Here is a 115,343-nt window from a genome sequence, read left to right on the forward strand (position 1 = left end):
AATATAAGTTACAGTTGTGGGGTCTTCACTTGCTGATATTTTGCGCGCGCCGGTATTTTCCATTAAGGAAAGTGTATTTAGCCAGCGTGCATGCAACTGATCATCAGCAATTATTTGTGGTAAAATTGTGTTTAGTTCCATAGTTAAATGTCATCAAGTGCCTGCTCAATGGTGCTGTAAATATAGTCCAGCTCGGCATTGGTAATGCAATATGGCGGTAAAATATAAATAATGTTACCCAGGGGCCTTAAAATAATTCCCGCATCTAAAAAGTAATGATACAGCTTATCGCGCAGGCTGCTAAAGTAGGAGGTATTGTTACCCGTTTCCCACTCTAATGCCAGTATAGTGCCTGTTTGCCGGGTTGTTTTTAGTGACCGGTGGCCGATAACCTTTGCTGCAAATGCACGGTGTTTATCAGCAATACGATTAATATTTTCTTGTGTTGACGGTTCTAAAAAAAGATCAAGGCTTGCCAATGCGGCTGCGCATGTTACAGGGTTAGCCGTGTAGGAATGCCCGTGAAAGAGCGTCTTCGTCCTGTCATCAGATAAAAATGCATTATAGATCTCTTGTTTGCAGGTTGTAAGTCCGAAAGCCATAGTGCCACCTGTAAGCCCCTTTGAGAAGCACATAATATCCGGCTGGTTTGCTACATGGTTGCAGGCAAAAGCTTTACCTGTGCGCCCAAAACCGGTGAATACTTCATCAGCAATTAACAACACCTCTTCTTTTTGGCAATGTGCCATTAATTCATTCAAATGCGCTGCCTCATACATGATCATGCCTGCCGAACCTTGCACCAATGGTTCAAATATGAAACAGGAGATTTGAGATTTAAGGCTTGAGATATGCGACTTAATACTTTCTATATTATTCGCATCCGGCAGGTCAATAAATTCCACTTCAAACAATAAACTATCAAATGCCGCTGTAAAAGCACTTCGGCCACTTACCGACATGGCGCCGAAAGTATCGCCATGATAAGCGTTTTTAAATGCCAGTATTTTAGTGCGTTGTTCGCCTTTGTTGTGCCAATATTGGAGGCACATTTTTATAGCTACCTCTACCGCGGTAGAACCATTGTCTGAATAAAATGCTTTAGCCTGGTTTGACGGCAGTATAGCTAACAGGCGCTCCGCAAGCTCAACTGCGCCGGGGTGGGTAAAGCCTGCGAAAATAACATGTTCCAGCTTATTTAATTGCTCTGCAACCTTTTGGGCAATGTATGGGTGCGAATGCCCGTGAATATTTACCCACCATGATGATATGGCATCAATGTACTTTTTTCCATCCTCGCTAAATAAACAGGTGCCCTCTCCTCTAATAATGGGTATTGGCGGCTGGGCCGTTTTCATTTGAGTGTAGGGATGCCATATTACTGCAAGATCGCGTTCTGTTAAACTCATAAGGAACTAATTAAAAGCTCTGCAACGTGTTTATCTATCGGGAAAGTAAGTTCATCAGGAGTAAGATCTTTAAGATTTACCCATCTGAAAGACTGCAGCACTTCTCCTTCGCCGTCAAAATCAAACATTATTGTTTTAGTGATGAAATTAAGGTTTGATGTTGCTTTAACTATATAATAAACACTAATGATCTGTGAATCGTTAAAGGCCGATTTTACAAAAAAATCGGTTGTGTAAAAATGGTTAATGATCTCAATTTCGGTATTACATTCTTCTATAAACTCGCGCTTTAAGCCATCTGTAAGCCCTTCGCCATATTCTAATCCCCCGCCCGGAAACTTGCTGAAACGCATACCATATTCCTGCTCATCGCTTATTAAAACCTCATTATTATCATTAATAAGGATACCGTAAACACGCACGTTGAAAAATTCCTTACTCATAGTGTTTCTTATTACGCATTACTTTGTCCATTGTCCACGGAATTTCTTCTGTTTTTGCCTCCGACCTGATAGGGCAATTGGGCATACTGCAGTAGTGGCAGCAATAAGGCAGGCAGGGATCTGTATGTATGAATAATTCGGTTCTGATACCCGCTTTTGTGTTGATCAGTTTATCAACCAATTTTACCTCCTGATGTACCCGGTTCAAATCAAAGTAGTTAGGTAGCGTAAGGTGGCAGTCAATATGCAGTTCGCTGCCATACTTTTGGGCGCGCAGGTTGTGTATATCAATCCATTCATCCCGGCGCTGTTCTCCTAAAACTTTTACTACGTTGCTAATGATAATAAAATCTGTCTCATCCATAAGGCCGGCCACCGAACGGCGGATAAGCTTATAACCTGTATATAAAATATACACACCAACCAATATAGATAATGCACTATCCAGCCATAATATTTTTGTAAAGTGTATGAGCAGCAAACCAATAACGAGCCCACAACTGGTAACCATATCGGTAAGCAAATGCCTGCCATCAGCCTCAATAGTGATAGATGGCAATGATTTGCCTTTAATAATCATGTAATAACCCAACAATCCGTTTATTACACCGGTTACACCAATAATACCCGCACCCAGTAACAGATCATGTATCACTTGCGGATAAAAAATACTGTAGGTTGATTTAATGATAATAATAATACCGGCAATACCGATGAGCGAACCCTCTATAAATACAGAAAAGTACTCTACTTTTCCATGACCATAGGGGTGATTTTCGTCGCGGGGCTGTGCGGCCAGGTAGATACTGAAAAAGGCAAACGAGCTGGCAACCACATTAACAATACTTTCGGCAGCATCTGTTAGTACAAAATTAGAGTTGGTTAGAAAGTATGCCAAAAACTTCATCACCATTAGTACAACGCCGGTAATCAGTGATATAGATATTATTCTTTTGTGCTGCTTCAAAATGCATCTTTTTTGAGAGCCAAACTTACATAAAATTTAGCCCTCGCCTTTTTATCAGCTAACATTTAAATTATTTTATAGTTCTGTTTATCGGGCATTAATTGAAGCATTTTCTATATTTGCCGCAATAACACAAATATTATGAGCGCATTAAGTAACAGGATCAACAACCTGTCGGAATCTCAAACCATTAAAATGGCCAAAATGGGCCGCGAATTGGCGGCAAAAGGCGTAGATGTGATCAGTCTTAGCTTTGGCGAGCCTGATTTTCATACTCCTGAACATATTAAGGATGCTGCTAAAACAGCCATGGATAAGAATTTTACTTACTATACACCTGTTGCCGGTTACCCCGACCTAAGGAAAGCTATAGTGAATAAATTGAAGACAGAGAACAACCTTGATTATACTGATACACAGATAGTAGTTTCTACAGGCGCTAAACAAGCCATTGCCAATGCGGTGCTATGTTTAGTGAACCCGGGCGAAGAAGTTATTATTCCTACTCCTTATTGGGTATCATACTCAGAAGTGGTTAAACTTGCCGAAGGTGTGAGCGTATTTATTGATACCACTGTTGAACAGAATTTTAAAATAACACCTGAACAATTAGAGGCTGCCATTACTCCAAAAACAAAACTTTTCATGTTTTCATCGCCTTGTAACCCAACAGGGAGTGTTTACAGCAAGGATGAGTTAGAGGGATTAGCAAAAGTATTTGCAAAGCATCCTCATGTTTATATCCTTTCTGATGAGATATATGAGCATATCAACTTTATTGGCGGACATGAGTCTATTGCACAGTTTGATTATATTAAAGACCGTGTAGTGATCATTAACGGCTTTAGCAAGGCATTTGCTATGACAGGCTGGCGAATTGGCTATACGGCATCAAACAGTGAAATTGCTGCTGCTTGTGATAAAATGCAGGGACAAATTACATCAGGCACCTGCTCTATTACACAAAAAGCCGGTGTTGCCGCTTATGAAGGCGGGCTGGAAAGTGTGCTGCAAATGCGTGACCAGTTCCTGAAACGCCGCAACCTGGTTTACGGCCTGCTTAAAGAAATTGACGGCATACAAGTAAACCTGCCCGATGGTGCGTTTTACTTTTTCCCGAATGTTACCTCGTTCTTTGGCAAAAGCTTTAATGGTAAGGTTATTAACGACTCGGACGAATTAAGCATTTTTTTACTGGAAGAGGCACACGTAGCCACAGTTGGCGGTGATTCATTCGGTGATAAAAAATCTATCCGTATATCGTACGCCGCTGCCGAAGACAAACTGGTTGAAGCTATAAGAAGGATAAAAGAAGCATTAGGAAAGTTGGTGTAACTGTTAGAATCAGAATTTACAGAATTAATCAATTCTGTAAATTCTATAAATTCTGATTCAGGCATACAAAAAGCCCCTCGTCAATTTTGACGAGGGGCTTTTTCTTTTAAGTAGATCTAGACCTATAAATTACAAGCCGAAACCGTAAGCTATACGTAAACCAACTGTACCATAGTTATTACTCTGGCCAGAAAAGTTTTCATAACGTGCACCTACATCCCATTTTTGATTAGCCCAGCCAATACCCGGAGAAGCGATCAATTTGACGTCTTTTCCATCCTGGCCTTCGTAAACATCTCTTGTTTCAAAACCGGCACCAACTTCACCACTCAAATAAATGTTTTGAGATATGAATGCTTTAATACCTGCTTTAACCGGTACTAAACCGACTGAAGGGTATTTGGTGTCAGCACCGCTCACTATTTCTTTACCAAAAAAGTTGTAGTAACCTGATGTTAACGTTAAAGCTAAGTTATCTGCCACGCCATATTGTAAACGGGCAGTACCACCTATACCAACGTTTGAAACGTCACGTAAGTTACCTGTGGGCAATAAACCTTCAACACCTACACCAAAGCGCAAAGCACTTTTTGGAGTTGACTGAGCATTAACATTTGTTCCGAAAAATATAGCTGCTGCTGTAAATGCTGCTGCTAATAGTTTTGTTGTTGTTTTCATTGTTGTGTTATTAAATTTACAATTATAAATTGTGATACATCGCTATTAACAAATACTTTGCCATTGTGCCAAATATGTGCATTAATGAGACTTAACAACTGTGCCAAAAGCCAACTATATGTCCGGTTTATTAAAAAAGTCAGTATCTTAATAACTGATAATCAATCATTTTTTTAACTTTTAAAGTAGGAAAGTCAGGTTTGCACTTTAAGTTATGGGCTATGCCCAAAAATTATACATTAGTTCTGTATAGGATACAAAAGTGTATGTTCACAGCTAACAATTGTTAGAAACTGCCTTTAAAAGCAGTCGTTTTTTGTATGCCGATAGGTGTTAAAAAATGTAGTTTAACAAAAAAGAGGCTGTATCATGCGTATGATACAGCCTCTTTTTTGTTATTTGCAGCTATGATTAGTGACCGCCGCCGCTCATTGCTTTTAAATCATCCATAGTTATTTTCTCAAAATCACCCGGGATATTAAATGTACCGGCAGGGACTTTTTGCTCAACAATGCTTTTTACAGTAACCTCAGAAGGCTGACCATTTTGGAAAGTCATGTACTGAATAGGGAAGCCGCCTGCTTTAGCATAGTATTTTGATGCATTGGTTACCGGCAAAGTAACATCGTTAGTTACCCAAATATCATAGCTTTTATTTGCCTTGGTATCTGTAGCAACAACTTTTTTGCAATTAAAGCCATTTATCACTTTAGTTTCAGTACCTGGTACAAAGGTAAGAGGTGGCATTTGTGCAAGTTGCTCTTCGATCTCAGCAGGTGAAGCTATAGCTGCTTTTTTAATAGAAGCAACGGCAACATCTACTAATACAGCCATGTAAGTGCCTTTATTATCAGTAAGGATTTTAATATTTGCTGGTCCCGAAGAAAAAGCAACTGCGCTTGAGTCGGTTCTGAAGTAACTTTTAGCTTCAATAGACTGCCCCATGGCACTCATGCTGATGGTAGCAACACCTTCAGTGTAGGCTTTTTGTGCGCTTGCGCTGATAGCTGCTGCAGATAAAGTTATACCTAAGGCAACAGTAAATAGTTTAATGTTCATAGTTTTAGTTTAATGGATACAATTTAGCGTGTAATTAACTTCTGTGCAAGTTTTTAAGTAAATATTTCAAATTGTTGTTAATTAGAGATAGCAACGAATGATTTGTTACGCTTCAAGATCTTATAATTAACATTTAATTTTTTAGACTGCTCAATTAGTTGATTTAAACGCTTATCAGTGTTACTGCCATCAATAATAAGCATATTACTGTTGGCAATTACAGCACTATCAACGTAAGTATTATTGGTTACGTATAAATAATCGGTTTTAAAAAGAGGCGGTATTGGCCTTATTGAAGTACTGTGGTTTAACATTGCCAACCTTTTATTTAAGAATTGCACCAGGCCGCCTTGTTTAATGAGGTAAGCAGATTGGACATTGCTATTCAGGCTATACACTTTGTAATCAGTAAGCCTGGTGCTGTCAAGGCCCGGTTGTACGGCATACTGAAAATTCTTGTCTGTATCCCGCAAATCAGTCAGCACAATACCCTTATTGCCGTTTTTGAATACTATTCCACTATGCTTCCGTAAATTTAAAAAAGTAACCGACCGGTTATTATCGACCCTGAAATGTTTTACCCCAATGCTGATGCTGAAAAATAAGGTACACACAAGCGCTGCTTTAATAAACCAGGCCTTTTTGTTGTATATAAAATAGAAAACCAATAAAGTGATGGCATAAAGTAACAGGTATTCAAAAGTGCTGAGCCATATTTTACCGATGCTGGCATATGGTGCATGCTCAATATAAGCCAATACTTTGTTCATTAGTAAAATGCATTTTTCCAGAATATAACCCAGTGCTTGTGATACGCCAGCCATCTGCGGCAGCAAAAGCAATAAAATACCACTATATAAAATGATACTAACCGGAATAACAATAAGCAGGTTACTCACCAAAAAGTAAACCGGGAACTGGTGAAAGTAATAAGCACTTAGCGGAAAAGTAATTACTTGCGCTGCTATAGATACCGAGCAGGCCAGCCATATTTTATCGGCAACTTTGTTTTTAAGAGTAAGCCATTGATAAACTACCGGCTGAAAGATAATAAGCCCGGCAACCGCCAGATAAGAAAGCTGGAAACCCACATCTGTTATCAGAAAAGGATTGTACAGTAGCATCGCGAAAGCAGATACCGCCAATATATTCAGTGTATTAATATACCTGCTATAAGTTTTGCCTGTAATAATAAGGCTTAACATCACGGCCGCCCTGCAAACCGCGGGCGAAAAACCTGTTAACAGCGAATAAGCCCAAATTAAAGCTATTATAAGAATAGCCTTAAATACCCTGCCGTGTTTGTACCCATTTAAAAAGCCCAGGGCCCAGCTCAACAGCAAATAAATAATAGCCACGTGCCCGCCCGAAACGGATAGGATATGTATGGTGCCTGTTTTAGAATAGGCTTGCAGAATATCGTTACCTAAGTCGGCTTTATAGCCCAGTATAAGGGTAGATGCTACCGCGATGGCCGTGGTATCCTTCATATTGGCCTTCAGCTTTGCGACAAGGTTTTGCCTCAGCTGCAGGGCATAAGCAATTACCGGGTTACCCTCACCGGCCTTCACAATCACGTATTGCTTCGGAAACAAAAATGCCTGATAATGAATGTTATGGTTGGCTAAATAGTTTTTATAGTTGAATTCGCCGGGGTTAAATGGCGGCTCAATGGGGGAGTACTTCGCCGGTATCAGCAATTCCTCGCCATAAAAAAGCTTTTTAGCCAAATTGTCTTTAATAGTGATAAGCACCGACCCGCTTACCTCTTCCGTTTTACCATTGCCTATGGTTTGTTTAACATTGGCAGTAAAACGTACCACGTCGCCTTTTAATTTGGGTTCGCTATTAATAACTACTGCAAGATACTGTGCGGACTTTTTTGAGAAGTGCTTATCACTATTCAGTTCACTGTGATGAGTGGTAACCATCCATCCCAATAAAAATAAAATGAGGTAAATAAGTGAACCTCCCAGCCATCGTACTTTATAAATGCCAAATTGGGTATAAGTTAAATTAAGGACTATGAACGCTATGCTTAGAATAATGAGCAAGGCTGTGATCCATCCCGCATTAGCACTCAAATAGTTAATGCCGCCGGCTATCCCTGCTAAAAAGGGGAGTATTAATACAATAACAGGAACTTCACCTTTATGGTTAGCGATCATATTTTATTTCGGAAGCCTTGTGACAGGTTATTCAGGAAATAAAAATAAGATTAAATCTCGTCGCGAACTTCTAAAAGGAATTTTTTTAAGTTTTCGAGCGAATCAATCACGCGTTGGTTGTCGCGGGTATCGCCCATATTGTTTTTCAGATGGTCCTTAGCGCCTTGCAGGGTGTATCCTTTTTCGCGGATAAGGTGGAAGATGATCTTAAAGTTTTCCAGATCCTCGGGCGTGAAGTAACGATTACCCTTTTTGTTCTTTTTAGGTTGCAGAACATCAAACTCCTTTTCGTAAAACCGTATTAACGACTGGTTAACATCGAACATAGCCGATACCTCACCCATTGTATAGTACATCTTGCTGATCTCGCGTTCTTTGTAAGGCATATGCAAATGTAATATTTTATTTTTTTAGTCAAAAAGTCCCGCAGCCTCAAGTTTATCTATTTGATCTTTAACCAGTGCTATCCTTTCCTTTACAGTTGTATCTTCTCTAATCTCCAATGCTTTACACTGCAAATCGTGCAGCCAATCCTCATGCACCTGTATATTGCGGCCGCTAAAAGTACGGTCGTCATATTTTGTTGCCCATGCAATAAAGTCTTTATATAATAAGGCACGTTCAGGGTCGGTATGTATGGTATCGCCATACCGCTGCACTTCGCGTGCCATTAACCGCTTGATCCGGATCTCTTGCGGAACATATAAAAATACAACCAGATCAAACATTTCTTTCCACTCGTTACCCCAGCTAATAAGCGAACCGCCAAGTATGTAATCCTTATTTTTAGCAAGGTCGCTTTTTAACATATTATTTCTTTTATCGGTATCGCGCCTTATGGTGTAGGGCACATCAGATGGCTCCCAAAAGTAATCGTCGGTATCAAAATATGGGATAGAAAGCTGCTCAGCAAGGGCGTTACCCAGGGTTGTTGAACCCGCGCAGGAAGCACCCATAATGTGAATTTTCATAGGAGGGAATTTGAAATTGCGAATTTAAGCAAATGAGGGAGATAACCCCAACAATGGCTAAAAATGGCGCGTGGTAGAAACCAATACGTCTTTGCGAGCGATAGCGAAGCAATCCCAACATGGTGATACTTATACACCATTATGTCATTGCGAGCGATAGCGTGGCAATCTCGTCGTATGCTAAGCGGTAATGCATTGGCTACGAGATTGCTTCGTCGTTCCTCCTCGCAATGACATGATTTATTTAACCGTGATATTGCGGAAACCAATACGTCTTTGCGAGCGATAGCGAAGCAATCCCCAACATGACTGTCGCCCACTTTTCTATCGGGAGATTGCTTCGTTCCTCGCAAAGACGCGCAGGGTGGGATATTGCGTACGAATAAATACGTCTTTGCGAGTGATAGCGAAGCAATCCCCGACATGCTTATCGCCTACTTTTCTATCGGGGATTGCTTCGTACCTCGCAATGACGCGCGTGTGATGTATGAGAAAGAAGGCAACCACACCACCATCAAAACAATTCTAAAATTCAGATAATTCAGGTTCAGACAATTTTTTACCTTTGCATCTTATGACAGCTACCCAAATACGCCAGGCTTTTCTTGATTTTTTTGCTTCTAAAGGACACATTATTGTGCCCAGCGCACCTATTGTTATTAAAAACGACCCAACCCTGATGTTCACCAATGCGGGAATGAACCAGTTTAAAGACGTTTTTTTAGGCGAATCACCGGCCAAAGCACCACGCGTTACAGATACACAGCGTTGTTTACGCGTATCAGGCAAGCATAACGATCTGGAAGAGGTGGGTATTGACACCTATCACCATACCATGTTTGAGATGCTGGGTAACTGGAGTTTTGGCGATTACTTTAAAAAGGAAGCCATTGCCTGGAGCTGGGAACTGCTTACCGAAGTTTATAAATTAGATAAGGACCGCCTGTACGTTACCTATTTTGAAGGTGACGAAAAAGAAGGTTTGGAGAAAGATACCGAAACCTATGACCTGTGGAAACAGTATGTAGATGAGTCGCATATTTTGCCCGGCAATAAAAAGGATAACTTTTGGGAAATGGGTGAAACCGGTCCGTGTGGACCGTGTACGGAAATTCACTTTGACAGCAGGCCGGATAGTGAGCGTGCAGAAGTTAGCGGTGCAACCCTTATAAATGCCGACCACGACCAGGTAATTGAGATTTGGAACAACGTGTTTATGCAGTTTAACAGGCTGAAAGATACTTCATTACAGCCATTGCCGAACAAGCACGTGGATACCGGGATGGGCTTTGAGCGTTTGGTGCGTGTGTTGCAGGGAAAAACTTCAAATTACGATACCGATGTTTTCCAGCCGATGATCCAATTCATTGCGGAGAAAAGTGGTAAAAAATATAACAGCGCAGCCAAACCCGGCGACGCCGATTGGAACGATGCAGTAGCGATGCGCGTATTGGCAGATCATATCCGGGCTATAAGTTTTGCCATAGCCGACGGACAATTGCCTGCAAGTAATAAAGCGGGCTATGTAATCCGCAGGATCTTAAGAAGGGCTGTACGTTACAGTTATCAAACATTAGATTTTAAAGAACCATTCTTTAATGAGCTGGTGCCTTTGTTAGCCGAGCAATTTAAAGGCGTGTTTGATGGATTGTGGAATCAGAAGGACTTTGTGCAGAAAGTGATTTTAGAGGAAGAAAACTCGTTTTTAAGAACTTTATCCGCCGGAATCAAAAGATTTGATGAAATGACCTCTGTTTCGTTTGTTGGGAGTGTTTTTATTATCGACCCAAAAGCTGACCCAAGTCAAACAATACAGAAAAAGCTGTCAGGAAGTTTTGCATTTGAAATGTATGATACATATGGTTTCCCGTTGGATTTAACGGAACTGATGGCTCGTGAACAAGGATGGATTGTGGAAATAGAAGGTTATAACCAGGCTCTTCAAGAACAAAAAACCCGTTCCCGCGCTGCTACTGCAGTTAGTGCAGGCGATTGGGTGGTATTACGCAATGGCGATAATACCGAGTTTGTGGGTTACGATGAAATGTACATCGAATGCGAGATCTTAAAATATCGTAAAGTAACCTCACAGGGCAAAGAGCAATACCAGATCGTATTGAACCGCACACCTTTCTATGCCGAAGGTGGTGGCCAGGTAGGTGATACCGGCAGCCTGATGAGCGAATGGTACGACGAAACCAAAGGCAACCTGATGTTTGATGTTACCGATACCAAAAAAGAGAATGGCCTAATTATCCATTATGCTACGCTTGCGCCATATTACACACAGGATGGCCCGGCAGAATGGACATTGCCAAACCCAATGCCAACCCGTTTTGGTGCAGGTATAAACATGGGTAACCGCATTATAACCAGTGCCAACCACTCGGCAACGCACTTGCTGCATGCGGCGCTAAAAGAAGTTTTAGGTGAGCACGTAAACCAAAAAGGTTCATTGGTGAACCCCGATCAGCTGCGTTTCGATTTTTCTCACTTTAGTAAGGTTACCGATGATGAGATAGATTCATTGGAGAATATTGTAAATCAAAAAGTACGCGAAGGCATCGCCCTGAAAGAAGAACGCTACGTGCGTTACGATGATGCTATTGCGAGTGGTGTTACCGCTTTATTCGGTGAAAAATATGGCGATTTTGTGCGGGTAATAACTTTCGACGATAAATTTAGCAAGGAGCTTTGTGGTGGTACACATGTAAAAAACACTGCGGAGATAGGTTACTTTAAGATCATATCTGAAAGTGCCGTTGCAGCCGGTGTACGCCGTATCGAAGCTATTACAAGCTACAATGCTCATAACTATATCCAGCAGCAAGGCAAGCTGATAAAAAGCTTAAAAGAGCTGCTTAGAAACCCTGCCGACCTTTCAAAAAGCGTAGAAAACCTTATTGAAGATAACAACCGCATGAAAAAGGAACTGGAGAAAGCGGTATTGATGAAAGCATCCGGTTTAAAAGATCAACTGGCTAAAACGGCAGAAAGCATCAACGGGATCAACTTCATAGCCCAGAGGGTAGAACTGCCAAATGCTGACGCAATAAAGAACCTTGCTTATAACTTAAAGGATATTGTGCCAAACCTGTTTCTGGTATTGGCGGCAGATATTGCCGGTAAGCCAAACATTACTGTAATGATAGCCGAAAACCTGGTAAAGGAAAAAGGCTTACACGCCGGTAATATTGTTAAAGAATTAGCTAAGGAAGTTAAAGGCGGTGGCGGCGGTCAGCCGTTTTTTGCAACAGCTGGCGGCAGTGACGTTAGTGGTATTGATAATGCCTTAGCCAAAGCCAAAAGCTTTTTGTAATAATTATACTTATAGCAAAAGAGGCCGCTTCATTGAAGCGGCCTCTTTTGTGTTTATACGGATTAAAACAATTTATATTAGTGCCCCTTACCGTGGCCTTTTCCGTTTCCGCCGCCATGGCCTTTACCATTTCCGCCGCCATTTCCATGGCCCTTACCGTTTCCGTTACCCTGGCCATTGCCGTTGTTTCCTTTAGCAAAGTTGGAGTTGCCACGTACAATTACCTGCTTATTTGAGCCTTTGTATTTTGCATAGCGGCTACGATCTGTACTAAAATAACGGTAAGCTTGCGGCCTGTTTACCGCTACTTTATACCCGTTGTTAATATTGTAGCTCCTGTACCTGGCAGGAAGAGAGTTTCTGAAAACCCAGTTTCCTCCATCTAAATACACATACTGATGCTTGGGTGCGTAATAATAACTTTCTACATCCGGTAAATAGTAATACTCCACATCTGAATATGCTGGTGGAGGGGTCCAGGTGCCAATATTTACATTAAGGCTTACCTGTGCTTTTGATTGGGTAACAGATGCAGCAAGTATAAAACAAGATGCCAGCATTCCTAAAATTAATTTTTTCATTGTATCTTCAAGTAATTAAATTGTGTGAATTTTTTCTCTGATTATCAGACAATTCCTTCAACATATAATTGGTTAAAGTGTTTGATTGTTACATGTTATATTTACTTTAAACACAAAATATACCCAAATTGACAATATTGTTTGAAGAATAATAAAGCAAAAAATATAAATAACATTATATTTGACAGGTTTGATCAATGCTGAATAACAGCTGAATATATGATATGGCAGTTCTAATAAGCGACGTGAGTGAGAAATACGAATTAGTGGTAGGGTTAGAAGTACACGCGCAATTATCCACTTTAAGTAAGGCTTTTTCTTCGGATTCGGCAGCATTTGGCGCCGAACCTAATCATAACGTGAGTCCAATTTCATTGGGGCATCCGGGCACGTTGCCGCGCATCAACAAAAAAATGGTGGAGTACGCGGTAAAAATGGGCCTGGCCTGCAATTGCTCTATTAATCTTAAAAATACATTCGCCCGTAAAAATTATTTTTATGCTGATTTGCCCAAAGGTTTTCAAACCACGCAAGATCAGCAGCCTATTTGTTTAGGCGGACAGGTTACCGTAAAGCTAAGCGACGGTACATCAAAAAATATAGCCATTCATCACATCCATATGGAAGATGATGCGGGCAAAAGTTCACATGATCAGCATGATGAATATTCACTTATTGACCTGAACAGGGCCGGGGTACCACTTATTGAAATAGTATCAGAGCCTGACATGCGCAGCGCGGAAGAAGCGGGTCAGTTTTTAACAGAAATTAGAAGAATTCTGAGATATTTAGAGATTTGCGACGGCAATATGGAAGAAGGCAGCATGCGTTGTGATGCCAATATATCTGTAAGGTTACGAGGCGCATCAGCCTACGGTAACCGTTGCGAAGTGAAGAATTTAAACTCGATCCGTAATGTTCAGCGTGCCATAGAGCATGAGTTTGAGCGACAGGTGGCTGTTATTGAAGCCGGTGGCCATATTGATCAGAACACCCTTAATTTTAATGCCGATACCGGCGAAACATCGGTACTCCGCTCAAAAGAGATGGCTAATGATTACCGTTACTTCCCCGAGCCGGACCTGCTACCCGTGCAATTAACCGCAGCTGACCTATCAGCTATACGAGAAAGCATGCCTGCGCTGCCTAATGAGTTATTCGCGAAATATACTTCAGAGCTTGGCCTTTCTGACTATGATGCAGGTGTTATTATAGCCGATAGAGAGTTTGCCGCTTATTTTGAAGAAGTAATAAAACATACAGCCAATTATAAATCAGCAGCCAACTGGCTTATGGGTTCTGTACGGTCATATATTAATGATAACAGCATTAATATCAATGATATAGCGCTTAAAGCAGCAAACTTAGCCGGTTTAATTAAACTGGTTGATGATGGTAAAATAAATAATTCGGTTGCAGCGCAAAAGCTGTTCCCGGCAATGCTAAAAGATAGCAGTAAAACAGCAGATGAACTGGCCCAGCAGCTTAACCTGCTTATTAGCCGGGATACATCAGAAGTTGATCAATTTATACAGGCAGTATTAGCTAAATATCCTGATAAGGTGATAGAATACCAAAGAGGGAAAAAAGGCGTTTTAGGCTTGTTCATGGGCGAAGTAATGAAACTTTCGAAAGGGAAAATAGACCCGCAGAAAACCAACCAGCTTTTAATAAAGGAATTAGAATCTAAATAGAAAATGAAAATCCGTGTAATTACCTGTATCTCGTTGCTTACGGTCCTTTTTATGGTTGCCTGTAAAAATAAAGCTGATTTTACCATATCCGGCACGGTTGCTAATCCCGGCAGCTTAAAAATGGTGTATTTGCTGGTTGCAGATAGTAACCAGGTTAGCGTTATAGATTCAGTTAATTTAGATGGTAAAAACCAGTTTAAATTTAAGCACCCTGCACCTTATGCTAACCTTTATAAATTGCGTATAGGTGGCAGTATATATGATTTTGTTGCCAAAAATGGCGATGATATCACTTTTGATACAGACATTGCCGATGTATCTCATGCCTACAAAATATCAGGCTCGGATGATTCTGAAAAAGTTAAAGAGTTCAATAAGATCAGTAACTTTTATGGCGCCAAAAACAGTAAACTATCTGATGAGTATACCGCTAAATCAGAGGCTCTGGGTAAAGAATCAGATTCACTGATAAAGATCTATATGCCCCAGTTTCAAAAAAACATTAATGATTATAGTGTTGAGGTATTAAAGTTTGTTGAGAAGAATAAAAAATCACTGGCTGGTTTTTATGCGGCTACTTCGCTTGATCAGTATAAATACGAGCAGCAGTTAGTGGCTTATGCCAATGATATAAAAAATGATTTCAAAGATAATCCGGGCGTACAGCACTTCATCAGGCAGATGGAAGCGGCTAAACCGGTATCGGTAGGGCATAAAGCACCTGAATTTACCATGCAAAGCATTGATGGTAAACCCGTAAAACTAACCGACTACAAAGGCAAATATGTTATGCTTGATTTTTGGGCGTCATGGTGCGGGCCTTGCCGCCAGGAAAATCCAAACGTGGTAAAACAATATAACATCTTCAAATCAAAAGGCTTTAATATTTTGGGAGTGTCTTTAGATACAGAGAAAAAGGATTGGCAACAGGCAGTTAATGCCGATAAGCTAACCTGGACACATGTATCTGAACTACAGCGCTTTGATGGCCCTACCGAACGTTTGTACCGTATTGAAGCTATCCCGTCAAACTTTATAATTGATCCGCAGGGGTTAATTGTTGCTAAAAACATTACTGGTGCCGAGCTTGAAGCCTTTTTAAACAAAACGTTTAATAAGCCTGAATAAATAGTTAACATAACGTAACATTTAACAATTTGTTAATGTATATTTAACCATTAGCTATCATTAAGATTATACTTTTATGCAAAAAATTAACTTACATGAGCTCCAGCAAACAGAAGATTTTAATTGTTGACGACGAACCCGATATTTTAGAGTTAATTGAGTACAACCTTAAAAAAGAAGGTTACCAGGTATATTCGGCCCGCAATGGGCAGGAAGCTGTAGCCGAAGCTAAAAGAACCCAGCCCGATCTTATTGTATTGGATATAATGATGCCAAAAATGGACGGAATTGAGGCTTGCCGCATTATGCGAACCATGCCCGAGTTTAAGAATACTTTTATGGTGTTTTTAACCGCCCGTAGCGAAGAGTATTCAGAAATTGCCGGCTTTAACGTGGGTGCCGATGACTACATTGCTAAGCCCATTAAGCCACGTGCACTGGTTAGCCGTATAAACGCTATCCTTCGCCGTAATTCGGCACCTGAAGAGGTTACCGATAACAAACTTGAAATTGGCGACCTGGTGATAGACCGCGAAGCTTACCTGGTTTATAAAAAGGGTGTTAAAGTAGTATTAGCTAAAAAAGAATTTGAATTATTATACCTGCTGGCGTCAAAACCGGGCAAGGTTTACACCCGCGAGGTGATCTTAAAAAGTATTTGGGAAGACTCAGTAGTAGTTACTAACCGCACCATTGATGTGCACGTACGTAAACTACGCGAAAAACTGGGTGATGATTGTGTAGCTACCGTAAAAGGAGTAGGCTACAAATTTGAAGCATAACAAAAACGGCCCCGATTTATCGGGGCCGTTTTTGTTTCTATAGCTTTATTAAGCTTTTTTTGCAGCAACGGGTTTCTTTTTAACCGCAGTAGCAGCTTTTGGCGCAGCAGCTTTTTTAGGAGCAGCCACCTTGGCTTTAGCTTTATCAACCACAGCTTTTGCATTAGTAGCAGCTTTGGCTTTAACTTCGGTTGCAGTCTTTTTAGCGGCTGTGGTGTCTGTTTTGGCTTTTGCGGTCACGGCTTTTGCTTTCGTATCTGCTTTAGCTTTAATTTCCGCCGCTACTTTTTTAGCTTTATCAGTTGTTGCCGTTGTTTTTTTAGCAACAGTATCTTTAGCGCTGGTAGCCTTTTTTGATGCCGTTGATTTTTTTGCAGCAACTTTTTCCTTAATATCCTCGAATTTATCCCCGGCTTTTTCTTTCAGGTCATCAAACTTATCTTCTGCTTTTTCTTTCAGGTCTTCGGCAGTGTCTTTTGTTCCGTCCCAAAATTCTTCAATAGTTTCTTTTATCTTTTCAAAAAAGCCCTTTTCTTCAGGTTGTTTTTTTGCCTTGCTCATGGTATTTTAATTTAGGTAGATGTTTCATGTTGATAGATAGTGATTTAACAGAAGTGAATAAGTTTTGTTTGATTCATCCAAATGTGCTACCTGTCATCTTTAAAGTGGAAGAGTAACGTTCAGCAAGCATTCTTTATCACATATATTTTCTTAAATTAATAAACCGTATTTTTGCCGGCTATGAAGTTTCCAAAGTTTGCCGACCTGATCTTATTTGAGGATGATGATATAATTGTGGTAAATAAACCGCCATTTATCAGTTCGCTTGATGAGCGTGAGGGCGGCGAGATCAATATGCTGCGTTTAGCAAAGCAATATACCGATGATGCCCAGATATGCCACCGCCTGGATAAAGAAACATCAGGGGCGCTTATTATCGCTAAAAATCCTGAGGCTTATCGTGCCGTTTCCATGCAATTCGAAAAACGTAAGGTGAAAAAGGTTTATCACGCCATTATTGATGGTACACACGTTTTTGAAGAACTACTGATAGATTTACCCATATTGAACGTGGGCAAAGGTAATGTAACCATTAGCAGGCAGGAAGGTAAACGCGCCGAGACCTGGTTCCAGTCGTTAAAATACTTTAAACACTATACATTAGTAGAGTGCAGGCCTGTAACCGGCAGGATGCACCAGATCCGTATCCATTTAGCCACTCAGCGGGCATCAATTGCCGGGGATGATATGTACAAAGGCCAGCCGGTGTTTTTATCTAAGATCAAACGTAAATACCATTTGGGTAAAGACCAGGAAGAGTTGCCTATAATGAAACGTTTTGCCTTGCATGCTTATGAGGTAACCTTTAAATTGCTTAATGGCGAGGATATTAAAGTACATGCGCCTTATCCAAAAGATTTTGAAACGCTATTAAAGCTGCTTGAGAAATTTGATGCTTAATAACAAGCTATATTAATGTAAAAGGCCTCAATATATTATACTGAGGCCTTTGTAATGAATCTTTAAAAGATTATTTCCTTATAATGAATTTATCATCAGGAGGAACTGTATCTTTAAGCAACCTTAATGAGGTTACATCATCCGGTGGTACAGTATCTCTTTTGACTGACAAGGTTCCGCTAATAGTCTTTTTCTGAACACTAACGTTTTCTTTTTGGCATGAGTAAATGGTTACCGTAACCAAAGCAAGTAATAATAGTAGGATAATTTTTTTCATGAATTTTATAGTTGTATGGTTGAGATTTTTTTGTAAAGGTATTTTTTTTTTACGACACTTTAAGCTTTAAAAAGTTTAAGTAATACATATTTGTTTTATTGAAAGGCTAATGTAAATTTATATAAAATATGCGGCATGCTAAATAGGCTTTTTATTGCTTTAAGTTTTACAATTCTTTTTTTCATTCACTTGCCGGTATATGCCCTGTCTGTTAGTACTCTACAAACTAATCAGCCCCAAATAAATCAGGATACATTAACAGATATACTGCAGCAAGAAGATTACTACATTAAGCAAAAAAGGCTAATAAAGTTTATTAAATTCTACGTTCAAGCCTCCCAGCCCGATAAGCTAACGGCTATGCAGGATACTATTAAAGTTTTTTTTGAAAAATATAACTTATCCGATAAGGAGGCTTTCGTTGATTTTATGAGCAGCATTGCCTTATATAAGCAGCACAATTTAAGAAATGCCGCCGCTTACATGTCAAGGGCAGTACAACGGGCAGCAAACAATGAGGAACCTTATTTATTATTTCAATTTTATAGCCATTTAGGTTTTATTCAAACCGACCAGGGTAACTTTATTGGGGCTATATATAATTATCGTTTGGCCACCAAGGAGGTTGCAAAGCTAAAAGATAAGATCAAAAATAATCGCCCGCAAGCAGCGCTCAATATCAATATCTCTGACTTGTATTATAAATCCGGCTTCTACGCTGAATCAATAAATTATTTGGATAAGGCTTTGGCTTTATTAGTTAATGATGAGTTAAATAAAGCACAGTTACTTAGTGTTGTGTATTATAATAAATCTGAAAATTATTTCAGAATGAATAATATTGACTCTTTAATCGCCTATCACAAAAAGTTAAATGACCCTAATATAAAAAACTATAAAATATTTACTTACAGGCAGCGTATAGGGTATTATCTGACGCTTCTAAAACATGATTATATAAAAGCTATTAACCAGATAAAACTATTAAAGCAAAACAAAAATTATGTACCTAGTGAGTTAGAAGATCAACACCTTGCAGATGCCTATTACAGGAGCGGCCAACTTGATTCTGCAAAATATATAATAGAGAAATTGCTTAATGTTAGCACAGCTAACCATACGGAAATAAAACACCATTTATATGACCTGCTGGCACAGATAGCACAAAAAAAAGGTGATGACAAACTTGCATCATACAACTTTAGATTAGCACTTAAAGAGTCACAGGAGAACAATGCCCGTTTAAGCCAGGTAGGTAATATATCATCACAAATGAAAATTGATGAAAGGGAGAATACCTACAACCAAAAAACAGACTACTTTAAAAAGCAGCGGCTCTGGCTCATATTTGCGGTAATAATAGCTGCATTAATTATTGCAGCTATAGCATTAATATATCGTAACGTTAAACAGAAAAGGCATTACGAAACGTTGCTATATGCTGCCAAAAAAGAGGAACTGGCTTTTATAAATTCGCATGAAGTGCGAAAACACCTGACCAATATTTTAGGCATTATCGATATCCTTCTGCACAGCGAAAATAAGTTGGAGGATTATAAGCAAACCGAACCCTATCTTTTAGAATCAGCAGCCAAATTGGATGAGGCGATCAAAAACATATCCGAAAAACTAAATGAGTAATTAGTGAAAGACCGGGGGTAATCACCTGTTTTGGCTTTTAAGATTTTAATTTTATAATCTACAGATTTATTAAACTCGTTTCTCTTGCTATAATATCTGCTATGCTGGTCTCAGAAAGTATTTTAAGTGAGGCATCACGCACTTCAATGAACACATCGCGGATACCGCAGGTAAGTTCCTGATGGCATTCATCACAACGATGATAAAAATTTAAACTCGCGCAGGGTACCATTGCAATGGGCCCGTCTGTAATGCGCATTATATTTACCAGGTAAATATCTTTAGGGTCTTTATTTAGGCTGTAGCCGCCGCCAGCACCTTTTTTACTATATAGGAAACCGGCGTTTCGCAGGTCGAGCAGTATTTGTTCCAGAAATTTTTTGGGTATTTTTTCCAGTTCAGCAATTTTTGATATTTGCATGGGCGGTTTGTCCATGTTCTTACCCATTACTACAAGTGCCTTAATAGCGTATTTCGTTTTTTTGGATAGCATCTACTAAAATAATTCACAAAGTTACATAAACAAACTTGTTAAGCATAATATGTAAAAATTATGCTTAGTTATTGGATTTGTCAGAATGCCCAAGACTTTTCTCCGGATTAACCACATCACGTACTAACTGCTTTAATTCTTTTATTTCAGGGAAACGGCCCTGTTCCTTACGGTCAAATACTACCACTTCATTAATCCTGATATTGTATTTTCCTGATGTTTCACTGGGTTGCAGGGTTATACCGTATAAATCGTCGCTAAAGGTGGTAAGCAGTTCCTGCGCCATATAGGCCGCCCGCATTAACCAATTACATTTAGGGCAATATTCAATGGTAATGGTTGGTTTCATATTTATAAAAGTAAAACATATTATATGCAATGCGTCATAATGACATAATAATTGTGTCTCAATATATTTTTCCCTAATTTCATCAGTTCAATAAAACCAATTTAAATATAATTCATGAAAAAACTAATAGTATTCTTGTTTGCACAATTGGCCTGCGCATTAACTTTTGCACAGATGCAGGTTAAAATTGCCAACGGTATGTTAGAGGGCGTAACCGAAAAATCGGGGGTACATAGCTTTAAAGGTATTCCATTTGCACAGCCACCAATTGGTGACCTGCGCTGGAAAGAGCCGCAACCGGTAAACAACTGGGCAGGGGTGAGGCATTGCGATGCTTTTGGTTATAACCCTATGCAAAAGAAAGTTTTTGGTGATATGGGTTTCCGTACACCGGGCATGAGTGAAGATTGCCTTTACCTGAATGTTTGGGTGCCTGCAAAAAAATTAAAAGAAAAACTACCTGTACTGGTTTATTTTTATGGTGGTGGCTTTGTTGCCGGTGATGGTTCAGAAAGGCGTTATGACGGCGAAAGCATGGCAAAAAGAGGTATTATTGCTTTAACAGTGAACTATCGCTTAGGTGTATTTGGTTTTATGGCACACCCCGAGCTGACAAAAGAATCGGCTCATCAATCATCGGGTAACTATGGCTTGTTTGATCAGAACGCGGCTTTGCTTTGGGTGCAAAAAAATATAGAGGCATTTGGCGGCGACCCAAAACGGGTTACCATTGCGGGAGAGTCTGCAGGTTCTATAGCGGTATCGGCACAAATGGTATCACCGCTATCTAAAAACTTAATTAACGGCGCCATTGGCGAAAGCGGTGCCATGATCAACCCTACGCTTGCAGCCGTACCACTTACAGTTGGCGAAAGCAACGGTGTAAAATTTGGTGAGAAAATAGGTGCAACCACCTTAGCTGCATTACGTGCTATTCCTGCTGATGAGTTGTTGGATGATGCTTCAAAGCCCGGTAACCCTTCCATGTCATCTGCAACTGTTGATGGCTATTTCCTTACCAAAAAGCCCGTTGAATCGTTTGCCGCGGGCGAACAAGCTAAAGTGCCATTGCTGGTAGGGTGGAACTCGGCCGAGATACCTTACCAGGCAGTTATGTATGGCAATGCACCAACCCCCGAAAATTATGCTAAGCAACTAAAAACGCTTTATCCTGAAAAAGCTGATGAGGTTGCAAAACTATACCCGGGGAACACGCAGGAAGAAGTAATTAAATCTGCAACTGAGCTGGCCAGTGACCGTTTTATCTCTTACAGCACATGGAAATGGGCAGATGAGCATGCGTTAACCAGTGGCAAACCCGTGTATCGTTACTTATTCTCAAAAGTGAAGCCACCTATGACGGCTAAAATGGGCAACGCTACGCCGGGCCTTGCCGGGGGAATGAATAAAAGTGATGCGCCAAAACCGGTTAACAAGGCACCAGAGCCTTATGCAGGTGCATCGCACGCTTCAGAAATTGAGTATGCAATGGGTAACCTGGCAACCAATGAGTCTTATGCCTGGACGCCTGCTGATTATAAAGTATCTGAAACAATGGAGACGTATTTTGCCAATTTTATTAAAACCGGTAACCCTAATGGGGCAGGTGTACCAAAATGGACGGCCAATACTAAAAGCAGCCCTGTATCATATATAAATATAGATGTTAAAACTGTTTTAGAAAAAGAGAGTGCCCAGCTAAGAGGCAGGTATACCTTTCTTGATAAAGAGTATATGAAATAATGGTATAAAAATGAATCAGATAAAAGGCACAGGGATGATCATCTCTGTGCCTTTTATAGTTAAGAATTTATTGGATTTGAACTTTTTGAAGATTTGCCCTGGGTGGCCCTGTAAGCACTCTGCCGTTAACATCAAATCTGCCGCCGTGGCAAGGGCAATCCCAGCTTTTTTCGGCATCATTAAAGCATACTATGCATTTGGCATGGGTACAAACCGGGTTAAGCGCTGTGATATTCCCCTCAGCGTCTTTATAAATGGCCAGCTTTTCGCCATTATATTTAACAATAGCACCACTGTTGGCCTCCAGTTCTTTTAATGAGTCGATACTCTCTGCCGAAAACCTGTCTGCTATAAAGTGATAAGCAACATCCGCATTCTCTTTTACAAACTCCATAAAACCCGCAACCGGTTTTATACGTGATGGGTTAAAAAGATAGGAGTATTGGTTTTCTATGCCAGTAACGGCATCGGTTATTATTCTACCTGCTATAGTGCCAAACATCATACCGTTGCCATTATAACCAGTAGATATGTACATATTAGGATACCCACCGGGTAGCTGGCCAATATAAGGCAAGCCGTCTGCCGGTATATAGTATTGTGATGACCACTTAAAGCCGACATCGGTTACATCATAATACTGGCGGGCATATTTCTCAAGCGCCTCGAATGCTGCGGCCGGGTCTTCGTGGCCGGTTTTGTGATCCTCGCCACCCAGTATCATGTATTTTTTACCATTTATTATATGTGTACGGAAGTAGTGATAAGGATCCTTTAAATCATATGATAAACCTTCGGGATAAGCACCTTCATCTTTTAGCCTGATACCTAATACATAACTGCGATAAGGTGAGCATCTAAAATCAAACAAGTTGATACCCGGTGGCAGGTGAGTGGCATAAACCAGGTTTTTTGCTTTTATGGCGATGGTATCACCCTTGGCGGAATGGACACCATTCTCATAGCTGCTATCCCTTATAAATGTATTCTCAACTATAATACCTCCGGCATCTACAAAAGCTTCGGCCAGTTTAAAAATATATTTAAGCGGATGGAATTGCCCTTGATTTTTAAATACAATAGCTTTTTTGAAAGGAACATTTACCCCATTTGTTGCGGATTCTTGCACCTCAATACCCGCCCTTTGCGATGCTGTTAGAATCTCATCCAATGCTTTTGCTTCATCATCTGTTTCGGCATACAAATAGCCGTCTTTGTATTCAAAATCGCAATCAATGTTGTATTCTTTAACCAGATCTGCTATTATCTCAAAAGATTCATTACCGCAGCTGGCCAGTAGTTTCGCGGCTTCTTTGCTAAAGTCGCTTTCAACATCGGCATAAGTAGCATCAAAAAAGTTATTAAGATGGGCGCTCGTTCCGCCTGTTGTGCCATAGCCAATGGTATGTGCCTCGGCTACAATGCATTGCTTGCCTTGTTTTTGAAGCAGTAGCGCAGTGGTTAGCCCGGTAATTCCGCCACCTACTATCAATGCATCATATAAAGTGCCTTCGGCAAAAATATCGGCTGCGTTATCCAATTCAAACGGCCCCTTTTGCCAGGGGCTAAGCGTTTTACTGTCGCGCAGGGTTTGTTTGCGGCTTTGGTTATTAATGTTTTCCATAGGTATACAGGTAAATAAAAACCGTATCTGCTTGTGCAGATACGGCCTTATACAGGCATCATTTGATAAACAAATGTGATGCCACCCTTATACTTTGGGTTAACTTTTTATTTTAATAATTACAAGTGGATCACTTCTCCATATGCATCAGCGGCAGCTTCCATTACTGCCTCGCTCATGGTAGGGTGAGGGTGAACCGATTTAATAATTTCATGACCGGTTGCTTCCAGCTTGCGCGCGGTAACAACCTCGGCAATTAGTTCTGTAACGTTATTACCTAACATATGCGCACCTAAGAATTCGCCATATTTGGCATCAAAGATCAATTTAACAAAACCGTCTTTAGAACCCGATGCACTTGCTTTACCTGATGCAGAGAATGGAAATTTACCAACTTTAATCTCGTATCCGGCTTCTTTAGCCGCTTTTTCGGTATAACCTACAGAAGCAACTTCAGGTGAGCAGTAGGTACAGCCCGGAATGTTATTATAGTCTAACGGTTCGGGGCTATGACCGGCAATTTTTTCAACGCAAATGATACCTTCTGCAGATGCAACATGTGCAAGGGCCTGGCCTTTAACAATATCGCCAATGGCGTAAACGCCTTCAATATTGGTTTTGTAAAAATCATCAACCAATACCTTGCCTTTATCGGTTTTAACGCCGTTTTCTTCTAAGCCTATACCTTCTATGTTAGTAGATATACCAATGGCAGATAATACAACATCAGCTTCCAATACCTGGTTGCCGGTAGCTGTTTTAACATTAACCTTGCAGCCTTCGCCACTTGTATCAACAGACTCAACGGTTGAACTGGTCATGATATTGATGCCTTGTTTTTTTAAGCTGCGGAAAAGGCCTTTTGAAACCTCTTCATCCTCAAGCGGAACAATATTATCTAAAAACTCAACTACTGTAACCTGTGTGCCAATAGCATTGTAAAAGTAAGCAAACTCAATACCTATAGCTCCTGAACCAACAACAACCATTGATTTTGGCTGCTTAGGCATGATCATAGCCTGGCGGTAACCAATTATTTTTTTACCATCCTGTTTAAGGTTTGGTAATTCGCGTGAGCGGCCACCTGTAGCTATTATTATATGTTTGGCAGTAAAATCTTTAGTTGTACCATCATTGATCTTTACAGATACGGTTCCTTTACTTTTAAGCGTGCCGTAACCCATTATTACATCAATTTTATTTTTTTTCATTAAAAATTGAACGCCTTTACTCATACCATCAGCTACGCCGCGGCTTCTTTTTATTACAGCTTCAAAATCAACTTCGCCGCCGCTGGTTTTAATACCATAATCTGCCGCATGGTTAAGGTATTCAAATACCTGCGCGCTTTTTATTAAAGCTTTTGTGGGTATACATCCCCAATTAAGGCAAATGCCACCTAATGATTCTTTTTCAACTATAGCAGTTTTTAAACCCAGCTGTGATGCACGTATAGCTGCCACATAGCCGCCCGGGCCTGAACCTATAACAATTAAATCGTAGTCCATATAGTTATATATCTGTTTTTTGATTTTGAATGCCAAAGCTAACTAAAAAGAGGGGAATTGAAAAAATTAGGCATTTTTGAATTTTCAACCCTGTTATACATATTCAGCACACACCAAAGTTAACTGCACAATGTTTGCGAACGTAAAATTAATGCGAATATTATAGCAAAAATTCATCTGAATTTCATTTTCAATCATTTTGTATGTAAAATGTTGAAAAATATATAATTAATGTTAACACTAACTTAACATTGGCATTGAGAGGATTACATATATTTGTCGCAAAATTAAATCATTTTTAACGGTTAAACTAAAACAAACAAGTATGAGGAAGTATTTACTCTTATTATTTTTCACCCTATTTACCGCTGGTATTGCCTTTGCACAGGTAACTACAAGTAGTATTTCGGGTACAGTAGTTGACGAAAAGGGTTTGCCTTTGCCGGGTGTTACTATCACCGCAAAGCATACACCTACAGGCACCAACTACGCAACTGTATCTCGTGTAGATGGCAGGTATAACTTACCCAATTTACGTATTGGCGGGCCTTACACTGTCACTTATTCATTTATTGGTTTTACAAGTAGTGTACAAAACGATATTACACTATCATTGGGCCAGGAATCTAAAATTGCCATCAAGCTGTTGCCAACAAGCCACCAATTAGGTGAAGTTGTGGTTACAAGCACCCAAAACAAGGTAATGAACAATTCAAGAACAGGTTCGCAGGAAACTATCACCCGTTCACAAATTGAGCGTTTACCTACAATTAACAGGTCTATCAGTGATTACACAAAATTAACACCTACTGCAAACGGTAATTCATTTGGTGGCCGTAGCGAAAAAGGTAACAACTTAACAGTTGATGGTGCTTTGTTTAACAACTCATTTGGTTTAGCAAGTTCTTTAGGTGGCCAAACCAGTTCTCAGCCAATTTCTTTGGATGCAATTGAACAGATCCAGGTTAACGTATCTCCTTTTGACGTTACACAAGGCAGGTTTGCCGGTACAGGTATTAACACTGTAACCAAATCTGGTACCAACGAATTTAAGGGAACTGCTTATTACTACAAGCGTACTGCTGGTTTAGTAGGTTTAAAAACCCTTACTACAACCGTTGCAAAACCTGCTGTAGATTATTATCAACGCGGCCTAAGCGCAGGTGGCCCAATTATCAAAAATAAATTATTCTTCTTTATATCTGGTGAACAGGAAAGGATCAGCGATCCTGCTACGTCTTATACCGCTTTACGTGCCGGTCAAACTGCAGGTGGAAGTGTTTCGCTCGCGTCATATGACGAGTTAAATACTTTAAAAGACTTTTTGAAAACCAAATATAATTATGATGCGGGAGCGTTTGAAAATTACCAGACAACTACAAAATCTGATAAGATCGCTGCCAAATTAGATTGGAATATCAACAAGAATAATACTTTATCAGTTAAATATTTTTATCTGAAATCGTCTAAAGATCAACCACCAAGTGCTTCAGGTGCTCAAGGTGCCCGTAGCCCTGGTGCTACAGCTTTACCATTCTTTTCGTCTTATTATACCATTAATAACAACTTTAATATAGGTATTGCTGAGTTGAACACTCGTTTTGGTTCAAAATTTGCCAATAAATTAACTGTTGGTTATCAGGCACTGCGTGATTTTCGTACATCACCAGGTGGCGGTGCCTTTCCACTGGTTGATATCTTGAACCCTGCAGGTAATACACAAACTACTTTTGGGTATGAGCCGTTTACAGCTAACAACGTATTAAATACCGATACTTATCAGTTCTCTGATAACTTTACCATTTTTGCCGGTAAACACGAAATTAACCTGGGTACTGCTAATGAGTACAATAAATTTAAAAACGGTTTTGCTCCTAACTATAATGGTGGTTATCGCTTTAAGAGCTTTGCTGATTTCTATGCTTCAGCAAACCAAGGCTTACCAACAGCTGTACGTTATGATTACCGCTACTCAGCATTACCTGATGGGTCTTTCCCTTTTGCATTTATAAAATCATATACACTTGGTTTTTATGCACAGGATAAATGGCAGGTAAATGACAATTTTAAACTTACTTACGGCGTACGTGCTGATATCCCTGTTTATAATACAGATAGTGAAGCCAATACTGCCGCTGCTGCTTTAACAGGCTTTAGAGATGGTTATAAGGTTAATACCGCGCAATATCCAAAAACAAGTGTACAGGTATCGCCAAGAGTTGGTTTTAACTGGGATGTTAATGGTTTAGGTACAACTCAGGTACGTGGTGGTGCTGGTGTGTTCATGGGGCCGGTTCCTTATGTTTACATATCTAACCAGGCAAGTAACAACGGTGTTCAATTTGGTTCATACGGTATAGTACCGGGTGCTGGTGGTGTTTTACCAAACGATCCACGCTTGGTATTTAACCCAGATGTTGATGCAAACAGGCCAACCGGTGCTGCTGCAAATACATCTTACAACCTGGCTATTACTGATAAAGATTTTAAATTCCCATCTAACTTCAGAGCTAACTTAGCTGTTGACCAAAAATTACCATTCGGTATTATTGGTACATTAGAAGGTATCTATTCAAAAGATATTAATGCTATATACTACGTAAACGTAGCTTTGCCGAGTACAGGTACAGCGTTGGCAGGTAGCGATAACCGTATCCGTTACAGCGGTACAACCGTATACCCTTCAATACCGGCCGCGCAAGGTGGTAACACTGCTGCAAAACCAAACATTACTGATGCTATTTTGCTTAAAAATACAAGCAAAGGATATGCTTACAGTATTACCGGTCAGTTACAAAGAACATTTAAAGAGTTCTTCTTTAACATTGCCTATACTTACTCTGATAGCCGTTCAGTAAATGATGGTGGTTCAATCGCGCAATCAACCTGGAGAGACCGTTCAGTATCTGGCGACCCTAATGCTGATGTTGCTTCTTATGCTAACTTCCGTCAGCCAAACCGCGTTATCGCGTCAATGTCATACCGTAAGCAATACCTTAACCACTTAACTACTTCAATTGGTTTAACCTACGAAGCAGCTAACGCAGGTACAGCATCTTACGTATACAATGGTGATGTTAACGGTGACGGACAAACAAGTAATGACTTGTTGTACATCCCTAAAGATGCAAATGACATTATCATAGTTAAGGATAATGTAAATGCCGCAATAGATCCACGTACACCGGCACAAAGCTATGCACAATTAGATGCGTACATTAAACAAGATCCATACCTGAGCAAACGCAGAGGTAAATATGCTGAACGTAATGGTTTAGTTCTTCCATACTTCCATTTGGTTAACTTTAACTTTACTCAGGATGTATTCCAAACTACAGGTAAAGTTAAAAACACCTTACAGTTTGAATTTAACATTATCAACTTAGGTAACTTCCTTTACAGGAACTGGGGTAACTTTAAGTTTGCTAATCGTACTGGTTTATTGGCTTACAAAGGTTTATATACTAACCCAGCTAATCCTTCTGACCCTAATATCGGTAAACCAACATACTCATTCCCGTATTTTGATACTAATAACCAGGTGCCACTTACTACTACATTTGGTAATGGTGTATCACAAGCATCACGCTGGCAAGCTCAGTTTGGTTTAAGATATATATTCAACTAAGCTAAACTATAATACAAACAAAAAACCCTCCCGAAATTCGGGAGGGTTTTTTTGTTATAAATGCTTTTTTTAATTAATTATATACAAATTCCCCGTAAGGTGAGGTAACTGTTACCTGTTTAGTTTCGGCAGCTTCTACACGGCCAATTATCTGCGCTTCAACACCAAAACTTTGCGATATGCTGATCAGATCGGCGGCTATCTCCTGCGGTACATACAGTTCCATACGGTGCCCCATATTAAATACTTTGTACATTTCCTGCCATGATGTGTTTGATTCTTCCTGTATCAGTTTAAATAAAGGCGGAATTGGGAACAGGTTATCTTTTATGATATGCAGGTTATCAATAAAGTGCAGCACCTTGGTTTGCGCACCGCCACTGCAATGTACCATGCCATGTATTTGACTGCGGTAACTGTCCAGCATAGTTTTAATGATAGGGGCGTAGGTACGTGTTGCAGATAGTACCAGCTTGCCCGCAGTAACAGTTTCGCCATTGCCAATGTCAATAGCGTCCGTCAGGTTTTTACTGCCCGAGAATACCAGGTCATGAGGCACAGCAGGGTCGTAGCTTTCTTTATATTTATTGGCGATGGATTTGTTGAAAACATCATGACGGGCAGATGTTAGGCCGTTTGAGCCCATGCCGCCATTATATTCTTTTTCATAATTAGCCTGCCCGTATGATGCCAGGCCTACAATTACATCGCCTGGTTTAATTCTGTCGTTTGATATTACATCTTCCCGCCTCATGCGGCAGGTAACGGTAGAGTCGACTATAATGGTGCGTACCAGGTCGCCAACGTCGGCGGTTTCGCCACCGGTTGAATAAATACCTATTCCGGCATCCCTCAGTTCAGCCAGGATCTCTTCAGTACCGTTTATAATAGCCGCGATAACTTCGCCGGGAATAAGGTTTTTATTTCTGCCAATGGTTGATGATAGCAGGATGTTATCTGTAGCACCCACACAAAGCAGGTCATCAAGATTCATAATGATCGCATCCTGAGCAATACCGCGCCATACAGAGATGTCGCCGGTTTCTTTCCAGTAGGTATATGCCAGTGACGACTTTGTACCTGCGCCATCGGCATGCATAATATTGCAATACTCCGGGTCGTTGGTTAATATATCAGGAACTATTTTGCAGAATGCTTTAGGGAAAATACCCTTATCAATATTTTTAATGGCGTTATGTACATCATCTTTTGATGCAGATACGCCCCGTTGATCATATCTTTGCGAAGAAATCATGGGCAAATATACTGCTTAATAAATTTTTGAGCAGTAAAATTATTACTTTGCTATTCCTACACACATCTATGTTAAAATCTCTTAGTTATAAAATAGCCCGCTGGCGTTTAAAAATAAACAGCCAGCGTAATTTTTTGATATATTGTAGTGTATTCGTTGGCTTTTTTGGCGGTCTGGCAGCTGTGGCCCTTAAGTTTTTGGTGCATTTTATGGAGGATGTTAGCCGGAACATATCATCACATCTTCCGTTCCATATTATATATGTTTTTTTACCTGCATTAGGTATCTTTTTAACTGTTGCCTGGCAACACCTTATAAACCGCGACCGCATACAAAAAGGGATAGGCAATATTCTGGTTAATATAAAAAAGAACCGTTCCAATATCCGTAGTAATAACATTTACTCACATTTAGTAACCAGTTCATTAACGATAGGTTTTGGTGGTTCGGCCGGCTTGGAGGCACCAATTGTTTGCACAGGTGCGGCTATCGGCTCTGGCGTGGGTAAGATCTTTAATTTGAGCCCATATGAAAAAACAGTATTACTGGCGGCAGGTGCATCAGCAGGTATTGCGGCAGTATTTAACAGCCCTATTGCAGGGGTACTATTTTCATTAGAGATTTTGATTGGTGAGATCACCATCCCAACGTTTATTCCGTTACTGATAGCTTCGGCTACGGGCGTAGTGGTATCTAAAATATTATATTCCGGGCAATTGTTCCATTTAGTAACCGAGGGTTGGGTTGTAAGCGCCCTTCCGTTTTATTTAGTATTAGGCGTATTAAGCGGCTATATTGCTGTATATATAGCAAAAGTTGCCGGTAGCCTGGAAAAAGGCATCCTGATAAAGCAAAACCGTTACGTTAGGGCATTAGGAGGTGGTTTAATGTTGGGTTTGATCATTATGATATTCCCCGCGTTGTTTGGTGAGGGTTACCATTACCTGCAGGAAATATTGAATGGTAACCTGGAAGCGTTAAAAGATGAATCTTTGTTTAACGGCTGGCTGGCCAATCCATGGATAATGCTGCTGTTTATTGGCGCACTGGTATTAATGAAGATTGTTGCGGCAGGAATAACAATAGGGGCCGGTGGCAACGGAGGGACTTTTGCACCAACAATGTTCACGGGGGCGTTTTTAGGATTGTTTGTTGCTTTTGCTGTAAATCAAACAGGCCTTATCCACTTAAATACGAGCAATTTTATAGCGGTAGGGATGGCAGGCGCTTTGAGCGGGGTATTACATGCGCCATTAACTGCTATATTCTTAATAGCCGAAATTACAGGCGGTTATGTGTTGTTTATTCCCCTGATGCTGGTATCGGCTATATCCTATATGATATCCCGGTTATATAATAAGCATAACATGTACTGGCATGATCTTATCCACGAAAAAAATATCAATCCCGGCCGGGATTATGGAATGCTTAATGCCATTAGCCTGGACAGTATTATTAACCGCGATTACACTGCCATTAATAAGCAAATGCCTGTTACCGATTTTTACAAGACCCTGGCAAGCAGCAGCGCTAATATTTTTGCCGTATTAAATAAAACGGGAGAGCTTGAGGGGGTAATTTGGATGGACGAAATACGAAGGCATTTGTTTACTGCCATTGAAGAAAGAAATACAGTTGCTGATATAATGGTTACACCACCTGCCATGATAGATTATGCTGAACCGGTGAGCAATGTAATGGACCTTTTTGATGGGCTTGATGTTTGGCAATTACCGGTTATAAAAGACGGCCTTTTTGTAGGGTTTGTTTCCAAATCAACCCTGTTAAGTAAATATCGTGAGGTGATCATACAGCAACATAACGAGACGGATCTGTTTGCAAGATAATAAACAAACAATAACTAAAAAGCCCTTACTGGTTATCCAGTAAGGGCTTTTTCTTATTTTATAAATAACAGTTCCCTGAATTTTGGCAATGGCCAAAGCGAGTCATCAACCAATTGCTCCAGCTTATCTACATGGTAGCGTATAGGTTGAAAATAGCTTTTAACTTTTTCATCATATGATATTGCGCGTTCACGCAGGTCTTCTATTACGTTAGCCTTTTTACGTTCGTTGATCATTTGTTCAACGTTAGTTTTTATGAAGTTAATGTGTTCAGCTATTCTGTTAATAATATCCACTTGTGCTTCATAAGTGCTTGCACTTAAACCAATATCTTTCAATCCTTTAACATTCTCAACCAATTTTGATTGATAGGCTATAGCGGCAGGGATAATAATGTTCATTACCAGTTCACCAATAACACGCGCTTCTATCTGTAATTTTTTGTAATAGCTATCCAGCAGTATCTCGTGGCGGGCATGAGTTTCACGTTTTGTGAAAACACCTGTTTCGGCAAATAACTCCTGGGCTTTTTCTGATAAGAAAGCATCCAGCGCTTTTGGAGTGGTTTTTATATTGGGCAACCCGCGTAAGGCAGCTTCTTTTTCCCATTCATCGCTGTAGCCGTTACCTTCAAAACGGATGTTTCTTGATTCCTTGATATACCTTTTAATGATGGTCATCAGGGCTACGTCTTTTTTCTCGCCTTTTTTGATCAGCTTATCTACATCATGTTTGAATTTTCTAAGCTGATCTGCTACTATCAGGTTCAGAATTGTCATTGGGCTGGCAGAGTTTGCTGACGAACCTACCGCACGTAACTCAAACTTATTACCGGTAAAGGCAAAAGGCGATGTGCGGTTACGATCTGTATTGTCTTTTAATATTTGTGGTATTTTGGGGATACCCTGCCATAATGAATTTTCTTCTTTTATTCTTTTGCTTAAGCGCGAAGTATCTATTTCGTCTAACACCTCATTAAGCTGGCTGCCTAAGAATATAGATATAATGGCAGGAGGGGCCTCGTTGGCACCCAAACGGTGATCGTTATTTACTGATGCGATTGATGCTCTCAGCAGGTCGGCGTGTTCATGTACGGCTTTAATAGTATTTACAAAAAACGTAAGGAACATCAGGTTGTTCTTAGGTGTTTTGCCTGGCGAAAGCAGATTTTTACCGGTATTAGTAATTAACGACCAGTTGTTATGCTTGCCAGATCCGTTTATACCCGCATAGGGTTTCTCATGGAGTAATACCTTAAAGTGATGACGCTTTGCCACCCGGTCCATAATATCCATAAGCAACTGGTTATGGTCAATAGCCAGGTTTATTTCTTCATAAATAGGGGCGCATTCAAACTGTGACGGCGCAACCTCATTATGGCGCGTTTTTAATGGGATACCCAATTGTAAGGCTTCGGTCTCCATATCCTGCATAAATGCATAAACACGACTTGGTATCGATCCAAAATAATGATCTTCCAGTTGCTGGTTTTTGGCAGACATATGGCCAAATAACGTGCGGCCGGTTAAAAAAAGATCAGGGCGCGCGTTAAATAATGCAATATCAACCAAAAAATATTCCTGCTCAATACCCAATGAGGCGTTTACTTTTTCAATGCTTTTATCAAAATAATGGCAAACATCTACCGCTGCTTTATCTAAAACGTTTAAAGTTTTTAGTAATGGCACTTTATAATCTAACGCCTCACCTGTATATGATACAAAAACGGTTGGGATACATAATGTACGGCCCATAATAAAGGCGGGTGATGATGGGTCCCAGGCGGTATAGCCACGTGCTTCAAAAGTATTGCGAATGCCACCACTGGGGAAGCTTGATGCATCGGGCTCCTGCTGTGCCAGCGCATCGCCACTAAAACGTTCAATTGCGCCGCCATCTGCAGTGGGCTCAAAAAAAGCATCGTGTTTTTCGGCGGTTGTGCCTGTTAATGGCTGAAACCAATGTGTATAATGCGTTGCACCTTTACCCATTGCCCATGATTTCATAGATGATGCCACCTGTTCGGCCATATCGCGCGGAATGGCCACACCATTGTCTATAGAGTTTACTATGCCGCTGTAAGCTTCGGTTGAAAGATATTCCTTCATCTTTTGCTTATCGAAAACATTTGCACCAAAATAATCTGAAATTTTATTTGATGGGGTTTTTATCTCCGGTATCTCGCGGTTTAACACAGCCCTAAGGGCCTGAAATCTGATGTTCGGCATGTTTTGAAATAAATTGGTGTTCAAAAGTAAGATTATATGATAAAAAGATAAAGGTAAATCACACAAATATTACAACAGTAGCGGTTTGTGAACTTGTCAGTCAATTTAACCCCCATATTCTGTTATTTTAAAAAATTAAATACCTAAGCAACTTAATTAAAATTATCTAATTAGAATATGCCCTGGTTTCCGTGTAATTTATTTAAGTACATTAAATAGATAGATTTTATTGTTATAATGATAATTTTTATAATGTTTTAATATATAATTATTGATAATATAATAAAAAATGCTATTTATTATCATATTAATAGCCAAAGTCTTGTTTAAATCATAATAAATATATAATTTCATAAAAATATTATAATAAAATGTTGTAATTATTTGATAATGTATCTAATAATTGAGTAAAAAATATGAATATTCTTATTTTTTGCTCGCTTTATAAAAAATAGATTTATTAAACATTGTATTATTGACGTTTTTTACCTGAATGATTTAAATTAAATAACAATCAGGTTTTTAAATGAAAGATTAACGCTTGAAATGCTAATAAAAATAATTGTTTGAATGACCCCTTGCAGTTATTAATAAAACAGGTTATTGTTCTTTAAAATCCCTTGTACCATTGGTTTGTGGCAGTTTAATTAAAAACCATTATACAAGTTGCGTTTGCATTTCTAAAATATTTTCATGTCTTACATTTTGCGGGACAATTCTTTTGCTATAACTAAAACACACTAATATCTGAACCACTAAACAATTTAAAATGAAAAAAAAACTTTTACTTTTAATTTCACTTGCAACATTTGCGTATGCTGCGCAGGCACAAGACACTACTAAAGCTGATCCGCCTTTAATGATCTCCGGCTCGGTTGATACCTATTTTAAATACGATTTTGCTAAACATGGTAATATCCCAACCAGCTTTGCATCAGACCAAAATTCCATTTCAATAGGTATGATCGATCTGGCTTTGAAGAAAAAGGTAGGCAAAGCAGCATTTGTTGGTGAGATGTCATTCGGTCCAAGAGGCCAGGCGCAATCAATTCCAAATGATGCAAATGATGGTAACAGTTATCATGTACAAAACCTGTATGTATCATATGATGTAACCGATAAGTTTAACTTAACAGGTGGTTATATGGCAACCTTTATGGGTTATGAGGTAATAGCTCCGGCAGGTAATTTTAACTATTCAACTTCGTACATGTTCACTAATGGCCCGTTCCAGAATGCTGGTTTTAAAGCAACATACCTGTTTAGCGATAAAGCAAGTTTAATGGCCGGTATTTTTAACGACGCCTGGAACGTTTATACATCAGTAAGCCAGGTAAATACTTTTGGTGCGCAATTGATGATTGCCCCTGTAAAAGGATGGACCGCCTACATCAATTTATTAACCGGTAAATTATCGGGTACTGAAATTGACCTGACCACTTCTTACCAAATTACTGATGCCTTTAAATTGGGCTTAAACGCAGCTGATTTCTCAGCCGCTGATGCAGTTGGAACAGGTGGTTTTACAGGTGTCGCTTTATATCCACAGCTTGCTGTAGCAAAAGATGTAACTTTAGGTTTAAGAGGCGAATACTTTAAAACTAAAGATGGTACAGTAACCACTTATGGCCCTGCCCCGGGCAGTTCGGTTACTGCTTTTACATTTACTGCTAATATTAAAAGCGGCCCGTTAACATTTATTCCTGAAGTTAGGTTAGATCGTAACAAAGCTTTATCAGACGGATTTACAAAAAGTGGTGGTATCACCCCTACAAAAAGCGCTTCACAATTTGTATTAGCTGCTGTATATTCTTTCTAATAAGTTTAAAAAACTATTTAAAATTTGATAAGCCATCCGTAATTATTACGGATGGCTTATCTTTATAACATGAAAAAATTACTATTTGGCCTGGTTTGCTTAATGTGTTCGCAAACTGCATCAGCACAAAAGGAATTACTGCAGTTTGATGAGGCTAACAAATATGTTTATTACCAGGTAGTGGATAAGCCGGGGTTAACTGCCGATACCCTTTATCAGCGGGGTTTATACTTCGCTAAAATAGCTAACCCTAAAAATAAGCCGGAAAATGTTGTAGCAAACGCCATTATTACCAAAGGGAAGTTTTTGGTGTATACTGGATCATCCGTAGTTAAAAAAGAAGGGGGAGAGATCTCTTACACATTGTTTATAGAAACCAAAGATCAAAAATACCGCTATAAAATAAGCGACTTTGTTTTTACTCCATATAAAAGAGATCGTTTTGGCAACATGACTGCTATACCGGGCGTAGAGGTGCCGTTAGAAAAGCTTACATCTAAATACTCTCAGAAAGAAGCCGACAACTACCTGGCCCAAACAGGTGCGTTTTGCCAGGCAACCGGTAACAGTTTAAAGCAGCATATGGATAAAGTATCCATTGCCCGTAAGGCGGAGCCCATAAAAAAGGTTGCAACCGATAAATGGTAATTACCTGTTAGTAGCACACTTATCTTATATATTGTAATAAAGCTTATTTGCCAATCAGCATATGGATAAAGTATCCATTGCCCGTAAGGCGGAGCCCATAAAAAAGGTTGCAACCGATAAATGGTAATTACCTGTTAGTAGCACACTTATCTTATATATTGTAATAAAGCTTATTTGCCAATATAAATTTTGTATTTATATGCAAGTACAGCTATATTATTACTAAAAAATAAATTATACAATATTTTATTCTGTTTTGTTGTTATATTAGGGAATTAAATTCTTTCAACATGCTTAACACAAAACTAAATTTGTACAATGCCGAGTGGCTCGACCTTGTATTCGACAAAAGAAACAAAACTTATGGGGCCTATGATCTGCGCCAGCATTATGCCGGTAATATGATCAGGGCGATGGCGATAACCTTTGCTGTAATTGGGGCAGCAGGATTGTACCTTAAGTTAAACGCTGCAAAAGTGGAACTAATTGAACCTACAAGAGGCATTATTGTAGACATTCAGCCCCCGCCGGTAGCAGCTGTTAAAAAGGTTGAACCACAAAAGCCTGAACAAACTCCGGCACAACCGGCATCTGCAATGCATAAATTTCTTGTTCCTAAACCAACAAGTGATCCGGTTACAGAAGAACCACCAAGGAATATTGATCTTACCGGGCAAATAGGCCCTATAGATAGAAAGGGTGAACCCGGCGCCCCTGTTGATATTATAGAAGATGTGCCTGTTGGGCCGCCTGCTGCAGCCCCGGCAGCAAACGGTACCGAGATAGTCGGCACCTTTGGCCTTGAGGTACAGCCCGAGCCGTTTGGTGGGATGGATGCATTCTCCAAATTCTTAGGCCGAACTTTAAGGTACCCGGCTGCGGCGTCTGATGCAAATGTATCTGGTAGGGTAGTGGTAAGCTTTGTTATTGAAAAGGATGGCAGCTTATCAAATATAGTTGTAGAAAAAGGGGCCGGCTACGGTTTCGACCAGGAAGCTGTCCGGGTATTAAAATTAGCTAAAGCATGGAAACCCGGTAAACAAAACGGCCAACCGGTACGGGTAAGGTACATGGTACCTATTAATTTCCAGTTGCCTGAATAAGCCTCCATTGTTCCGTGTTCCGTTCCGCTAAGAGCGGAACAAAAGCAGAATTGTGCATGTACGGGTAAGGGCTTTTACCAATAAAGGAGAAATAGGTAATCATTCCCTGGCGGATAAGGAATAATTTTATCTGTAACAGCAGTGGGTTTTATACCCATTGCTGTTTTTAATAGCACATATCCTTCCGCTTTAACCTTTTGTCTTTCATCTTTTCATCCTTTATCCTCATTAATACCCTTTTTCCTTTCGGCTTTCCCTGCTTTTTTCTAATTTTGCGCATCTTTTCAACATAAACAATAATACATTGGAGCACCAGGAATTAACAACCGTTGAAACCGCCAGAGATCTGGGACTTTTACCCGAAGAATTTGATCGCATAAATGAAATAATGGGCCGCGTACCCAACTTTACCGAGCTGTCTATTTTCGCGGTAATGTGGAGCGAACACTGCTCATACAAAAATTCAATTACCTGGCTTAAAACTTTGCCAAAAGATGGCCCGCGGATGCTGGCCAAGGCCGGTGAAGAAAACGCCGGATTGGTTGATCTGGGTGATGGTATAGGATGTGCCTTTAAGATAGAATCACACAACCACCCGTCGGCGCTTGAACCTTACCAGGGGGCTGCAACAGGTGTGGGCGGTATTAACCGCGATATATTTACTATGGGTGCAAGGCCTATAGCCCAAATGAACTCGCTGCGCTTTGGCGATCTAAGCCTGGATAAAACCAAGTGGCTGGTTAAAGGCGTAGTAAAAGGGATTAGCCATTACGGTAATGCCTTTGGTATCCCAACCGTTGGTGGCGAATTGTTTTTTGACGATTGCTACAACATTAATCCATTGGTAAACGCGTTTTCGGCAGGTATAGTTAAAGCCGGCGAAACCGTTTCAGCTACATCTTATGGTGTAGGTAACCCGGTTTACATAGTAGGCTCTGCAACAGGTAAAGATGGTATCCATGGCGCGGCTTTCGCTTCAAAAGATATAACTGAAGATTCTGTTAACGATTTGCCCGCTGTACAGGTAGGCGATCCATTCCAGGAAAAATTATTACTTGAGGCAACTCTTGAGGTGATAAAAACTGGTGCCGTTATTGGTATGCAGGATATGGGTGCAGCAGGTATTATCTGTTCTAACTCAGAAATGAGCGCTAAAGGTGAGCATGGTATGAAAATTTATCTTGACCGTGTGCCAATGCGCCAGGAAAACATGAAACCTTATGAGATATTGCTTTCCGAATCACAGGAGCGCATGCTTATAGTGGTTGAAAAAGGTAAAGAAGCCTTAGTTGAGGCTGTTTTTGATAAATGGGATTTAAATTGTGCCATTATAGGTGAAGTGACCGATACCCAACGCCTGGAATACTTTATGAACGGCGAAAAAGTAGCAGACGTTCCTGCTGATGACCTGGTATTAGGCGGCGGAGCACCGGTTTACGAACGCGAATACCGTGAGCCTGCTTACTTTGCCGAGAACCAAAAATTTAAAATAGAAGACGTTGCCGAGCCTGCAAATTTAGTAGATGTGGCCGAGCACTTGATATCGCACCCTAATATAGCTTCAAAACGTTGGGTTACCGACCAGTATGATTCAATGGTAGGTGTTGCAACCATGACCACTAACCGCCCAAGCGATGCAGCAGTAGTAGCAGTTAGGGATACCAATAAAGCTATTGTAATAACCTGCGACTGTAACTCACGCTATGTATATGCCGATCCGCAAAAGGGTACGGCTATTGCTGTTGCCGAAGCGGCTCGTAATATTACCTGCGCAGGCGGCGAACCGGTGGCTATAACCAACTGTTTAAACTTTGGTAACCCATACAAGCCCGAAGTTTACTGGCAGTTTGTAGGCGCTATAAAAGGTATGAGCGAAGCTTGTACCAAATTTGAAACCCCGGTAACAGGTGGTAACGTAAGCTTTTACAACCAGTCGTCAGATGAAGGCCCGGTTTTCCCTACGCCAACTATTGGTATGCTTGGGGTGATGGATGATATAAGCAACATCATGACATCAGACTTTAAACAGCCCGGCGATCTTATCTATCTGATAGGTGAATCCATTAACGATATTGCATCTTCACAATATTTAGCATCATATCACAAAATATTGAGCGCACCTGCGCCTTATTTTGATATTGATAAGGAGTATGACATGCACCAGGTGGTTAAAGAACTGATCAAACATAAAGTTGTACAGTCTGCACATGATGTGGCCGATGGTGGTTTATATATTGCTTTGGTTGAATCGGCTATGCCAAACAGCCTGGGCTTTGATATTGAGAGCGATAGCAGTATCCGTAAGGACGCATTTTTGTTTGGGGAGGCACAAGGTAGGGTAGTGGTAAGCGTAGCTCCTGATGATCAGGAACGCTTTATAGAGATGATGGCTACCAGCGAAGTTGAGTTTAGCCTTTTAGGGTCTGTTAATGGAATTGGTAATACCAATATTGACGAAGAACTTTTTGGCAACATCACCGACCTTAAAATGGTGAACGACAATGTACTGCACGTAATTTTAGGCGAATAAATGAATGTTAAAGCTTAACAAGATCCACCATATAGCTATTATATGCTCAAATTACGAGCTGTCAAAGCGGTTTTATGTGGAGATATTAGGTTTTAACATTATCCGGGAGATCTTCCGTGAAGAACGAAATTCGTACAAGCTCGACCTGGAAGTAGGAGGGGAATACCAGATAGAGTTATTCTCTTTTCCAAACCCGGCGCCAAGGCCATCGCGCCCCGAAGCTGCCGGCTTAAGGCACCTGGCTTTTGAAGTAAATGATATTGACGAAGCTGTATTCCACCTTAACGAGCTTGATGTAGTTACCGAAGCCATTAGGGTGGATGAAACCACCGGTAAGCGCTTTACTTTTTTTACAGACCCAGATGGTTTACCGCTGGAATTGTATGAAAAATAGTTAGGGCGATTTAATATAAATGGTCATAAAAAGAAAAGCTTGCTTAGTAATTAAGCAAGCTTTTCTTTTTATTCCGAAGCCTCATATCCGTATTAATTATTGCTTTGGCTGCTATGTGGTGTATGAATGAATTTTTTGTTAGCGCCTTTTAATTTAAACAGTAATGCAAGCATAGAGAAAAATATCAAAGGGATCTTTAACACCGCGCCAAGTAATTTACTGTTAAAGAATTGCGCGGGCACTGCAATTAATATACCAACATAGCACAACGCGGTGGCGGTTAACCACATTTGCCATGATGGGCCTACGCCGGGTGTTAGCAGCGACAGTAGCAGCATAAAGGGCATAAGCCCAAGCATTAATATACGGGGGAGGATGGCGGTTTGATATATTTCATTAAAATAATCAAAATTGCCGTGCTTAAACAGTTCGGTAAAGCCGGTGCTGCCGTATGTTTTTAGTAAATTAAATTGTGCTGATAACCACCTGCGGCGTTGTTTTTTAAATACTTCGGGGTTACTAACCTTTTCATCATATACAAGGGCTGCATCAGAATAGGCCACATGGATTTTTTGGCGGGTAAGCACCAGGCCCATTTCTTTATCAAAGCCGCCAACGGCATCAATTTGGGCCATTGTATCTTTAAATAACCTATACTCAAGGGCCATACCTGAGCCAATGATTGCAGCTGAGAGGTTGAACACCCGCTGTGCCTTACGGAAAATATGGTTATTTATTTCTTCACTAATGGCATCTAAAATGGCAATTGGGGTTTCTGTGTTTTTAGCAACACGATGGCCCTGTATCACCTTATTGCCTGCATGCAGGTAGTTGTTAATATGGTGCAGATAATCTGGCGCGGCAACGTTATCAATATCAAACACTACAGCGGCATCAAAGTCTTCATGCGTATTTTCAATGGCTTTGTGTAGTGCCTTTGATTTGGTGCTGCTTTCAAAAACTACCTCAACTACCTGTAAAGGCATTGCCATTAATTTTTGTATGGTTGATGGTTGCATAGAATCAGCAATAACACAAACGTGAAATTTATCCTTGGGGTAGTTGATAGTTAAGGCCTGTGCTGCCGAGTTTAATACGATCTCGTCTTCTTTATAAGCGCATATATAAATCACAAACTTACTGTATGCCGCTGCCATGGGCGGGGCTTTCACAATAATGAACCGGCCCACAACCGAAAATATGAACAGGTACAGGCTATATATCCCCAGGTAGATAAATACTACACTGAAAATTATAGATAAAATGAGTTTAATAAATTCCATATGCTTGATGCCTGGTTTAAATTATGAATTTTAATTAGCTTGTTCATGTTTTTTTGTCCATGCCCAGTTAATATATTACTATACCTTGCTATAGGGTGTTTCTGTTCTCCTGCCCGGCCTTTTTATGTAACAAGTGGTTTACTACCTCTTTTAACTCCCGGTATCCTAAAGTAAAAATATCTGATATGGTGAAGTTAAGATGTTTTTTAAGCTGCCAGTAACCAAATATAGCACCGGTTAAAAAAGTAAAAAGTGATGCAATAGCTACACCATACAAGTTATGAAACAGATAAATACCTATAAAATCGCCTGTGATATTTACTATCAGCATTAAAATTACCTTGATCATGTTAAGGTGGGGCTTGCCAATAATATCAAGGGTTACACCAAAAAATCTGTCGATAGGAATTAATATCACATAACATATAAATATCCTGAAGATGGTAACAGCGGGTGTATGATCAAACTTATTGCCGAACAGCAAGTGGATAACCAGGCCGCCAATCATAAATGATACGACGGCTATCGGTATTAATAATACAGTTAGCATACCCGCGTATTTTTTCATAATACGGGCCACATCATCATTTTTACCACGGTGCACGGCCGATGATAGTTCTGGCATAGCGGTAGCAACAAAGCTACGTATTGGGATCTGGAAAACCTCCAGCAGGCGCTGTGGTATATAGTAGATACCAACAAACTCCACCGGGAACATTGCCTTTATAATAAAAGTATCTGAACTGCTTAATAATGTTGAGGCCAGCGAGGTGCCTACACTGAACTTGCCAAAGTGGGCAAGCTCTTTCATTGATTTTGTAGTTCTGAACTTGATAGTGCGAACTTTAGACCAACCTGCAAAAATAGCTACCGAGCTGGTAATGATATTATTTGCCAGGTAACATTTAATAACTGTTTCAAAAGTTATTTGATGGAATATGATAAGCGTTAGTATACACAGTAAAAAGCCACCCTGGTTAACAACCTGCAGGATAAGTAGTTTGTTAAACTTTTCTTCGGCTGGTAATAACCATGATGCTATTGCAGATGGTAGTGTACATAAATATATTACACCAAACCATTTGAGTGTAGCAACCACATCGGGGTTACCGCTTTTAAAAAACAGATAAAGTAAAAGATCAACAATTACGAATACAATGGTTATTATAAAGCCTATGTGCCATGCAGAGCCAGCTACATTAGCCGCCTGCCTTTTACTTGCACCGGCATAAAACTTCATTAACGAGGTTTGCATAAAGCCCGTCCGGAAGGTATCTGTAAGTAAAAATGTTTGCAGAAAAAATATGTAGTTACCAAAATCGGCCTTGTGAAGGTTGTGGGCCATAAGGGATAATACAACCATACCAATAAGCGGCATGGATGCATTGCTGAGCAGGGAAATGGTATGTTTATTTACAATCTTTTTTAAAAATGACATACAAAATTCAGCTTAAACCCTTTCCCAGCTGCCGGTTTCAAAATTGTACTTTTTTATCACCTTTGCCGGGTTGCCAACAGCAACACAGTATTCGGGAATATCTTTGGTTACTACACTGCCGGCCCCAATTATGGCATTTTTGCCAATTGTTATACCTGCTGTTATTGAACTATTTGCACCCACCCAAACATTATCATTAATAGTGATTTGTTTGGTTACAACCTTTTGCAGGCGCGGGGGTATGGTTACATCTTCAAAGCCATGGTTTAAGCCCGATATTACAATGTTTTGTGCAAGCATTACATAATTACCCAGGATAACCGGGCCTATAATAACATTGCTTAAGCCTATACCTACATTGTTGCCAACTAAAACAGCTCCAACGCCATTGTTTATTACGGCAAAATCTTCAATGATAGAGTTCTCTCCAAGCCTGAAATCATTAAATGGAAATACATCAAGCCGGGCATAAAATTTTACGAGGGAATTTTTACCGCGTTTATGAACGAATGGGTTTACAAACCATTTCACCCAGCGGCGCGGTTCAGACCTTCGTTTAGACACAATTAACCCGTGAACAAATTTCTTTAAGCCCGGGTTTGATTTTATGGTAGATGCCAGTGACATTGTTGGTAATTATTCAGCGAATTAATTTATTAGCCCCTTATTGGTTTCATTCTCTCTTTGTTCCTTATCAAGTCTTAGAGTTACTATTAACAATGCACTTGCAAGGTAAAATAATATATTGGACGGGTATTGTACAAGTGCCTGCTGCGGAGAATTACCCACATTTAATACAAATATTACCAATACCATAGCCAGGCAATAATTCTTAAGCTCGGGGTTTTTGATAAGGTAATAATTATTAATGCCGGTTTTTAATATTACAAACATTAATGTGCAAAATAAAAGCAAGCCGATCCAGCCCATTTCAACAGCTACGCGCACGTAACCGCTATCAGGCGGGAATTTAGCCAGCATGGAATTTGGGGCAAATTTGCGGCCCCATACACCCACCGAACCTAATCCACCCCCAATTGGGTGCGCTAATATATATGGCTTTATTTTTCTTTGATTTTCAACCCGCACATTGTAAGAGGCATCTTTTGAAGGATTAAATGCCGATTGGAAGCGTTTTATAAGGGGGTTTCCGGTAGGCATAACTACCAGGAAGCCCAATATAAGGCCTGCTATTGTCACAAAGAACAATATTTTTTTATTGAATTTAAGTATAACCAGTAATACCATTGCAGTGGGCAGCAATATATAAGCCGCTCTTGTACCCGAGTATAACATTGTCAATAAAAAGAACGGAACAGCTAACCATAACAATACTTTTTTATTGAATGATATATTACCCATCGCAAAAATTATACACATAACCGCAGCTACCACCATGTTGTACGAGTACGTAACCGGGTCTGAAAATATGCCCACCTTACGTAAGTGGTTTTGTATAAATAGAAGTTTAAGGGTGTCTGGATTAGAATAGTACCATTTGCGCTCAAACGAAAGCAACCCAATATTCTCTTGCTGAAAACCTGATATTGCAGCTATAAGCGCTAATAACAGCCACAACTTCATCAGGAACCTTATATATTCAACAGACCGTATATGATATACAAATACAAAAAACACCAATAACAAAAAGCCAATGGTCCTCACTGTGTATAACCAGGCCAATTTGCTTGGCGATGCAGGGTTTATTACTTCAAACAAATTATAGGCGAGCCAGGCCAGTATTAAATAACTTACAGGGTTTTTGAAGTAATCCCAGTTGTCGTCATATTTTTTCTTTAAAAAGAAACCGAAAATAAGCAGATAGGTGATAGCATCCATTAAAATACCCAACGGTACATTTTCAGGAACCAATTTTGCTGCGTAGTTAATGAAAAAGCTGGCAATTATAAATATGGCTATACCAAAAAGCGGGTAAGCTATTATTCCTAAAACAAATGGTATACCTATAAACAACACCATTAGCGCGCCGGCTGCAATAATACCGCCATTGGCTATAACTGCACCAATAAATATAGCAACGGGCAATAAAAGCAAAATAAGGTTAAAAGTAGAAGGGGTGTTAAAAAATGCCTTTTTACTTAAAAAAACCTTAAGGTTTTGTACCTGGTTGTTTAACATTGTAAGCAATATTATGCAAGGAATATTTTCAAGGCCCAAACAAAAACCCCGGCAAACACAAATAGAACAGCCACCTTGCGTGTTTTTTGCTCAAGCGGGGTTAAATCTTTGTAAAGATCTGTTTGGTCTTCCTTTGGTTCAATTCTCATTTTATAAAGTATTTACCGGCCCGTAAATTACTTATCAGGACATGTCTTTAGCATCAGCCTTATTTAATATCCAGCCGGCAAATTTATTGTTAAGGTTCTTTAAAAACTTAATGTCTTCTTTTTGTGATTTTTTGATGCTCCTGTTCGATTCAAAAACCGCAACTACTTTACTGGCAAACAATAACCACTCTTTTGATTTATTGAGTGATGACAGAGGGGGCGTTTCAATTATAATAATGTCGTACTTAAGTTTTAACTCATTAAACCTGCTACGGATAAAGTTTTCGTCGCTCACTTCAAGCAGGGTAATATCACCGCCATGGTTGCCTATTACATTTATATTGTTTGAAATTGAATCGTAATTATCCGGATTGTTTTTAAAATAATCTTCAAGATATAATTTAGGGTGTGCAGTTTGACTAATAGTTGGGTTTAAAAAGTTGCCATCAATTAATAACACTTTTTTATTGATCATAGAGTAAGAATAGGCCAGGCTTATGGCTAAAACCGTTTTCCCCTCGTGATCGGCCAGGCTGGTTATAGCCAGAATCTTTTCGCCGCGCAATTCCTGGTCAATCTCAAAACGTATTGATCTGATCAGTTCTTTAAACTGCTTCATTTTTTCGCGGTGCTCAACATCCCAAAGCTTTTTAAGATCAAGCGAGCCGCCGCTTATGGTATTTAAATAACCCAGTAATGGCAGCTTGGTGCTGTTTACTAATTGGGCAGGATCTTTTATGGTTTCATCAAAAAAGAATATCACAAACAGTATAACCACACAAAAACTAAAGCTGGCAATACCGCTTAATATGATCAGCAGCATTTTTTTAGAAGGTTCGGCAACATCAGGCGTAGCCTTATCAACCAGCCTTACTTTAACAGAGTTGGCTAACCTAAAGTTGGTTTCATTATACCTGCCCAATGCATCCATGTACTCCTTGGTTGCCATATCAATATCAAATTGAAATTTCTTAACAGTAGCATCAAATGGTACAAGCCTGTTGTAATTGGTACTTATATCACTTAATGCACGGTTGATAGACGAGAGACTGTATTTAGCAAGGTCCCTGGTTATCTCCAGCTGTGTTTTTTGACGAACCAGATCTTGTTTACCAACAAGCGGATTGGTGATATACTGATCTGATGTTTGATTTAACTGTTGCGTTAGCTTTAAACCCAAAGAATCTATTGCAGCTTTATACCTCGGATTAAAATCGCTGCGCACATATCTGTCTGTAAGTAAATGTAGCTGCTCCTGAGTAGTGGTAACCGCGAGGTTATATCTACTAACCGATGCTTCAAGATACTGGCGGTCTTTAGGATCAAATTTTTCATCAATGGCTTTTATTGTTCCGTTATTTGATGCAAGGTCCCTTTCTGCCTGTAACTTACGTTCTTTATACTCAATAGTTTTATCAAAAAGGGCTTTTGACTGATCTTCAAGATTTAAGATCCCGTTTTTTATCTTGTAGATCTTTAAATTATTAATTTTAAAATTTAGGGTATCCCGTTTATCATTAACTAATTTTGATAAATAATCAACCGCGTCATTTTCACTCTTATTTATGGTATGTGTGTAGTAATCAATAAATTCAGTACTTAAGGTGTTTACTACAAATGCCGAGAGCTGGGCATTTTCTGATTCATAACCTATTAATATAAAGTCGCTGTCTTCTTCCCTTACCGCGTAAAGATTTGCCAGTAAAGAACGCTCATCATATTGCATTGACCTAAGCAATTGATTTAATCCATTTTCATCCTTATTGTAAAAGGATAATGATTCAAGTTGTTTGGCTTTATCTGTATATACCTGTAGCGCGTGTTTACGGGCTTCATCGCTTATTGTTGATAAAAGCTTACTGGGTTTCCTGAATGGTACCGGATCAGTAAGGTCATGTATCATCAGCCTGTATGATATTTGGTTAATTAGCTTTTTAAGCTTTATTATCGCTATCAGATTGCTGAACTTATGGTTTAATTGCTGGTCCTGGGCAATCCCGGTAGGGTCAAGCAAATGACTTGATTCATCAACAAGGCCGGTAGCTATTTGTACGGTTGATACATACCTGTCTGCAAGGTTTTTTACCAGGAAAAAAGAAACAATAATTGTTACAAGCGGAATTATTATCAGCAGATTTTTATGTTTCCATAAAACTTTTAAAAAATTACCTAACTCCATCTTATTTAACCTCTTCTAATTTTACACCCAAAATTTCTTCAAGGTTAGCTTTCGCTGTTAGCATGGCCAATTCGGCCTGTACCTTAAATGCGTTTTGATTATACAAACTTGTTAAGGCCTCATTATAAACCAGAAATGTGATCTCGTTTTTTTGGAACGCATATTTTAACTGCCCTACGGCAGTTTCGCCATCAATTACAGCGCCCGAGCGCAACCGTACTTCGGCCTTGGCGGCCAGGTAACCAAAATATAAACGTTTAACCTGCGATTCAATGTTTAATAAATATTCGCTTTGCTGCGCTAACGCTATATTGTAGGTTTCTTTAGCAGCGTGTATGGTATAAGGCTTTGTAAAAAAACGCCCAATGTTTAACGATATACTTAATTGATAACCATTAAAAATGGTTGGCTGTAAAAGATCTTGAGAGTTTCTGGGCTGATATATGTATGATGCTGTAAAAACATCCAGCCATGATACTTTTGCGCCGTTATAGTTGTTTTTTGCCAAATTTACCTGGCTTTGGCGTATTTTCATTTCAGGAAAGTTCCTTTTTGCAGTGGCTATCAGTTTTTCAAGATAAGGGTAATCAACATCAGCAATAAAGCTGGTTGCCTGTGCATGTGACCGTGTAGTGAATGTAAAGCTAAGTAATATAATAGCAAGTAATTTTAATGTAGTATTCATTCTTCTTATTAAACTTTCTCTTTTTGAAACAAAGCGGGAACCGTTCCGACTATGATTTTCAGATCAAGCCAGAAGGAATATTTTTGGGCGTAAAAGTTATCCAGTTTTTTTCTTTCCCGCTCAGACATGTCTTCTTTTCCGCGTTTGCTTATCTGCCATAAACCGGTTAAACCGGCCGGCCCTAAAAAGCGCATTGACCACTCATTTGAAGTAAGCATCTCGGCCTCATAAACCGGCAAAGGCCTGTTTCCCACTACAGACATGTCTCCTCTTAAAATATTAAATAACTGCGGTAATTCGTCTAAGCTTGAATTGCGTAAAAAATTTCCAAGTTTTGTAATTCTTGGATCGTTCTTGATTTTTACAAAGGCAGATTTGGTAGTGCCTTCTTCTTCAACACTATATTGGTTATTTGTTTCAGATAGCTGCGCCAATAGCTGGTCAGCATCGGTACGCATTGATCTGAACTTATAAAAATCGAATACCTTGTATCCTGTACCTACACGTTTACTTTTATAAAAAATAGGGCCCTTTGAATCTAACTTGATCATTATTGCTACAATCACTAATACAGGCAGCAAACAAATAAGCATCATTGACGATATAAAAAGATCAAGAAAGCGCTTACCTGCAGGCATTTTGTATGTAATATCAACTTCTTTTGAAAGTTCAAGCAACCGGGGTCTTATTAGTTTAAACTTAACCAAAAAGTTAAGCCTTTCCCTTAAGTCAGAGGTTGAGAAAGGATAGGTGTAAAAATCATGCAGTTTCATCTGCATGGCCTTTTGTACCAATTTTTTATCCTTATGGGTTGATATCATTACAATGATAAGCCCGTTCATCAGGAAGTTGGTCCTGAGCCTTTCAACCAGCTGAAAACATTTCTCATCCTTATCAACCTCAACTAAAATAATATCAGGTATTGATAAAATGGATTGATTGCCTAAGTAGTCTTCAAGATTTTTAAGTGTTTCATTAAAGGTGATCCGGAAGTTTCCACTCAGATCATTAGAAATCAAGTCTTTTAATTCCAGTCCTGCATATGCAATACTGATTTGTGCGCCTGAATTTTCATTCCAATCAGTTGCTGTCTGATGCATCATAAACTTGTAAGGCTTGATTTATTGCTGTTTTTAATGTTGTTGGATTGAAAGGCTTGTGTATGTAAGCCTCCACTGTAAATGGCATATGCGCTACCTGCTCTTCAAGATCATGAGCGGCAGAAAGCAGTATAACAGGGATATTCCGGTAAAAGCCACTTATTTTAACATTCTTCACAAATGATTGACCGTCAAAATAAGGCATTTGCAGGTCTGATATGATCAGTTTAGGCATGTTGCCATCTTCTAACCACCCAAATGCTTCAATACCATTATTTTTGACAACTATCTCATAGTCCTTTGACAGAATAAAGTTAAGTAGTTTTAATATGCTTAAATCGTCATCAACAATAAGTAGTGTTTTTTTCATTCTGATGCTTTACCGTGTTATACTATAAATATGCTGTTTATTAATGGAAAAAGCTAAAAAATATCATTCTTGCCACTATTTAGAATAATATTAAGTATCCTATTTTTTTGTTGAGCCAGCCAGAGATACTAATATTATCAATTCAGTTTTTTTATCTAAAAGTATACTAAATTATTCGCAAGTAAATTTAATTCTATCACCAGTATCATAAATGTTAACAAATAATGATATTGTGGGGTTTTTAATCCAAGTTTACGTAACACACTGTAATTAAGTTTCTGGTTATGCAAAAATATTTTGTAGGGATAGATCTGGGTACCGGCAGCACAAAGGCTGTAGCGGTTGATACTGGAGGGAATACCCTTTTTACAGCCCAATATCACTATGTAACCAACCATCCCCAACCCGGCTACAGTGAACAAAACCCATGCCTTATATGGCAGGCGTTTATTTCATGTATAAATGATATTACCACAAAGTTAGGTGCAGAGCCTGTTGCAATAAGCCTAAGTGCTGCTATGCACAGCATTATGCCGGTAGACAGGGATGGAACGGCCCTTGCCGATGCCATTTTGTGGGCCGATTCCAGAAGTGGGGATATTGCACAAAGTATCCGCATTTCTACACAAGGTGAGGATATTTATCGCCACACGGGCACAGCAATATATGCCATGTCGCCCTTGTGCAAGCTTATTTGGCTGCGGGAGAACAGCCCTGATTTGTTTAATGAGGCCTATAAATTCATATCTATAAAAGAGTATATCTGGCACAAACTTTTTAATGTATTTGAGATAGATTATTCCATGGCTTCCTCCACCGGCTTATTTAACATTTTAGCCCTTAATTGGTACGATAGATCGTTAGCACTGGCTGGTGTGGATAGCGGGAAGTTATCTCAACCAGTCGATACAGGAACTTTTCGTTCTTTAACAGATGCTAACAAATTATTGCCGGATATTTCCCAAAAAACTCATTTTGTGATAGGCGCCAGTGACGGGTGCTGTGCTAACCTTGGCGGTAATGCTGTAAGGCCCGGAATTGGCGCGTTAACCATTGGTACAAGCGGCGCAGTAAGGGTAGGCAGCAGTACCCCAATTTATAACTATGAAGCCATGACCTTCAATTATTTGCTTAACAAAAAAACATTTATTTGTGGCGGGGCTGTAAACAATGGCGGTGCCGCGGTAGATTGGCTCCTGAAACATTTTTTAAAACTAACCAACATTACCGGCGAAACCTACAAAGCTTTATTTAAGGATATTGAAACTGTAAAACCCGGCAGCAATGGCCTCATATTTTTGCCATACCTGTATGCAGAGCGTGCGCCGGTGTGGGATTCAAAAAGCTCGGGCGCGTTTTTAAATATAAACCCTAACCATAGCCAGCCGCATTTTTTAAGAGCGGCCTTAGAAGGGATTTGCTTTGCGCTGAATGATGTTTTAAAAGCGGTAGAAGGCTGTTCGCAACCAATTGAAGAGATAGTGATAAGCGGAGGTTTTATATCGTCGCCGGTATGGGTACAACTACTGGCAGATGTAACCGGCAAAAAACTGATAGTACAGCAAACGGATGATGCATCGGCCGTTGGCGCTATATATTTAGCAATGCAAGCCCTGCAAATTGATATTGAACCAATACATGCACGAGAAGCGAAGAATAGGGTAGTGATAGCTCCTGATATGGCCAGCCACCAGGTTTACAGTAAAATATTCCCGGTGTATAAAATGCTATATCTGAACCTGAAAGAATCTATGCACCTGATGCATGACTTAAACAATTAACGGATCATAACACCGGGTTTATTTATAACCGGCAATTTTATAAAGTTGTCATCAACAATGCTTTCCGGCAAAAATATGAACTTCTTATCGAAGATCTCGCGACCGATGTAGTAGCTTAACCAGTACTCGTTATTCAGCCCGAAAGTTTGCTCATCAATAGGTTCTATCAGCTTAAAAGAATTGGGCTCAACCAACGGGAATGCATGGCGCAGGGTAGAGGTTTTTACAGGTTCACCATCTTTTTCACCATAGCCTTTTGAGGTGATCAATACGTTTTCTAAAGGTACTTTCTTAAGATTTATAAGGTACACATACCAAATCTTACTTTCAATATTTTCACTTTCCAAAGCAACTGCAATGGCAATATCTTTTACTACGTTAGCTGGAAGGTCCTTAATCATATTGTATTAGTAAATGGTTGATTAAGTTGATTGGGTGAATAGTTGAATTATTCTAAACCATTCACTATTCATTCACTCAACTAATAACTTACTTTTTCTTCGCAACTGCCTTTTTCTTGGCCGGTGCTTTTTTGGCGGCCGGTTTTGCAGCAGGTGCAGCTTTACCAAAACGTCCTTTTTTAGCATCCTTAGGCATGGCATCAGCCAGTGCCTTGCATTCTTCAAAAGTTAAGGTTAAAGGGTCTTTATCCTTAGGTATTTTAACGTTCAGCTTTCCAAATTCAATATACGGGCCCCAGCGTCCGTTTAAAACTTTCACGGTTTCGTCTTCGTCAAAGGCCTTTATCAGCTTTTCAGCATCTTTTTTACGTTTGGCATTAATCAGTTCAATAGCTTCTTCTTCAGTAACATCAAGCGGATCAATTTCTTTTGGTAAAGAAACAAATGCACCGTTATGGCTAATGTACGGTCCAAAACGGCCAATAGCCACTTTCATTACCTTACCTTCATATTCACCAACAACTTTGGGCAGCTTAAACAGTTCAAGCGCTTCTTCTAAAGTAATGGTTTCTATACTCTGGCCGGTACGAAGGCTCGCGTATAGCGGCTTTTCTTCCCCATTTTCTTCGGTAGCATTTTCACCAATTTGTACAAACGGACCGTAACGGCCAATACGCACCGACATTTTTTTACCACTCTCCGGGTGTACGCCTAATTCGCGTTCGCCGGTTGCTTTGTCTGCCGTTTCAATGGTACTTTGTACATCCTTATGGAAAGGATCATAAAAGGCACGGATCATTTTTGTCCATTCCTGCAGGCCCTGAGCAATCTCGTCAAACTGTTTTTCAACGCTGGCGGTAAAATTAAAATCAACAATGCCCTGAAAATGCTGAACCAAAAAGTCATTTACAACAGCACCAATATCAGTAGGGAATAGTTTGCCACGTTCGGCACCGGTATTCTCTGTTTTCTCTTCTTTGGTAATGTTTTCACCCTTTAAGGTTAGCACGCGGAAATTCCTTTGACGGCCTTCGCGCTCTTCTTTAACCACGTAACCGCGGTTTTGTATGGTTGATATGGTAGGGGCATAGGTTGATGGGCGGCCTATACCTAATTCTTCTAATTTCTTAACTAAACTTGCCTCGGTATAACGTGCCGGCGGGCGCGAAAATCTTTCTGTCGCGGTTAACTCTTGTAAATCTAAAACCTGTCCTTTGGTTAAAGGCGGCAGTATCGCGTTTTCGCCATCGGCTGTTTGGTTGTCCTCGTCCTCGTCGCTGCTTTCCAGGTATACTTTCAGGAAACCATCAAACTTCATTACTTCGCCGTTGGCAACTAATTCTTCTTTACGTGTTGATATACTGATCTTTGCAACGGTTTTCTCAAACTGCGCTTCGCTCATTTGCGAGGCTATGGCACGTTTCCATATCAGTTCATATAAACGTTTTTCTGACCCGTCGCCATCAATAGTATGCTTATCAAAGTAAGTTGGGCGGATGGCCTCATGCGCTTCTTGTGCACCGGCGCTTTTTGTTTTATATTTTCTTTGCTGATGATATTTATCGCCGTAGGCAGATACAATTTCGGCAGCAGCGGCATTTAAAGCGGTATCAGATAAGTTTACCGAATCTGTACGCATGTAGGTAATATTACCAGATTCGTACAGCTTTTGTGCCACCTGCATGGTACGTGCTACCGAGTAACCTAATTTACGGCTGGCTTCCTGCTGTAAAGTTGAGGTGGTAAATGGTGCGGCAGGTGAACGCTTTGCAGGCCTGGTTTCTAACGATTTTATATCAAAGATGGCCTTAACACAATCCTGTAAGAATTTTTCGGCATCTTCCTGTTTGCTAAAGCGTTCAGGCAATTCGGCTTTAAAAGCATTTCTGCCTGTACCAAATATGGCTACTACTTTAAAAGCAGCCTCTGATTTGAATTTATTTATCTCGCGTTCGCGGTCAACAATTAAACGTACCGCAACAGATTGTACACGGCCTGCTGACAGTGATGGTTTAACCTTTTTCCATAAAACCGGAGAAAGTTCAAAGCCAACCAGCCTGTCTAAAACGCGGCGGGCCTGCTGTGCAAAAACCAGGTTATAATCTATTTTACGTGGGTTTTCAATCGCATTCATTATTGCCGGCTTAGTTATCTCATGGAAAACAATGCGACGGGTATCCGGCTCTTTAAGGCCGAGGGTTTCAAATAAGTGCCATGATATAGCCTCTCCTTCGCGGTCCTCATCGGAGGCAAGCCATACAATGTCTGCTTCTTTAGCTAATTTTTTTAATTCACTAACCACCTGCTTCTTATCGGCAGGTACTTCATAGCGTTGTGTGAAGTTATTGTTGATATCAATAGCATCTTCAGACTTAACAAGGTCGCGAATATGACCGTAACTTGATTTTACGGTAAAGTCTTTTCCAAGGTATCCTTCAATTGTTTTGGCTTTCGCCGGTGATTCAACTATTAGTAAATTTTTAGCCATTTAAGCATATTGTTTTTTGCAAAGAAAACATAAAATGCGATAGAAACGCAAATTTGTTTTTTTGTTGGGGTGTTATTATAGTAAAATGAGTAGTGATAAAAATGTTTTATAATAGCAGATTTGATACACCATCATGCGTCTTTGTGAGTTTTAAAATCCGAGGCCTGAAGGGGAAATGACATTTGCCGGGGTCATCCTGAGCTTGTCGAAGGACGTGCGCAAAGGCCCACCCCGCAATGCTTCGACAAGCTCAGCATGACCCAATTAAACTAAATATGTCATGGGTAGGTACGAAGCAATTTCCCGATAGGTTGTTTATTACCTGCAAATCGTCTACGCAAAGTTCTGAGATTGCTTCGTGCCTTGCAATGACGCGTATGTAAAGCATTGCATAAAAAGAAATAATTATATCAGGAAACCGCCGCCTAAGAGGTCGTTGCCTTCATAAAACACGGCAGACTGGCCCGGCGCTATGCCCGATACCATATGATCGAAAGATACTTTCATGTGGTCGCCTATCTGCTGGATCTTGCTTTCTGTACCGGCATCCTTATAACGTATTTTGGTTACGGCTTCTAATGGCTCGGTAATGCTTTCGTATTTTACCAAATTGAGGTTGCGTACCCAGGCTTCTTTCTTTTCCAGTTCTTCAATAGTACCTAACACTACGGTATTGCTTTCCGGCTTAATTTGGGTCACAAACATTGGTTTGCCCAATGCAATGCCCAGGCCTTTACGCTGGCCAATGGTATAAAATGGATATCCCTGATGCTTGCCTACTAAGGTGCCGTCAGTTAATACAAAATTACCCGGGCCAACACGCTCGTCAAGGTCTTCAACTTTATGCCTCAGGAATGATCTGTAATCGTTATCGGGCACAAAGCAGATCTCGTAGCTTTCGCTTTTACCCGCCAGTTCCAGCTGACCCATATCCACAGCCATCTGCCTTATTTCGGGCTTAGAGAAACTGCCTAAAGGGAATTTAGTACGTGCAAGGTTTTTTTGAGATACCCCCCACAGTACGTATGATTGATCTTTATTTTCGTCTTTACCTTTTGATATCACATACCTGCCGTTATCCTGTAAACGGATGTTGGCATAATGCCCGGTAGCTATAAATTCGCAATCCAGTTTATCGGCGCGTTTTAATAATGCTTCCCATTTAATGTGGGTATTGCACAAAACGCATGGGTTAGGTGTACGACCGGCAAGATATTCATCAACAAAATTGTCAATAACAAAATCGCCAAACTCATTGCGGATATCCAATATATAATGCGGAAAGCCATAACCAACGGCTAATGCACGGGCATCATTAATGCTATCCAGGCTGCAGCAGCCTGTTTCTTTTGAGCTACCGCCAGATGCGGCGTAGTCCCAAGTTTTCATGGTAAGCCCGATAACTTCGTAGCCCTGCTCGTGCAGCATCACTGCCGCTACCGAACTATCAACTCCGCCGCTCATCGCCACTAATATTCTTCCGTGCTTACTCATATTGGGCGCAAAGATACGGCTTTCCTGTTTATATAGGTTAGGTGTTGGGTCAGAGGATGGTAAAATGAAGTTTGTTTGATATTTGCAGAGGTAGGGTAGTCCCTATCGGGACAAAGGAGGTTTCTTGCGATGTTTGCTACAAAGCGGTAGCCCCGCCGGGGCAGATAGCGATGTTTTAAATGTTCTGCTTTAACTTTCGTGCCGCGGGTGCAACCGCTTTGTAATAGGGTAGTCCCTCCGGGACAAAGAAGGTTTCTTGTGATGTCTGCTACAAAGCGGTAGCCCCGCTGGGGCAGATAGCGATGTTTTAAATGTTCTGCTTTAACTTTTGTGGCGTAGGTGTAACCGCTTTGTAATAGGATAGTCCCTACGGGACAAAGAATGTTCCTTATGATGTTTTTGCTATAAAGCGGTAGCCCCGCCGGGGCAGATAGCGATATTTAAATGTTATTTGTAAACTTCGTACGCTGTAGGTGCGGCTGCTTTGTAATAAGGTAGTCCCTCCGAAACAAAGGAGGTTTCTTATATGTTTGCTACAAAGCGGTTGCCCCGCCGGGGCAGATGGCATTTTTAAAATACGTACACATTACCGGATGGGGTATAGAGATGTTTTAACTATTTTTACACCTTTTTGCGCCGTAGGTGCAACCGCTTTGTAGAAAAACGGAACAAGATATTTTTGCGCCGTAGGTGCTATCCATCTTCTATGAAATAAAAAGAGAATGAACCGCTAATACTTAATGTATATTATTCCATTTAATTCCTGTACAGGATATATGGCTATATTTTCTTTAGCCGGACCTGCTTTCACAACACCGGTGCTGCAATCAAACTGCGACCCATGCCAGGGGCATTGAACCGTTCCGCAAATCATTGTTCCCCCGGCTAAAGAACCCCCTCTATGGGTGCAACGGTCATCAAAAGCGAAATACCCCGAATCCGTTTTTCCAAGAACTATCCGTTTAGTGCCAATATGAATGAGCTTCATCTGATCGGTCTTTAACTCATCGGCGGTTGCAACCTCAATTAACCCTTTATTATCAGCTACGTGAGTTTCGTTCCATTTGCCGGCGCCGGCATACCTGATATCAACCCCTATCTGATTTCGGTAAGCTAAAGTCCCGCCAAGCCACCCCGAAATAAACAGCATAATAACGCCTATAGCTTCTAAACCAATAATTAATGTTGTAGAAGAATTATCACGAAGTACATAGGCTACGGCAAATACAACGACTAATGAAATGTTTATTAAACCATGCAGTGCCGCACGTTTTTTGCCGGAACTATTGGGAGGTACTGTTTTAAAATAATCAATAACCCCGGGTATAGCAGCAATAATTGCGGAGACAATTCCGGCTATTTCCAGGTATCCGGCGGTTTGCCGGTAACTTCTATTTCCACTTGTGATATGTAAAATGTCAAACAGGAGCGTCCCTATCAAAAATGCGATTGGAAATGGTATAAGTATAGGATGTATTGGGTGGCCCTTTATACTTGCTTTACTTCTCATTTTTAAGGAGTTAAATACAGTAGTATAAAAAATAGCCGCCTACTTTTGTTTTAACAGAAGGTTAAAAAACTATGGATTCCGTACCTGTCCGTTCCCCTTTACAATCCATTTATAACTGGTGAGCTCTTCTAAACCCATTGGGCCGCGGGCATGCAGCTTTTGTGTGCTGATGCCAATTTCGGCGCCCAAACCAAACTGGGCACCATCTGTAAACGCGGTTGAGGCATTTACGTAAACCGCCGCGGCATCAACCTGGTTTAAAAATGTTTCGATATGGATTTCATCTTCAGATATAATAGCCTCACTGTGTTTGGAGCTGTTAACGGCAATGTGATTCAGTGCTTCATCAAGAGTGTCGACCGTTTTGATAGCCATTTTCATGGACAGGAATTCTGTGCCGAAATGTTCTGGTTGCGCTTCATATAACAACCCGGCCGGATAGATGCCATCCAATATGCCGTAAGCGGTTTTATCGGCGTACAAGGTCACTTGCTTTTCGCCAAGCGGCTCTACTATGTGCACAAGGTCGCCCAGGCGTTTACTGTTGATGATAAGGCAATCCAGCGCGTTACAAACGCTTACACGCCGTGTTTTAGCATTATCAATAATTGCGGTGGCCTTATCCAGATCGCCGGTTTCATCAAAGTAAGTATGCACAATACCGGCACCTGTTTCAATTACCGGCACTTTGCTGTTACCGCGTACGTAATTGATGAGACTTTGACTGCCACGCGGGATCAATACATCTACATATCCAACAGCATTTAAAAGAGCTTCAGTCGCTTCGCGCTCTACAGGCAACAGGGTAGCAACATTTACATCAATATTATGTGCCAACAGCACCTGATGAATGATTTTGATAATAGCCCGGTTAGAATTATCTGCATCGCTGCCGCCCTTTAATATGCTGATATTACCAGTTTTAAAGCAAAGCGCAAATACATCAAAAGTTACATTTGGCCTTGCCTCGTAAATTACACCAACAATGCCCAGTGGTACCCTTACTTTAGATATATGCAGGCCATTAGGCAGTGTTTTATCTGAAAGTACAGTTCCAAGCGGACTGCTCAATCCTGCCACGCTTTCAATATCACCGGCAATAGCTTTTATACGTTCGGCAGTAAGCGTAAGCCGGTCGTATTTAGGATCGGCAGGATCCATGCGCTCCAGGTCTTTTTTATTTTCCTGCAGCAGGTAGTCGGTTTGCTCAATGGCGGCTTTTGCCACATCAAGCAATACCCGGTCAATTACAGCAGGGGATAAGACCTTACCACGTGCTGCCGTTAATGCATCCTCAAAATATTGTTTATATGCCATTTTATCCCTGTAAATAAAGGTAATCATAATGCACCAGTGGCCGCTGATTTTTTTGACCTGTCCACTCACGTGCCTTTTCTGAACTGTATTCTGCCAGGCCAAGCCCAACCAGTTTATTATTTTCGTCGATGATCTTGATGATCTCGCCCTTTTTAAAGTCGGATATTATATTAATTATGCCAACCGGCAGCAAACTTGATGCTTTACTGGAGGTTAATGCCAACTTTGCACCTTCATTTACCTGTACAACACCTGTAGCCGCTGTTTCTGAATGTGCGATCCATTTCTTTTTACCTGATGCTTTTTTCCTGGGGATAAAACGCGTGTGGCTAACTTTATTATCCAAAACATCAGTCAGTATATTTTCTTTTGTGCCATTGGCAATGTGCACCGCTATACCCAGTTTAGCCACCTTATGCGCAATGGTAGATTTGGTGATCATTCCGCCACGCCCAAACTGCGAGCGGCCCGAACTTACGAAAGATGAAAAATCGATACCGGCTTCGGTCACTTCGTTGATCACTGCTGAGCCCGGTAATTTTGGGTCGCCATCGTAAATGCCATCAACATTGGTAAGCACAATAAGGGCCTGTGCATTCAGCATAGATGCTATTAAACCGGCAAGCTCATCATTATCAGTAAACATTAATTCTGTTACCGATACCACATCATTTTCATTGATAACGGGTATTACCTGGTGTTGCAGCAAAATCTCCAAACAGTTTTTCATGTTGAGGTAATGCAGCCTGTCCCTGAAATCCTCTTTGGTAACCAACACCTGCGAGCAAAGGATGTCAAACTTTTCAAACAGGTGGGAGTAGGTATTAATTAATTTTACCTGCCCTATAGATGCCAGCAATTGGCGTGTAGCCACTGCATCGAACTTATCGGTGACTGTTATCAGGCTCCTGCCGGATGCTACCGCACCGGAGGAAACTAAAATAACCTCCTTGCCTTGTTTTTTAATAGCGGCAATTTGGTTCACCAAATGTTCAATCCGTTCCACATCCGGCAAGCCGTTTGGTTTGGTTATAACGTTTGAACCTATTTTAATAATTATCCGCTGGTATTTGAAAGCCATTAATGTATATGGGTTTAGTCGTCAATATTACTGATTTACTGCTTAATTGAGCACGTTTTTAGTATTATTTTCAAAATAATATCATTTTTATTTGGTAACAATAAAAGATTTAATATTTTTGTCTACTTATTCTATAGACAATGTATTATTTAACTATATATTCATTAACTCAAATGTCACGAATGCAGGGCCTAACTGCATGCTGTTGTTGCTAATTCCCTCTGCAACAATTTAATAATTAGTTCTATTTAAATTTCTTTCACCCCCATTTCATGAAAATTTATAAAGTTTTTTTAAAGCTCATTATGCTTTTGTTAGTACTTGCCCCAACGGCAACCCTGGCGCAGCTTAATGGCAGTTATATTTTAAGCGGTAAAGTAAACGACGAGCATGGTTTTCCGCTTATAGGCACAACCGTAACCATAAAAGGTACAACCAATAGTACCGCGACAGACACTACAGGTAAATTTTCATTAACCACTAACGCCAAACTGCCTTTTACTTTGGTATTTAGCGCAGTAGGCTTTCAGCCGCAGGAGTTTTATATTAAAAATGCCAACAGCGCGGTAAATGTACAGCTTACATCACAATCGTTACTAATAAACGAGGTAGTAGTTACCGCATCCCGAAGGGAAGAGAAGCTGCTGAAATCGCCGGTTGCTATAGAAAAGTTGAGCATTAACGCATTGAAGCAATCTCCTGGCCCAAGTTTTTATGATGCGCTGGAGAACGTGAAAGGCGTACAGATGACCACTACCAGTATTACCCTTAAAGTGCCTAACACACGGGGTTTTAACAGCCCTAACAACTTCAGGTTTATGCAGCTGGCAGATGGGGTAGATATGCAGTCGGCCACTTTAGGTGTGCCGCTGGGTAATGCTATAGGCCCAACCGAACTGGATATTGCCAGTATTGAGATAACACCCGGAGCGGCAGCAGCCCTGTATGGTACTAACGCGATTAACGGTTTATCAAACTTGTTCACTAAAGACCCCTTCAGATACCAGGGTTTAAGTGTTTACCACCGTACTGGGATTAACCATGTAGATGGCATAGGAGTTAGCCCAAGCGCGCTAACCGAAACTGCTGTAAGATATGCTAAGGCGTTTAATAATAAGTTTGCCTTTAAAATTAATGCCAGCTATCTGGAAGGTAAAGACTGGCAGTCAAACACCCGTTTAGATCAGAACCCTACTAACCTGAAAACCGCTAACCCTGCTTATCCGGAGTTAACAGGAACCAGTAACGCGGCTTATGACGGCTGGAACAAATATGGCGATGATGCCCTGGCCGGTAGTAATACGGTATCAATTAAAGGAATTGTGGTTGATGGTGTGGCAAGGCCTAATTTAACCGTTGCCCGTACGGGTTATAACGAGGTTGATTTGGTTGACCCTAAAGTAACCAACTTAAAGCTGGATGGTACGCTGGCTTATAAATTTACGCCAAATACTACCTTATCCTATACATACCGGTACGGTAAAATGGATGGTGTTTTTCAGCGCGGAAACAAGATCTCGCTAAACGGTGCAACGGTGCAAAATCATAAAGTGGAACTGAAGGGTAAAGATTTCCTGATCCGCGGGTATGAGTCGATTGAAAATACCGGCAACTCATTTAATGTGAAGCCATTGGCCGATAACCTTGACCTGAACCATGCCAGCAATTCAGCCTGGGGAACTACTTATAAAAACGCGCTTACGGCTTATGCCACAGCCAACGGCGGTTTAACATCGGCTAATCTGGCAGCTGCTAATAATGCTGCACGTACCGCTGCAGATGCCGGCAGGGTAGAACCCGGCACACCCGCATTTGATGCGCTAAGAAGTACGATCATCGGTATCAACAACTGGGATATCAAATCAAGTTTGATACCTAACGCGCCCGTTACTGGGGGCGCAGCGTTAGTGCAAAAAAGCCATTTATTTAATGGCGAAGCACAGTGGGACCTCACCAGCAAGGTTAAGGTGGTTGACCTGCTGGTGGGCGCCGATGTACGTGTTTATGAGGTTATCCCGGATGGTAATAATTTTGTTGATTTTAGCCGCTCAATAGCCGACAGGAATACCCCTTTGGCTGATGGCAGCTTCGGCGAAAACGTTATCTACAAAAAATATGGCGCCTTTACCCAGGTAACTAAAACATTCTTTGACGAAAAGTTAAAATTATTTGGATCGGTACGGTGGGATTACAACCCTTATTTTGATCCTAAGTTTACGCCACGTTTGGCAGCGGTTTATTCGCCTACGCAAAACCACAATTTTAGGTTCACGTTCCAAAACGGCTATCGTTTCCCGTCGCTGTTTGAGGCATTATCTTATGTGAACAACGGCCGCGTTAAACGTGTAGGCAGTTTAGATTTTATTAATAATGGTTTAGGATATTTGGATAATAGCTATACCCAGCAGTCGGTTACAGCGTTTAACAACGCTGTAAAAGCACAATCTACAACCGGCGATGATGCCACAGCCTTAGCCAACAGAAGCTTGCTAAAGGTAGCTGACCTGCCTAAAGCACGCCCGGAGCAAATTACTTCATTTGAGGTAGGCTATAAGGGGATTTTCTTTGACAATAAAATATTTTTGGATGTAGACGCCTATGCTAACCGTTACAATGGCTTTTTAGGACAGGTGCAGGTGTTTGTGCCTAACGGAACAACAGTTGGTACAGACGCTGCCGTTTTAAGCATGCTTGACATTAACCGCGACCCAACAACGGCTACATCAACTAATGTCGCCAGTGCCGGGCAAAGCCGTTATCGTGTGTATACCAATGCCAAAAATATTTATAACAACTACGGTTCATCGGCCGGGTTAACGTATAATTTTTATAAACGATATACCGTATCAGGTAACGTAAGCTTCAATAAACTGAAAGCACAGCAAACCTCAGATATTTTCGTGACCGGCTTTAATACGCCTGAATGGTCGGGTAACTTCTCCTTCGGGAACCGCGAGGTGGTAAAGAACTTTGGTTTTAACATTGTTTACAAATGGCAGCAATCTTACCTGTGGGAAAGCCCGCTGGTAACCGGGACAGTTGATGCCATCCACACTGTTGACGCCCAGGTTACTTACCGCGTGCCGGTATATTATGCAACGTTCAAGATTGGGGCATCAAATATTTTTAATAACCGGTTTATCCAATACGCCGGCGGGCCTACAATTGGTGGCTTGTACTATGCATCTGTCACGCTTGATGGATTGCTAAGCGGCAAAAAGCAGGATTAGGTTTGGAGAGCCGGGAGGTAAGGATCAAGAGTCAAGAAGCTTCTGGCTTATTTATAAAGATCGTCTATAGGTGATTTAGTTTTTAAAAAAGCGGGCGGGCGAGCTGCCCGCTTTTTTTATTACCAGCTATCTGGGTTATAGGTGCTTGCCTTTTTTACCTCAATAATTTCTTTTAATTTGATGAGTGTTCCGTTCCTGTGGTCTATCTTCATTTCAAAGGTAGCATCATCTCCGCCGTTCGTAATTAATGCGCCTAAGATGCCAAACATTGCGCTGGCGGCAATTACAGTGCCCGTGTTAGCAGATACTTTTGCCTGGCCTGTGAAAAGAAATTCGTTGTTTTCTTTTTTGAGGGGGTAAAAGCCATATTGAGTAACAATGTAGGGGGAGCCTTTATATACAACCGCGTATGTTTTATTCAGCTTTACATCTTTAAGCTTTCCTTTTTCGTTTAAAGCTTTAACGTTGCCGGGGTATAGGTATGGATTGGTGACAATGATTTCCTGATCAGGAGTTTGATTTTTAAATGAGTTATAGCTTAGGTATAAGCCATCTACGTAAGTTGTTGTATTATAAACTTTGATAGAAAGTTTTTCTATGCTGTCGATGTGAAGTAAATCACTATAACTCAAAGCGATTTTGCCAGTTGGCTGCTTCAATAAATGATCTTGAATGAATCCTGTTAACGTATCGCTGCCGGTTCTTAAAAGTGCATTTGTAACGTCAATTGATGAACGCAAATGAAACAGCGTATCAATTGAGCCTATTAGTTGATATTGATCCTGCTTTTGGGTGTACAGATCTGCCTGAAAAGCGCAATAGCCACTTTCTGACATGCCGGCTGTCAGTTCAGCAAAACTGAATTGCCTTAAATGTAAAAGCATTTCGCCGTTGGCGGCATTCGTATCTATCAATGAACTGAAAATATTCGATACTTCTTTAGCTAAGGACTGTTTGGTAACTACTTTTGCTTTACGGTTTAATACCCCGGTTTGTACAAAGCCCAGGCTGGTATCGGCACGCGAATCCAGCAGTTTAATTGAGTTGTACAGACTGTTTTTTACTTTTGTTTTGGAGAGCCTGGTTTCAAAAAAGACTTTATGCTGTGCAGAAACACCTATAGAACAGAACAATAGCAGCAAGCAAACAACCGTGATTTTAGACATGTGATGGTTAAGTTGATGCTAAGTTAAAACTTTTGGTCTATCTTTAAATGCTTAAATTATATCATGTTTAAAAGCAAACTGCTTCTGGTTTCAATATTGCTTTTCTTAACAATTAATACCCTATATTTTTGGGAAGGGATACTCGGTTTTTTCGCGATGATACTACCTATTGTGCTTGCAATAACGTTTCTGATACTCACCATAAAAGTATTTTATCAGCTTTATCTTATTGTAAAAAATAGGTTTGAGGAAAAAGGCAGGATTTATAAAACAGTAATTGTAATACTACTTTTAACATTAATAACCTTGCGGCCTTATGGAATTATCAATTATTCAGCGTTTGAAGGTGAAAATCTGTTGGTTGCAGAAAGGGAAGGGAGTGCAAATTGTATGACAACGCTTATGTTAAAAGAGAATCACAAATTTAAAATGAGAAGTGTCTGTTTTGGTATTGATGAAGAAGTCGGTACATACTCCATTAAAAACGATACCATAAAACTCAACTATTCAACTTTCACAAAAAGGGATAAAAACCAGAGATTTGGAATTATCAAGGCAGCTGGAAAAAGTATTTATTTATACAGATCACTTAATGACACAATACCAATGCCTTTATATATAAATAAGAATGAATTAAAGTTACCTTAAAAACAAAAACCCTGCACGATTTGCACTTCGCACAGGGTTGGCTTCATATAAATGAAGCATGTAATTGATTAAACTATTCTAATTTACTCTACCGAATTTCTCAGCATCAATGCTCCAACCGTTACATTGGTACGGCTATCAATAATTATAGCACCCCCATTGGCTTTATTTATCTGGTAAGGGTCAAAGGCTAAAGGCTCGGCGGTTTTGATGATAATGCGACCAATGTCGTTCAGCTTAAAATCTTCCGCGTAATCTTTTTCCAGGGTATTGATATTTACTTTGTAAACAATCTCTTGCACCTTGCAACGTACGGTTTTAGTATTGTGTTGCACCAGGTAAGTAAGTGAGGTATCCAGCGCACGGGTATCCATCCAGCACAGATCGGCTTCTATTGCTTTTGACACCTGCGGGTGCCCGGCACTGTTTACAATAATATCACCACGGCTAATATCTATATTATCCTGCAGGTGTACCGTTACAGACATACCTGCTAAAGCTTCCTCGGGCTGTTTATCAAACAACTCTATTTTTGAAATGGTTGAGTTAAAGCCTGAAGGCAGCACAGTTACCTTGTCGTTAACCCGGAATGATCCGCTTGATACACGGCCCGCATAGCCACGATAATCGTGCAGGGCGTCTGTTTGGGGCCGTACCACCCATTGTACAGGTAGCCTAGCCCGTGCAGATGAATCATCTATCGTTATTTCTACATTTTCCAGGTGATGCAGCAAGCTGTCGCCGCTGTACCAGCTGATGTTTGATGATGCGTGAACAATGTTATCGCCCTTAAGCGCGCTTACGGGGATGTATGTTACATTATCCAGATTAACCTTTGCCGCTAATATTTTATAATCAGCAACTATCCGGTTAAAAACTTCTTCGCTGTAATCAACCATATCCATCTTATTTATAGCTACAACAACCTGCGGTATCTGTAATAACGAAACTAAAAAGGAATGGCGGGTGGTTTGTTCAACCACACCTTTACGGGCATCTATCAGGATAATAGCTAAGCCCGCGTTACTTGCACCTGTAACCATATTGCGGGTATACTGGATATGGCCGGGGGCATCCGCTATAATGAACTTACGTTTATTGGTCTCAAAATATTTATAAGCCACATCAATGGTAATGCCCTGTTCGCGTTCGGCTTTAAGGCCGTCGGTTAAAATGGCAAGGTCAATACTGCCGTCGTCATTTTTACGGTTCGATGCATGCAGTGCCTCCAACTGATCAGCCAGGATTGCTTCACTGTCATATAGCAACCGGCCTATTAATGTGCTTTTACCGTCATCAACACTGCCTGCGGTAATAAATTTTAGTATATCCATTTTCTTTATTTCGGATTTCGAATTTTGTTAATGCTGGCGGTGAGGACACCGCCAGTCGGTAGAGATGATCATTTCTTTTTAAGTCCTCTCCTTTGGAGAGGATTTAGGTGAGGCTTTAAAAATAACCGCCTTTTTTTCTGTCTTCCATAGCAGCTTCACTTACTTTATCATCCATACGGGCACCGCGCTCGCTAATTTTTGAGGAAGCTATTTCATTTATTATATCATCAATCTCAAACGCGTATGATTCCACTGCCGCGGTACAGGTCATATCACCAACGGTACGGAAACGCACATTCTTGTTCTCGATCACATCATCCTCATCCATATTTAAAAATGGTGAAGCAGCCATTAGCTGGCCGTTACGGGTAATACAATCGCGCTGATGCGCAAAATAGATAGTTGGCAACGCAATATTTTCCCTGCGGATATAGTTCCAAACATCAAGTTCTGTCCAGTTACTTATCGGAAACACACGTACGTTTTCACCTTTATGAATTTTTCCGTTGTAAATGTCCCATAGCTCGGGGCGCTGGCGTTTGGGGTCCCACTGGCCAAATTCATCACGTACCGAAAAGATACGCTCTTTGGCACGGGCTTTTTCTTCATCGCGGCGGGCACCACCTATACAGGCATCAAACCGGTGTTTGGCAATAGTATCAAGCAGGGTAACGGTTTGTAGTGCATTTCTGCTGGCATTCTTGCCTTTTTGCTCTATTACTTTTCCTTCGTCAATGCTTTCCTGCACGTGACCAATAATCAGTTTTTCGCCAATGCGGGCAATCATCTCATCACGGTAAGTGATGGTTTCTTCAAAGTTATGACCGGTATCAATATGCACCAGCGGAAAAGGGAACTTACCCGGGCGAAAGGCTTTTAATGCCAAATGCACCAGTGTAATAGAATCTTTGCCACCAGAAAATAACAGCGCAGGTTTTTCAAACTGCCCCGCTACTTCGCGCAGAATATAAATGGCCTCTGCCTCTAATTCGTCCAGGTAATCTAACCGGTATTTGCTCATTCTTTTAAATCATTTAGTTCAGTTGCATGCAGTCCGCATTCTTTTTTGGATTGGTCTTCCCACCACCAGCGCCCGGCCCTGAAATCTTCGCCGGGTTGTACCGCCCTTGTGCAGGGCAGGCAGCCTATGCTGGGGAAACCTTTGTCATGCAATGTATTGTACGGTATATTATATTGTTTTATGTATGCTTTAACCTCGTCTAAAGTCCAGCTAAAAATAGGGTGGACCTTAATAAGCTTGTTGCCTTCGTCCCACTCCACGTCGCTCATTTCTTCGCGGTTAGGTGATTGCTCCGCACGGATGCCGGTTATCCAGCATTTGTTGCCCGCTAAAGCCCGGCGCAATGGCTCTATCTTACGGATGCCGCAGCATTCTTTACGATTCTCTACTGATTCATAAAAACTGTTAGGGCCTTTGGCATTCACCATTTCTTCTAACAGGTGATGAACAGGGTAATAGGCGTGTACCGGCTTGCCATAGATCTCCATGGTGCGGTTCCAAACGTAATAAGTTTCAGGAAACAGCCTTCCGGTTTCCAGCGTAAAAACCTTTATGGGGATATCATTGGCAAATATCATGTGCGTGATCACCTGGTCTTCCCAGCCAAAGCTGGTAGAAAATACGATCTCGCCGGGAAATTGCTCTGCCAGTGCCCGTAAAACGGCAACAGGGTCTTTTCCCTCAATTAATTGCGATATGTATGTAGTCTCTGCCACTATATTACTTTAATTATAAAATTCGCAATGCTGCGCAAACTAATGATAATAACGATAACCGCTACTGAGAACATAATTGCTTTAGCAGATATTTTGTTGGAAATGCGTGCCGCTACCGGCGATGCTAACGCACTACCAATTATAAGCCCGGCTACTGACTCCCAATGTGCCCCATTTAACATGGTAATAAAGGTAAGCGAGCTCATAAGCGCTATAAAAAAGCGCGATAGCTTTACAGTACCCAATGAGAACCTGGGATGACGCCCGCCTGCTATCAGCGTAGAAAGAACGATAGAACCCCAGCCGCCGCCGCCAACGGCATCAATAAAGCCACCGCCTAAACCCAAAAGAGGGATATTTTTAATTTTAGCAGATGTTCTTTTACGGTTAAGGTTAATTGCTTTTAACAATATAACCGACCCCAGGATAAGTGTGTATAATGATACAACAGGCTTGGTGTACTGGCTGTAATGTTCTAAAGAGGATAACAAATAAGCGCCTGTAACCGCGCCAATAATTCCGGGGATTAATAATAGTTTAAACAGTTTCCAGTTTACATTGCCCATTCGGTAATGCATCCAGCCGGCAATACCGTTACTCAATATCTCTGACAAATGCACGCCCATGCTTGCAGAAGCAGGTGGTATCCCCATTGATAAGGAGAATGTTGTTGAAGTAACCCCGTATGACATGCCTATGGCGCCATCTATGAGCGCGAAAACAAAGCCGGCTACCAGAAAGTAATAGAAAAATGGATTAATACCTTCTACGTACGTCCTGAAAACGGGCTCTTTTAGCCATAAAGCCGTTAACGTAATACCTAAAAAAACAATGAACGTTCCCCAAACAAGCAGCATTAATTTTTTATTGCTCGGTGGTTTTTGCCTGCCTACCAATACTGCCGTTACGCGGTTAAGTTCTTTAACCTTATGCGTAAAATCGCCCGATAGCTTATTACGGATATCACTCATCTGCTGCAGCGAAATATCCAGTTCGGCTGGCAGCGCTTCATTTAAAACTTCTTTAAGCCGTTTAGCTATAGTTGGCGATTTACCATTGGTAGATATGCCAATTTTAAGATCGCCTTTTTGTACAATAGAACCCAGGTAAAAATCGCATAGGTCGGGTTTATCAGCCACGTTAATAAGCAGCTTTCTGTCATGTGCCGATTGCCTGATGTAGCTGTTTAGCTCACTATCGTTAGTTGCCGCGATAACAATATCGGCGCCATCAAGATCAGTATCAACAAAAGGTTTTTGGATGATATTGAGCTGAAGGAAATCTGCCGCCAGAACATGTATCTCAGGCAAAAAAGTTTTAGAAATAACAGTAACAGCCGCTGCCGGGCTATTTTGCAACAGGGCGGTCAGCTTTTCTAAGCCAACATTCCCGCCGCCAACAAGCACGGTATGCAGATTATCCAGCTTTAAAAATACGGGGAACAATTGATTGCCCTGTGCCTTTTCCGGCTGAAGATCGGTTATCTTATTCTTGGGCAACAATGTCATAAAATTCCCTGATAGGCTGAAATTTAGGATGAAGTGAAACCACTTCGCCAAAAACAATTAAAGCAGGCGAGCTGATGCCGTTTTCTTCGGCCACTTCGGCAATAGTATCAACCACGCCAACCACTACTTTTTCATTAGCGGTAGATCCGCTTTGTATTACGGCAACAGGTAACCTGTTCTTGCCTTCATTTTTAAATATCTCTGCAATTTCGGCTAGTTTGTGTATACCCATCAGCACCACAACAGTTGCTTTTGTTTTAGCTGCCTGGTAAACATCGGCAGATACCTTACCATCACTGGTTGTGCCTGTTACTACCCAAAAGCTTTCGCTAAGGCCGCGGTGGGTAACCGGTATCCCCTGTAAGCCCGGTACACCAATTGAACTTGATATACCCGGGATAACCTGTGCCGGGATGCTGTAATCTGCCGCGTGGTCCAGCTCCTCGTATCCACGGCCAAACACAAACGGATCGCCGCCTTTTAGCCTTACTACGTGGCCATAATTAAGGGCGTAATCAATCATTAACTTGTTAATGTTTTCCTGCGAAAACGAATGATCGCCTGAGCGTTTGCCTACATATACCTTGGTAGCATGTGCAGGAGCAAATTCAAGTAGTTCTTCATTAACCAAAGCATCGTACAACACCACATCGGCAGTTTGCAAAGCTTTTATACCTTTTATGGTGATGAGTTCCGCATCACCGGGCCCTGCGCCAACAAGGGTTATGCGCGGTTCTTTAACTGAAGTTTTTATTTGCGTTTGTATCATGATAACACTGCCTCCCTTTTATCTTTAACCAATTGTAGAAAATCCGTAGCTTGTTGTAAGTAGGCTGTAGCAAATTCTTCTGATGGTTCGTTCTTGTTTATTTGTAATACCAGGTCGCTAAAAGTACCATCAATGGCAACCTCACCTGTTGAAGTATAATAAGTATCAAACTCGCGGATAATGCCCGCTTGTGTGCTGCTGTTAACGCTTTTATCAAGCAATAAAGCTTTGGCACCGCTAATCATGGTATTGTATGAATGATAGATAGCATCGGCCCATAAACCTTTGGCATAAGCGCCTTTGGCCCAGTCAAGTTTCTCGTCGCTTTCATATAGCAGGGTTGCTACCAGGTCAATTACCACCCCGGCACACTCGCCAACACCTATCGCTGTAGCAAATGTTTCCTGATGGCCCCAGTCTACAAATTCGTCTTCGGTTAATGTGCTTAAGTCTGCTAATGGCTTTAATAACTGGTAAAAATAATCCTTGCCTTTGCTATCATAATAAGCATGGAAAGTTTCGCCACCAACAGAATTGGCTTTATAATTATCTAACACAGCCCTTAATACATGCGTAGCACGCTTAGCGGGTACTTTAATTACCTTTTCTGCTGCACGGCCAACGCCATTGCCTACAGTGCCACCGCCTAACAGTACTTGTACAGACGGTAAAACCTTTAAACCTGATTTTAATGAGCTGCCATGAAAACCAATATGTGCTAAACCATGCTGGCCGCAACTATTCATACAACCGCTAATCTTGATCTTGATATCGCGGTTATAAATAAGGTCTTCATATTCGTTAAAGATCACATCTTCCAGCACTTTAGATAAGGTCATGCTGTTAGAGATGCCCAGGTTACAGGTATCTGTACCGGGGCAGGTAGTAACATCGGCAACGCTGTCAAAGCCCGGAGCTGCCAGATCTAAAGCCTGCAGGGCTTCATATAAACCGGGCAACGCTTCCTTGCGCACAAATTTTAATAATAACCCCTGGTTTTGAGTAACACGGACCTCATCGCTTACAAAAGGCTTAATAGCATCAACTAACGCACGCGCGGTGTTTGATGAGATATCGCCAACGGTTACTTTTACATACACACCATAAAAGCCGGCTTGCTTTTGTTCAAAAACGTTGGTTAAACGCCATTGCTCGTATCGCAATGGGTTACTTAATTCCACATCGGGGTACACCTGTTCTGCAGGTAAAGCAGGTTCAGGAATGGCATCCCGGTTAATAGGGTAAGTTTTTACTTTTAAAGCTATACGTTCCTCTTTTGCCAATCGTAATACTTCATCCAATCCAATTTTTTGGATCAGGTATTTCATACGGGCTTTGTTCCGGTTGTTGCGTTCGCCGTAACGGTCAAATACACGTATTATGGTTTCTATATAAGGTATCAGCTCATCTTCCGGCAGAAAATCTTCTACAGCGCTTGCCAGTAAAGGCTGGGCGCCAAGTCCGCCTCCTAATAAAACCTTGAAACCACGTTCGCCATTTTCTTTGAGCTTAGGTATCAGGCCCACGTCATGGACGTAAGAAAATGCGGTATCGGCATCACTTGATGAAAAAGATATTTTGAATTTGCGGCCCATTTCCTGGCAGATAGGGTTGCGTAAAAAATATTCAAACGTTGCCTGCGCGTAAGGCGATACATCAAACGGTTCCTGCGGGTCAATACCCGAGGTAGGGGAAGAGGTTACATTTCTTACTGTGTTACCGCATGCTTCGCGCAAGGTTATATCATCACGCTCCAAATCGGCCCATAATTGCGGGGTACGATCAAGGCTCACATAATGGATCTGAATATCCTGGCGGGTAGTTAAGTGCAGGTTACCGCTGCCGTATTCGTCGGCTATGTCGGCTATTTTTAAGATCTGCTTAAACGTAACCTTGCCAAACGGTAATTTAATACGCACCATTTGCACGCCGGGCTGCCTTTGGCCATAAACGCCACGTGCCAGACGCAGGCTCCGGAATTTTTCGTCATGTATTTTACCCTCTCGAAACGCCCTTATCTTTCTCTCCAGGTCAATAATGTCCTGTTCAACTATCGGGTTCTCCAGTTCGGTCCTGAAGCTTTGCATATTGGTATCGTATTAAAATTGTTTTATAAAAAAGCCCCTTCGCTGTGGCTGAAGAGGCATATATATTCGTATACACATACTTACAACCACGATCTTTCACTGTGCATACAGCAATAAATCATCATATTATTATATGTAAAAGTTGTGTGTCTCATTTGTATCTCCCAAATATATACATAGTATAGGGAATTAGTAGAATTTATTTGAAAATAATAAAGTTGTGACAGTAATTTGATCTTTTTAACAATCGCACTATCAAATATAAATGTTTAATTAAATTAAAACAGGCCTTCGGCGTTCTTTCTTTGTATCATTTATGTTAATTAACATTAAACAAAAAAGCACCGCTGTAAAGCGATGCTTACCACCATGTCATTGCGAGTTTTAAAATCCGAGGCATCTGAAGGGTAAATGACATTTGCTGGGGTTATCCTGAGCTTGTCGAAGGATGTGTGCAAAGGCCCCGCCCGCTATGGTTCGACAAGCTCACCATGACCCATTCCTTAAGTTTGTTGTCCTGAACGATAGCGTGGGAATCTCGTCGTATGCTAAGCGGTAATGCAATGGCTACGAGATTGCTTCGTCGCTGCGCTTCTCGCAATGACATAAGAAAAAAGCACCGCTTTACGGCGGTGCTTTTATACTATTTAGTTAATGAGTTTACGTGGTATAACCCAGTATTTTCAATACCTGTTTACTGTTTTGTTCCTCACCAAAAACTTCAAAGTTGAAGGTTTCATCCCTGTTCCTGCGGATGATGACATGCTTTGGTGATGGCAGCAGGCAATGGTGGATACCCCCATAACCACTCAATACTTCCTGATAGGCGCCTGTATTAAAGAAACCCAGATACTGTACCTTACGGGTTTTTGGCATAAACACACTGTTCATATGTGCTTCCTGGTTGTAGTAATCCTGGCCATCACAGGTAATGCCTCCTAAGTTAACACGCTCGTATTCGCTATCCCAGTTATTAACAGGCAGTAATACATATTTTTGGTTTAGCGCCCAAACATCGGGCAGGTTGGTAATGAATGATCCATCAAGCATCAGCCATCTTTCGCGGTCGTTTTGTTGCTTGCGGCCTAATACTTTATATAATATACCAGATGCCTCCGCAACGGTATATTTACCAAATTCGGTAATAATATCCGGTTCCATGGTATCGTTTTCAGCACAGATCTCTTTTATACGGCTCACAATTTCGTTGATCATGTACTCATAATCAAAATCAAAAACCAGTGAATCTTTAAAAGGCATACCTCCGCCAATATCCAAAGTATCCAAATGCGGATTGATCTTTTTGAATTTGCAGTATAGCGTTACATATTTTTCCAGCTCGTTCCAGTAATACGGCGTATCAGAGATACCCGAGTTGATAAAGAAATGCAGCAGCTTAACCTGGAAGTTAGGATTCTTTTCAATTTTATTATGATAAAAATCTATGATATCTTCCATACGTACACCTAAACGCGAGGTATAGAACTGCGAATCGGGCTGCTCTTCAGCAGCTATCCGGATGCCAAGGTTACATGGGGTATCCATTTCTACCTCATCATCGTACAGGTTAAATTCTTCTTTATTATCCAGTACCGGAATGATGTTTTTAAATCCATCATGCAGCATATCAATAATATAAGTTTTGTACTGGAAGGTTTTAAAACCATTGCAGATAACCGTAATGTCTTTATTTACGGCACCTTTTTTCTCCAGTGCATCAATCATGGGCATATCAAAGGCCGACGACGTTTCCAGGTGGATCTCGTTCTTCAGCGCCTCTTCAACAATGTGCCTGAAATGCGAGCTTTTGGTGCAATAGCAATACTTATAACTGCCACGGTAATTGTTTTTGACAATTGCCTGTTGAAATAACAGCTTTGCCTGCTGAATCTTTTTAGATATCATGGGCAGATAAGTGAAGCGCAGGGGTGTGCCATACGTTTCTATCATCTCCATTAAATTAAGGTCCTGAAAGTATAGTTCATCGTCGATGATCTCAAAACCATCTTGTGGAAAACCTACACTTAGATCAAGAAATTCCTGGTAACTCTGCATTTATTAAAATTTTGGCAAAAATGTAATTTTTAAACGGATTATTTGTCAAAATGTTGATGCTAATTTATAGTTGGATTGTAATTGTTTTGTGAGGGAGGAAATAAAGCGGTTGTACCAAATCGGATAATTTCTAATTTATTCTACAAAGCTTTTACCCTGATGGAGTGAAATTCCTGAAATTAATGACATTAGGCGAGGGCCACATGCTGTATCCATTTTTATTCTTTAACACTGATGCTTAACATGATTGAGTTTGGGTTGACCAGTAACAACCAAAAAGGGTATTTTTTTATAAGAAAAATAAAAAATTTATTAAAAGAGATTAAACCTTTCACGATATTATTGGTTTAATATATGTAAAGAGCAGGGGTGCTTTTTATTAATAGTTTAGGGCCTTCGGTTTAATGCTGAAGGCTCTTTTTTTATTTAAAAATTTAATCTTTTTTTAGTTTAAAATTTAAATTAATACAACAATTTACACCGATCGCCGTATATATGGTTACTATTAATAATACCCCCTGTTTAAGCCCCGGACATAATTGCCGGGGTTTATCAGTTATGAAATTGGATTAAAAGTCTGAATTTAAGGCGTTTACTTTGGGGGGGGGTAGCCGGTGTTGTTATTTAAACTATACTACCGGTAAATGCACTTCGGCCATCATACACCGGGCGCTTCCGCCGCCGTTTGTTTCAATGGTGTTAATATCGGCATAAATTAATTTCCCATATTTCTCTAAAGCAGCCTTCTGTTCACCAGTTAAAGATGCATAGGCGGTTCGCGACATTACTATTAAAGTTTCGCCAGCTGTATTTTGCACTTCCAGCATATTCCCGGCAAATTGGTTCATCTGGTCAAACGTGATATTGATAATCTCTTTGCCTGTTTCTTTCAGCGATGCTATAACTATTTCTTTTTCATGCGCATTGGTGATGCTATCCAGGCATATCACCGTAAATTTACTACCAATGGCCATAAGCACATTGGTATGGTAAATAGCTTGCCCATGTTGGTCATAAGCGTTAAAGGTTACTGCATTATAGCCGGTATAGTCGCAAAAAGCCTTTAGCACTTCGGCGTTTGTACGCGGCGAGAGGCAGGCATAAGCTATTTTATTTCCCCGGTCTAAAACCATACTGCCCGTGCCTTCTAAAAACTGGTTTTTTATTTCAAACCTGCTGAGGTCTATGACATGGTTGGCTTTAAAGTTTTCTTCCAGTTGCCTTATAATGTCTTCCCGGCGTTCCAGCCGGCGGTTATCGGCCTGCATAGGATAGAGGAATATATCACCATTATCATGAAACGATACCCAGTTGTTAGGGAAGATGGAATCTGGCGTGTGCGGTTCAATAGTATCGTCAACAACGGTAACATTTACACCGTTGCTTTTTAAGATAGCAACAAAACCGTCAAATTCCTGCTGCGCTTTTTGCTGCACCAATTGCTGATCGGCATCCCTGTTCTGGAATGCATTACTTTGGGCTGTTTGTACATTAAACCCAAACGCTACCGGGCGTATCATTAATATATTTTTGGTTGACTGGTTCATTTGTTAACAATGTTACTTCATTTGCAAATTAATCAATCTGCTTTGTAGTCTAAAATATCGCCGGGTTTGCAATTCAATTCGCGGCAAATTGCCTGCAGGGTATCAAAACGTACACCCTTTACTTTGCCTGTTTTAAGTAATGACAGGTTGGTCATGCTGATACCCAGGCGTTCGGCAAGCTCTTTTAATGAAATCTTATTCTTCGCCATTTCTACATCAAGGTTTACTATAATACCCATTATACAAACTCTCCGTTCTCTTTTTGAAGTTCAAACCCATACTTAAATATATCGGCCATAATATAAATTACTGCACCTAAAATTAATCCCGTAAAACTTTCTGTCCACACTAAATTCATCAAATTAAAATCTTTTACATGTTCTTTCAACGTTATAGCAGTACTTATTCCAAGCAAAATATGAAGTGGCGTAAGCAATACAAAACATAACGCCGTAATATGGAGACGCCGTATATTATCATATTTAAAAGGGGCGCGTTCCTGTATACTATCAAAAAATTTACGCAGCTGGTAAATAATGGTCATTGCCAAAACTTCTAATGATATCAGAAAAAAATAAGCCGCGGCAATATATCCGGGGCTTTTTCTCAAATCCATTTTAAGAGTACCCTGATCGCGCTGTATAACAATATTATAGGCGTTAGGTGTTAACGATTCCAGCTTTACAACGTTCGGCTTTTGGGAATACTTAACAGGGTTGCTAAATTCAACAGAATCGCTTGTAATGAATTTAAAGGTTAACATTGAAAATGCAATAACAATTAATACAATGTTAATGTACCACACTACAGTTAGCAAAATCCTGATGGTTTTTAAAAGCCATGATATAGTTTTCATATTTATATTTTTTACTGATACAAATATATCAACTACATTATTAAAACAAAAATTATTTTATGTAAAACATAAAATAATTTTTGTTTTGTGGTTATGGTACGTTGTTTCTTTGAAGTGGCATACTCATACAATGGAAACCGCCACGTGCACGTGAAAGCTCTGCGGATGGCATTAGTATCAGTGTATCTTTCATGGTTTGCGGGTTCAGTTCATTGCTTTCAAATTTAGGCAGCAGGTCTGTTACATGGATAACATCGAAACCATTTTGCCTGAAAGCTTCAACGGTTTTATCGTTACGGTCATATCCTAAAACTATGCCATCTTTTAAGGCCAGCAGGTTACAGGAGTCTGTCCATTGCTCACGGGCATCAAACGGGAATTCGTTATTGCCCGAGTAAATAAATTTTGTAGGTTCGTTACTTTTAAGATCGTTCCGGCTAATGTCATCCAGCAAATCTTCCAGGCAACTAAATACCTGTGGCTTTTTACCTTTCTCAAACTGTACTATTTCTGGTTTGTCTTTATTTTTTTTATCGGCAAACCAGGCAATTGGCTCTTCCTGGGCCTGCTCGCTTTCGGCAATTGCCAATGAGCGCAACAGTATCCAGGTATTTCGTTTTACCTGTGTAAAAACAGTATCAATGTGCATGTAATCGCGCTTATGAGGAATTTTTACAATACTCACCTTGTTCACCACATTGTTTTCGAACAGCAATTTAATAGCCTCATTGGCTCCGCTTACCGAGGTGCGCTCGCTGCAGCCTATAATTAAATGCTGCGGACTAATCATCATTACATCGCCGCCTTCTAAAGTGGTTTTCTCTTCCTGTTCTTCGCCCGGCCTTAAAAAGTGTTGCACAGTTTCAGGGATCTCCAGAATATTATCACGGTAAGCTTCAAATAGCGGGTGATTAAAAAATATGTAGCGTACTAATAAAGTTTCACGTGCCCGGGCCTTTTTTGCAGGCTTGTTCAACAGCATATGATTGTTTATGGCTATGCCAATATCCCGGGAGAATATCATGTTTGGGATGGGGGCAAATATCATGGTATCATCATTCAATGAGCCGGATATAAATATTTTGGCCAGCTCAACCGGGTCGGTCTCTATCAGCTGCAGTTGCAGGCGATAAGTACAACTTTCAATAGCGCAAACAGCGGCAACCAGTTTTTTGCGAATGTCTTTTTGCTGCAAAATGTCACTTAACAGGCTTTGGATCTCAATTACTTTACCCGAGTTATGGAAACCCGCATTATCAGGTTTAAAAAAATCACGGTCGCTTTCCGGCGAATCTATTTCACTAAGCCTGCCCTTTATTTTATCCGGGTCAAGAAAGTACATTAATAGTTTTACGTAGTAGTCGTACTCCTTGCGGCGCATAGTATCCAGGTGTACAATGTCTTCAAAAAGCCAGTCTTGTGCTTTAGAGGGTACAACTTTTCCTAACCCGCTATCCGGACTGTGTATGAGCAGCACACGCAGATCGCCAATCTCTGACGTTACATCCAGTTTAAAATCGTCATTATTTAGTATCATAAAAGGTGGTAAGAGAGAACAAATCTATTGTTTTTAGTTGGAAGATTATGTAATGACCACAAAGGACACTGAGGATTTGCATGTCTTTTAAACACAGAGGCCACCAAGAATAAATCTCCGCGATGTTTGTGTTTTTCTCTCTGTGTACTCTGTGGTTAAAACAATTAACTATGCTATATAAGCATTCTTTAAATTATATTAATTTTGCGCGATGGATTTTATTATTGAGGCTGTTGTTAAGGCCATAAAGGACTTATACCAAACTGATATTGCTGCTAAGGATGTAAATCTGCAGGAAACACGTAAAGAATTTGAGGGCCAGGTAACGCTGGTTACTTTTCCATATACGAAGGTATCGCGAAAGGGGCCGGAGCAAACCGGTACCGAAATTGGGGAATACCTGCAAAATGCCTTACCCGAAATTGCCGCTTTTAATGTGGTTAAAGGCTTTTTAAATGTCTCTATATCAGATGATTTTTGGATCAATAAACTCCGTAATGAGATACTGTCCGATAGTTTCGCTGTAGCGCAACCCAACGGAAAAAGGGTGATGGTTGAATATTCATCGCCCAATACCAATAAGCCGCTGCATTTGGGCCATATCCGTAACAACCTGTTAGGTTTTTCTTTAGCCGGGATATTAGGTGCTGCCGGCTACGATGTGGTGAAAGCTAATTTAGTTAACGACAGAGGGATCCACATTTGTAAATCAATGCTGGCCTGGCAGGAATTTGGCAATGGTGAAACACCGGAAAGTTCCGGCTTAAAAGGCGACCACTTAGCCGGTAAATACTATGTTTGGTTTGATAAAGCCTACAAACAGCAAATACAGGAGTTAATTGAAGAAGGCCAAACCGAAGATGAGGCCAAAAAGAATGCCCCGCTAATCAAGAAAGCGCAGGAAATGCTGCTGCTATGGGAGGCTGGAGATGAAGAAGTAATAAGCCTTTGGAAAACCATGAACGGCTGGGTGTATGATGGCTTTGCTGTAACCTACAAAACACTTGGGGTTAACTTTGATAAATATTACTACGAAAGCAACACCTATTTATTAGGTAAAGATATAGTTGATGAAGGCCTTGAAAAAGGTGTTTTCTTTAAAAAGGATGATGGCTCGGTTTGGATAGATCTTACTGACGAGGGCCTCGATCAAAAATTAGTTTTGCGTGCCGATGGTACATCGGTTTACATTACCCAGGATTTGGGTACAGCTCAGTTAAAGTACGACGACTACAATATGGATGAATCCATTTATGTGGTGGGTAATGAGCAGGATTATCACTTTAAGGTATTGTTCCTGATATTGCAAAAACTGGGTAAGGAATGGGCTAAAGGGCTTTACCATTTATCATACGGAATGGTTGATCTGCCATCGGGTAAAATGAAATCGCGCGAGGGTACGGTAGTTGATGCCGACGACCTGATGGCCGATATGTTTAAAACCGCTGCCGAAACCACCGAAGCAATGGGTAAGGTTGATGGCTTTGCCGAAGAAGATAAAGCTAAACTGTACCATACTATAGGTATGGGCGCATTGAAATACTTCCTGCTGAAGGTTGACCCTAAGAAACGACTGTTGTTTGACCCGAATGAATCGGTAGATTTTCAGGGACATACCGGGCCGTTTATTCAATATACGCATGCACGTATCAAATCGGTATTAAGCAAGGCTAATTATACAGCAGAAACCAGTGTTAATGATATTGCCGAACTGGATGGCATTGAGCGTGACCTGATCGTAATTCTAAGTAAGTTTCCTGAAACTATTATAGAAGCGGCGGCAGGGCATAGCCCGGCGGTGATTGCTAATTATGTATACGAACTGGCCAAAACCTACAATAAATTTTACCACGAAAAGCCTATAATGCAAGCTGAAGAAGAACGTCAGAAACGTTTCCGCCTGCAGCTATCGGCAGCATCCGCAAAAGTTATCAGTAAAAGTATGAGCTTATTGGGGATCGAAGTACCGGAAAGAATGTAAATATAGATGTGCAGATTTCAAATGTGCAGATATGCAAATTATAGATGTGCAGATTAAACTTCCCAGGCATCTGCACATTTGAAATCTGCACATCTAAAGCTTACCTCCAATGGCCTCTGCGCCAGGCGTAACCGCGTGGGCCGCGTGTCCAGCCGCCTTGTATGTAAACCCGGTTTGCACGCGGGCGAACGTAATAACCATTTCTGTAAACGTACCCGCCACCACGGTAAACCCATTCGCCGGGAACCCAGTAGGCATTAGGATATGGGGCAACAGGGCGTACATAAACCGGCTCAACCGGGCGGCTTGCCACATAATAATCGCTTGCGCATGATGATAGGAACAACGAACCTGCTAAGGCACACATCATCCCAACTTTTGATAATGTTTTCATCTGTAATATATTTTGTATATGGACAAATGGAGGCAAAAAAGGTTTAAAAGGAGGAGGTAAAGGGTAAAAACTGAAGGTAATATGTATTGTCAGTCTGAGCTTGTCGAAGACCGTGCAAACAGGCGTATTCACAAATAGTTCGACAGGCTCACCATGACAAACTATTCGATAATATTTGTAACAAAACGCTTAAATTTACCTCCTATAAATATGACTTTCTCACCTGTATTCGTCCACAAAAATATTTGGTTTACCGCTCTAACAGCCTGCGCCATTTTATGCGGAGGTTTGTTGATAATGAACCACGTTCCGCCTGTAAAACGCGATCTGATAGCCACGGCATTCCTAACCGATATAGTTATCACCTTTCCGGTAGCTTATTACTATTTACTTATACGCCCGTTAAAACTAAAAAAGTGGAGCATTTTCCTGGTGATCAGTTGCTGCCTTGCTGTGGCGTATTTTATTTTACCTGCGCAGCAGCGGTATTATATCGTGCAGCTTAGAAAATTATCCGCTTGTATAGAACTGGGCATATTGATATACTGCGTTAGCAAGATAAAAAAGATCAGGGCGTCCTATAAACAATTGCGTATGCAAACTCCATATAACCCCTATATATTGCGTCAAAGCATGTTCAATGTTTTAGGAAACGGGATAGGTATAAAATTGATGGCTTCTGAATTGAGTATTTTGAAATTTGGTTTACTATTCTGGAAGAAACAAAAGAACATTCCATTAGCTGCAACCAGCTACAGTATCTACAAAGAATCGGGTTATATAGCCATGTTTTGCATTGTGTTATTTGCCTGTTTCGCAGAACTTATGGGTTTTCATTTACTGATAGCTCATTACAGCAATACCGCGGCCTTTATTATAAGCTTGCTTACCATGTATGGAATAGTGATTATTGTGGGCGATCTGGCTGCTATTATAAAAAGCCCGGTATTGGTTATGCCCGATAAATTAGTGCTGCGGACTGGTATCCGCTGGGTGGCAGTTGTTGGCAGGACTAATATCATAGCAGTTGAAAAGGTTAGGATTGGTTTTGAACCCAGTGAAGATTGTTTCCAGGGAGGTATCCTAAAAAGCAGCGTTAATATCTGCTTTACATTTGACCAGCCTGTTAACATTGAAAGGATATACAGCAAAACTATAACCGCTAAACAAATAGTGATGACGGTTGACAAAGCAGAGGAGCTAATAGCACAATTAGCGTAGTTTAACAAAAATACGTCATCAATAACGTGTTGGAGATATGTCAGTCTGAGCTTGTCGAAGAATATACACTTTGCTAATGGTTCGATAGGCTCACCATGACAATAAGTAGTAGAAAAGCGATCAAGGAGCTGAGGGGGCTACACAAATTTATCCGCCACCACTAAATCTTTGCTGCCAGCCGTGTATTTATAAAACCCGCTGCCCGATTTTACACCCAGGTGCCCGGCAGTTACCATATTAACCAGTAGCGGGCAAGGCGCATATTTAGGATTGCCGAAACCTTTATGTAATACATTGAGTATGGCAAGGCAAACATCAAGCCCAATAAAGTCTGCCAGTTGCAGCGGGCCCATAGGGTGGGCCATGCCTAACTTCATAACAGTATCTATCTCATTAACACCGGCCACGCTTTCATATAGGGTATAAATAGCCTCGTTTATCATAGGCATTAAAATACGATTGGCCACAAAGCCGGGATAATCGTTCACTTCAACCGGCGATTTGCCCAGGTTTACTGAAAGCTCCATAATAGTTTGGGTAACCGCATCAGTAGTTGCATATCCGCGTATTACCTCAACAAGTTTCATAACGGGCACGGGGTTCATAAAGTGCATGCCTATAACATTGCCAGGGTTGCTTGTTACGGCTGCAATTTCTGTTATAGATATTGATGAAGTGTTTGATGCCAGTATGGCGTCGGGCTTGCAAACCTCGCTCAGCTGTTTAAACAGCTTTAGTTTTATATCGCGGTTCTCGGTAGCCGCTTCAATAACCAGGTCGGCATTAGAAGCGCCTTCATATGCATCGGTGTAGGTTTTTATATTATTTAAGGTGGCTGTTTTTGCAGCTTCGTCAATAGTTCCCTTTTTTATTTGCCTGTCAAGGTTACCGGCTATGGTTTGCAGGGCTTTTTGTAAAGCGGCATCGTTAATATCTACCAGTGATACATTAAACCCGTTTTGTGCAAAAGTATGGGCAATACCATTACCCATTGTGCCTGAACCTATAACTGTAATATTCTTCATGTTTATAAAGGTTTGTATGATCGCTAAGGATGCGGATCTTTCATCAGCAAACTTAATATTTACTGTTAGGTTTGTAATGCCAATTTTAAAAAATAAATAGCTTTTATGCTCAACTCAATGCACCTGCGCGGCAAAACTGTTTAGGCAGTATACAGCGTTCAACCTAAATAGAGTATTTAATATTTTAATTATATTGCATACATGAAATACTTGCAGATATTTTTAATTGCCATATGCAGTTTTATTGGAATAAATGAGGCCAATGCACAGTTTATGTATGACCGCTATAGCAGGCCAATTAACACTAAAACTTATATTGATATAGAGGGATCGGCTTATTTAACAGAAAAGTGGTCGCCGGGAGAGGTTAAGCTGGTTAATGGTACTACCTACCAAAAAGATATTATGCTTAAATATAATTTACTTGATGATGAGCTATACTTTAAATACGATACCGGTGCAACTATGGCATTTGTTGAGCCGGTAAAGGAGTTTTCTATTATATATACATATACTGAAGATAATTTGCCCGTGACTAAACACTATAGGAATGGTTATCAGGATATAAGCAACACCACACCAAAATCTTATTTTGAAGTGATTGGCGATGGTAAATTACAGCTCATAAAAAAAACAAGTAAAAGCATCTTAGAAACCAAGGAGTATAATTCAGCTTCAAAAATTAAAAGCTTTCAGGATTATACCAGGTATTTTTTGGTGATTGCCGGAAAAGCGGTACCTGTTAAAAATGCTAAGAAAAGCATCCTTACAACAATCCCGGATAAGCAGCAACAATTACAAACCTTTGCAAAACTTAACGATCTGAACTTTAAATCAGATGCCGATCTGGCAAAGCTTATGAATTTTTACAATTCGTTGTAGTTATCTACAGCTTAATACATTCGCCTGCTTCACTAACAGACCTTTGATTAATCGCATCCAGTACCGGCACTTTTCCCAATAATGGTATTTGTGTATAGGACAAAATATAATCCTCGGTTGATGAATTGGCATCGCCATTAAAAATAACTCCTTTTATGTGGATGCCGCGTTGTTTTAATGCTTCAATAGAGAGGAGTGTATGATTAATACTGCCCAGGTAGTTTTGCGAAACAAGTATTACTTCCGCGCCTAATTGTTTTATGAGGTCTATCATCAAAAACTTATCGTTCAGAGGAACCATTAATCCGCCGGCACCTTCAATGATCAGTTTATTATTAGTTTGGGGAAGCACTATGCTTTGCTCGTCAATTGTAATACCATCCAGTGCTGCCGATTTGTGGGGCGAATAGGGTTGCGTTAAACAATAGGTTTCCCGGTGGAATACAGATGTGCCGTTACTTACCAGTTGCCTAACTTTTATAGTGTCAGAATTATCCAGTTCACCGGCCTGTACGGGCTTCCAGTAATCGGCCTTTATTTTTTCAACCAATATGGCCGATATTAATGTTTTTCCAATCCCGGTACCAATTCCGGTAACAAATAATGGCCTATTCTGCATTTATGAAAGTATTTATAGCTGCGCTAAGCTGGTTTATTTCTGCAGTAGTATTAAAAGAGTGTATGCAGATCCTGATACGCTCGGTACCTTGTGGTACAGTAGGGCTTAATATAGCACGTACATCAAACCCTGCGTTTTGCAAATGGCTGGCCGCTTGCTTTGCTTTGGTATTACTGTTTAACAACAGGCATTGTATGGCGCTATCACTATTGAGCAAGCAGTAAACCGGGTTTGGGCTGATGCCTTGCTTAAACAGGCTGATATTGTTTGTTAGCTGCCTGATATTATCACCAGCCTTTTCTAACAATTCATAAGCCATTTTAATAGCCGCCAGTTGATGAAAGGATGCCGCGGTGGTATAAATAAACGACCGGGCAAAGTTAACCAGGTATTGCCGTAGCAGATCACTTCCCAGCACAATTGCCCCATGGCAACCCAGGGCTTTTCCAAAGGTTACTATCCGGGCGAATACCTTATCCTGTAACTCCAGGTGTACAACTAACCCGCATGGATACAAACCAACAGCATGTGCCTCGTCTATAATAAGATGCGCGTTGTATTGCTCGGTTAGTTTTAATATCTCCATAACAGGAGGCATGTCTCCGTCCATTGAGTAAACACTTTCTATCACTACATAACAAATGCCTTTAGCCTGCTTAAGCTTGCCCTCCAGGCTATCCAAATCATTATGGCGGAATGTGTATCGGTTGGCATGACTTAAGCGTGCACCGTCAATAACAGAGGCATGTACCAGCTCATCATGTATTATGGTATCTCCTTTTTGCGGAAGCGATGAAAAGAGGCCCACGTTTGCATCATATCCCGAATTAAACAGTAAGCCTGCCTCACTTTTATGGAATGCTGCTATTTGCTGTTCCAGATTTTCGGTATAAATTAAATTACCCGATATGAGCCTTGAACCTGTAGAACCATTTAAATTTTGCGGGTGTATGCTGATCTCCCGGGCAATAATTTCCTTCAAAACAGCAGAATGGGCAAAGCCGAGGTAATCGTTAGAGCAAAAATCTACCAGGTTATTTTCGGGCTTTAATGCACGATAGATCCCTGATGATCTTCTTTCATCCAGTTTGCCTTGTATGTAGTTATCTGCTGATCTCAATGGGCTGTAAATTTGCGTAAAAATAAAAAAAGCGGCCCACAAGCCGCTTTTTTTACTCTGTAAATTGATATTACTTTTGAGGAGGAGCACCGCCGCCACCGTTTTGCATACGGGCGCGCATTTCTTCCATTTGTTTTTGGTAAGCTTTTTTCTGATCGTCAGTTAAAATAGCCATAACTTTATCGTTAGTAGCTTTTCTTAATGGTGCCATAGCCTCACGGCCGCCACCTGCTGTACGTATGCTATCCATTGATTTGGTTTGCGTTTCGTAAATAGCAGTGATCTTGGTAGCCTGATCATCAGTTAACTTAAGATCTGTTTTCATTTGCTTAACCCTATCGGCAGCGCTCATTCTTTGTCCGCCTTGTGCACGGCTTACTGCTGTGATCCCTAAAAGGAACATGCAGATCAAGATAATTTTTTTCATTTCTAATTTATTTAGTTTTTTATTGATGTTATGATAAAGATAAGGAGCAATAGTTTAATAACCGCTGTGTAACTTAATTGTTGCTCTTTAAATTAGCTATAGAACGCTGCATTTGCGCCATCATGCTGGTTAAGCTTTCCATAGTAGGCTCGGGTGTTGGCATGGGCAGGTGGGTTGATATATATGCTTTCGCTTTCCAAATTTCTAACACGTCTTCGCCGTTAATGTCATAAGGCTCATAAACCGGGTTGTCTGATATCAGCTTTAGTTTTTTGTTCTCTTTAAATTTATTGCCCGCACGTTTATATACAATGCCATCATTCTTAGATATGATCACATAGGTTTCGCCGGTTTTAACATCTGCCCAGTTTTCCTGGTATTCACCAACTATTATAGTACCCGATACTAATGGCAGCATTGAGTCGCCCTTAATTTCAAATGCCCTGTAGGTTCCTTGCTTAAACATTGGCAGATAAAGCTTAGGCAGGTGTGCTACATATTCTGTATCGGCATAGCCGTTTAAATAACCGGCGCTGGCCTTTAAGGGCACCAGCTCAATGTTCTCATTATCATCTTTATCAACAGAAATACTTAGTACTCTTAGGTTTGCGGGATTGCCTTTTGGTTTGGGCGCCCACTTTTCATTAATGGTTTCATTAATAAAATCATCAATTGATACGTCAAAAAACAATGCTAACGTTTTTAGTAGTTCGTACTTTGGCTCGGCGCGTTCTTCTTCATAAGCGCCAACTAATGAGCGTTTTATACCTACCTGATCAGCAAATTGCTGTTGTGTTAAACCCTTCTTTTTTCTGAGGAATTTAATATTTGATGAAATATTTGACATAAAAATTTGGAATTGCTAAAATTGTTAGTATTTTTATGCTCATAAAATTAGTAATTATTTTTTAACCGGCAAATTTTTTTATCAAATGAAGAGGTTCGTTTATATCATTACAGACAGAAACAGGAAAAATTTACACGTAGGTATGTGCACAGACCTGTTGAAAACCATTAAGTTTTATGGCGATATGCCCACTTTGTTTTTCGACAGCGCGCAACAGCTAAACCGTTTAGTATATTTTGAAGAGATAAATACCGAGGAGCAGGCAATGGAGCGTTTTAAACAGGTAAGCACCTACACCCGCCCGCAAAAAGAAAAAATGATTAGACCGGTTAACCCGGATTGGATAGACCTTACCGCAGGCTTGAACTTTGAAAGCGGTATAAGAGTAAGGCCATCCACTTACGGACGGCCTTCTATTCACCCTGCAAGAAGGGCTGTTACTTTTTAATGAATTTTAGCGCACCCGAGTTCATGCAATATCTTTTGCCGCCCCTGTCTGCAGGGCCGTCATCAAATATATGACCAAGGTGTAAGCCGGTGCTTTTTTCAATCACCTCATCACGGCTCATGCCGTAGCTGTTATCTCTTACAATTTCAACTTTGTTTGGGTCAACGGCCTTTACAAAGCTGGGCCATCCGGTTCCGCTGTCATATTTGTCGGCAGAGCTGAATAAAACCTCGCCGGTTGCGGCGCTTACGTAAACACCTTTTTCGTGGTTATCGTAATACGCGTTCTTATAAGGTGGTTCGGTGCCGCGGTTCACCATTATTTCGTATTCGTTTGGAGTGAGCTTCTTTTTCCACTCTGCAGCAGGTTTACTCAACCTTCTGTTTGCCTGGGTATTTTTACTTTGCCCGTTTATGTTCTCACAGCCAAAAGCAATGCCAATGCTTACCATTAATATGGCTAAAATCGATTTTTTCATTTTAATTATATGTTTTAAATAATTATGAAATCAGCATTAAATGATGTTTTCATAGTATAAACTTACGAAATATTGTACCAAAGAGATTGTCACGGAAAGGTAGGATTTGGGAGGATGTTAAGCTGAAAGCTTAATCGATTTTGGGTCGAAGTTATAAACTTCGACCAGTGAGGAAAAGACTAAGCGATATTTACGCACAAAAAAAGCGCGGCTTAAGAGCCGCGCAAAGATTTAAAAATCATAGTCATATCATCCTACCATCCCGGCGCGAACGTCAATCCAAATACAGGTTTTTTAACGTCGGTACGATTAAACGGAAAGGCATAGTAAGGCTCCAGTACGAAGTAGCCGAATATATTTACACGAAGTGATACACCCGCGCTTAGCGCCGGCACACGCTGGTTGCTATTATAAACTGTTGAGCCGGTTGTAGGGTCAGTACCTATAGCATCAGGGCCTTTCTGAAATTTAATTTGATTGCCCTTGTTCCAGGCTAAACCCGCATCAAAAAAGAAGTTAAGATCAGAAAACAGGAATTTTGATTTAATTACTGCAAGTTTCTCAGGGCCGGTAAATGGTAAGCGCACCTCAAAATTGGCCACCGCAATTCGGCTGCCCGATAACTGATCAATTGTAAAGCCGTTAGTAGTTACATTTTGTGAGTTATAAAAGCTTTGCGCTTCATAACCACGTATCAGAAAAGGGTAGCCCACATAAAGTGGGTAAAGGTTACTGGCATTATCACCAAAGCGCCCATAGCCATACAGCCTGGCAGCAAAGGTAACAGGTGCAGTCCTTACATATTTACGCAGATCAATTGTAGGGGCAAAGAAGGTGTAAGTGCCAAAATTGTATGTGGCATCTAAACGGTAGCGGTAACCGTTTAGCGGTGCTGCAATACCAAAATAGGAGTTATCGCCAACTAAAGCGGTGTTTAGGTGATAAATTTGGAAAGACCTTAAATCAAAACCGGTTTCGTCTTTAAATTGTTCGCGGCTGATCTTGTGTTTCTTAAAGTCGATTGCGTTTCCAATCATTATTTGATCTGCACCATTAACGGTGGTAGTGGTGTATGGATAATAGGTACTATAGCGGTCAACACGATAGGAGTAGTTTGCCGCACCTGTACCAACTTCGGCACGCATTGATCTTGAAAGCGGATAAGAGGCAAATGCCTGAACCGCATCTTCAAACGTGCGGATAATATCCGTACGTTCTTCATAAACAGGTACTGTTTCCCCATTATAATCAATTGTTGTGAAAGCCGAACTGAACGTACCTGATTGGTATGGGATATGCGATGCGCCCACACCAAAATTCCAGCGCCCTTCCTGATTAATGTAAACAACCTGCCCGCCAAAATCATATATCTCACCGTTTACAGCGGCACCGGCATATATTTGGTTGCGGCCCAAAATATCACTGAATACACCCTGTACACCGCTTGATAAACCGGTTCCGTAAGTACCTACCGAAGCGCCTACACCGTTACTTGCTAAATAATCCAGCTTAAATTTAGGTTTGTAAGCTATAGTTCTTATTGAGTCGATAGGTATTCTGGGATAGGCTAAAAAGTTATTAAGGTTATTGTTTATCAGATCTACACCTACGGCACGCGGTGGCGGCAGCATGGCAGCATCAAAATTGGTAGTGCCGCCATCAACAGGTACAGGTTTAAAGTCGCTTACCTTGGCATTATAGATGCTGTATTTTTGTTTGCGGTAATAGGAGTAAACAATATCGTTATTATCAGATACGCTTAAAGCAGGAGAGAACTCCGTAATACCGCTGATACCTGTAAACAGATCTGTCATTTGTTCAACACTGCCGGTGCTTAAGGTATACCTGTATAAATTTCGGAAACCATCCCGGTTAGACAGGAAATAAACCTGTGTACCATCTGATGAGTACATTGGGTTTAGGTTATTGGCGCCGTTAAATATTTTAATATCGGTTATCTTGCCGGTAGCAAGGTCAAGTTCGGCCAGGTTAAAGGATATATCCTGCGCCATATGTGTATCATAGGTTGACCTATCGGTTGAATAAATAACCTTTTTACCATCTTTTGAAAAGCTTGGCTGATAATCAGAGTACTTATCATTGGTTATTTGAGTAACCTTCTTATTATCAAAATTATACAGGTACAAATCGCCCTGGCCTTCTGACAGGCCCTGGAAAACTACATTCTTACCATCAGGCGACCAGGAAACGTTGCTAAACTGCTCGGCCTTGCCCATTGAAATATCATTCAGTACACGCCCGTTCGGTACCTCAACAACCAGCAGCCGGTTACGGCCTTTGCTAAACACACTGAACGCGAATTTCTTACCATCAGGCGACCACGCGCCCGACGATTCTATAAAGTTAAATTCATCAATATGTGTGTTAGATACCTTGCTTGTGAGCCGTTTTATTATCCTGCCTGTTTGTGCATCGGCTAAATAAAGATCAATGCTGAACAAGCTTTTTGATGACAGGAAAGCCAGATATTTACCATCCGGACTAACAGAGGGCGCAACGGTAAGGTCGCCGCCAACTTTATCATCAATAATGCGCTTACCAACCGGAGTTTGCGTGGTGTCTTTTAAATAAGGCTTATACGTTTGTTCTATTGAGTTTTTCCATAAGCGGGATAGTGTTTTATCATCATACCCAAATGTGCGCCTTATGCCGTACTCCAGTCCAAAGCGTGCAGTGTTTTTAAAGAAGGGTACAATAATAGTATCGCCATAGGTTGAACCTAAAAACGACCAAAAGGCCTCGCCATACCGGTAGGGGAAGTATTTATTGGATTCTGTAAGGTCTTTTATTGTTGGGATATCATGATTCAGATATGCGTCGCGCATCCACATTGCGGTGTAAGCATCTTTTTTACCTAATGAAAGGTACTCCGCCATACCCTCTATCATCCATAAGGGCAGGTTGCCAATGTTCTCAAAGTTTGATGAATCTTTACCCAGTAAAGTATGATATTGAAACGCGTGAACCAACTCATGGCCAATTACGTGGCGGGTGGTTTGGTTGGTTTCCATCACGGGCATTACCACCCGGTTTTTAAGGCCCTCGGTTATACCGCCTGTACCTACACTTATCTCGCCATCAATTGCGGTAGTTTGCTGAAAATCGGGATGATTGGCATATAGTATGATAGGGTTGGGTTTGCTAAAAGTGTCACGAAAAATTTGCTGGTGCAAAGTGTACCATAACTCGCTCTCCTGGGCAAATCGTTTAATCATACTATCGTTTTTAATGTAATAGTAGATCTCGAAATGCGGTGTTTTAAAAACCTTGAATTTCAGGTTTTTGTAACGGACCTTGTTTTGCCCAAAGTACTGCGCTTTAGCCTGCTGGTTAAATAACAACGAAGCTATAAGGCACAATAATATAAGTGGATACTTTATTAATTTATTAAGTGAATAACGTTTATTCATATAAATGCGGTTTATACAATATTGCTAATTTAACTAAAAATGCCTGCCTAAAACAAGCATCGTTGTAATACTATTTCTTGTTGGGCGGCGGCGTTTTATTTTCCGGGTTTTCTTCTGTTGCCGGCGGCGGTACTATAACTGCAGAATCAATTGGCAATGCCAGACTATCTGTTGTTGTAGTATCTTCCCTTATTATTGGCGACGGGCACATGTATTCCTTAGTGATCTTAACCCATGGTTTAGGGAATGGCCCGTATGTATAGCCTGATTTTGGATCGGCGTATACCTTTTCCATAAAGGCGCCAAAAATAGGCAGGGCTGTGTGTGAACCTTCGCCGGTTTCTGATGTAGTAAAGTGTACGCTACGGTCATCGGCGCCAACCCAAATACCCGTTACCAGGTCTTTAGTGATACCCATATACCAACCGTCTACATAATCACTTGAGGTGCCGGTTTTACCACCTATCTGGTTATTCTTTTTCCAAAGGCTTGGATATTCCCAAAGTGCCTGTGAGGTACCACCCGGTTCTTCCATACCACCACGGAACATATACAGCATTAGCCAGGCCGTTTCTTCGCTTAAAACTTTTTCAGCCTTAAGGGTGAATTCCTCTATCACATTGCCTTTCTGATCGGTAATTTTGGTTACCAGCAACGGGTCAACTTTTTCACCTTTGTTAAGGAATGTGCTGTAAGCACGCACCATTTCAAATACCGATACATCGTTTGAGCCCAATGATACTGATGGCACTGATTTAAGTGGGCTTTCAATACCCATTTTGTGAGCGTACTCTACAACTTTATCCCAGCCAACATGTTCAGTTACCTGCGCGGTAATTGAGTTTACAGATTTACCCATAGCCCAGCGCAATGACATTTCGCGGTACGAGAAATGGAAATCGGCGTTGTTGGGCTGCCAAACATCATCCTTGCCGTTATCTTTATATTTAATGGTAACCGGTTTATCGGTAAACTTATCGCATGGGGTAAAGCCATTATCCAAAGCGGTAACATAAGCAAATGGCTTAAAGGTTGAACCTGCCTGGCGCTTGGCCTGGTTTACGTGATCGTAATTAAAAAACTTATGATCAATACCGCCAACCCAAACTTTTATTTTTCCGGTAGATGGCTCCATGGTCATCATACCTGTGTTTAATATTTTGGTATAGTATTTTATAGAGTCGACACTTGAAAACGTAGTATCCTTATCACCACTCCAGGTAAATACGGTCATCTTTTTCTTCCTCTGGAAATAAGTATTGATCTGCGTTGTATCGCCGTTGTACTTTTTGGTAAGCAGCTTGTAAATAGGCAGCCTTTGCTCGGCTTTTAATAAAAAGTCTTTAATCTCTACACCCTTTGAATCACGCCACGGGTTTTTGTTTCCCCATAAATTATTAAAGCGTTTTTGCAGCATTTTCATCTTTTGCGCAACTGCTTCTTCTGCATATTGCTGCAGGTGGCTGTCAATGGTGGTATATATTTTCAGGCCATCCTCATACAGGTCATAATCATTTTGTTTACACCATTTATCCAGCCATTTTTCAACAGCACGGCGGATGTATGAATCCTCCTGACCTGATCTTTCTACATAGCTCAGATCTAATCCTATAGGTTTTTGACTATAAGTAGCATAATCTGCTTTGCTTAGGTAGCCGTATTTTTGCATCTGACTTAAAGCCACATTGCGTCGTTCGGTAGCTTTTTCAGGATTAGTAATGGGGTTATAGGTTGATGTTGCCTTTAACATACCTACCAGTGTGGCAGCTTCGGCAGGGTTTACCTCGTCAGGCGTTTTATTAAAATATTTTAAAGTAGCCGTTTTTATACCGTAAGAGTTATTGCCAAACGGAACGGTGTTTAAATATAAGGTAAGAATTTGCTGCTTGGTGTACAAATGCTCTATCTTAAATGCGGTAAGCCACTCCTTAAATTTAAAAACAACAGTACGCAGCACAGGTATATGCCTGATAACGCCCTGCGATTTACGTTTACGGGTACTAAAAAGATTTTTGGCTAATTGCTGTGTAATGGTACTGCCGCCGCGCCTTTCGCCTTTTGCGGTAGAAAGCATGCTGGTTGCAAACGCGAAAAAGTCAACGCCGCCATGTTTGTAAAACCGTGCATCTTCTGTAGCAACTAATGCGTTGATAAGGTTGGGTGATATGCTTTTAAAATCAACAGGCGAACGGTTCTCTTTATAAAAACGGCCTATCAGTTTACCATCAGCAGTATATACCTCCGAAGATAGCGACATGCTGGGGGTTTTAATATCCTTCATGTCAGGCGAATAACCAAACAACCACAGAAAGTTTAACTCGATGGCACAAAAGAAGATAATAACGAAATATATGAATACAGTAAAATATCTTAGATATCGATTTTTTATGCTTTTGAACATTGGGTAAAGATGGAAAATAATGCAGCTAAATCATAGCCGCGATAACAAAAATTAACAACGCAATTTTAGCAAGTAAATTTTAAGTTAAGATTTTTGAGATTGAAAATATTTATGAGAGGGCTGGAAATTTAACCACAGTGAGTGCAAAGACTAAACTATCATAAACCGTTCGTCGGTTTGCAAGGCCATAACCTGCAGTTCGTCGCCTATGTTTAGTATTCCTACGCCCATATTAGCCAGGTTTTGGCCAAAGAGTATTTTATTGCCTTTACGGCGATAACCGGCTAACGTTTTTAACGGCTCTTTGCTTTTTTGCGCGGTAACCTGGTCAATCGTTGTCATGATGCAGCGGGCGCACAGCTTTACACCATATATATCTATACCGTTAATTATAATGTGCTGCATGATATCCTCACTGTAGGGCTCACCACCGGTAAATACAATATTAGGACGGAACCTGTTCATCGGCAGCGCCACTGCAAGGCGGCTGTTCAAATCATCAAGCGAAGCCTGGCCAATTAATAACAGGGGATAGGCATCGGCAAAAGAAGTAATGGTTCCTTCGGTAGTATATCTTGGGTCAGTTGGCCGGTACGAATCATCAGCCATATAAACCAGCCGGCAATTAATGCCCAATTTTTGGGTGAACCACGCGTCCACTTCGTCACTTACATATTGCCCGGTGCAGGTATCATCCCAAATGGTTACCTGTACGATGTCCTGCTTTAAAGGTGTAAAAGGAATATGAATAAATGAATTATCTGCCGAATAGGTCACTTTAATTGCGTCGCTTTGCAAACCGGGTTTAAACAGTGCCATTTGAGCATTTTCCCGTTGGGATAAAAACCGGTTATTCTCATCTATCAGCATCCACCTGCGATCATGCTCTAATCCGCGATCTGTTAATCTGGAACTGTTTAATGCAATTCCACCTAATGATTTTATGGGGTAAATATACAGCTGATTAATTTGAAGCATGGGGCAAAAATAACAGATTGTTAAATAAGAATTGTATTAATGTATAATAGACAGTTGATTTATCCTCTTAAAATATTTACTATTGTTTATCCAATTATATTACCGGCTACTACCTGGCCATTACTAATCTTTTTATTATGCTAACAGATGCACCAAACATTAATGTTAAAGCAAAAGCGAATAATACCTATGATGCTATTGTAATAGGATCGGGCATTAGCGGCGGCTGGGCAGCCAAAGAACTAACCGAAAGTGGTTTAAAAACCATTATGCTGGAGCGTGGCCGTAACTTTGAACATATTAAAGACTATAAAACAGCCAACAATAATCCATGGGATTTTAAACACCGGGGCAACGTTACACAAGAGCAGCGGAAACAGCGGCCGGTAATTTCAAGACGTTGGGGAGCTTCTGAACCGGTAATGGATTATTGGACAAACGAACAGGATGCACCCTATACCGAAATTAAACCCTTTAACTGGTGGCGATCGTACCAGTTGGGCGGCAGGTCTATTTTATGGGGGAGGCAAAGCTACCGTTGGAGCGATATTGACTTTAAGGCGAATGCCAAAGATGGCTGGGCTATTGACTGGCCCATACGTTATAAAGATTTGGCACCCTGGTATGACCATGTAGAGAAATTTGCCGGGGTAAGCGGTTCAAAAGAAGGGCTGCCACAGCTACCTGATGGCCATTTTTTGCCGCCAATGGATATGAATTGGGTTGAACGGGATGTGGCGGCAAGTATCAAAAAGAATTTTGCAAGGCATATGATAATTGGGCGGTCTGCCAATTTAACGGCAGCAATACCGGGCCGTACAAAATGCCAGTTCAGAAACCGTTGCTGGGAAGGCTGCCCGTTTGGCGGATATTTTAGCACGCAATCATCTACTTTACCTGCCGCTTTGGCTACCGGCAATTTAACGGTTAGGCCGCAGTCAATAGTAACCAGGATACTTTACGATAAAGACACAAAAAAAGCAACCGGTGTGGAGGTATTGGATGCCGAAACCAACAAAACCTATGAATTTTATGCTAAAATAGTATTTGTAAATGCTTCGGCGTTAAATAGTGCCTCGGTGTTAATGAATTCGGCTACTGAGATATGGCCTGGTGGCTTGGGCAGTAGCAGCGGCGAATTAGGCCATAATATAATGGATCATCACTATAACCTTGGTGCAAGCGGTGATGTAGAGGGTTACGAGGATAAATACTATTATGGCAGGCGGCCAAATGGTATTTATGTGGCAAGGTTTGCTAATTTGAATGGCGATAAACGTGATTATCTGCGTGGTTTTGGCTACCAGGGGGCTGCAAGCCGATACGGATGGAACCATGAGATAGCCGAACTGAACATAGGTGCTCAGTATAAAGAAGCATTATCGGCCCCCGGCCCATGGCGGATAGGTATTGGTGGCTTTGGCGAACTGCTGCCTTATCACGAAAATAAGATCACCCTGGATAAAGAACGTAAAGACAAATGGGGGCTACCTATTTTGGCTATGGATGCTGAAATTAAGGATAATGAAAGAAAGATGCGCATAGATATAGTGAAAGATGCTAAAGCTATGCTGGAAAGCGCCGGTGTGAAAAACATTGAAACACATGACAAGGGGCATAACGTGGGTGATGGCATCCATGAAATGGGCACTGCACGCATGGGCCGTAGTCCTAAAACATCGGTATTAAATAAGCACAACCAGGTTTGGGATGCAAAAAATGTTTTTGTAACTGATGGTGCAGCCATGACATCATCTGCATGCCAAAATCCATCTTTAACATATATGGCGTTAACGGCACGTGCAGCCAACTATGCGGTTAGTGAATTAAAGAAAGGGAATTTGTAAGATTGTCTCTAATTACAATACTTACTCAATTCATTTACCGCGTCTTTTGAGCCAAAAGAAGCCGCTTTGTTTAAGTCGGCGCAACTGCCTGTTTTGTCGCCGCGTTGTGCTTTAATTACGCCCCTGTTTAAATATGCCCTTGCATTTTGCGGGTTCAGGCTTATTACTTTTGTAAGATCTGTTAGCGCGCCGTTCCAGTCTTTAAGATATATAAGTGCATTGGCACGCTGCATATAAACCATCTCACTGGCAGGGGCCAGCTTTATAGCCATGGCAAAATCTCTTTTCATGGTAAGGGTATCACCCGTATAGCTTTCGGCAAGGCCACGGTTGGCGTATGCCTTAAAGTTTTTCTGGTTCAGCAGCAGCACGTTTATATAATCATAGATAGCGCCTGTGTATTCTTTTTTCTGCAACTTAAGGTCGCCGCGGGCAAGGTAGGCTTCGTCATTAGCATCGTTTAATAAAATACCTTTATTAATATCTTCTAAGGCTTTATCATATTCTTTTAACGCTACGTAACTGTTACCACGGTTGGTAAAGGCTTCTGAAGAATTAGGCGCAAGCTTTACGGCATCATCATGGTCATCCATCGCGCCTGTCATGTCGCCCATTTTGCTTTTTGCTACACCACGCAAACTATAAAAACTTACGTTTTTTGAGTTAATAACAATGCCATCGGTAAGAATGTTAACCGCGTCTTTATACCTGCCTGCCGAGATCAGCAGTTTTGCATAATCAATGTATAGCTCATTGTTTTGAGGGATAACTTCAATGGCTTTTTTATAATCGGCAAAGCTGCCATCTATATTGCCCATTGTGTTTTTAACAGCCGCCCGATGGAGATAAGCATCGGGATTTTGTATAAATACATCAATTGATTTGGTGTAAAGATCTATTGCCTCCTGATATTTTTTTTGCGCGGCTTTAATATCACCGCTACCCAGGTAAGCGTAGCTGCCCCGCGGGTTGTTCTTTATGGCGATGGCAAAATCTGCCAGGGCACCTGTCGAATCTTTAAGCCCCAGTTTGGCTTTGGCCCTTGATACATAGCCGTAGCTATTTTTAGGGTTAATGCGGATTGCTGTATCGGCATCATTAAGGGCGCCTTTAAAATCTTGTATGTTAATCTTCAGGTCTGCACGGTTCTGGTAGGCTTCATCATATTTAGGGTTTAATTTAATAGCCTTGCCAAAATCTGTAAGCGCCGCTTCTTTGTCATCTAAACTACTTTTGGCAATTGCCCTGCCCATGTATAGTTCGGCTTTATCAGGAGTTGCAATAATTGCTTTGTTAAAAAACTCAACAGCGCCTTTGCTATCGCCCATGTTGCTTTGCGCGTTGGCCAGGTAGTGATAAAGCTCAGGCAATTTTGGGTTAAGCTCAATAACCTTTAAATAATCGGCAACCGCGGCAACATACTCTTTTATGTTGCTTTCTGCATTGGCGCGGTAAAACCACGCTTCGGCATTATTAGGGTCAAGCCCAATAGTTAAACCATAGTCGGTAATTGCACCTTTATAGTCACTTAAGTTAGTTTTTGAATTTGCCCTGTAAAATATCAGTTTAGCATCATTAGGCTTAAGCCTAACAGCAATATCATAATCTGCAATGGCATCTTTATTTTTACCCAGATTGGCTTTCGCTACACCACGGTACTCATATAGTTCGGCATTGCCGGGTTCAAGTACAATGGCCCGGGTAAAATCATCAATCGCTCCCTGATAGTCCTTTTCGTTGCTTTTAGCATTTGCCCTGTAATGCCAGGCATCAACACTGTTAGGGTTTATCTCAATGGTTTTGGTAAAATCGGCAATGGCGGCGGTGTTGTTATTTAAGTTGCCGTATGCATTAGCACGATATAAATAGGCATTAGCGTTACGCGGATTTAATGTTATTGCTTTAGTAAAGTCGGCTATAGCGCCTTTATAATCTTTGAGGTTTGCTTTTGAATTACCACTTTGCAAAAAAGCATCAGCACCTTGCCCAAGGCAGTAAAATGGCAGCAGATATATAATTATGGCAAGTTTTTTCATTAAATACATTATTCAAACATGCCTAATATACACAAAGCAACCATATCAGGGTTTCAAAATATAAGTAAATATGCGGGTTTTAACTTACGGATTAATATTGCAATATGCTGGAGTTACATACTTAATTGTAAATAAAAAAGCACAGCATTATAAATGCTGTGCTTGCTGTATTGTAATAATATGATTTTAATTAATCTAACCCACCGTGGCGGTTTGCCTTTACCTGTACAGGCCATTTAGCCGGTGCGGTAAGGGTTGTCTTATCGCGAGGCATTTTTGCGGGATCTTCGCAGGCCATGTAAACCAGTATAGCGGTTAATATGGCATTGCTGCGCAGGTCATCAAAAACTATCTTGTCATAAGTATCGCGGTTAGTGTGCCAGGTATAACTGCCGTACGACCAGCTGTTTGACCCTAACGAAAAGCCAGGAGCGCCAGCGGCAACAAACGATGCAAAGTCTGACCCGCCGCCGCCCGGTGTGCCCGGGAAGTTGGTTTTTATTTGATGACGAATAGTATCTGGTACCACACTTAACCATTTAGTGATAAGGTCGCCAGCGCCTGTAAAGCCTTGCCCGCTAATGTTAACCACGCGGCCTGTGCCGTTATCCTGGTTAAATAACGCCTGCAGGTTAGCTACAATCTCCGGGTGGTCTTCAACAAATGCGCGCGAACCGTTCAGGCCTTGCTCTTCACTTGCCCAATGGCCAACCAATATGGTACGTTTTGGATTAGGATATACCTTTTTAAGGATACGCATGGCTTCCATCATGGTTAAAGTTCCGGTACCGTTGTCTGTAGCGCCTGTTCCGCCGTCCCATGAATCAAAGTGGGCAGATAGCATTACATATTCATTAGGTTTCTCAGAGCCTTTTATTTCGCCTACAACGTTAAAGGTAGGTACAACACCCAGTTCTTTTGATTCGGTTTGGATGGTTATTTTAGGTTTTTCGCCACCTTCTGCAAGTCTGTATAGCAAGCCATAATCTTCTAAGGCAATATCAACAGTAGGTGCTTTTTTAGTGTAAGCGCTAAAAATTTTATCAACCCCAAATCCTGCCGACCAGGTATTGGTTATAACACCCGCTGCGCCAGCATTTTCAAGTGCTACAGGTAAAGTACGTGCGGTAAAGCCGGTGTTGGCTATGCGTTTGCGCCATGCTGCTGTTTGTGCAGTACGGGCGTCTTTCATTTTAGTAAAAGATTCTGCGGTAGCAAATTCTTTCCAGTTATCATCAGGGCGGCCGGTTGGCTGGCTCATTGATATCATTACAAATTTACCTTTCACAGCGGGCAGCCATTGCGTAAAGGCAACAGAATCTGCAAATTCAGGGAGTACAATTACTTCGGCAGTAATGGCTTTTTTCATGCCGGGGCTCCAGGCCAATTGTGTCCCTTCTAATGATTTTACGCGTGGCGAAACCATATCAATATGTGATATGCCGCGCTGCCATCCGCGCCATTCGCCCCATTTTTCCTGTTTGGCAGTAATTCCCCAGCCTTTGTATTTTTCCAGCGCCCATTTGCCGGCCTGGTCAAACTGTGGTGTGCCTACCAAACGGGGCCCAATACCATCAAGCAGTTCGTGTGCAAGTTTTTCTAATTGTGAGTTATCGGTAGCTTCTTTTACAATGCCGGCAACAACAGGGCTTTGTGATTGTGCAAATACCGGCCCGGTGTAGCATATAGCAGTAACGGCTAAAAGCTTTGCAATGCTTTTAGCATTAACAAAGTGCAATAAGGTTTGGGGTGTTTTCATAAGCGAATGTAATAAAAACGAAAGGCTTAAAACAGAAGTGCTTACAAAACTCCTGTAAAATTCCTGTTGTAATTAAAGGTGATTACACAATTCAATTAAAAATATATTCATTCATTTTTAATTAAAATTATACTTGAGCTAATTAAAATTGAGTTGGGGTGTTATGATATAAGCCCATACTTAATCGGTAACTTTACTTTACTTTAATTTTATATCTGTTCATAATGCCTGATAGTAAAGAAAAATCTTCGAGGAAAGCTGTAAACGATCAAAAAAAAGCAGGTGTTAAAAAACAAACAGCTGCCCCGCGGCAAAGTAAGGCGCGCGCTTTCCCAATTGTGGGAATAGGCGGTTCGGCGGGTGCTTTTACCGCGTTCGAGAAGTTTTTTAAGCATATGCCTAATGATAGCGGTATGGCTTTTATTATTGTAATGCATTTGGATCCTAACCATAAAGGGCATATTACCGAGGTGATACAAACCTATACCTCTATGCCGGTGATACAGGCAGGAGACGGGATGAAGGTTGAAGCGGATACCGTTTATATAATACCGCCCAATGCCGATATGGGGATGCATAACCGCAAACTTTTATTACTTACGCCGGCCCAGGTGCACGGCCACCGGCAACCTATTGATTACTTTTTACAAAGCCTTGCCGAAGACCAGTGGAACAAAGCAGTAGGAATCATATTTTCGGGGATGGGTTCTGATGGCGAGACCGGTATTCGCATGATCAAAGAAAAACTGGGCATGGCTATGGTACAAGACCCGGAAACGGCTCAATACAACAGTATGCCGCTGGCAAGCATAGGTACCAATTTGGTTGATTATGTATTGGCCCCCGAGGAAATGCCTATTAAACTGATACAGTACATTAACCACCCTATACTGGCCGATGAAGCTACTGAACAGGCGCGGAACGATATTCAGAACGGCAATGCCATTCAAAAAATATTAATGCTGCTGCGCTCACATACCGGGCACGATTTCGGTTTGTATAAAAAGAGCACCATTACCCGCAGAATTGACAGGCGTGTGGCTTACCATCAATTGCCTGATTATTTAACCTATGTGAATTTCATGCGGGAAAACCCGCCGGAGATAGACCTGTTATTTAATGAACTGCTTATTGGTGTTACCAAGTTTTTCAGGGATGCGTTTGCTTATCAGTCGCTTAAAGATAAATTATATCACTTACTAAAAAATAAAAAGGTAGATGACCCTATACGCGTTTGGGTAGCAGGCTGCTCAACAGGCGAAGAGGCTTATTCTGTGGCTATGCTGCTGATGGAATGTGTGCAGGACCTCCATCTTAAAAAGCTTCCCAAGATACAGATCTTCGCTACTGACCTGGATACCGAAGCAATTGAACATGCCAGGGCCGGCTTGTATCATGATAATATTGTGTCTGATGTATCTGATGAGCGGATCAAACAATTTTTTGTAAAAAAAGACAACCGTTTTTCGGTTAAAAAGGAGCTGCGAGAAATGATAGTTTTTGCACAGCACAACCTCATAAAAGACGCGCCGTTTACCCGGCTTGACCTCCTATGCTGCCGTAACGTAATGATCTATCTGACGTCTGAACTGCAAAGAAAAATTATCCCGGTATTTCATTATTCTCTTAACCTGCAGGGAATACTATTTATGGGGCCGGCCGAAACCATTGGCGGCTTTACAGATATGTTTGCCGCCATTGACCCAAAATGGAAGTTGTTTGAACGTAAAGAGGGGGGATTTAATACCGGGAAGATGATAGATTTTCCGTTTAATGTTTCGCGCCTAGCAAATAATGCATTAAAGAACGACGACAATGAAAAGCTAACAGGCAAGAAGGCCATGGCCGATACTTTTAACAAGATACTGCTGGAGAATTTTACCCCTGCATCTGTATTGGTTAACGAAAAAGGCGATATATTGTATATTAATGGTAAAACCAGCCGTTACCTGGAGCTGCCAACGGGAGAGGCCAATATGAACATCCACAAGATGGCACGTGAAGAACTAAGATATGTATTTGGCAATATTATACACCAGGCTGCTATTCAAAAAGGCGGGGTAACTGTAACTGACATCAAACTAAAAGAAGATAAAGAAATAAGGATCCTTAACTTAAAAGCAGAGTTTTTAGATGAGCCCGGCATGTTTGGCCTTATTTTACTAATATTTGAGGATAGAGGCCTGCTAACTAAACCAAAACGAAAGATCACAAAAGGCGAGGCGGCAATTAATACGCAGGCAGAAGAGTTGGAGAAGCAATTGGTATATACCAAGCAACAATTGCACAGCACTATTGAGCAAATGGAAACTTCGCTGGAAGAATTAAAATCAACTAACGAAGAACTGCAAAGCACTAATGAAGAGTTGCAAAGCACTAATGAAGAATCACTTACAACAAAAGAAGAGATGCAATCTCTTAATGAAGAGCTGATGACCATTAACGCGCAATACCAGGCAAAGGCAGAAGAGCTTACCTTAATGAATAACGATATGAAAAACCTGCTCGATTCTACCGAGATAGGTACCATATTTTTAGATAATAATATGGAGATACTGCGCTTTACCCCGCAGGTGCGCAAGCTGTTTAACCTGATACCGTCTGATGTAGGCAGGCCAATATCGCACATAGTTTCTAATTTGGATTACCCCGCCATTGAAAGTGAAATAAAAGAAGTTGTTGATAAACTGGTAACCAAAGAGGTGGAATCCAAAGCTAAAAATGGCGAATGGTACAATGTGCGGATTATGCCTTACCGGACTTTAGATAATTTTATATCGGGCGCGGTTATCACTTTTACGCCTATAACTCCTTACAAATTAATTCAGTTTAGGCTTGTTGAGTTGCAAAAGTATTCGGCAGGTGTGGTGAAAGCCATGGAGGAACCCGCTTTACAATTAGATAAAGATATGAAGGTGATGACAGTTAATAACCATTACCTGCAGCTTTTTGGTGTTAAGGAAGAAGATATTACCGGCAAATTATTTGCAGATATTGTACATAACCAGTGGGAAACTAAAAAGCTGGACGATTTGATCAGGCAATGTTTAATAAAAGAAGCAAGCGCCTCTGTACCACTAACTACCGGTAGTGATGCTGAACAGCAGTTTAAAATTCATAGTCAGCCTTTTATTGATGACGAATCAAAAGAAACATTAATGGTGATGGTTATTATAAGCAAAGTTAAATAGTGTGAGTTTGGAAGACAATAGGAAGCAACCGGTAAATAAACCAGAATTTTTGCACTTGCGAAAAGAGGCGGAGCTATATTTATCAGGCAAAAAACTATCAGGTGAAAACAAAGTAGCCGAGGATGATATAAAAAAATTATTCCAGGAACTGCAAGTACACCAGATTGAACTGGAAATGCAGAATGATGAGCTGCGCCTTGCTAACGAAGAATTAGAAATTGAGCGGTTAAGGTTTTCGGGAATATATGACCTGGCGCCGGTAGGATACTATATACTGGACGTGACCGGTACAGTTGAAGATGTAAACATTATAGGCGCCAATTTATTGGGGTTGCGCAAAAGCAGTATTATTAAAAAGCGAATGCAGAGTTTTATTTGGCAAGACCACGCTGATGCATTTTACATTTTTTTAAACCGCCTGGTAGATACAGGTACAGCACAAAATTGCCAGCTTAAATTTAAAAAAGCAAATGGTGCAGTTATGAATGCACAGGTAGAAGGCATTGTGATAAATAATACGATAGGCCTTAAAAAACAATGTTATATAGCGGTAATGGATATTACCAGGCGTATTGAATCAGAACAGCAGCTTTCTGAAATAAAAAACAGGTTAGAGCTGGCATTAGAGGCTTCAAAGGCTGGCACCTGGGAGTATGACCTTAAGACAGGTTTCTTTTCAATGGATGATGCTAATTATCAAATTTGCGGGCTAAATATTTCAACCTTTAACGGGCAGTATAAGTCATTTTTAAACATCATTCATCCTGATGACCGTGAGAAACTGGATGAAGCCCTGCGCAGTGCCGTTAACCAGGAGAAAGAATTAAATGTAGACTGTCGCCTTTTAAGGGGCGATGTGCTGTGCCACATTTCTATATGCGGCCACGTGGTTGTTGAACCGGGAGAGAGCAAGCGGTTCCTGGGCACCATGATGGATATTACCGAAAAGAAGATTTTGCAGGAAGAGGCCGGCCAGCTAAAGATAGATCAGCATAAAAAAATAGCGGCTGCCATATTTAAGACAGAGGAGAACGAACGGCGGAGGATCAGCGAATCGTTACATGATAGTGTGAGCCAGCTGCTTTACGGCATAAAACTTAACCTGCAGCAGCTTAAATCCGATGAAACAAATGAGGATGCCTTAACAACCATAAATAGTTTATTGAACGATGCTATTAAAGAAACGCGCAATATATCATTTGAGCTGGCACCATCAGTTTTAACAGATTTTGGTTTACCTGCTACTATTGAAGAATTGGCCAAGCGGTTTAGCACTCCGCAACTGCGTATTAAAACCAAAATTACCGGTTTAACATCCCGCTTAAACCTTACTATTGAGGCGGTAATATTCCGCCTTATCCAGGAGTTGCTAAACAACTGTATGAAACACTCCCGGGCAGATACGGTGATTGTAGGTGTAGCGATAAAAAGAAGTAAACTGCTGGAGATTGAAGTAAAGGATAATGGCGTCGGCTTTAATGTTAATGAGCAGGAAAACCGGCCAACAGGTTCAGGGTTAAGCAGTATCCGCAACCGGCTTGATTTTTATAACGGTACCATGCATATTAAATCGCAACCCGGCGATGGTACAACTGTTCAAATCTCATTAAAACTATAAGTTAGTTGCCTTGTTCCATAAAAGCGATGGACGGCATAAAAAATGTAATTGTAATAGGGGCCTCGGCTGGTGGTTTTAAAGCTATAATTCAATTGGCCGCGAAAATTCCCGTTAACATTCCGGCAGCCATATTTGTAGTAATGCATTTGGGCAAACAATCCATGCCCCAGGTTATTGTTCAACATTTGCAAAAAAGCGCCAAATTCATTTGCAGTATCCCCGTTAATGGCGAAGCGATACAATCCGGCCATTTGTACGTTGCCCCCAGGGATAGTCACATGTTACTTACAAAAGGCGTTATCCACATTACCAAAGGCCCGCATGAAAATCGCTGGCGGCCATCTATTGATGTATTATTCCGCTCGGCAGCGGCGGCTTATGATTCAAGGGTTATTGGGATAGTGTTGAGTGGTATGATGGATGACGGCACATCGGGCATGTCTGCCATTAAGCGCAGTGGTGGGGTATGTATAGTGCAGGAACCTTTAGAAGCTGAGTTTCCGGATATGCCCAGAAATGTATTAAATAAAGTAGATGTAGATTATCAAGTCTCTATAAATGATATCAGTTACATTTTGGATGATCTGTTTGCCAAACCACAAGGGGCAATACATGAAATACCCGAGGATATCAAGATAGAGGCAGAAATAACAAAGCATATGACAAGCAGTATTGAAGATCTTAAAAAGATAGGGAAGCAAACTGATTTTACTTGCCCTGAGTGTGGTGGAAACTTATTTGCCATGCATAATGACCCCGCACGCCGCTACCGTTGCTTTACCGGCCATACTTATAACGAAAAACTACTTGTTGAAACCCAGGCCGAAGCGTTGGAAGAATCATTATGGGTATGCATCCGTATGCTGGAAGAGCGTAAAGGACTGTTGCAAAAGATAGCTGATCATGCAGGAAAAGATGGACAAAGCGACAAAGAACTGCAAAATTCAAAGATAGCCGACGATATTGTACATCACATCGAAAGGCTTAAGGCGCTTTTAGTAACCATGAACAAAAACAGTGAGATTGTCATGAATGATCATGTATAGGGCGGGATTTGCAAATGAGTGTTCCGGTTTTGTTCCGCTTTTAGCGGAACGGAACAGCGCGTTTAAGTTATCTGGTCAAATTAATCTTTTTTAAAACTATTGATCGTTATTATCATTTGATAGGTAGTAATTTAACTATCAAATAAAAGTATACATGGCACAATTAGATGTTCAACCTAAACGCAAAGGCCCTATCTGGATATGGCTTATATTTATAATTCTTGCTTTAGGTGTATTGTTTCTGTTATACAAAGGCTGCAACAGATCGGCACCCCTTAAAGTTGATCAGTCAGACACGTTAGCTGCCGATACTGTAGTTACCAATGTTGCCCCGGTTACAACCACGCAACCCAACTGGAACGAGGTAGATTTTGCCACACCTAAAGCCAGTTACGCAGAAATTACTGATACCGCCATTGTAGTGCAGGGTAATCAAAAATATGCCATTTACAGTTTGGATGAGAATGTATTATTTGCCCCTGATTCAAGCATCATAAAACCAACTGCCGAAGCACGGTTAAAACAAATAGCAGCATCATTAAACAAGCGGTTTAAAAACGCGGCTATAGGCATTTATGGGCATACAGATTCGGCAGGTGTGGCAAGTTATAATAAAACATTAGCTGCCCGGCAAGCAGTTGCTATAAAAGACTGGCTGGTAACCAACAGCGGTTTTGCGGCATCAATGATATTTATAAAATCGGTAGGCGAAACCAGGCCTTTGCTGCCTAACAGAACCAATAACGGCCAGGCGCAAAACAGGAGCATAGAGATAGTGGCATTCGCGGATAGTACAGGTAACTAAATATTAAAAACTAAAACTCAATAAGATGGCTACAGATGAAAATATAAATAATTACAGCCGCTTAGAGGAATTAAGCGAAAGTAATTTTGAAATAGTTGATGGCCAGCCTAATATACAGGGCTGGGATATTGAAAGTTCTAAAGGTGTAAAAATTGGTGAGGTTGATGATCTTTTGTTTGACCCCGAATCAAGAAAGGTGCGTTATATTGTATTAGATACTGAAAACAACGACCTTGATCTGGAAGACGGACACGTACTTATACCAATTGGCGTGGCCGAATTGAACGAAAAGGACGATACGGTACTTATACCCAACATTACCGTTGAGCAGCTAACCTCATTACCCTTATATGAAAGGGGCAGGGAAATTAGCCGGGAAATAGAAGCAGAAATTCGTAATGTGTTTATTAAGCCGGATACCACAATAGTAACCGATAATGATTTTTATGAACACGAGCATTTTAACGAAACCAAATTTTACGGCAAACGCAAACCGATAACGGCCGAGGATCGTTTAATAACGGAGGGTGGTGACCACTTACTAACAGAAGGCGGTGATCATCTGCTAACAGAAGGCGAGCGGGAAGTCCCTGCTCCGGACAGTGCCGAAAAGCAAAAATATAACAGGGACAACATTATCCCATAGAAATACAAAAAAGGCCCCGGTATCCGGGGCCTTTTTTGTAAAATGTTATGTACGTGGTCTTTTTGGATTGTAAGCAACCAGATAACTTAATTCGCCGGCTAAAACGCTGCGCTTATCTAACTGTTGCTCATCTTTATTAAAAGATTGGTTAAGCCTTGCTTTAATGCCATGAAAAACCTGAAGCATTATTTCGGGAAATAACTTGGTGGCAATAGTAGGATAGTAATCTTTCTGCAGCTTTAATCTTTCAGAATTAGTTGCCACGCTAAATTCCCAAACGTCGTCTGTTTTAAAGCCATGTTCTTTGGCTGTGTTCATTAAATCGTAAAGGTAAAGACGGGTTTGATCTTCTATTGTTTTTTCGTTCATGGAGTTATTTTTTCTTATTGGTTGATGACAGGTCTGATGATACAGAACCCTTACCTGATTGATAAGAAGACTGTTTTTTAGTTACGTTTTCTGCAGGGGCTTTCTTTGTCTCTTTGTTCGATTTTTTTTCTTTGCTCATGATTATTGTATTAGAGGCCGCTATTTACCCTGATAGAAAAATGGCAATGCCTAAGGTGGATGTGTTTTTAGAGAAGGATTTTATTAAAGATAGATTTTATTTATTGAATATCAGCAACTTTTAAAAATTAATTTAATTTTTACTTTATATAATATACGCTTACAGAGTACGTTAGCGCATAAAGTAAACGTTATATAATTTAAAATAGCGTTAAATACTTTTATTTAAAAGAAAATGCCGGTATTAATGAGTACCTTGCACACTTATTAAAAAAAGTTATAATGCAAAAAGAAGGAACTGTAAAGTTTTTCAATGCCACTAAAGGTTTTGGATTCATTTCACAGAGTGATAACAGAAGCGATGTTTTTGTTCACTCAACTGGTCTAATCGACGAAATTCGTGAAAACGATAATGTAACGTTCGATGTAGAAGAAGGCAAAAAAGGCCTTACCGCGGTAAATGTAAAAGTAGTTTAAAAAATCACTATAAAATTTAATCGTAATGCACCTGCCTGAAAAGGTAGGTGCTTTTTTGTTCTGAAAATATTTATTAACTAATTCTATTTAAAATATGGCAAAATCGCAGGCAACTTTCATGAAAAAACAATTAGAGAAGAACCGGCAAAAAAAGAAAGAAGACAAAGCAATGCGTAAGCAGGAGCGTAAGGAAAACCCTACGGGCAGCGACCTGGATAGCATGATAGCTTATGTAAACGAGTTTGGCGAGATCACGTCAACTCCACCAGAAAAAAGTTAATCTGCATAAGGCATTACTTTAATGCCTTATAAATGGCTTTACCCCATAACTCTCCCAAACCAGAGGCACCCTTTTCATTAGGGTGCAGGTAAAAAACTCCTTTCCGGCCTTGTTCAAACTTAAAAGTATTGGCATAATTTTTCTTAAAATAAGCAAAGCCGGCTTTATCGCCAATAAATACATGGCCAGGATTTGTTAACTTATAGCTTTTTACTATCCCGTCAATTTCGGGGAAATAAGTTTGTAGCCGCGCTAATCCTTCGGCCAGGTACATGGCATTGTTATAAGTATTTGGGCTGTACCATATTGGGTGGTTTATAACAATCTTACTATTTGGGTAGCGTTGTAACAAAGTATCAATAATAGTGCTGAGGTTATGCTTGTAATCTTGCGGGGCAACCGGCGCGCCATGCGGGCCTTTTACTGCGCTGTCATTTGTGCCCAGCATTATAGAGAATACCAGCTGCGCATTTTTATCAGTATATAAAGTATCTGCAGCTTTGGCTGCATTGATGAAATCTATCTGACCGGGTAAAAAATCAAGCGTAGTACGGCCGCTTACGCCCGCGTTAGCCTGGTTAACGGTTACAGCGGGCAGCTTGTCCCTTAAATAAGTTATAGCATACCCCGAAGGCGCATATGCAACCTTATTATCTGCTCCTTGCGTAATGCTATCGCCAATAAAAACAATGTTTATTTTTTTATAACCGGGGAATTTAAAAGCAGCAAGCAGGACACTTACCAGCAAAATAAGGCTTAACAGTAAACGAGGGAGAACTTTTTTCATAATTGCAGAAGGTTTATAAACTGCAATTTAAAAAGAATTAAGCAAATAGCTCATCTTAACTTAGCCTATTAAAGATGGTTTTACATTAACAGTTTCTGTAATAAACAGCCGGTTAATAAAAGCTTTAAACTGTTCCAGCAAACCCGGATGTTTCACAGGCTCAACATTAACAATTTCGGGCTGGCCAGGGTCTTCGGGTGTGTTATCAATGCTATGCATTTCTTCAAGGATGCTTTCCCTTATGGCGGGGTCGCGGTTCACTATATCGTCCAGCTCGGTAAGGTCATTGAAAGTAGCATTGCCATTTCTTTGCTTTTTTATCAAAATATCAAAACGTTCCTGTAAAAATGTGCGCCTTATGAGTGGTCTGTTACTTTTCATGTTTAAACCTTATACAGGTGTTGCAACAAATGCAATGCCATCTGTATAAGTATTTATTAATCAATTATTTATGAAAGATATCATAATAAAAGTATCCGCTTTTGATACGGCCACCTGTTCGGTAACGTGCAACTTTTTAAGACCTTGTCAGAAAGTTCTTAACTTAATTGATAGGCTTCAGGATCCTGTCCCAGCGGATACGTTTTAGCGGCGATGCGGTACTGTCGCTGCTCATCCAGGTGATCATGGCTTTACCTACAATATGGTCTTCGGGTACAAAGCCCCAATAACGGGAATCTTCTGAATTGTGGCGGTTATCACCCATCATCCAGTAGTAGTTCATTTTAAAGGTATAGGTATCAGCCTTTTTATTGTTGATGTAAACATCCTTGCCTTTTACTTCAACCTTGTTATGCTCATAAAGTTCAATTGCGCGGCTGTATAAGGTCATGGTTGAATCATTCAGCTTAATGGTTAGTCCCTTTTTGGGGATAAGCAAAGGGCCGTAATTATCAAGGTTCCACTTAAATTTTTCATTATGCGGATAAATCGAAGGGTCAAAATTGCCTCTTGTTTCAATAACCGGTTTTATCGCTTTAATATTTGAATAGCCCTTAAACTCGTTGTAGCTATCCGTTGGTATTATCATTACATAATCCGTAGCGCTCAATTGCTGTGCAACCTCAATCTTCAAATTCTGCAGCATTTCAGGGTTCAGGTTATTGCCATCGGTACTTACTATATAGGAAGTTTGAGCTTTGGGGGCATTCTTAACAAGCTGGCCGTTTATATAAACGCGCGCATCAACAATTGCCAGTACATCGCCCGATGTGGCTATGCAGCGTTTAATGAGGTTGGTCCTCACATCAACCGGGCGGTTATATTTTGTATCGGCTTCTTCAGGTTTATTAAATACTACAATATCGTTCTTCTTTACTTCTGATGTTCCCGGTAACCGGAAATAGGGTAGTTTAATGCCATCCCAGTAGGTTTTAATACCATAAACGGTGCTCTCTGTAAACGGTATTGCAATTGGTGTAAATGGCATACGCGGGCCATAGCTTATCTTGCTCACAAACAAATAATCGCCGGTAAGCAGGGTGCCTTCCATAGAGCCGGATGGTATTGCATAAGCCGAAAATAACAATCCCCGGATAATGGTAGATGCAACAACCGCAAACACAATGGCATCAACCCACTCGCGTGTTTTGCTCTTTTTAGGTTGATTAGTTGCTGGTTTTTTACGTGAGAAGAAATTCCATTTCATAGCTTATGCGGTTTTTTTTAAATATTGCGTCAACCTTTGACTCCAGTCTATGCCATTTGTTACAAAGTTTTTTAACCGGATAAATATTGTATTCACTACTTTAGCCATCATTTAAAACTATGTTAAGACGCCACTTTATTAAACTTTCTGCCGTGGGCTTTGCCTCGGTTATGTATAGCAGGCTTACCTATGCCGCAGCACCTAACAGTTCATTGATCAATTACCCTGATGAGGCCTGGGCACAGGTTGATAACCAATGGGTAAAGCTTACAGGATCTAACGGTGCTGTATTTACTTACCAGGGGATAAAAGTTAGCATAAAAACAAATGGAAACGGGCAGGCTGTATATATCCAATCTCCGGTTGCCGAATTGCAGGCAGTAAGGCTTAAATGGAAGTATCAAACAACCGGTTACTCAAAAATATTAGGCGACCACTGGGAACGTTCATATGGCGACCTGGCTTGGAAAACGCCCGGGGGTACCGCTAAAAACCCATGGTATGTGTTGCTGAATGATAATAAGCAAACCGCTTGTTTTGGTGTAAAAACAGGCGCCAACACCATTTGCTGGTGGGAAGTGAAAAACGATAGCTTAGAATTGACAATGGACACCCATTCTGGCGGATCGGGTGTTAAACTGGGCGGGCGTACTTTGCATGCCGCGGATGTTGTTACCGCTATAAGCAAAGCAAATGAAACACCATACGCTACTGCAACGCGTTTTTGTAAAGTAATGTGCGCCAAACCACGCCTGCCTAAACAACCGGTTTATGGTATAAATGATTGGTATGTGGTTTACGGTAATAACTCTTACAAATCAATAAAAGAACAAACCACCGTAATGGCAGAGTTTGTTAGCGATACCAATAACCGCCCATTTTCGGTAATTGATGATGGATGGCAGCAGCCCGATGACTTTTCTTTGGTTAATGATAAGTTTAAGGATATGCATAAAATGGCCGGTGAGATAAAAGGCCTGGGCATGCGCCCCGGCTTATGGACAAGGCCTTTAATTGCCCGCCTTGATGATAAAGCAAGCTTACTGGCCCCAGCTATTCGTGGTAGGGATGATGCTAAGACCCCTATACTTGACCCAACCATCCCCGAGAATATTGAACGGGTAAAGCGCAATATGCGCATTTACAAACAATGGGGATATGATATGGTAAAGCATGATTACAGCACCTATGATATTTTTGGTAAATGGGGTTCGCGGATGACGGATAGTTTTACCATACCGGGATGGAAATACCAGGATCAAACTAAAACCAATGCCGAGATCATTAACAACCTGTACCGGGCAATAAGGGAATCGGCAGGGGATATGTACATTATTGGCTGTAATACCATGAGTCATTTATCTGCCGGGGTTTTTGAGCTTAACCGCATTGGCGATGATACCAGCGGCAAGGAGTGGGCCCGTACCAAAAAAATGGGTGTGAATACTTTAGGTTTCCGCCTGCCGCAGCACAATACCTTTTATGCTGCCGATGGCGATTGCGTTGGTTTAACAAAAGATGTTCCGTGGGATAAGAACCGCCAGTGGCTGCAATTATTGGCCGAAAGCGGCTCGCCGTTATTCATATCTGCCGAGATCGATATTTTAGATGCCGATAAAAAAGCGGCCATAAAAACGGCATTTGCCAACGCAGCCAGGATACAGCCAACCGGCGAACCTCTGGACTGGATGGACAACCAATTCCCAACAAAATGGAAACTGAACAACAAAGAAGTTACTTTTAACTGGGATTGATAAATTAAAGCATAGCTATGAGCATTACAGCGCTCATGGCTATCATTAATGCATCTTCAATAATAGTAACGGTGCTCATTGGTAAATTAAACACAGCACCAAGGCAGGCGCACTGTATTTTGCGTTTGTTAAACACGCTCTGTAAAACACCAATTATACTCACACTCATTACAACAAGGATAATGATATTGGTTACCAGAGGATTAAAGTTAATAACGTAAGCAATGCCCAGGCCTAACTCAATAAATACATAAATGAACCCCCAGGCCCTAAACTTTTTGGCTATAATATCATACATGCTGTAGCTATCGGCAAAGGCTTGTATGTTCAGCATTTTAAAAAAAGAGAACACCAAAAAGAAACCGCCCATGAAGGCCCTCATAGCCAGCATCCAGTTAAAATTGCCCGATGATGAGGCTATGAGAATAGCAACCACTCCAACATATCCAAATATTAATAATACGGGTTTGTAGGTTTCAACAAACGAACGTTCGTCTTCTTCCTCATCTGTAAAAGCCTGTTGAACCGGCTGATGGTGCTGAGCTTCTGAAAGGCTGTATTTAGGATAATCTGCCAGTGCAGCCTGCAGGTTAGCAGTAGGTACATGCGCATCCATTGTAATATCGGCCTTGTTATTTGCAAGGTCAATATCCACCTTGGTAACATGGGGTATATTTGATAATAATGATTGAACTTTTGCCTGGCAGCCTGTGCAGGTCATGCCGGTGATGTTATAGGTATGTGTCATGAAATTAATTATTTGTAACACAAAAATACCATCACTGTATAGTGCAGGCTTTATATAATTACATAATTGATTTATATGATTTACAGTTCCTCGATATTGCGGCGTATATTTTTTTTGAGCGAACGGTAGAAGGTAGGGGTTAATCCGGTTTGTTTTTTAAACTGTGCCGATAAATGGGCCACGCTGCTATAACCCAACTGGTTTGCAATTTGCGATAGGTTAAGCTCATTATACATGATCAGCTCCTTTACTTTTTCTATTTTTTGAGCGATGTAATATTTTTCGACAGTGCTGCCCTCAACCTCCGAAAATAAGCTGCTTAAATGGCCGTAATCATAATTGAGTTGTTGCGAAAGATAGGATGATAAGTTAAGGTTATGCTGTTCCCCGTTATAATGGATAAGTGATATTACAGCTGTTTTTATTTGTTCAATTATCCGGCTTTTGCGGTCATCAATAATCTCAAATCCTAATTGTTTTAAGCTGTTATTAAGGTTTTTAATGGTAGCTGCATCAGGTTCTTCGTCAACTTCTACTTCGCCTAATTCTATGCTTACGGGGTGCAGCCCGGCCTTTTCAAGTTCGGCCTTTACTGCCATTTTACAACGGTTGCACACCATGTTTTTAATATAGAATTTCATAAAGCTAAGGTAGGTACAAGTGAATAAATTTTAGCAGGCACCAGGTCATAGTAAATCAATAATACTTGCTAAATTTACTTAACCAATTACTTAATTGTTTCATGATGGCAAATAAAGTATTAACCGCTCAACAAATAAGCGATTATAACCGTGATGGTTATTTAATAGTGAAGAACTTTTGCAATACAGAAGAAACCGACAAGCTATACAGCACGGCTTTAAACGATGATGCCATGAGCAAAAATGCGCTCGACCTGAATGATCAAAGCGGCAAGAAAACCCGCCTGTCGTTATGGTTTACGCCGGGGAATGATGTATTTGGCTATTTGA

The 115,343-nt window shown here is 40.7% G+C and carries 97 protein-coding genes (2 of these 97 cut by a window edge); 33 read left to right on the top strand and 64 right to left on the bottom strand.

What is annotated here, in order from left to right; translation table 11 throughout:
- The 4 genes in view from WC743_RS01620 to WC743_RS01635 are tightly spaced (at most 2 nt apart) and all read right to left on the bottom strand, a layout consistent with a single transcriptional unit that may run on beyond the window.
- A protein-coding gene (locus tag WC743_RS01620) for a hypothetical protein (RefSeq protein ID WP_373009981.1) crosses the window boundary here: on the bottom strand, positions 1-141 show its start. 468 nt of this gene lie to the left of the window's left edge; only the first 141 of its 609 coding nucleotides appear in the window; the start codon lies at positions 139-141; its stop codon lies off the left edge, out of view.
- Positions 142-143: 2 nt separating this feature from the next.
- On the bottom strand, positions 144-1,409 hold the full coding sequence (gene bioA, locus WC743_RS01625) for an adenosylmethionine--8-amino-7-oxononanoate transaminase (protein ID WP_373009982.1): 1,266 nt from the start codon (positions 1,407-1,409) through the stop codon (positions 144-146).
- Positions 1,406-1,852 (bottom strand): NUDIX domain-containing protein, encoded by a 447-nt coding sequence (locus WC743_RS01630; RefSeq protein WP_373009983.1) that lies wholly within the window; start codon positions 1,850-1,852, stop codon positions 1,406-1,408. The genes bioA and WC743_RS01630 overlap by 4 nt, the downstream gene beginning before the upstream one ends.
- The gene (locus tag WC743_RS01635) at positions 1,845-2,819 is read right to left on the bottom strand and encodes a cation diffusion facilitator family transporter (protein ID WP_373009984.1); all 975 of its coding nucleotides are present in this window, start codon (positions 2,817-2,819) and stop codon (positions 1,845-1,847) included. Before WC743_RS01635 ends, WC743_RS01630 begins: the two co-directional genes overlap by 8 nt.
- Positions 2,820-2,960: 141 nt before the next feature.
- Here WC743_RS01635 and WC743_RS01640 point away from each other — a divergent pair, with 141 nt between their 5' ends.
- Complete coding sequence (locus WC743_RS01640) at positions 2,961-4,154, top strand: pyridoxal phosphate-dependent aminotransferase (protein WP_373009985.1); 1,194 nt, start codon at positions 2,961-2,963, stop codon at positions 4,152-4,154.
- Positions 4,155-4,283: 129 nt separating this feature from the next.
- Here WC743_RS01640 and WC743_RS01645 read toward each other — a convergent pair whose 3' ends face one another.
- The 5 genes from WC743_RS01645 to WC743_RS01665 form a co-directional block, all read right to left on the bottom strand.
- Positions 4,284-4,832 carry a hypothetical protein gene (locus WC743_RS01645; protein WP_373009986.1) on the bottom strand — a complete coding sequence of 183 codons (549 nt, stop codon included), beginning with the start codon at positions 4,830-4,832 and terminating at the stop codon, positions 4,284-4,286.
- A 411-nt stretch (positions 4,833-5,243) separates the two neighbouring features.
- Positions 5,244-5,891, bottom strand: a complete 648-nt coding sequence (locus WC743_RS01650) for a DUF4412 domain-containing protein (RefSeq protein WP_373009987.1) — start codon at positions 5,889-5,891, stop codon at positions 5,244-5,246.
- A 77-nt stretch (positions 5,892-5,968) separates the two neighbouring features.
- Positions 5,969-8,059 carry a ComEC/Rec2 family competence protein gene (locus tag WC743_RS01655; protein WP_373009988.1) on the bottom strand — a complete coding sequence of 697 codons (2,091 nt, stop codon included), beginning with the start codon at positions 8,057-8,059 and terminating at the stop codon, positions 5,969-5,971.
- A 50-nt stretch (positions 8,060-8,109) separates the two neighbouring features.
- Positions 8,110-8,445, bottom strand: a complete 336-nt coding sequence (locus WC743_RS01660; protein ID WP_373009989.1) for a MerR family transcriptional regulator — start codon at positions 8,443-8,445, stop codon at positions 8,110-8,112.
- Positions 8,446-8,469: 24 nt separating this feature from the next.
- Complete coding sequence (locus WC743_RS01665; RefSeq protein WP_373009990.1) at positions 8,470-9,030, bottom strand: adenylate kinase; 561 nt, start codon at positions 9,028-9,030, stop codon at positions 8,470-8,472.
- Positions 9,031-9,604: 574 nt separating this feature from the next.
- On the opposite strand from WC743_RS01665, the gene alaS reads away from it, so the two are divergent.
- A complete protein-coding gene (alaS, locus tag WC743_RS01670) occupies positions 9,605-12,349 on the top strand; it encodes an alanine--tRNA ligase (protein WP_373009991.1) in 2,745 nt (914 codons plus the stop codon).
- Between the two features lie 77 nt (positions 12,350-12,426).
- Here the strand turns inward: alaS and WC743_RS01675 are convergent, their stop codons facing one another.
- Positions 12,427-12,930 carry a hypothetical protein gene (locus WC743_RS01675; protein WP_373009992.1) on the bottom strand — a complete coding sequence of 168 codons (504 nt, stop codon included), beginning with the start codon at positions 12,928-12,930 and terminating at the stop codon, positions 12,427-12,429.
- A 224-nt stretch (positions 12,931-13,154) separates the two neighbouring features.
- Here WC743_RS01675 and gatB point away from each other — a divergent pair, with 224 nt between their 5' ends.
- The 3 genes from gatB to WC743_RS01690 all read left to right on the top strand — a co-directional run bounded on the left by gatB (position 13,155) and on the right by WC743_RS01690 (position 16,534).
- On the top strand, positions 13,155-14,624 hold the full coding sequence (gatB, locus tag WC743_RS01680) for an Asp-tRNA(Asn)/Glu-tRNA(Gln) amidotransferase subunit GatB (RefSeq protein WP_373009993.1): 1,470 nt from the start codon (positions 13,155-13,157) through the stop codon (positions 14,622-14,624).
- A 3-nt stretch (positions 14,625-14,627) separates the two neighbouring features.
- Positions 14,628-15,752 carry a redoxin domain-containing protein gene (locus tag WC743_RS01685; protein ID WP_373009994.1) on the top strand — a complete coding sequence of 375 codons (1,125 nt, stop codon included), beginning with the start codon at positions 14,628-14,630 and terminating at the stop codon, positions 15,750-15,752.
- Positions 15,753-15,847: 95 nt separating this feature from the next.
- Positions 15,848-16,534 carry a response regulator transcription factor gene (locus tag WC743_RS01690; protein WP_373009995.1) on the top strand — a complete coding sequence of 229 codons (687 nt, stop codon included), beginning with the start codon at positions 15,848-15,850 and terminating at the stop codon, positions 16,532-16,534.
- 48 nt (positions 16,535-16,582) lie between these two features.
- Here WC743_RS01690 and WC743_RS01695 read toward each other — a convergent pair whose 3' ends face one another.
- A complete protein-coding gene (locus WC743_RS01695; protein WP_373009997.1) occupies positions 16,583-17,095 on the bottom strand; it encodes a hypothetical protein in 513 nt (170 codons plus the stop codon).
- Between the two features lie 180 nt (positions 17,096-17,275).
- Between WC743_RS01695 and WC743_RS01700 the strand changes: the two genes are divergently transcribed.
- Positions 17,276-17,995, top strand: coding sequence for an RluA family pseudouridine synthase (locus WC743_RS01700; protein WP_373009998.1), 720 nt, complete (start codon positions 17,276-17,278; stop codon positions 17,993-17,995).
- Positions 17,996-18,065: 70 nt separating this feature from the next.
- Here the strand turns inward: WC743_RS01700 and WC743_RS01705 are convergent, their stop codons facing one another.
- The gene (locus tag WC743_RS01705) at positions 18,066-18,272 is read right to left on the bottom strand and encodes a hypothetical protein (RefSeq protein WP_373010000.1); all 207 of its coding nucleotides are present in this window, start codon (positions 18,270-18,272) and stop codon (positions 18,066-18,068) included.
- A gap of 135 nt (positions 18,273-18,407) precedes the next feature.
- On the opposite strand from WC743_RS01705, the gene WC743_RS01710 reads away from it, so the two are divergent.
- Positions 18,408-19,913 (top strand): tetratricopeptide repeat protein, encoded by a 1,506-nt coding sequence (locus WC743_RS01710; RefSeq protein ID WP_373010001.1) that lies wholly within the window; start codon positions 18,408-18,410, stop codon positions 19,911-19,913.
- A gap of 58 nt (positions 19,914-19,971) precedes the next feature.
- On the opposite strand, the gene WC743_RS01715 is transcribed toward WC743_RS01710, so the two are convergent.
- Together WC743_RS01715 and WC743_RS01720 are read right to left on the bottom strand one after the other, a co-directional pair.
- Complete coding sequence (locus tag WC743_RS01715; protein ID WP_373010002.1) at positions 19,972-20,406, bottom strand: Rrf2 family transcriptional regulator; 435 nt, start codon at positions 20,404-20,406, stop codon at positions 19,972-19,974.
- A gap of 64 nt (positions 20,407-20,470) precedes the next feature.
- Positions 20,471-20,755: a SelT/SelW/SelH family protein gene (locus WC743_RS01720; protein WP_373010003.1), complete on the bottom strand. Its 285-nt coding sequence runs from the start codon at positions 20,753-20,755 to the stop codon at positions 20,471-20,473.
- Positions 20,756-20,869: 114 nt separating this feature from the next.
- Here WC743_RS01720 and WC743_RS01725 point away from each other — a divergent pair, with 114 nt between their 5' ends.
- Positions 20,870-22,498 (top strand): carboxylesterase/lipase family protein, encoded by a 1,629-nt coding sequence (locus WC743_RS01725; RefSeq protein ID WP_373010004.1) that lies wholly within the window; start codon positions 20,870-20,872, stop codon positions 22,496-22,498.
- A gap of 67 nt (positions 22,499-22,565) precedes the next feature.
- On the opposite strand, the gene WC743_RS01730 is transcribed toward WC743_RS01725, so the two are convergent.
- A complete protein-coding gene (locus WC743_RS01730; RefSeq protein ID WP_373010005.1) occupies positions 22,566-24,122 on the bottom strand; it encodes an FAD-dependent oxidoreductase in 1,557 nt (518 codons plus the stop codon).
- Positions 24,123-24,241: 119 nt separating this feature from the next.
- A complete protein-coding gene (lpdA, locus tag WC743_RS01735) occupies positions 24,242-25,630 on the bottom strand; it encodes a dihydrolipoyl dehydrogenase (protein WP_373010006.1) in 1,389 nt (462 codons plus the stop codon).
- 325 nt (positions 25,631-25,955) lie between these two features.
- Here lpdA and WC743_RS01740 point away from each other — a divergent pair, with 325 nt between their 5' ends.
- Positions 25,956-29,258 carry a carboxypeptidase regulatory-like domain-containing protein gene (locus WC743_RS01740; protein WP_373010007.1) on the top strand — a complete coding sequence of 1,101 codons (3,303 nt, stop codon included), beginning with the start codon at positions 25,956-25,958 and terminating at the stop codon, positions 29,256-29,258.
- A 73-nt stretch (positions 29,259-29,331) separates the two neighbouring features.
- Here WC743_RS01740 and WC743_RS01745 read toward each other — a convergent pair whose 3' ends face one another.
- Positions 29,332-30,513, bottom strand: a complete 1,182-nt coding sequence (locus WC743_RS01745) for an AIR synthase related protein (protein ID WP_373010008.1) — start codon at positions 30,511-30,513, stop codon at positions 29,332-29,334.
- A 68-nt stretch (positions 30,514-30,581) separates the two neighbouring features.
- Here WC743_RS01745 and WC743_RS01750 point away from each other — a divergent pair, with 68 nt between their 5' ends.
- Positions 30,582-32,360 carry a chloride channel protein gene (locus WC743_RS01750; RefSeq protein ID WP_373010009.1) on the top strand — a complete coding sequence of 593 codons (1,779 nt, stop codon included), beginning with the start codon at positions 30,582-30,584 and terminating at the stop codon, positions 32,358-32,360.
- A 53-nt stretch (positions 32,361-32,413) separates the two neighbouring features.
- On the opposite strand, the gene WC743_RS01755 is transcribed toward WC743_RS01750, so the two are convergent.
- A complete protein-coding gene (locus WC743_RS01755) occupies positions 32,414-34,588 on the bottom strand; it encodes a glutamine synthetase III (protein WP_373010010.1) in 2,175 nt (724 codons plus the stop codon).
- A gap of 769 nt (positions 34,589-35,357) precedes the next feature.
- Between WC743_RS01755 and WC743_RS01760 the strand changes: the two genes are divergently transcribed.
- The 5 genes from WC743_RS01760 to WC743_RS01780 all read left to right on the top strand — a co-directional run bounded on the left by WC743_RS01760 (position 35,358) and on the right by WC743_RS01780 (position 41,082).
- Positions 35,358-36,407, top strand: coding sequence for a porin (locus WC743_RS01760; protein ID WP_373010011.1), 1,050 nt, complete (start codon positions 35,358-35,360; stop codon positions 36,405-36,407).
- A gap of 69 nt (positions 36,408-36,476) precedes the next feature.
- The gene (locus tag WC743_RS01765; protein WP_373010013.1) at positions 36,477-37,055 is read left to right on the top strand and encodes a DUF4468 domain-containing protein; all 579 of its coding nucleotides are present in this window, start codon (positions 36,477-36,479) and stop codon (positions 37,053-37,055) included.
- Positions 37,056-37,345: 290 nt separating this feature from the next.
- The gene (locus WC743_RS01770; RefSeq protein ID WP_373010014.1) at positions 37,346-38,158 is read left to right on the top strand and encodes a TonB family protein; all 813 of its coding nucleotides are present in this window, start codon (positions 37,346-37,348) and stop codon (positions 38,156-38,158) included.
- A 304-nt stretch (positions 38,159-38,462) separates the two neighbouring features.
- Positions 38,463-40,688: a phosphoribosylformylglycinamidine synthase subunit PurL gene (gene purL / locus WC743_RS01775; protein WP_373010015.1), complete on the top strand. Its 2,226-nt coding sequence runs from the start codon at positions 38,463-38,465 to the stop codon at positions 40,686-40,688.
- A 4-nt stretch (positions 40,689-40,692) separates the two neighbouring features.
- Positions 40,693-41,082: a VOC family protein gene (locus WC743_RS01780; RefSeq protein WP_373010016.1), complete on the top strand. Its 390-nt coding sequence runs from the start codon at positions 40,693-40,695 to the stop codon at positions 41,080-41,082.
- A gap of 92 nt (positions 41,083-41,174) precedes the next feature.
- Here the strand turns inward: WC743_RS01780 and WC743_RS01785 are convergent, their stop codons facing one another.
- The 9 genes from WC743_RS01785 to WC743_RS01825 form a co-directional block, all read right to left on the bottom strand.
- Positions 41,175-42,365 (bottom strand): glycosyltransferase family 2 protein, encoded by a 1,191-nt coding sequence (locus tag WC743_RS01785; protein ID WP_373010017.1) that lies wholly within the window; start codon positions 42,363-42,365, stop codon positions 41,175-41,177.
- A gap of 88 nt (positions 42,366-42,453) precedes the next feature.
- Complete coding sequence (locus tag WC743_RS01790) at positions 42,454-43,803, bottom strand: lipopolysaccharide biosynthesis protein (RefSeq protein ID WP_373010018.1); 1,350 nt, start codon at positions 43,801-43,803, stop codon at positions 42,454-42,456.
- Between the two features lie 12 nt (positions 43,804-43,815).
- A complete protein-coding gene (locus tag WC743_RS01795) occupies positions 43,816-44,430 on the bottom strand; it encodes a DapH/DapD/GlmU-related protein (RefSeq protein WP_373010019.1) in 615 nt (204 codons plus the stop codon).
- A 21-nt stretch (positions 44,431-44,451) separates the two neighbouring features.
- Positions 44,452-45,942: an O-antigen ligase family protein gene (locus WC743_RS01800; protein WP_373010020.1), complete on the bottom strand. Its 1,491-nt coding sequence runs from the start codon at positions 45,940-45,942 to the stop codon at positions 44,452-44,454.
- Positions 45,943-45,953: 11 nt separating this feature from the next.
- A complete protein-coding gene (locus WC743_RS01805) occupies positions 45,954-46,091 on the bottom strand; it encodes a hypothetical protein (protein WP_373010021.1) in 138 nt (45 codons plus the stop codon).
- A 34-nt stretch (positions 46,092-46,125) separates the two neighbouring features.
- A complete protein-coding gene (locus WC743_RS01810) occupies positions 46,126-48,270 on the bottom strand; it encodes a GumC family protein (RefSeq protein ID WP_373010022.1) in 2,145 nt (714 codons plus the stop codon).
- Between the two features lies 1 nt (position 48,271).
- Positions 48,272-48,955, bottom strand: coding sequence for a TolC family protein (locus WC743_RS01815; protein WP_373010023.1), 684 nt, complete (start codon positions 48,953-48,955; stop codon positions 48,272-48,274).
- 8 nt (positions 48,956-48,963) lie between these two features.
- On the bottom strand, positions 48,964-50,058 hold the full coding sequence (locus tag WC743_RS01820; RefSeq protein ID WP_373010024.1) for a sugar transferase: 1,095 nt from the start codon (positions 50,056-50,058) through the stop codon (positions 48,964-48,966).
- Positions 50,036-50,425 carry a two-component system response regulator gene (locus WC743_RS01825; protein ID WP_373010025.1) on the bottom strand — a complete coding sequence of 130 codons (390 nt, stop codon included), beginning with the start codon at positions 50,423-50,425 and terminating at the stop codon, positions 50,036-50,038. The genes WC743_RS01820 and WC743_RS01825 overlap by 23 nt, the downstream gene beginning before the upstream one ends.
- Positions 50,426-50,709: 284 nt before the next feature.
- Here WC743_RS01825 and WC743_RS01830 point away from each other — a divergent pair, with 284 nt between their 5' ends.
- The gene (locus tag WC743_RS01830; RefSeq protein WP_373010026.1) at positions 50,710-52,206 is read left to right on the top strand and encodes a gluconokinase; all 1,497 of its coding nucleotides are present in this window, start codon (positions 50,710-50,712) and stop codon (positions 52,204-52,206) included.
- Here WC743_RS01830 and WC743_RS01835 read toward each other — a convergent pair.
- From WC743_RS01835 to proB, 6 genes are all read right to left on the bottom strand, one after another.
- Complete coding sequence (locus tag WC743_RS01835; protein WP_373010027.1) at positions 52,203-52,607, bottom strand: hypothetical protein; 405 nt, start codon at positions 52,605-52,607, stop codon at positions 52,203-52,205. The genes WC743_RS01830 and WC743_RS01835 overlap by 4 nt on opposite strands.
- Positions 52,608-52,695: 88 nt before the next feature.
- Positions 52,696-55,095, bottom strand: a complete 2,400-nt coding sequence (gene topA, locus WC743_RS01840; RefSeq protein ID WP_373010028.1) for a type I DNA topoisomerase — start codon at positions 55,093-55,095, stop codon at positions 52,696-52,698.
- Between the two features lie 405 nt (positions 55,096-55,500).
- Positions 55,501-56,589 (bottom strand): tRNA 2-thiouridine(34) synthase MnmA, encoded by a 1,089-nt coding sequence (gene mnmA, locus WC743_RS01845; protein WP_373010030.1) that lies wholly within the window; start codon positions 56,587-56,589, stop codon positions 55,501-55,503.
- Between the two features lie 730 nt (positions 56,590-57,319).
- Positions 57,320-58,099, bottom strand: coding sequence for a DUF2231 domain-containing protein (locus WC743_RS01850; protein WP_373010031.1), 780 nt, complete (start codon positions 58,097-58,099; stop codon positions 57,320-57,322).
- A gap of 69 nt (positions 58,100-58,168) precedes the next feature.
- Positions 58,169-59,416 carry a glutamate-5-semialdehyde dehydrogenase gene (locus tag WC743_RS01855; RefSeq protein WP_373010032.1) on the bottom strand — a complete coding sequence of 416 codons (1,248 nt, stop codon included), beginning with the start codon at positions 59,414-59,416 and terminating at the stop codon, positions 58,169-58,171.
- Position 59,417: 1 nt separating this feature from the next.
- Positions 59,418-60,497 carry a glutamate 5-kinase gene (gene proB, locus WC743_RS01860; RefSeq protein ID WP_373010033.1) on the bottom strand — a complete coding sequence of 360 codons (1,080 nt, stop codon included), beginning with the start codon at positions 60,495-60,497 and terminating at the stop codon, positions 59,418-59,420.
- Positions 60,498-60,769: 272 nt separating this feature from the next.
- On the opposite strand from proB, the gene WC743_RS01865 reads away from it, so the two are divergent.
- Entirely contained in the window at positions 60,770-63,727 is a 2,958-nt protein-coding gene (locus WC743_RS01865; RefSeq protein WP_373010034.1) for a TonB-dependent receptor, read from the top strand.
- A 119-nt stretch (positions 63,728-63,846) separates the two neighbouring features.
- Here the strand turns inward: WC743_RS01865 and WC743_RS01870 are convergent, their stop codons facing one another.
- On the bottom strand, positions 63,847-64,893 hold the full coding sequence (locus tag WC743_RS01870) for a hypothetical protein (protein WP_373010035.1): 1,047 nt from the start codon (positions 64,891-64,893) through the stop codon (positions 63,847-63,849).
- Positions 64,894-64,956: 63 nt separating this feature from the next.
- Here WC743_RS01870 and WC743_RS01875 point away from each other — a divergent pair, with 63 nt between their 5' ends.
- A complete protein-coding gene (locus tag WC743_RS01875; RefSeq protein WP_373010036.1) occupies positions 64,957-65,541 on the top strand; it encodes a hypothetical protein in 585 nt (194 codons plus the stop codon).
- 83 nt (positions 65,542-65,624) lie between these two features.
- Here WC743_RS01875 and WC743_RS01880 read toward each other — a convergent pair whose 3' ends face one another.
- From WC743_RS01880 to WC743_RS01930, 11 genes are all read right to left on the bottom strand, one after another.
- On the bottom strand, positions 65,625-66,875 hold the full coding sequence (locus WC743_RS01880; protein WP_373010037.1) for a sulfate adenylyltransferase subunit 1: 1,251 nt from the start codon (positions 66,873-66,875) through the stop codon (positions 65,625-65,627).
- A gap of 115 nt (positions 66,876-66,990) precedes the next feature.
- Complete coding sequence (gene cysD, locus WC743_RS01885) at positions 66,991-67,896, bottom strand: sulfate adenylyltransferase subunit CysD (RefSeq protein WP_373010038.1); 906 nt, start codon at positions 67,894-67,896, stop codon at positions 66,991-66,993.
- Positions 67,893-68,612, bottom strand: a complete 720-nt coding sequence (locus tag WC743_RS01890; protein ID WP_373010039.1) for a phosphoadenylyl-sulfate reductase — start codon at positions 68,610-68,612, stop codon at positions 67,893-67,895. Before WC743_RS01890 ends, cysD begins: the two co-directional genes overlap by 4 nt.
- Positions 68,612-70,120, bottom strand: a complete 1,509-nt coding sequence (locus tag WC743_RS01895; protein ID WP_373010040.1) for a TSUP family transporter — start codon at positions 70,118-70,120, stop codon at positions 68,612-68,614. Before WC743_RS01895 ends, WC743_RS01890 begins: the two co-directional genes overlap by 1 nt.
- Positions 70,098-70,889: a uroporphyrinogen-III C-methyltransferase gene (cobA, locus tag WC743_RS01900; RefSeq protein WP_373010042.1), complete on the bottom strand. Its 792-nt coding sequence runs from the start codon at positions 70,887-70,889 to the stop codon at positions 70,098-70,100. The genes WC743_RS01895 and cobA overlap by 23 nt, the downstream gene beginning before the upstream one ends.
- Positions 70,886-72,976, bottom strand: coding sequence for a nitrite reductase (locus WC743_RS01905; RefSeq protein WP_373010043.1), 2,091 nt, complete (start codon positions 72,974-72,976; stop codon positions 70,886-70,888). Before WC743_RS01905 ends, cobA begins: the two co-directional genes overlap by 4 nt.
- Before the next feature lie 660 nt (positions 72,977-73,636).
- Positions 73,637-75,031: an arginine decarboxylase gene (locus WC743_RS01910; RefSeq protein ID WP_373010044.1), complete on the bottom strand. Its 1,395-nt coding sequence runs from the start codon at positions 75,029-75,031 to the stop codon at positions 73,637-73,639.
- A 629-nt stretch (positions 75,032-75,660) separates the two neighbouring features.
- The gene (ctlX, locus tag WC743_RS01915; RefSeq protein ID WP_373010045.1) at positions 75,661-76,578 is read right to left on the bottom strand and encodes a citrulline utilization hydrolase CtlX; all 918 of its coding nucleotides are present in this window, start codon (positions 76,576-76,578) and stop codon (positions 75,661-75,663) included.
- A 32-nt stretch (positions 76,579-76,610) separates the two neighbouring features.
- Positions 76,611-76,817: a helix-turn-helix domain-containing protein gene (locus WC743_RS01920; RefSeq protein WP_373010046.1), complete on the bottom strand. Its 207-nt coding sequence runs from the start codon at positions 76,815-76,817 to the stop codon at positions 76,611-76,613.
- Positions 76,817-77,434 (bottom strand): DUF2975 domain-containing protein, encoded by a 618-nt coding sequence (locus WC743_RS01925; RefSeq protein WP_373010047.1) that lies wholly within the window; start codon positions 77,432-77,434, stop codon positions 76,817-76,819. The genes WC743_RS01920 and WC743_RS01925 overlap by 1 nt, the downstream gene beginning before the upstream one ends.
- 91 nt (positions 77,435-77,525) lie before the next feature.
- A complete protein-coding gene (locus WC743_RS01930; RefSeq protein ID WP_373010048.1) occupies positions 77,526-78,971 on the bottom strand; it encodes an arginine deiminase family protein in 1,446 nt (481 codons plus the stop codon).
- Between the two features lie 211 nt (positions 78,972-79,182).
- On the opposite strand from WC743_RS01930, the gene argS reads away from it, so the two are divergent.
- A complete protein-coding gene (gene argS, locus WC743_RS01935; RefSeq protein ID WP_373010049.1) occupies positions 79,183-80,952 on the top strand; it encodes an arginine--tRNA ligase in 1,770 nt (589 codons plus the stop codon).
- 100 nt (positions 80,953-81,052) lie between these two features.
- On the opposite strand, the gene WC743_RS01940 is transcribed toward argS, so the two are convergent.
- Positions 81,053-81,346, bottom strand: a complete 294-nt coding sequence (locus WC743_RS01940) for a hypothetical protein (protein WP_373010050.1) — start codon at positions 81,344-81,346, stop codon at positions 81,053-81,055.
- A 297-nt stretch (positions 81,347-81,643) separates the two neighbouring features.
- On the opposite strand from WC743_RS01940, the gene WC743_RS01945 reads away from it, so the two are divergent.
- Complete coding sequence (locus WC743_RS01945) at positions 81,644-82,567, top strand: hypothetical protein (protein ID WP_373010051.1); 924 nt, start codon at positions 81,644-81,646, stop codon at positions 82,565-82,567.
- Positions 82,568-82,704: 137 nt separating this feature from the next.
- Here WC743_RS01945 and WC743_RS01950 read toward each other — a convergent pair whose 3' ends face one another.
- Entirely contained in the window at positions 82,705-83,598 is an 894-nt protein-coding gene (locus tag WC743_RS01950; RefSeq protein ID WP_373010275.1) for a 3-hydroxybutyryl-CoA dehydrogenase, read from the bottom strand.
- Between the two features lie 195 nt (positions 83,599-83,793).
- On the opposite strand from WC743_RS01950, the gene WC743_RS01955 reads away from it, so the two are divergent.
- Positions 83,794-84,474 (top strand): hypothetical protein, encoded by a 681-nt coding sequence (locus tag WC743_RS01955; RefSeq protein WP_373010052.1) that lies wholly within the window; start codon positions 83,794-83,796, stop codon positions 84,472-84,474.
- Between the two features lie 4 nt (positions 84,475-84,478).
- Here WC743_RS01955 and bioD read toward each other — a convergent pair whose 3' ends face one another.
- From bioD to WC743_RS01975, 4 genes are all read right to left on the bottom strand, one after another.
- Complete coding sequence (bioD, locus tag WC743_RS01960; protein ID WP_373010053.1) at positions 84,479-85,093, bottom strand: dethiobiotin synthase; 615 nt, start codon at positions 85,091-85,093, stop codon at positions 84,479-84,481.
- Positions 85,083-86,213 carry an aminotransferase class I/II-fold pyridoxal phosphate-dependent enzyme gene (locus WC743_RS01965; RefSeq protein ID WP_373010055.1) on the bottom strand — a complete coding sequence of 377 codons (1,131 nt, stop codon included), beginning with the start codon at positions 86,211-86,213 and terminating at the stop codon, positions 85,083-85,085. The genes bioD and WC743_RS01965 overlap by 11 nt, the downstream gene beginning before the upstream one ends.
- A gap of 70 nt (positions 86,214-86,283) precedes the next feature.
- Positions 86,284-86,640 (bottom strand): Spy/CpxP family protein refolding chaperone, encoded by a 357-nt coding sequence (locus WC743_RS01970; protein ID WP_373010056.1) that lies wholly within the window; start codon positions 86,638-86,640, stop codon positions 86,284-86,286.
- 73 nt (positions 86,641-86,713) lie between these two features.
- A complete protein-coding gene (locus tag WC743_RS01975; protein WP_373010057.1) occupies positions 86,714-87,487 on the bottom strand; it encodes an XRE family transcriptional regulator in 774 nt (257 codons plus the stop codon).
- 85 nt (positions 87,488-87,572) lie between these two features.
- On the opposite strand from WC743_RS01975, the gene WC743_RS01980 reads away from it, so the two are divergent.
- Positions 87,573-87,935 (top strand): GIY-YIG nuclease family protein, encoded by a 363-nt coding sequence (locus WC743_RS01980; protein WP_373010058.1) that lies wholly within the window; start codon positions 87,573-87,575, stop codon positions 87,933-87,935.
- On the opposite strand, the gene msrB is transcribed toward WC743_RS01980, so the two are convergent.
- The 4 genes from msrB to WC743_RS02000 form a co-directional block, all read right to left on the bottom strand.
- On the bottom strand, positions 87,925-88,413 hold the full coding sequence (msrB, locus tag WC743_RS01985; RefSeq protein WP_373010059.1) for a peptide-methionine (R)-S-oxide reductase MsrB: 489 nt from the start codon (positions 88,411-88,413) through the stop codon (positions 87,925-87,927). The two genes, WC743_RS01980 and msrB, sit on opposite strands and share 11 nt — an antisense overlap.
- A gap of 254 nt (positions 88,414-88,667) precedes the next feature.
- Positions 88,668-91,844, bottom strand: coding sequence for a DPP IV N-terminal domain-containing protein (locus WC743_RS01990; protein ID WP_373010060.1), 3,177 nt, complete (start codon positions 91,842-91,844; stop codon positions 88,668-88,670).
- A gap of 70 nt (positions 91,845-91,914) precedes the next feature.
- On the bottom strand, positions 91,915-94,245 hold the full coding sequence (locus WC743_RS01995; protein ID WP_373010061.1) for a penicillin-binding protein 1A: 2,331 nt from the start codon (positions 94,243-94,245) through the stop codon (positions 91,915-91,917).
- Positions 94,246-94,395: 150 nt separating this feature from the next.
- Positions 94,396-95,223 carry an MOSC domain-containing protein gene (locus tag WC743_RS02000; protein WP_373010062.1) on the bottom strand — a complete coding sequence of 276 codons (828 nt, stop codon included), beginning with the start codon at positions 95,221-95,223 and terminating at the stop codon, positions 94,396-94,398.
- Between the two features lie 137 nt (positions 95,224-95,360).
- Here WC743_RS02000 and WC743_RS02005 point away from each other — a divergent pair, with 137 nt between their 5' ends.
- On the top strand, positions 95,361-97,070 hold the full coding sequence (locus WC743_RS02005; RefSeq protein WP_373010063.1) for a GMC oxidoreductase: 1,710 nt from the start codon (positions 95,361-95,363) through the stop codon (positions 97,068-97,070).
- An 8-nt stretch (positions 97,071-97,078) separates the two neighbouring features.
- On the opposite strand, the gene WC743_RS02010 is transcribed toward WC743_RS02005, so the two are convergent.
- Together WC743_RS02010 and WC743_RS02015 are read right to left on the bottom strand one after the other, a co-directional pair.
- Complete coding sequence (locus tag WC743_RS02010; protein ID WP_373010064.1) at positions 97,079-99,106, bottom strand: tetratricopeptide repeat protein; 2,028 nt, start codon at positions 99,104-99,106, stop codon at positions 97,079-97,081.
- 190 nt (positions 99,107-99,296) lie between these two features.
- Positions 99,297-100,865, bottom strand: a complete 1,569-nt coding sequence (locus WC743_RS02015) for a M20/M25/M40 family metallo-hydrolase (protein WP_373010066.1) — start codon at positions 100,863-100,865, stop codon at positions 99,297-99,299.
- 224 nt (positions 100,866-101,089) lie between these two features.
- Here WC743_RS02015 and WC743_RS02020 point away from each other — a divergent pair, with 224 nt between their 5' ends.
- The 5 genes from WC743_RS02020 (at position 101,090) to WC743_RS02040 (ending at position 108,171) form a co-directional block, all read left to right on the top strand.
- Positions 101,090-104,056, top strand: coding sequence for a CheR family methyltransferase (locus tag WC743_RS02020; protein ID WP_373010067.1), 2,967 nt, complete (start codon positions 101,090-101,092; stop codon positions 104,054-104,056).
- Position 104,057: 1 nt separating this feature from the next.
- Positions 104,058-105,674: a PAS domain S-box protein gene (locus WC743_RS02025; RefSeq protein WP_373010068.1), complete on the top strand. Its 1,617-nt coding sequence runs from the start codon at positions 104,058-104,060 to the stop codon at positions 105,672-105,674.
- A gap of 26 nt (positions 105,675-105,700) precedes the next feature.
- Positions 105,701-106,720, top strand: a complete 1,020-nt coding sequence (locus tag WC743_RS02030; protein WP_373010070.1) for a chemotaxis protein CheB — start codon at positions 105,701-105,703, stop codon at positions 106,718-106,720.
- A 154-nt stretch (positions 106,721-106,874) separates the two neighbouring features.
- The gene (locus WC743_RS02035) at positions 106,875-107,525 is read left to right on the top strand and encodes an OmpA family protein (protein ID WP_373010071.1); all 651 of its coding nucleotides are present in this window, start codon (positions 106,875-106,877) and stop codon (positions 107,523-107,525) included.
- A 25-nt stretch (positions 107,526-107,550) separates the two neighbouring features.
- Complete coding sequence (locus WC743_RS02040; protein WP_373010072.1) at positions 107,551-108,171, top strand: PRC-barrel domain-containing protein; 621 nt, start codon at positions 107,551-107,553, stop codon at positions 108,169-108,171.
- Positions 108,172-108,216: 45 nt separating this feature from the next.
- Here the strand turns inward: WC743_RS02040 and WC743_RS02045 are convergent, their stop codons facing one another.
- Both WC743_RS02045 and WC743_RS02050 read right to left on the bottom strand, forming a co-directional pair.
- Positions 108,217-108,540, bottom strand: a complete 324-nt coding sequence (locus WC743_RS02045; protein WP_373010073.1) for a hypothetical protein — start codon at positions 108,538-108,540, stop codon at positions 108,217-108,219.
- A 4-nt stretch (positions 108,541-108,544) separates the two neighbouring features.
- Positions 108,545-108,679: a hypothetical protein gene (locus WC743_RS02050; protein WP_373010074.1), complete on the bottom strand. Its 135-nt coding sequence runs from the start codon at positions 108,677-108,679 to the stop codon at positions 108,545-108,547.
- On the opposite strand from WC743_RS02050, the gene WC743_RS02055 reads away from it, so the two are divergent.
- From WC743_RS02055 to WC743_RS02065, 3 genes are all read left to right on the top strand, one after another.
- Positions 108,678-108,803, top strand: a complete 126-nt coding sequence (locus WC743_RS02055) for a hypothetical protein (RefSeq protein WP_373010075.1) — start codon at positions 108,678-108,680, stop codon at positions 108,801-108,803. The two genes, WC743_RS02050 and WC743_RS02055, sit on opposite strands and share 2 nt — an antisense overlap.
- Positions 108,804-108,960: 157 nt before the next feature.
- Entirely contained in the window at positions 108,961-109,155 is a 195-nt protein-coding gene (locus WC743_RS02060) for a cold-shock protein (protein WP_373010076.1), read from the top strand.
- 94 nt (positions 109,156-109,249) lie between these two features.
- The gene (locus WC743_RS02065; protein ID WP_373010077.1) at positions 109,250-109,435 is read left to right on the top strand and encodes a hypothetical protein; all 186 of its coding nucleotides are present in this window, start codon (positions 109,250-109,252) and stop codon (positions 109,433-109,435) included.
- Between the two features lie 13 nt (positions 109,436-109,448).
- Here the strand turns inward: WC743_RS02065 and WC743_RS02070 are convergent, their stop codons facing one another.
- The 3 genes from WC743_RS02070 to lepB form a co-directional block, all read right to left on the bottom strand.
- Complete coding sequence (locus WC743_RS02070) at positions 109,449-110,222, bottom strand: GDSL-type esterase/lipase family protein (protein WP_373010079.1); 774 nt, start codon at positions 110,220-110,222, stop codon at positions 109,449-109,451.
- A 60-nt stretch (positions 110,223-110,282) separates the two neighbouring features.
- Positions 110,283-110,603 carry a hypothetical protein gene (locus WC743_RS02075; protein WP_373010080.1) on the bottom strand — a complete coding sequence of 107 codons (321 nt, stop codon included), beginning with the start codon at positions 110,601-110,603 and terminating at the stop codon, positions 110,283-110,285.
- A gap of 163 nt (positions 110,604-110,766) precedes the next feature.
- Entirely contained in the window at positions 110,767-111,870 is a 1,104-nt protein-coding gene (gene lepB, locus WC743_RS02080) for a signal peptidase I (protein WP_373010081.1), read from the bottom strand.
- Between the two features lie 119 nt (positions 111,871-111,989).
- Between lepB and WC743_RS02085 the strand changes: the two genes are divergently transcribed.
- A complete protein-coding gene (locus tag WC743_RS02085) occupies positions 111,990-113,624 on the top strand; it encodes a hypothetical protein (RefSeq protein ID WP_373010082.1) in 1,635 nt (544 codons plus the stop codon).
- A 4-nt stretch (positions 113,625-113,628) separates the two neighbouring features.
- Here the strand turns inward: WC743_RS02085 and WC743_RS02090 are convergent, their stop codons facing one another.
- Positions 113,629-114,372, bottom strand: a complete 744-nt coding sequence (locus WC743_RS02090; RefSeq protein ID WP_373010083.1) for a heavy-metal-associated domain-containing protein — start codon at positions 114,370-114,372, stop codon at positions 113,629-113,631.
- A gap of 80 nt (positions 114,373-114,452) precedes the next feature.
- On the bottom strand, positions 114,453-115,013 hold the full coding sequence (locus WC743_RS02095; protein WP_373010084.1) for an AraC family transcriptional regulator: 561 nt from the start codon (positions 115,011-115,013) through the stop codon (positions 114,453-114,455).
- A gap of 101 nt (positions 115,014-115,114) precedes the next feature.
- On the opposite strand from WC743_RS02095, the gene WC743_RS02100 reads away from it, so the two are divergent.
- On the top strand, positions 115,115-115,343 hold the beginning of the coding sequence (locus WC743_RS02100; protein WP_373010085.1) for a phytanoyl-CoA dioxygenase family protein. It continues 617 nt past the right edge of the window; only the first 229 of its 846 coding nucleotides appear in the window; it begins with the start codon at positions 115,115-115,117; its stop codon lies beyond the right edge, outside the window.

Source organism: Mucilaginibacter sp., assembly GCF_041660805.1.
Taxonomy (GTDB): domain Bacteria; phylum Bacteroidota; class Bacteroidia; order Sphingobacteriales; family Sphingobacteriaceae; genus Mucilaginibacter.

Bases quoted from the DNA above. Each gene is read 5' to 3' on its own strand.
- bioA (WP_373009982.1), bottom strand. From the start codon at position 1,409: ATGAGTTTAACAGAACGCGATCTTGCAGTAATATGGCATCCCTACACT.
- WC743_RS01630 (WP_373009983.1), bottom strand. From the start codon at position 1,852: ATGAGTAAGGAATTTTTCAACGTGCGTGTTTACGGTATCCTTATTAAT.
- WC743_RS01640 (WP_373009985.1), top strand. From the start codon at position 2,961: ATGAGCGCATTAAGTAACAGGATCAACAACCTGTCGGAATCTCAAACC.
- WC743_RS01645 (WP_373009986.1), bottom strand. From the start codon at position 4,832: ATGAAAACAACAACAAAACTATTAGCAGCAGCATTTACAGCAGCAGCT.
- WC743_RS01650 (WP_373009987.1), bottom strand. From the start codon at position 5,891: ATGAACATTAAACTATTTACTGTTGCCTTAGGTATAACTTTATCTGCA.
- WC743_RS01655 (WP_373009988.1), bottom strand. From the start codon at position 8,059: ATGATCGCTAACCATAAAGGTGAAGTTCCTGTTATTGTATTAATACTC.
- WC743_RS01660 (WP_373009989.1), bottom strand. From the start codon at position 8,445: ATGCCTTACAAAGAACGCGAGATCAGCAAGATGTACTATACAATGGGT.
- WC743_RS01665 (WP_373009990.1), bottom strand. From the start codon at position 9,030: ATGAAAATTCACATTATGGGTGCTTCCTGCGCGGGTTCAACAACCCTG.
- alaS (WP_373009991.1), top strand. From the start codon at position 9,605: ATGACAGCTACCCAAATACGCCAGGCTTTTCTTGATTTTTTTGCTTCT.
- WC743_RS01675 (WP_373009992.1), bottom strand. From the start codon at position 12,930: ATGAAAAAATTAATTTTAGGAATGCTGGCATCTTGTTTTATACTTGCT.
- gatB (WP_373009993.1), top strand. From the start codon at position 13,155: ATGGCAGTTCTAATAAGCGACGTGAGTGAGAAATACGAATTAGTGGTA.
- WC743_RS01685 (WP_373009994.1), top strand. From the start codon at position 14,628: ATGAAAATCCGTGTAATTACCTGTATCTCGTTGCTTACGGTCCTTTTT.
- WC743_RS01690 (WP_373009995.1), top strand. From the start codon at position 15,848: ATGAGCTCCAGCAAACAGAAGATTTTAATTGTTGACGACGAACCCGAT.
- WC743_RS01695 (WP_373009997.1), bottom strand. From the start codon at position 17,095: ATGAGCAAGGCAAAAAAACAACCTGAAGAAAAGGGCTTTTTTGAAAAG.
- WC743_RS01700 (WP_373009998.1), top strand. From the start codon at position 17,276: ATGAAGTTTCCAAAGTTTGCCGACCTGATCTTATTTGAGGATGATGAT.
- WC743_RS01705 (WP_373010000.1), bottom strand. From the start codon at position 18,272: ATGAAAAAAATTATCCTACTATTATTACTTGCTTTGGTTACGGTAACC.
- WC743_RS01710 (WP_373010001.1), top strand. From the start codon at position 18,408: ATGCTAAATAGGCTTTTTATTGCTTTAAGTTTTACAATTCTTTTTTTC.
- WC743_RS01715 (WP_373010002.1), bottom strand. From the start codon at position 20,406: ATGCTATCCAAAAAAACGAAATACGCTATTAAGGCACTTGTAGTAATG.
- WC743_RS01720 (WP_373010003.1), bottom strand. From the start codon at position 20,755: ATGAAACCAACCATTACCATTGAATATTGCCCTAAATGTAATTGGTTA.
- WC743_RS01725 (WP_373010004.1), top strand. From the start codon at position 20,870: ATGAAAAAACTAATAGTATTCTTGTTTGCACAATTGGCCTGCGCATTA.
- WC743_RS01730 (WP_373010005.1), bottom strand. From the start codon at position 24,122: ATGGAAAACATTAATAACCAAAGCCGCAAACAAACCCTGCGCGACAGT.
- lpdA (WP_373010006.1), bottom strand. From the start codon at position 25,630: ATGGACTACGATTTAATTGTTATAGGTTCAGGCCCGGGCGGCTATGTG.
- WC743_RS01740 (WP_373010007.1), top strand. From the start codon at position 25,956: ATGAGGAAGTATTTACTCTTATTATTTTTCACCCTATTTACCGCTGGT.
- WC743_RS01745 (WP_373010008.1), bottom strand. From the start codon at position 30,513: ATGATTTCTTCGCAAAGATATGATCAACGGGGCGTATCTGCATCAAAA.
- WC743_RS01750 (WP_373010009.1), top strand. From the start codon at position 30,582: ATGTTAAAATCTCTTAGTTATAAAATAGCCCGCTGGCGTTTAAAAATA.
- WC743_RS01755 (WP_373010010.1), bottom strand. From the start codon at position 34,588: ATGCCGAACATCAGATTTCAGGCCCTTAGGGCTGTGTTAAACCGCGAG.
- WC743_RS01760 (WP_373010011.1), top strand. From the start codon at position 35,358: ATGAAAAAAAAACTTTTACTTTTAATTTCACTTGCAACATTTGCGTAT.
- WC743_RS01765 (WP_373010013.1), top strand. From the start codon at position 36,477: ATGAAAAAATTACTATTTGGCCTGGTTTGCTTAATGTGTTCGCAAACT.
- WC743_RS01770 (WP_373010014.1), top strand. From the start codon at position 37,346: ATGCTTAACACAAAACTAAATTTGTACAATGCCGAGTGGCTCGACCTT.
- WC743_RS01780 (WP_373010016.1), top strand. From the start codon at position 40,693: ATGTTAAAGCTTAACAAGATCCACCATATAGCTATTATATGCTCAAAT.
- WC743_RS01785 (WP_373010017.1), bottom strand. From the start codon at position 42,365: ATGGAATTTATTAAACTCATTTTATCTATAATTTTCAGTGTAGTATTT.
- WC743_RS01790 (WP_373010018.1), bottom strand. From the start codon at position 43,803: ATGTCATTTTTAAAAAAGATTGTAAATAAACATACCATTTCCCTGCTC.
- WC743_RS01795 (WP_373010019.1), bottom strand. From the start codon at position 44,430: ATGTCACTGGCATCTACCATAAAATCAAACCCGGGCTTAAAGAAATTT.
- WC743_RS01800 (WP_373010020.1), bottom strand. From the start codon at position 45,942: ATGTTAAACAACCAGGTACAAAACCTTAAGGTTTTTTTAAGTAAAAAG.
- WC743_RS01805 (WP_373010021.1), bottom strand. From the start codon at position 46,091: ATGAGAATTGAACCAAAGGAAGACCAAACAGATCTTTACAAAGATTTA.
- WC743_RS01810 (WP_373010022.1), bottom strand. From the start codon at position 48,270: ATGGAGTTAGGTAATTTTTTAAAAGTTTTATGGAAACATAAAAATCTG.
- WC743_RS01815 (WP_373010023.1), bottom strand. From the start codon at position 48,955: ATGAATACTACATTAAAATTACTTGCTATTATATTACTTAGCTTTACA.
- WC743_RS01820 (WP_373010024.1), bottom strand. From the start codon at position 50,058: ATGATGCATCAGACAGCAACTGATTGGAATGAAAATTCAGGCGCACAA.
- WC743_RS01825 (WP_373010025.1), bottom strand. From the start codon at position 50,425: ATGAAAAAAACACTACTTATTGTTGATGACGATTTAAGCATATTAAAA.
- WC743_RS01830 (WP_373010026.1), top strand. From the start codon at position 50,710: ATGCAAAAATATTTTGTAGGGATAGATCTGGGTACCGGCAGCACAAAG.
- WC743_RS01835 (WP_373010027.1), bottom strand. From the start codon at position 52,607: ATGATTAAGGACCTTCCAGCTAACGTAGTAAAAGATATTGCCATTGCA.
- topA (WP_373010028.1), bottom strand. From the start codon at position 55,095: ATGGCTAAAAATTTACTAATAGTTGAATCACCGGCGAAAGCCAAAACA.
- mnmA (WP_373010030.1), bottom strand. From the start codon at position 56,589: ATGAGTAAGCACGGAAGAATATTAGTGGCGATGAGCGGCGGAGTTGAT.
- WC743_RS01850 (WP_373010031.1), bottom strand. From the start codon at position 58,099: ATGAGAAGTAAAGCAAGTATAAAGGGCCACCCAATACATCCTATACTT.
- WC743_RS01855 (WP_373010032.1), bottom strand. From the start codon at position 59,416: ATGGCATATAAACAATATTTTGAGGATGCATTAACGGCAGCACGTGGT.
- proB (WP_373010033.1), bottom strand. From the start codon at position 60,497: ATGGCTTTCAAATACCAGCGGATAATTATTAAAATAGGTTCAAACGTT.
- WC743_RS01865 (WP_373010034.1), top strand. From the start codon at position 60,770: ATGAAAATTTATAAAGTTTTTTTAAAGCTCATTATGCTTTTGTTAGTA.
- WC743_RS01870 (WP_373010035.1), bottom strand. From the start codon at position 64,893: ATGTCTAAAATCACGGTTGTTTGCTTGCTGCTATTGTTCTGTTCTATA.
- WC743_RS01875 (WP_373010036.1), top strand. From the start codon at position 64,957: ATGTTTAAAAGCAAACTGCTTCTGGTTTCAATATTGCTTTTCTTAACA.
- WC743_RS01880 (WP_373010037.1), bottom strand. From the start codon at position 66,875: ATGGATATACTAAAATTTATTACCGCAGGCAGTGTTGATGACGGTAAA.
- cysD (WP_373010038.1), bottom strand. From the start codon at position 67,896: ATGAGCAAATACCGGTTAGATTACCTGGACGAATTAGAGGCAGAGGCC.
- WC743_RS01895 (WP_373010040.1), bottom strand. From the start codon at position 70,120: ATGACATTGTTGCCCAAGAATAAGATAACCGATCTTCAGCCGGAAAAG.
- cobA (WP_373010042.1), bottom strand. From the start codon at position 70,889: ATGATACAAACGCAAATAAAAACTTCAGTTAAAGAACCGCGCATAACC.
- WC743_RS01905 (WP_373010043.1), bottom strand. From the start codon at position 72,976: ATGCAAAGCTTCAGGACCGAACTGGAGAACCCGATAGTTGAACAGGAC.
- WC743_RS01910 (WP_373010044.1), bottom strand. From the start codon at position 75,031: ATGCAGAGTTACCAGGAATTTCTTGATCTAAGTGTAGGTTTTCCACAA.
- ctlX (WP_373010045.1), bottom strand. From the start codon at position 76,578: ATGAACCAGTCAACCAAAAATATATTAATGATACGCCCGGTAGCGTTT.
- WC743_RS01920 (WP_373010046.1), bottom strand. From the start codon at position 76,817: ATGGGTATTATAGTAAACCTTGATGTAGAAATGGCGAAGAATAAGATT.
- WC743_RS01925 (WP_373010047.1), bottom strand. From the start codon at position 77,434: ATGAAAACTATATCATGGCTTTTAAAAACCATCAGGATTTTGCTAACT.
- WC743_RS01930 (WP_373010048.1), bottom strand. From the start codon at position 78,971: ATGATACTAAATAATGACGATTTTAAACTGGATGTAACGTCAGAGATT.
- argS (WP_373010049.1), top strand. From the start codon at position 79,183: ATGGATTTTATTATTGAGGCTGTTGTTAAGGCCATAAAGGACTTATAC.
- WC743_RS01940 (WP_373010050.1), bottom strand. From the start codon at position 81,346: ATGAAAACATTATCAAAAGTTGGGATGATGTGTGCCTTAGCAGGTTCG.
- WC743_RS01945 (WP_373010051.1), top strand. From the start codon at position 81,644: ATGAACCACGTTCCGCCTGTAAAACGCGATCTGATAGCCACGGCATTC.
- WC743_RS01955 (WP_373010052.1), top strand. From the start codon at position 83,794: ATGAAATACTTGCAGATATTTTTAATTGCCATATGCAGTTTTATTGGA.
- bioD (WP_373010053.1), bottom strand. From the start codon at position 85,093: ATGCAGAATAGGCCATTATTTGTTACCGGAATTGGTACCGGGATTGGA.
- WC743_RS01970 (WP_373010056.1), bottom strand. From the start codon at position 86,640: ATGAAAAAAATTATCTTGATCTGCATGTTCCTTTTAGGGATCACAGCA.
- WC743_RS01975 (WP_373010057.1), bottom strand. From the start codon at position 87,487: ATGTCAAATATTTCATCAAATATTAAATTCCTCAGAAAAAAGAAGGGT.
- WC743_RS01980 (WP_373010058.1), top strand. From the start codon at position 87,573: ATGAAGAGGTTCGTTTATATCATTACAGACAGAAACAGGAAAAATTTA.
- msrB (WP_373010059.1), bottom strand. From the start codon at position 88,413: ATGAAAAAATCGATTTTAGCCATATTAATGGTAAGCATTGGCATTGCT.
- WC743_RS01990 (WP_373010060.1), bottom strand. From the start codon at position 91,844: ATGAATAAACGTTATTCACTTAATAAATTAATAAAGTATCCACTTATA.
- WC743_RS01995 (WP_373010061.1), bottom strand. From the start codon at position 94,245: ATGTTCAAAAGCATAAAAAATCGATATCTAAGATATTTTACTGTATTC.
- WC743_RS02000 (WP_373010062.1), bottom strand. From the start codon at position 95,223: ATGCTTCAAATTAATCAGCTGTATATTTACCCCATAAAATCATTAGGT.
- WC743_RS02005 (WP_373010063.1), top strand. From the start codon at position 95,361: ATGCTAACAGATGCACCAAACATTAATGTTAAAGCAAAAGCGAATAAT.
- WC743_RS02010 (WP_373010064.1), bottom strand. From the start codon at position 99,106: ATGAAAAAACTTGCCATAATTATATATCTGCTGCCATTTTACTGCCTT.
- WC743_RS02015 (WP_373010066.1), bottom strand. From the start codon at position 100,865: ATGAAAACACCCCAAACCTTATTGCACTTTGTTAATGCTAAAAGCATT.
- WC743_RS02020 (WP_373010067.1), top strand. From the start codon at position 101,090: ATGCCTGATAGTAAAGAAAAATCTTCGAGGAAAGCTGTAAACGATCAA.
- WC743_RS02030 (WP_373010070.1), top strand. From the start codon at position 105,701: ATGGACGGCATAAAAAATGTAATTGTAATAGGGGCCTCGGCTGGTGGT.
- WC743_RS02035 (WP_373010071.1), top strand. From the start codon at position 106,875: ATGGCACAATTAGATGTTCAACCTAAACGCAAAGGCCCTATCTGGATA.
- WC743_RS02040 (WP_373010072.1), top strand. From the start codon at position 107,551: ATGGCTACAGATGAAAATATAAATAATTACAGCCGCTTAGAGGAATTA.
- WC743_RS02045 (WP_373010073.1), bottom strand. From the start codon at position 108,540: ATGAACGAAAAAACAATAGAAGATCAAACCCGTCTTTACCTTTACGAT.
- WC743_RS02055 (WP_373010075.1), top strand. From the start codon at position 108,678: ATGATTATTGTATTAGAGGCCGCTATTTACCCTGATAGAAAAATGGCA.
- WC743_RS02050 (WP_373010074.1), bottom strand. From the start codon at position 108,679: ATGAGCAAAGAAAAAAAATCGAACAAAGAGACAAAGAAAGCCCCTGCA.
- WC743_RS02060 (WP_373010076.1), top strand. From the start codon at position 108,961: ATGCAAAAAGAAGGAACTGTAAAGTTTTTCAATGCCACTAAAGGTTTT.
- WC743_RS02065 (WP_373010077.1), top strand. From the start codon at position 109,250: ATGGCAAAATCGCAGGCAACTTTCATGAAAAAACAATTAGAGAAGAAC.
- WC743_RS02070 (WP_373010079.1), bottom strand. From the start codon at position 110,222: ATGAAAAAAGTTCTCCCTCGTTTACTGTTAAGCCTTATTTTGCTGGTA.
- WC743_RS02075 (WP_373010080.1), bottom strand. From the start codon at position 110,603: ATGAAAAGTAACAGACCACTCATAAGGCGCACATTTTTACAGGAACGT.
- lepB (WP_373010081.1), bottom strand. From the start codon at position 111,870: ATGAAATGGAATTTCTTCTCACGTAAAAAACCAGCAACTAATCAACCT.
- WC743_RS02085 (WP_373010082.1), top strand. From the start codon at position 111,990: ATGTTAAGACGCCACTTTATTAAACTTTCTGCCGTGGGCTTTGCCTCG.
- WC743_RS02090 (WP_373010083.1), bottom strand. From the start codon at position 114,372: ATGACACATACCTATAACATCACCGGCATGACCTGCACAGGCTGCCAG.
- WC743_RS02095 (WP_373010084.1), bottom strand. From the start codon at position 115,013: ATGAAATTCTATATTAAAAACATGGTGTGCAACCGTTGTAAAATGGCA.